90 protein-coding genes, 4 tRNA genes, 1 rRNA gene, 1 pseudogene and 2 riboswitches (1 of these 98 running past the window's edge) are annotated in these 115,343 nt (G+C 63.4%); of the genes and pseudogenes, 45 read left to right on the forward strand and 51 right to left on the reverse strand.

Going from position 1 to position 115,343, the window contains the following annotated elements; all coding sequences use genetic code 11:
* Positions 1-128 precede the first annotated feature (128 nt).
* From ACNQOP_RS02820 to ACNQOP_RS02835, 4 genes are all read right to left on the reverse strand, one after another.
* A 16S ribosomal RNA gene (locus tag ACNQOP_RS02820) occupies positions 129-1,648 on the reverse strand.
* A 605-nt stretch (positions 1,649-2,253) separates the two neighbouring features.
* The gene (locus ACNQOP_RS02825; RefSeq protein WP_416403256.1) at positions 2,254-5,916 is read right to left on the reverse strand and encodes a 1,4-alpha-glucan branching enzyme; all 3,663 of its coding nucleotides are present in this window, start codon (positions 5,914-5,916) and stop codon (positions 2,254-2,256) included.
* A 1-nt stretch (position 5,917) separates the two neighbouring features.
* Complete coding sequence (treS, locus tag ACNQOP_RS02830) at positions 5,918-7,714, reverse strand: maltose alpha-D-glucosyltransferase (RefSeq protein ID WP_257370339.1); 1,797 nt, start codon at positions 7,712-7,714, stop codon at positions 5,918-5,920.
* The gene (locus tag ACNQOP_RS02835; RefSeq protein WP_416403258.1) at positions 7,714-9,798 is read right to left on the reverse strand and encodes an alpha-1,4-glucan--maltose-1-phosphate maltosyltransferase; all 2,085 of its coding nucleotides are present in this window, start codon (positions 9,796-9,798) and stop codon (positions 7,714-7,716) included. Before ACNQOP_RS02835 ends, treS begins: the two co-directional genes overlap by 1 nt.
* Positions 9,799-9,923: 125 nt before the next feature.
* Between ACNQOP_RS02835 and glgP the strand changes: the two genes are divergently transcribed.
* Entirely contained in the window at positions 9,924-12,548 is a 2,625-nt protein-coding gene (glgP, locus tag ACNQOP_RS02840; RefSeq protein ID WP_416403259.1) for an alpha-glucan family phosphorylase, read from the forward strand.
* A gap of 95 nt (positions 12,549-12,643) precedes the next feature.
* Here the strand turns inward: glgP and ACNQOP_RS02845 are convergent, their stop codons facing one another.
* The 7 genes from ACNQOP_RS02845 to glgX form a co-directional block, all read right to left on the reverse strand.
* The gene (locus tag ACNQOP_RS02845; protein ID WP_416403261.1) at positions 12,644-14,662 is read right to left on the reverse strand and encodes an ATP-binding cassette domain-containing protein; all 2,019 of its coding nucleotides are present in this window, start codon (positions 14,660-14,662) and stop codon (positions 12,644-12,646) included.
* A complete protein-coding gene (locus ACNQOP_RS02850; protein ID WP_416403262.1) occupies positions 14,659-15,867 on the reverse strand; it encodes a hypothetical protein in 1,209 nt (402 codons plus the stop codon). Before ACNQOP_RS02850 ends, ACNQOP_RS02845 begins: the two co-directional genes overlap by 4 nt.
* The gene (locus ACNQOP_RS02855) at positions 15,864-16,508 is read right to left on the reverse strand and encodes a hypothetical protein (RefSeq protein ID WP_416403263.1); all 645 of its coding nucleotides are present in this window, start codon (positions 16,506-16,508) and stop codon (positions 15,864-15,866) included. Before ACNQOP_RS02855 ends, ACNQOP_RS02850 begins: the two co-directional genes overlap by 4 nt.
* A 397-nt stretch (positions 16,509-16,905) precedes the next feature.
* A complete protein-coding gene (locus ACNQOP_RS02860; RefSeq protein WP_416403264.1) occupies positions 16,906-17,232 on the reverse strand; it encodes a hypothetical protein in 327 nt (108 codons plus the stop codon).
* A gap of 259 nt (positions 17,233-17,491) precedes the next feature.
* A complete protein-coding gene (locus ACNQOP_RS02865; protein ID WP_257370345.1) occupies positions 17,492-17,851 on the reverse strand; it encodes a barstar family protein in 360 nt (119 codons plus the stop codon).
* A 6-nt stretch (positions 17,852-17,857) separates the two neighbouring features.
* Positions 17,858-18,337, reverse strand: coding sequence for a ribonuclease domain-containing protein (locus ACNQOP_RS02870; RefSeq protein WP_257370346.1), 480 nt, complete (start codon positions 18,335-18,337; stop codon positions 17,858-17,860).
* Between the two features lie 24 nt (positions 18,338-18,361).
* Positions 18,362-20,476 carry a glycogen debranching protein GlgX gene (gene glgX / locus ACNQOP_RS02875; RefSeq protein ID WP_416403267.1) on the reverse strand — a complete coding sequence of 705 codons (2,115 nt, stop codon included), beginning with the start codon at positions 20,474-20,476 and terminating at the stop codon, positions 18,362-18,364.
* Between the two features lie 118 nt (positions 20,477-20,594).
* On the opposite strand from glgX, the gene ACNQOP_RS02880 reads away from it, so the two are divergent.
* Positions 20,595-21,404: a carbon-nitrogen hydrolase family protein gene (locus ACNQOP_RS02880; protein ID WP_416403602.1), complete on the forward strand. Its 810-nt coding sequence runs from the start codon at positions 20,595-20,597 to the stop codon at positions 21,402-21,404.
* 263 nt (positions 21,405-21,667) lie between these two features.
* On the opposite strand, the gene rlmB is transcribed toward ACNQOP_RS02880, so the two are convergent.
* From rlmB to ACNQOP_RS02910, 6 genes are all read right to left on the reverse strand, one after another.
* The gene (gene rlmB / locus ACNQOP_RS02885; protein ID WP_349470552.1) at positions 21,668-22,654 is read right to left on the reverse strand and encodes a 23S rRNA (guanosine(2251)-2'-O)-methyltransferase RlmB; all 987 of its coding nucleotides are present in this window, start codon (positions 22,652-22,654) and stop codon (positions 21,668-21,670) included.
* A gap of 80 nt (positions 22,655-22,734) precedes the next feature.
* Entirely contained in the window at positions 22,735-24,189 is a 1,455-nt protein-coding gene (cysS, locus tag ACNQOP_RS02890) for a cysteine--tRNA ligase (RefSeq protein WP_416403269.1), read from the reverse strand.
* Between the two features lie 35 nt (positions 24,190-24,224).
* A complete protein-coding gene (locus ACNQOP_RS02895; RefSeq protein WP_416403271.1) occupies positions 24,225-24,581 on the reverse strand; it encodes a hypothetical protein in 357 nt (118 codons plus the stop codon).
* On the reverse strand, positions 24,574-25,098 hold the full coding sequence (ispF, locus tag ACNQOP_RS02900; protein WP_235520118.1) for a 2-C-methyl-D-erythritol 2,4-cyclodiphosphate synthase: 525 nt from the start codon (positions 25,096-25,098) through the stop codon (positions 24,574-24,576). Before ispF ends, ACNQOP_RS02895 begins: the two co-directional genes overlap by 8 nt.
* Before the next feature lie 14 nt (positions 25,099-25,112).
* Entirely contained in the window at positions 25,113-25,895 is a 783-nt protein-coding gene (gene ispD, locus ACNQOP_RS02905) for a 2-C-methyl-D-erythritol 4-phosphate cytidylyltransferase (protein WP_416403273.1), read from the reverse strand.
* A 124-nt stretch (positions 25,896-26,019) separates the two neighbouring features.
* The gene (locus tag ACNQOP_RS02910) at positions 26,020-26,502 is read right to left on the reverse strand and encodes a CarD family transcriptional regulator (RefSeq protein WP_011690592.1); all 483 of its coding nucleotides are present in this window, start codon (positions 26,500-26,502) and stop codon (positions 26,020-26,022) included.
* A 293-nt stretch (positions 26,503-26,795) separates the two neighbouring features.
* Here ACNQOP_RS02910 and ACNQOP_RS02915 point away from each other — a divergent pair, with 293 nt between their 5' ends.
* Complete coding sequence (locus tag ACNQOP_RS02915) at positions 26,796-27,347, forward strand: hypothetical protein (protein ID WP_284985537.1); 552 nt, start codon at positions 26,796-26,798, stop codon at positions 27,345-27,347.
* Between the two features lie 103 nt (positions 27,348-27,450).
* On the opposite strand, the gene ACNQOP_RS02920 is transcribed toward ACNQOP_RS02915, so the two are convergent.
* On the reverse strand, positions 27,451-28,131 hold the full coding sequence (locus tag ACNQOP_RS02920; RefSeq protein WP_211711390.1) for a response regulator transcription factor: 681 nt from the start codon (positions 28,129-28,131) through the stop codon (positions 27,451-27,453).
* Entirely contained in the window at positions 28,128-29,384 is a 1,257-nt protein-coding gene (locus tag ACNQOP_RS02925) for a sensor histidine kinase (protein WP_257370529.1), read from the reverse strand. The genes ACNQOP_RS02920 and ACNQOP_RS02925 overlap by 4 nt, the downstream gene beginning before the upstream one ends.
* A gap of 199 nt (positions 29,385-29,583) precedes the next feature.
* Between ACNQOP_RS02925 and phoU the strand changes: the two genes are divergently transcribed.
* Positions 29,584-30,237, forward strand: coding sequence for a phosphate signaling complex protein PhoU (phoU, locus tag ACNQOP_RS02930; RefSeq protein WP_235520093.1), 654 nt, complete (start codon positions 29,584-29,586; stop codon positions 30,235-30,237).
* Between the two features lie 94 nt (positions 30,238-30,331).
* On the opposite strand, the gene ACNQOP_RS02935 is transcribed toward phoU, so the two are convergent.
* Positions 30,332-31,078 carry a phosphoglyceromutase gene (locus ACNQOP_RS02935; protein ID WP_235520092.1) on the reverse strand — a complete coding sequence of 249 codons (747 nt, stop codon included), beginning with the start codon at positions 31,076-31,078 and terminating at the stop codon, positions 30,332-30,334.
* Positions 31,079-31,180: 102 nt separating this feature from the next.
* Here ACNQOP_RS02935 and ACNQOP_RS02940 point away from each other — a divergent pair, with 102 nt between their 5' ends.
* Positions 31,181-32,002, forward strand: coding sequence for a class I SAM-dependent methyltransferase (locus ACNQOP_RS02940; RefSeq protein ID WP_257370351.1), 822 nt, complete (start codon positions 31,181-31,183; stop codon positions 32,000-32,002).
* Between the two features lie 6 nt (positions 32,003-32,008).
* Here the strand turns inward: ACNQOP_RS02940 and ACNQOP_RS02945 are convergent, their stop codons facing one another.
* On the reverse strand, positions 32,009-32,350 hold the full coding sequence (locus tag ACNQOP_RS02945) for a DUF2516 family protein (RefSeq protein ID WP_257370352.1): 342 nt from the start codon (positions 32,348-32,350) through the stop codon (positions 32,009-32,011).
* A gap of 10 nt (positions 32,351-32,360) precedes the next feature.
* Positions 32,361-33,545 (reverse strand): trans-sulfuration enzyme family protein, encoded by a 1,185-nt coding sequence (locus ACNQOP_RS02950; RefSeq protein WP_257370353.1) that lies wholly within the window; start codon positions 33,543-33,545, stop codon positions 32,361-32,363.
* An 82-nt stretch (positions 33,546-33,627) separates the two neighbouring features.
* Between ACNQOP_RS02950 and tmk the strand changes: the two genes are divergently transcribed.
* The 3 genes from tmk to ACNQOP_RS02965 are packed head-to-tail and all read left to right on the forward strand — an operon-like array spanning position 33,628 to position 37,015.
* Positions 33,628-34,317 carry a dTMP kinase gene (gene tmk, locus ACNQOP_RS02955; protein WP_257370354.1) on the forward strand — a complete coding sequence of 230 codons (690 nt, stop codon included), beginning with the start codon at positions 33,628-33,630 and terminating at the stop codon, positions 34,315-34,317.
* Positions 34,314-35,465, forward strand: a complete 1,152-nt coding sequence (locus ACNQOP_RS02960) for a DNA polymerase III subunit delta' (RefSeq protein WP_211711397.1) — start codon at positions 34,314-34,316, stop codon at positions 35,463-35,465. Before tmk ends, ACNQOP_RS02960 begins: the two co-directional genes overlap by 4 nt.
* 8 nt (positions 35,466-35,473) lie before the next feature.
* A complete protein-coding gene (locus tag ACNQOP_RS02965) occupies positions 35,474-37,015 on the forward strand; it encodes an alpha/beta hydrolase (RefSeq protein ID WP_257370355.1) in 1,542 nt (513 codons plus the stop codon).
* Here ACNQOP_RS02965 and ACNQOP_RS02970 read toward each other — a convergent pair.
* A complete protein-coding gene (locus ACNQOP_RS02970; RefSeq protein ID WP_257370356.1) occupies positions 37,012-37,743 on the reverse strand; it encodes an HAD family hydrolase in 732 nt (243 codons plus the stop codon). The two genes, ACNQOP_RS02965 and ACNQOP_RS02970, sit on opposite strands and share 4 nt — an antisense overlap.
* A 202-nt stretch (positions 37,744-37,945) precedes the next feature.
* Here ACNQOP_RS02970 and ACNQOP_RS02975 point away from each other — a divergent pair.
* From ACNQOP_RS02975 to ACNQOP_RS02995, 5 genes are all read left to right on the forward strand, one after another.
* Positions 37,946-38,018, forward strand: a tRNA-Thr gene (locus ACNQOP_RS02975).
* A gap of 213 nt (positions 38,019-38,231) precedes the next feature.
* Entirely contained in the window at positions 38,232-39,254 is a 1,023-nt protein-coding gene (locus tag ACNQOP_RS02980; RefSeq protein WP_416403276.1) for a DUF6454 family protein, read from the forward strand.
* Positions 39,255-39,314: 60 nt separating this feature from the next.
* On the forward strand, positions 39,315-41,012 hold the full coding sequence (locus ACNQOP_RS02985; protein ID WP_416403277.1) for a phospholipase C: 1,698 nt from the start codon (positions 39,315-39,317) through the stop codon (positions 41,010-41,012).
* Between the two features lie 28 nt (positions 41,013-41,040).
* Entirely contained in the window at positions 41,041-42,123 is a 1,083-nt protein-coding gene (locus tag ACNQOP_RS02990) for a glycerophosphodiester phosphodiesterase (RefSeq protein ID WP_416403279.1), read from the forward strand.
* A gap of 121 nt (positions 42,124-42,244) precedes the next feature.
* Entirely contained in the window at positions 42,245-42,418 is a 174-nt protein-coding gene (locus ACNQOP_RS02995; protein ID WP_211711403.1) for a CsbD family protein, read from the forward strand.
* A gap of 111 nt (positions 42,419-42,529) precedes the next feature.
* Here ACNQOP_RS02995 and ACNQOP_RS03000 read toward each other — a convergent pair whose 3' ends face one another.
* From ACNQOP_RS03000 to ACNQOP_RS03010, 3 genes are all read right to left on the reverse strand, one after another.
* Complete coding sequence (locus ACNQOP_RS03000; protein ID WP_416403280.1) at positions 42,530-43,753, reverse strand: amidohydrolase; 1,224 nt, start codon at positions 43,751-43,753, stop codon at positions 42,530-42,532.
* A 48-nt stretch (positions 43,754-43,801) separates the two neighbouring features.
* A complete protein-coding gene (locus ACNQOP_RS03005) occupies positions 43,802-44,539 on the reverse strand; it encodes a hypothetical protein (protein WP_416403281.1) in 738 nt (245 codons plus the stop codon).
* Positions 44,540-44,600: 61 nt separating this feature from the next.
* Complete coding sequence (locus tag ACNQOP_RS03010; RefSeq protein ID WP_257370362.1) at positions 44,601-45,350, reverse strand: DUF5058 family protein; 750 nt, start codon at positions 45,348-45,350, stop codon at positions 44,601-44,603.
* 272 nt (positions 45,351-45,622) lie between these two features.
* Between ACNQOP_RS03010 and ACNQOP_RS03015 the strand changes: the two genes are divergently transcribed.
* Positions 45,623-47,065, forward strand: a complete 1,443-nt coding sequence (locus tag ACNQOP_RS03015) for an amidase family protein (protein WP_284985492.1) — start codon at positions 45,623-45,625, stop codon at positions 47,063-47,065.
* On the opposite strand, the gene ACNQOP_RS03020 is transcribed toward ACNQOP_RS03015, so the two are convergent.
* Positions 47,046-48,002 carry an Lrp/AsnC family transcriptional regulator gene (locus ACNQOP_RS03020; RefSeq protein ID WP_416403282.1) on the reverse strand — a complete coding sequence of 319 codons (957 nt, stop codon included), beginning with the start codon at positions 48,000-48,002 and terminating at the stop codon, positions 47,046-47,048. The genes ACNQOP_RS03015 and ACNQOP_RS03020 overlap by 20 nt on opposite strands.
* Positions 48,003-48,248: 246 nt before the next feature.
* Here ACNQOP_RS03020 and ACNQOP_RS03025 point away from each other — a divergent pair, with 246 nt between their 5' ends.
* Positions 48,249-48,818: a hypothetical protein gene (locus tag ACNQOP_RS03025; RefSeq protein WP_416403283.1), complete on the forward strand. Its 570-nt coding sequence runs from the start codon at positions 48,249-48,251 to the stop codon at positions 48,816-48,818.
* 22 nt (positions 48,819-48,840) lie between these two features.
* On the opposite strand, the gene ACNQOP_RS03030 is transcribed toward ACNQOP_RS03025, so the two are convergent.
* A complete protein-coding gene (locus tag ACNQOP_RS03030; RefSeq protein ID WP_235520076.1) occupies positions 48,841-49,779 on the reverse strand; it encodes a LysR family transcriptional regulator in 939 nt (312 codons plus the stop codon).
* Between the two features lie 241 nt (positions 49,780-50,020).
* Between ACNQOP_RS03030 and ACNQOP_RS03035 the strand changes: the two genes are divergently transcribed.
* Positions 50,021-51,139, forward strand: coding sequence for a PrpF domain-containing protein (locus ACNQOP_RS03035; protein WP_416403284.1), 1,119 nt, complete (start codon positions 50,021-50,023; stop codon positions 51,137-51,139).
* A 33-nt stretch (positions 51,140-51,172) separates the two neighbouring features.
* Positions 51,173-52,603 (forward strand): SLC13 family permease, encoded by a 1,431-nt coding sequence (locus tag ACNQOP_RS03040; RefSeq protein WP_416403285.1) that lies wholly within the window; start codon positions 51,173-51,175, stop codon positions 52,601-52,603.
* A gap of 155 nt (positions 52,604-52,758) precedes the next feature.
* On the opposite strand, the gene ACNQOP_RS03045 is transcribed toward ACNQOP_RS03040, so the two are convergent.
* From ACNQOP_RS03045 to ACNQOP_RS03075, 7 genes are all read right to left on the reverse strand, one after another.
* Entirely contained in the window at positions 52,759-53,598 is an 840-nt protein-coding gene (locus ACNQOP_RS03045) for an aldo/keto reductase (protein ID WP_284985489.1), read from the reverse strand.
* Between the two features lie 121 nt (positions 53,599-53,719).
* A complete protein-coding gene (locus tag ACNQOP_RS03050; RefSeq protein WP_235520068.1) occupies positions 53,720-54,166 on the reverse strand; it encodes a hypothetical protein in 447 nt (148 codons plus the stop codon).
* A gap of 8 nt (positions 54,167-54,174) precedes the next feature.
* A complete protein-coding gene (locus tag ACNQOP_RS03055; RefSeq protein ID WP_284985488.1) occupies positions 54,175-54,816 on the reverse strand; it encodes a bacterial proteasome activator family protein in 642 nt (213 codons plus the stop codon).
* A gap of 95 nt (positions 54,817-54,911) precedes the next feature.
* Positions 54,912-55,103 (reverse strand): YbdD/YjiX family protein, encoded by a 192-nt coding sequence (locus tag ACNQOP_RS03060; protein ID WP_284985487.1) that lies wholly within the window; start codon positions 55,101-55,103, stop codon positions 54,912-54,914.
* Positions 55,103-57,373 (reverse strand): carbon starvation CstA family protein, encoded by a 2,271-nt coding sequence (locus ACNQOP_RS03065; RefSeq protein WP_416403287.1) that lies wholly within the window; start codon positions 57,371-57,373, stop codon positions 55,103-55,105. Before ACNQOP_RS03065 ends, ACNQOP_RS03060 begins: the two co-directional genes overlap by 1 nt.
* Before the next feature lie 220 nt (positions 57,374-57,593).
* On the reverse strand, positions 57,594-58,136 hold the full coding sequence (locus ACNQOP_RS03070) for a PadR family transcriptional regulator (protein WP_284985485.1): 543 nt from the start codon (positions 58,134-58,136) through the stop codon (positions 57,594-57,596).
* A 29-nt stretch (positions 58,137-58,165) separates the two neighbouring features.
* Positions 58,166-59,149: an NAD(P)H-quinone oxidoreductase gene (locus ACNQOP_RS03075; RefSeq protein WP_416403289.1), complete on the reverse strand. Its 984-nt coding sequence runs from the start codon at positions 59,147-59,149 to the stop codon at positions 58,166-58,168.
* Positions 59,150-59,251: 102 nt separating this feature from the next.
* Between ACNQOP_RS03075 and ACNQOP_RS03080 the strand changes: the two genes are divergently transcribed.
* The 4 genes from ACNQOP_RS03080 to ACNQOP_RS03095 all read left to right on the forward strand — a co-directional run bounded on the left by ACNQOP_RS03080 (position 59,252) and on the right by ACNQOP_RS03095 (position 65,698).
* Positions 59,252-59,342 (forward strand) — tRNA-Ser (locus ACNQOP_RS03080).
* A gap of 187 nt (positions 59,343-59,529) precedes the next feature.
* Positions 59,530-60,315, forward strand: coding sequence for a VOC family protein (locus ACNQOP_RS03085; RefSeq protein WP_416403290.1), 786 nt, complete (start codon positions 59,530-59,532; stop codon positions 60,313-60,315).
* A 178-nt stretch (positions 60,316-60,493) separates the two neighbouring features.
* Positions 60,494-60,985: a septum formation family protein gene (locus tag ACNQOP_RS03090; protein ID WP_416403291.1), complete on the forward strand. Its 492-nt coding sequence runs from the start codon at positions 60,494-60,496 to the stop codon at positions 60,983-60,985.
* Between the two features lie 180 nt (positions 60,986-61,165).
* A complete protein-coding gene (locus ACNQOP_RS03095; RefSeq protein ID WP_416403292.1) occupies positions 61,166-65,698 on the forward strand; it encodes an ExeM/NucH family extracellular endonuclease in 4,533 nt (1,510 codons plus the stop codon).
* 66 nt (positions 65,699-65,764) lie between these two features.
* Here the strand turns inward: ACNQOP_RS03095 and cycA are convergent, their stop codons facing one another.
* Together cycA and ACNQOP_RS03105 are read right to left on the reverse strand one after the other, a co-directional pair.
* Positions 65,765-67,231, reverse strand: a complete 1,467-nt coding sequence (gene cycA / locus ACNQOP_RS03100) for a D-serine/D-alanine/glycine transporter (RefSeq protein ID WP_257370375.1) — start codon at positions 67,229-67,231, stop codon at positions 65,765-65,767.
* Between the two features lie 144 nt (positions 67,232-67,375).
* Positions 67,376-67,474, reverse strand: a riboswitch (glycine riboswitch).
* A gap of 74 nt (positions 67,475-67,548) precedes the next feature.
* Positions 67,549-69,510 (reverse strand): FAD/NAD(P)-binding protein, encoded by a 1,962-nt coding sequence (locus ACNQOP_RS03105; protein WP_257370376.1) that lies wholly within the window; start codon positions 69,508-69,510, stop codon positions 67,549-67,551.
* Positions 69,511-69,570: 60 nt separating this feature from the next.
* Between ACNQOP_RS03105 and ACNQOP_RS03110 the strand changes: the two genes are divergently transcribed.
* The gene (locus ACNQOP_RS03110) at positions 69,571-71,802 is read left to right on the forward strand and encodes a prolyl oligopeptidase family serine peptidase (protein WP_416403293.1); all 2,232 of its coding nucleotides are present in this window, start codon (positions 69,571-69,573) and stop codon (positions 71,800-71,802) included.
* Positions 71,803-71,867: 65 nt separating this feature from the next.
* Positions 71,868-71,955, forward strand: a tRNA-Ser gene (locus ACNQOP_RS03115).
* 38 nt (positions 71,956-71,993) lie between these two features.
* Here the strand turns inward: ACNQOP_RS03115 and ACNQOP_RS03120 are convergent.
* Positions 71,994-73,427: an MFS transporter gene (locus ACNQOP_RS03120; protein ID WP_416403294.1), complete on the reverse strand. Its 1,434-nt coding sequence runs from the start codon at positions 73,425-73,427 to the stop codon at positions 71,994-71,996.
* A gap of 113 nt (positions 73,428-73,540) precedes the next feature.
* A complete protein-coding gene (locus tag ACNQOP_RS03125; RefSeq protein ID WP_416403295.1) occupies positions 73,541-75,706 on the reverse strand; it encodes a RecQ family ATP-dependent DNA helicase in 2,166 nt (721 codons plus the stop codon).
* A gap of 126 nt (positions 75,707-75,832) precedes the next feature.
* On the opposite strand from ACNQOP_RS03125, the gene ACNQOP_RS03130 reads away from it, so the two are divergent.
* From ACNQOP_RS03130 to ACNQOP_RS03140, 3 genes are read left to right on the forward strand one after another with little or no spacing between them, the layout of a single operon-like run.
* Complete coding sequence (locus tag ACNQOP_RS03130; protein ID WP_416403296.1) at positions 75,833-77,251, forward strand: phosphomannomutase/phosphoglucomutase; 1,419 nt, start codon at positions 75,833-75,835, stop codon at positions 77,249-77,251.
* A 9-nt stretch (positions 77,252-77,260) separates the two neighbouring features.
* A complete protein-coding gene (locus ACNQOP_RS03135) occupies positions 77,261-77,716 on the forward strand; it encodes a hypothetical protein (protein ID WP_416403297.1) in 456 nt (151 codons plus the stop codon).
* A gap of 24 nt (positions 77,717-77,740) precedes the next feature.
* A complete protein-coding gene (locus ACNQOP_RS03140) occupies positions 77,741-78,211 on the forward strand; it encodes an RrF2 family transcriptional regulator (protein ID WP_416403298.1) in 471 nt (156 codons plus the stop codon).
* Positions 78,212-78,332: 121 nt separating this feature from the next.
* Here ACNQOP_RS03140 and ACNQOP_RS03145 read toward each other — a convergent pair whose 3' ends face one another.
* Positions 78,333-80,159 (reverse strand): phosphoenolpyruvate carboxykinase (GTP), encoded by a 1,827-nt coding sequence (locus ACNQOP_RS03145; RefSeq protein ID WP_257370383.1) that lies wholly within the window; start codon positions 80,157-80,159, stop codon positions 78,333-78,335.
* Positions 80,160-80,443: 284 nt separating this feature from the next.
* Between ACNQOP_RS03145 and ACNQOP_RS03150 the strand changes: the two genes are divergently transcribed.
* A tRNA-Arg gene (locus tag ACNQOP_RS03150) sits at positions 80,444-80,517 on the forward strand.
* A 156-nt stretch (positions 80,518-80,673) separates the two neighbouring features.
* Here ACNQOP_RS03150 and ACNQOP_RS03155 read toward each other — a convergent pair.
* Positions 80,674-81,402, reverse strand: coding sequence for a FadR/GntR family transcriptional regulator (locus ACNQOP_RS03155; protein ID WP_235520029.1), 729 nt, complete (start codon positions 81,400-81,402; stop codon positions 80,674-80,676).
* Between the two features lie 320 nt (positions 81,403-81,722).
* Between ACNQOP_RS03155 and ACNQOP_RS03160 the strand changes: the two are divergent.
* The 12 genes and pseudogenes from ACNQOP_RS03160 (at position 81,723) to ACNQOP_RS03215 (ending at position 96,013) form a co-directional block, all read left to right on the forward strand.
* Positions 81,723-83,346 (forward strand): annotated as a pseudogene (locus ACNQOP_RS03160) (ABC transporter substrate-binding protein).
* Positions 83,347-83,439: 93 nt separating this feature from the next.
* Positions 83,440-84,396: an ABC transporter permease gene (locus ACNQOP_RS03165; protein WP_286158880.1), complete on the forward strand. Its 957-nt coding sequence runs from the start codon at positions 83,440-83,442 to the stop codon at positions 84,394-84,396.
* 3 nt (positions 84,397-84,399) lie between these two features.
* Positions 84,400-86,514 carry a dipeptide/oligopeptide/nickel ABC transporter permease/ATP-binding protein gene (locus ACNQOP_RS03170; RefSeq protein ID WP_416403299.1) on the forward strand — a complete coding sequence of 705 codons (2,115 nt, stop codon included), beginning with the start codon at positions 84,400-84,402 and terminating at the stop codon, positions 86,512-86,514.
* Positions 86,511-87,317, forward strand: coding sequence for an ATP-binding cassette domain-containing protein (locus tag ACNQOP_RS03175; RefSeq protein WP_416403300.1), 807 nt, complete (start codon positions 86,511-86,513; stop codon positions 87,315-87,317). Before ACNQOP_RS03170 ends, ACNQOP_RS03175 begins: the two co-directional genes overlap by 4 nt.
* A 37-nt stretch (positions 87,318-87,354) precedes the next feature.
* Positions 87,355-88,272 (forward strand): dihydrodipicolinate synthase family protein, encoded by a 918-nt coding sequence (locus tag ACNQOP_RS03180; protein ID WP_416403301.1) that lies wholly within the window; start codon positions 87,355-87,357, stop codon positions 88,270-88,272.
* Between the two features lie 5 nt (positions 88,273-88,277).
* A complete protein-coding gene (locus ACNQOP_RS03185) occupies positions 88,278-89,243 on the forward strand; it encodes an ROK family protein (RefSeq protein WP_416403302.1) in 966 nt (321 codons plus the stop codon).
* Between the two features lie 11 nt (positions 89,244-89,254).
* Positions 89,255-89,941 carry an N-acetylmannosamine-6-phosphate 2-epimerase gene (locus ACNQOP_RS03190; protein ID WP_416403303.1) on the forward strand — a complete coding sequence of 229 codons (687 nt, stop codon included), beginning with the start codon at positions 89,255-89,257 and terminating at the stop codon, positions 89,939-89,941.
* A gap of 312 nt (positions 89,942-90,253) precedes the next feature.
* A complete protein-coding gene (locus ACNQOP_RS03195; RefSeq protein WP_416403304.1) occupies positions 90,254-91,711 on the forward strand; it encodes a dihydrolipoyl dehydrogenase family protein in 1,458 nt (485 codons plus the stop codon).
* 70 nt (positions 91,712-91,781) lie between these two features.
* Positions 91,782-92,624 carry an ABC transporter ATP-binding protein gene (locus tag ACNQOP_RS03200; protein ID WP_416403305.1) on the forward strand — a complete coding sequence of 281 codons (843 nt, stop codon included), beginning with the start codon at positions 91,782-91,784 and terminating at the stop codon, positions 92,622-92,624.
* Complete coding sequence (locus ACNQOP_RS03205; protein WP_416403306.1) at positions 92,621-94,657, forward strand: YhgE/Pip family protein; 2,037 nt, start codon at positions 92,621-92,623, stop codon at positions 94,655-94,657. The genes ACNQOP_RS03200 and ACNQOP_RS03205 overlap by 4 nt, the downstream gene beginning before the upstream one ends.
* Positions 94,654-95,295, forward strand: coding sequence for a TetR/AcrR family transcriptional regulator (locus ACNQOP_RS03210; RefSeq protein WP_257370393.1), 642 nt, complete (start codon positions 94,654-94,656; stop codon positions 95,293-95,295). Before ACNQOP_RS03205 ends, ACNQOP_RS03210 begins: the two co-directional genes overlap by 4 nt.
* 73 nt (positions 95,296-95,368) lie before the next feature.
* On the forward strand, positions 95,369-96,013 hold the full coding sequence (locus ACNQOP_RS03215; protein ID WP_416403307.1) for a hypothetical protein: 645 nt from the start codon (positions 95,369-95,371) through the stop codon (positions 96,011-96,013).
* 149 nt (positions 96,014-96,162) lie between these two features.
* On the opposite strand, the gene ACNQOP_RS03220 is transcribed toward ACNQOP_RS03215, so the two are convergent.
* From ACNQOP_RS03220 to ACNQOP_RS03245, 6 genes are read right to left on the reverse strand one after another with little or no spacing between them, the layout of a single operon-like run.
* Positions 96,163-97,581, reverse strand: coding sequence for an NAD(P)/FAD-dependent oxidoreductase (locus tag ACNQOP_RS03220; protein ID WP_416403308.1), 1,419 nt, complete (start codon positions 97,579-97,581; stop codon positions 96,163-96,165).
* 43 nt (positions 97,582-97,624) lie between these two features.
* A complete protein-coding gene (locus tag ACNQOP_RS03225; protein ID WP_416403309.1) occupies positions 97,625-99,229 on the reverse strand; it encodes a dipeptide ABC transporter ATP-binding protein in 1,605 nt (534 codons plus the stop codon).
* Positions 99,226-100,083, reverse strand: coding sequence for an ABC transporter permease (locus ACNQOP_RS03230; protein ID WP_416403310.1), 858 nt, complete (start codon positions 100,081-100,083; stop codon positions 99,226-99,228). Before ACNQOP_RS03230 ends, ACNQOP_RS03225 begins: the two co-directional genes overlap by 4 nt.
* Complete coding sequence (locus ACNQOP_RS03235; protein ID WP_416403311.1) at positions 100,080-101,102, reverse strand: ABC transporter permease; 1,023 nt, start codon at positions 101,100-101,102, stop codon at positions 100,080-100,082. Before ACNQOP_RS03235 ends, ACNQOP_RS03230 begins: the two co-directional genes overlap by 4 nt.
* Before the next feature lies 1 nt (position 101,103).
* A complete protein-coding gene (locus tag ACNQOP_RS03240; RefSeq protein ID WP_416403312.1) occupies positions 101,104-102,849 on the reverse strand; it encodes an ABC transporter substrate-binding protein in 1,746 nt (581 codons plus the stop codon).
* Entirely contained in the window at positions 102,786-104,483 is a 1,698-nt protein-coding gene (locus ACNQOP_RS03245; RefSeq protein ID WP_416403313.1) for an amidohydrolase, read from the reverse strand. Before ACNQOP_RS03245 ends, ACNQOP_RS03240 begins: the two co-directional genes overlap by 64 nt.
* A 176-nt stretch (positions 104,484-104,659) precedes the next feature.
* On the opposite strand from ACNQOP_RS03245, the gene ACNQOP_RS03250 reads away from it, so the two are divergent.
* Positions 104,660-105,337 carry a TetR/AcrR family transcriptional regulator gene (locus ACNQOP_RS03250; protein WP_416403314.1) on the forward strand — a complete coding sequence of 226 codons (678 nt, stop codon included), beginning with the start codon at positions 104,660-104,662 and terminating at the stop codon, positions 105,335-105,337.
* Positions 105,338-105,446: 109 nt separating this feature from the next.
* Positions 105,447-106,925: a gamma-aminobutyraldehyde dehydrogenase gene (locus tag ACNQOP_RS03255; protein WP_416403315.1), complete on the forward strand. Its 1,479-nt coding sequence runs from the start codon at positions 105,447-105,449 to the stop codon at positions 106,923-106,925.
* A gap of 43 nt (positions 106,926-106,968) precedes the next feature.
* Here ACNQOP_RS03255 and ACNQOP_RS03260 read toward each other — a convergent pair whose 3' ends face one another.
* A complete protein-coding gene (locus ACNQOP_RS03260; protein WP_416403316.1) occupies positions 106,969-107,880 on the reverse strand; it encodes an EamA family transporter in 912 nt (303 codons plus the stop codon).
* 72 nt (positions 107,881-107,952) lie between these two features.
* On the opposite strand from ACNQOP_RS03260, the gene ACNQOP_RS03265 reads away from it, so the two are divergent.
* A complete protein-coding gene (locus ACNQOP_RS03265) occupies positions 107,953-108,876 on the forward strand; it encodes a LysR family transcriptional regulator (protein WP_416403317.1) in 924 nt (307 codons plus the stop codon).
* Here ACNQOP_RS03265 and ACNQOP_RS03270 read toward each other — a convergent pair.
* The 3 genes from ACNQOP_RS03270 to ACNQOP_RS03280 all read right to left on the reverse strand — a co-directional run bounded on the left by ACNQOP_RS03270 (position 108,857) and on the right by ACNQOP_RS03280 (position 111,843).
* The gene (locus tag ACNQOP_RS03270) at positions 108,857-109,381 is read right to left on the reverse strand and encodes a SixA phosphatase family protein (RefSeq protein ID WP_257370397.1); all 525 of its coding nucleotides are present in this window, start codon (positions 109,379-109,381) and stop codon (positions 108,857-108,859) included. The two genes, ACNQOP_RS03265 and ACNQOP_RS03270, sit on opposite strands and share 20 nt — an antisense overlap.
* A 68-nt stretch (positions 109,382-109,449) precedes the next feature.
* Positions 109,450-110,316 carry a winged helix-turn-helix domain-containing protein gene (locus tag ACNQOP_RS03275; protein ID WP_235519993.1) on the reverse strand — a complete coding sequence of 289 codons (867 nt, stop codon included), beginning with the start codon at positions 110,314-110,316 and terminating at the stop codon, positions 109,450-109,452.
* Positions 110,317-110,880: 564 nt separating this feature from the next.
* Positions 110,881-111,843, reverse strand: a complete 963-nt coding sequence (locus tag ACNQOP_RS03280; RefSeq protein WP_416403318.1) for a hypothetical protein — start codon at positions 111,841-111,843, stop codon at positions 110,881-110,883.
* A 201-nt stretch (positions 111,844-112,044) separates the two neighbouring features.
* On the opposite strand from ACNQOP_RS03280, the gene ACNQOP_RS03285 reads away from it, so the two are divergent.
* From ACNQOP_RS03285 to ACNQOP_RS03295, 3 genes are all read left to right on the forward strand, one after another.
* A complete protein-coding gene (locus ACNQOP_RS03285; RefSeq protein WP_235519987.1) occupies positions 112,045-112,785 on the forward strand; it encodes a response regulator transcription factor in 741 nt (246 codons plus the stop codon).
* A gap of 3 nt (positions 112,786-112,788) precedes the next feature.
* Complete coding sequence (locus ACNQOP_RS03290; protein WP_416403319.1) at positions 112,789-114,288, forward strand: ATP-binding protein; 1,500 nt, start codon at positions 112,789-112,791, stop codon at positions 114,286-114,288.
* A 109-nt stretch (positions 114,289-114,397) separates the two neighbouring features.
* Positions 114,398-114,583: riboswitch (cyclic di-AMP (ydaO/yuaA leader) on the forward strand.
* Positions 114,584-114,586: 3 nt separating this feature from the next.
* Positions 114,587-115,343, forward strand: partial view of a hypothetical protein gene (locus tag ACNQOP_RS03295; RefSeq protein WP_416403320.1) — the 5' portion only. The gene runs 98 nt beyond the window's last position; 757 of the gene's 855 nt are visible here — the first part of the coding sequence; it begins with the start codon at positions 114,587-114,589; its stop codon lies off the right edge, out of view.

The following is a 115,343-nucleotide window of genomic DNA, read 5'->3' on the forward strand; positions in this document are numbered from 1 at the left end:
AAAAAATGATTCGTTGATATTCCACCCATGAGCACCCACCGCAGAACAGACGCCTGCGCAATGGGCAACACTGACAACCACCACGAACCGCATACACAGAACACGGACAGTTGTTAGCAGCTCCTTAGAAAGGAGGTGATCCAGCCGCACCTTCCGGTACGGCTACCTTGTTACGACTTAGTCCCAATCGCCGGTCCCACCTTCGACGGCTCCCCCCACAAGGGTTAGGCCACCGGCTTCGGGTGTTACCAACTTTCGTGACTTGACGGGCGGTGTGTACAAGGCCCGGGAACGTATTCACCGCAGCGTTGCTGATCTGCGATTACTAGCGACTCCGACTTCATGGGGTCGAGTTGCAGACCCCAATCCGAACTGAGACCGGCTTTTTGGGATTAGCTCCACCTCACAGTATCGCAACCCTTTGTACCGGCCATTGTAGCATGCGTGAAGCCCAAGACATAAGGGGCATGATGATTTGACGTCGTCCCCACCTTCCTCCGAGTTGACCCCGGCAGTCTCCTATGAGTCCCCGGCCGAACCGCTGGCAACATAGAACGAGGGTTGCGCTCGTTGCGGGACTTAACCCAACATCTCACGACACGAGCTGACGACAACCATGCACCACCTGTAAACCGACCGCAAGCGGGGCACCTGTTTCCAGGTATTACCGGTTCATGTCAAGCCTTGGTAAGGTTCTTCGCGTTGCATCGAATTAATCCGCATGCTCCGCCGCTTGTGCGGGCCCCCGTCAATTCCTTTGAGTTTTAGCCTTGCGGCCGTACTCCCCAGGCGGGGCACTTAATGCGTTAGCTACGGCGCGGAAAACGTGGAATGTCCCCCACACCTAGTGCCCAACGTTTACGGCATGGACTACCAGGGTATCTAATCCTGTTCGCTCCCCATGCTTTCGCTCCTCAGCGTCAGTTACAGCCCAGAGACCTGCCTTCGCCATCGGTGTTCCTCCTGATATCTGCGCATTTCACCGCTACACCAGGAATTCCAGTCTCCCCTACTGCACTCTAGTCTGCCCGTACCCACTGCAGAACCGGAGTTGAGCCCCGGTCTTTCACAGCAGACGCGACAAACCGCCTACGAGCTCTTTACGCCCAATAATTCCGGATAACGCTTGCGCCCTACGTATTACCGCGGCTGCTGGCACGTAGTTAGCCGGCGCTTCTTCTGCAGGTACCGTCACTTTCGCTTCTTCCCTACTGAAAGAGGTTTACAACCCGAAGGCCGTCATCCCTCACGCGGCGTCGCTGCATCAGGCTTGCGCCCATTGTGCAATATTCCCCACTGCTGCCTCCCGTAGGAGTCTGGGCCGTGTCTCAGTCCCAGTGTGGCCGGTCACCCTCTCAGGCCGGCTACCCGTCGTCGCCTTGGTAGGCCATTACCCCACCAACAAGCTGATAGGCCGCGAGTCCATCCAAAACCACAAAAGCTTTCCACCACCACCACATGCGTGGAATGGTCGTATCCGGTATTAGACCCAGTTTCCCAGGCTTATCCCAGAGTCAAGGGCAGGTTACTCACGTGTTACTCACCCGTTCGCCACTAATCCCCCAGCAAGCTGGGATCATCGTTCGACTTGCATGTGTTAAGCACGCCGCCAGCGTTCATCCTGAGCCAGGATCAAACTCTCCGTTGAAGTAAAACAAATCAAACAGACACAACCACACCCACCGGAAATAACGGTAAAACGCGGCTGCACAAAATTCGAAACCAGCTGAAAACCAGACCACCACACACGGGGGTGCGCAATGATCCAGCCATAATTTCAACCAATCAATAAAACAATCGGTATCAACAAACTTGGCACACTATTGAGTTCTCAAACAACAGACACTTACCGGCACCACCCACACCCCACAAGGGGCCCAGGATCGCTCCGGAGCAACTTTTCAAACTTACCCGCTGCCCGCCTCCGGGTCAAATCGGCGAAGTTGACTTGATTTTCCTTGAGGATTCATGTCGGTTTCGCCTTCCTCCACTGGGGAGCAGCGCGGGTACTAACTATACACACACTCTGCCGGCTTGGCAAAGACCCGTATCGGGACGGGCTAGCCGGTCGGAGAACCAGGGCTCGCCGGGCTGATCGGAAGCCAAACGCCACGGCCGGCAACCGCCGTCGAACGCTTGACCCAAGCTGAACAGGCAACGCTCCCCCACCACAGTGGAGGAGCGTTGCCTGGAAGGGGTGATTACGTGAGAGAGCGTCGGCCGGAAGGGGTGATTACGTGAGAGAGCGTGGGTCTATTCGGAGGGCGCGAACCACGAGGCCCCAAGCGGCGGAAGCGTGACGGTGAGCGCGGCCGGCTGTCCATCGGTTCCCGGCGCGCTGGCCTTCAAGGTGCCGGCGTTGACGACACCCGAGCCGCCATACGTTTCGGCGTCGGTGTTCAGCACCTCCACCCACTCCCCTGCTCCAGGTACACCCAGGATGTAGTCCTTGTGCGGGCCGCCGGAGAAGTTGATGGCACAGACCAGCGGCTTGCCTTCATGGTCCCACCGGATGAAGGTGAGGACGTTGTGGTCCGCGTCCCCGCCGTTGATCCACTGGAAACCGCCGGCTTCGTTGTCGCGTTGGTACAGTGCCGGCGTCGAGGAATACAGCTCATTGAGTTCCTTGACCAGAAGCTGGAGTCCGCGGTGGGCCGGGATGTCGGCGAGGAACCAGTCCAGCCCGTACTGTTCGGACCACTCCGCTTCCTGGCCGAACTCGGTACCCATGAAGATGAGCTGCTTGCCCGGGTGCGCCCACTGGTATGCAAAGAAGGCGCGAAGGTTTGCCAGCTGCTGCCACCGGTCACCCGGCATCTTGCGCAGCATGGAACCCTTGCCGTGGACTACCTCGTCGTGGCTGATGGGCAGCAGGAAGTTTTCCGTGAACGCGTAGACCAGGGAGAACGTGATGGTGCCATGGTGCCATTTGCGGTTGATGGGGTCTTCGGAGATGTACTTCAGCGAATCGTGCATCCAGCCCATGTTCCATTTGAGCCCAAAACCAAGCCCGCCGTGGTTGGTCGGTGCCGTCACGCCGGGGAATGCCGTGGACTCCTCGGCGATGATGATGGCTCCCGGGTGGGACTTGTAGACCGTGGCGTTGACTTCCTGCATGAAGGAGATGGCCTCGAGGTTTTCGCGGCCGCCGAACTTGTTGGGGCGCCACTGTCCTTCTTCGCGGGAGTAATCCAGGTAGATCATGGATGCCACCGCGTCCACGCGCAGGCCGTCGATGTGGAACTCCTCCAGCCAGTACAGCGCGTTGGCCACCAGGAAGTTCCGGACCTCGCTGCGCCCGAAGTCAAAGATCAGTGTTCCCCAGTCCGGGTGCTCACCGAGGGCGGGATCGGAGTGCTCATACAGGGGCTGGCCGTCGAACTTGGCCAAAGCCCAGGCGTCCTTGGGGAAGTGCGCCGGGACCCAGTCCAGGAGCACGCCGATGCCTGCCTGGTGCAGGGAATCCACGAGGAACCGGAACTCGTCCGGGTGCCCGAACCGGGAAGTCGGCGCAAAATAGGACGTCACCTGATAGCCCCACGAGCCACCGAAAGGGTGCTCGGCGACGGGCATGAACTCCACGTGGGAGAAGCCAAGCCACTTCACATAGTCGACGAGTTCCTTGGCCAGTTCCTTGTAGCCAAGGCCCAATCGCCAGGAGCCCAGGTGGACTTCGTAGACGCTCATCGGCGAATTGTGGGGATCCCTTTGTGCACGGGCAGCCATCCACTCTTCATCCTTGAAGCGGTAGCTCGGATCAACCACCCGCGAGGCAGTCAGCGGCGGAACTTCTGTCCCGAAGGCCAGGGGGTCCGCTTTCTCCACCCACTGCCCTTCTTTGGTCAGGATCTCGTATTTGTAGCACGCCCCTGCTACAACACCGGGAATGAAGAGTTCCCATACGCCCGAGGAGCCCAGGGAACGCATGCCGTGAGAGCGGCCGTCCCAGCCGTTGAAGTCACCCTTGACCCGGACAGCCTGCGCGTTTGGAGCCCAAACCGCGAAGGAGACCCCGTCCACTTCGCTCAGCGAGGACCGGTAGTGCTGGACATGGGCACCAAGGACGTCCCACAGCCGCTCGTGCCGGCCTTCGCCGATCAAGTGCAGGTCTACCTCGCCCACCGTGGGCAAGTAGTGGTACGGGTCATCAACGGTGACTGTCTCGGCGTCGTACGCCACTTCCAAACGGTAGTCCGGCACGTGGCCGGGCTGCAGCGGTTCCAGGACGGCAGCCCAGACCCCGTGTGCCTCGTGCGTCATGTCCGTGCGTCCGGCTTCGGTCACTACCGCAACGGACTTGGCCAAGTGCTTCACGGTCCGGATGGTGACGTGGCCGTGATCATCCAGATGGGCGCCGAGCACGGAGTGCGGTGCGTGGTAAGCCCCCGCTGCCACGCGTTCCAAGGTCTCGGAATCCACGTGCAGTGGGACTCGGGGCCGTTCGGTACGTGCAGAGCCAGTCATGTCATTACCTTCCGCTGTAGCTGCCGCATGCTTGCCGCGGCTTGTGTTGTCGAGGATTCGTCGCGATGCGTTGACCGGGATCGACAGCCAGTCGGGCCGGTTTCGCAGCTCGTAGACCACCTCGTATAAGGCCTTGTCCAGCCACAATGCCACAAAGAGCGGCGAGCGGCGGTCTATGGTTCCGGGGGTGACGTCGCTGTACCCCTCAAGGAAGGCGGCAGCGCAGTCATCCACCCAGGTTTCGGGCACCGAGGCGTCGGCGTTCTCGCGCGTGGCGGCGCCTGCGGCGTAGTCGAAGGACCGCAGCATTCCCGACACGTCCCGCAGGGGAAGGTCGGGCATATTGCGTTCGTCAATGGTGCGCAGCGGTTCCCCTTCGAAGTCCAGGATGGCCCAACGCCCTGCGCGGTCTTCAGCGCCCGGGACCCAAAGGATCTGCCCAAGGTGAAGATCGCCATGCACGCGTTGCAACTGCCCGACGTCGCGCGGGTTCAAAGTGTCCAGCAGTTCCTGAACATTCGCGTCGTAAGGCCCGACGGCGGAGGCGGCCTCTGCCCAGGACTGACGGACCCGCCTGGCAACAGTGGCGATGATGTCCGGGCCCTGTGCCTGACCGTCCAGAACGCCGAACGTTTCGGCCAGCCGGGCATGGACTGTGGCTGTCGCCGCTCCCAAGCCGCGGGCTTCCGCGGTGAAATCTTTCCCTGCCGCCGCGGCGTCGACGGCCAGGCGCCAGGCATCCTGCCCACCCAGGAGGAACTCGTGGGCGACTGTCAGCTCACCGGTGGCGGTTGCGGAACCGTTCGACGCCGGTTGGTGCCACGAGCCGGTGATCCAACCAAGCGTCGCGGGAACCTCGCTGGTTCCGGCCGCCGTCAGTGCTGCGCCCAGCTCCACTTCCGGGTTCTTGCCGGCCGCCAGCACGCGGAAAACCTTGAGGATGGCGGCCGAGTCGCCGTCGTCGATGATGACCGAGGTATTCGATTGCTCACCGGAGAGGACTCGCGCAGAAACCGGATTCCTGGGGAGCGTGACCTTGCCGTGGGTGAGATGCCCCTGCGCCAGGCTGTCCTCCAAGGAGGCTTCGCTGCGCATGAAGTCCAGCCAAGCGGAAACGAACGCGGAGTCGTACACGGCGTCGTACACCAGTTGAAGCCCTCGTTCCGGATCAGTGAACTCACCCAAAAGCGCTGTGGGCGCGTCCACGAGCGGCTGGCTGCGGAAGCTCAACGGCACCTGGACAACGTCAGTCCGGGGACCGCCGTCGGCCGTCCGGTAGGTGACTGCCAACAACACCACCTCAAACGCGGCATCATCGGCGGCGGCCGGGAGTCTGAAACCGCCCACCTGCTCAACGGCAAAATCGGGGCTCTTCACCGGGAACCAGCGCTTGGTGGGGAGCCAGGTCCGGAGAAGACTTTCAATGGCGGGGTTGTTTGTTCCCTTGCTCATCTCATCCTTTGGTCGACACCACGGGGATCGCCTGGGTAAAAGGCGACGATGGATTGGAAGATGCCGAGCGCAGCCGCAGCCAATAGAAGCTGTGGCTGCCCAGCATCACGGTCAGGTTGCCGTTCTCGCCGACAGCCGGGAAGGGTTGGCCGCCGAAGATATCGCGCAGGCCGCGGCCCGCAAACTCGGGAAGGTCCAAGGTAGCTGCCACAGGGTGCTGCGAAAGGTTGAACACACACAGTATGGTTTCGGCGACCTCCCCATCCGGATTACCGGGCGGCAACTCACGCACGTACGCCAGCACTACCTCGTGGTCGGCCTCAATGTGGCGGAAACCGCCCAAGCCGAACACCGGATGGTTCTTTCGAACGCTGAGGATCTGCCGCGTCCAGCGCAGCAGCGAACCGGAGTGCGCCGCCTCCGCCTCAACGTTGGCCATGCTGTAGTTGTAAACCAGCGACTGGATGACCGGCAGGTACAGCTTTCCCGGATCCGCTCCCGAGAAGCCCGCATTCCGATCGGGGTTCCACTGCATGGGCGTGCGGACGGCGTCGCGGTCGTCCAACCAGATGTTGTCTCCCATGCCGATCTCATCCCCGTAGTAAAGGAAGGGACTACCAGGCAGGGACAGCAACAGCGCGTTGATCAGTTCGATCTCGGCGCGGGAATTATCCAGCAGCGGGGCCAGCCTGCGCCTGATACCGATGTTCGCCCGCATGCGCGGATCCGGGGCGTACCACCCCAGCATCGCGGCACGCTCCTCGGCCGGCACCATCTCCAGGGTGAGCTCGTCGTGGTTCCTGAGGAATGTGCCCCATTGGGCACCCTTGGGGATCTCGGGGGTCTCCCGCAACGTCTCGATGATCGGCGCGGCTTTCTGGTCACGCAGGGCGTAATACAGCCGGGGCATGATCGGGAAGTGGAAGGCCATATGGCATTCAGGAGCTTCCTCGGTGCCGAAATACTCCACCACTTCATGCGGCGGCTGGTTGGCCTCCGCGATGATCACACGGCCCGGGTAGTTCGCGTCCACCATCCGGCGAAGATCCTGCAGGAAGGCGTGCGTGGCCGGCAGGTTCTCGCAGTTTGTGCCCTCTTCTTCGAACAGGTACGGAATGGCATCGGCACGGAAACCGTCGATGCCCTGGTCCAGCCAGAACCGGACCACGTCGAAGAGGGCCTCGATGACCTTGGGGTTCTCGAAGTTCAGGTCGGGTTGGTGGCTGAAGAACCGGTGCCAGAAGAACTGGCGGCGGATAGGGTCGAAGGTCCAGTTCGACTCTTCCGTATCAACGAAAATGATGCGGGCATCCTGGTACTTCTCGTCCGTGTCACTCCACACATAGAAATCCCCGTAGGGGCCCGTGGGGTCCTTGCGTGATTCCTGGAACCAAGGGTGCTGGTCCGAGGTGTGGTTCAGGGGAAGATCGATGATCACCCGGACGCCGCGGGCATGCGCCTCAGCCACCAGCCGCTTGAAATCGCTGATGGTCCCGAACTCGTCCAGCACCGAGGTGTAGTCCGCAATGTCGTAGCCGCCATCACGCAACGGAGAATGGAAGAACGGCGGCAGCCACAGGCAATCCACGCCCAGCCACTGCAGGTAGTCCAACTTCTCGATCAGCCCATGGAAGTCGCCCGAGCCGTCCCCGTTGGCATCCGCAAAGGCCCGCACCAGTACCTCATAGAAGACTGCCTTGCGGTACCAGTTCGGATCGTGCTGGAGACCTGGGGCGTTCAACTCGAAGGTGTTCTTCGGAGTGAAGTACTGGCTGGGGTTTTGCGGAGAGAAACTCACTAAAGCTGCCTCCGGATGCTCAGGATGTGTGCGGGTTCAACATGAGCGTCCAAGCGAACGTAGTTGTGCTCGCCCCACTCCCAGCTCTGTCCGCTGATCAGGTCGTCCACGCGGAAGCGGCCGTCCTCGTTGAAGTCCTCAGGGTCCAGCTGCAACGCTGCCAGGTCCAGGGACACCGTGCTCTCCCGGGCGCTGTGCGGATCCACGTTGACCACAATGATCAACGTGTCCTTGGTGCCGTCCGGAAGAGTCTTGTGCTTGGAGTAGACAATCGTGGCGTCGTCCGTGCTGTGGTGCAACGTCAGGTTCTGCAGGTCCCCCAACGCCACGTGGTTCTTGCGGATGGCGTTGAGCCGCGTGATGTACGGAGCAAGGGTCCGCCCGGACTCGGCCGCACCCTCCCAGTCCCGGGCCTTGATCTCGAACTTTTCGTTGTCGATGTACTCCTCGGCACCAGGGCGGGCAACATGCTCATACAGTTCGTAGCCTGCGTACACGCCCCACAACGGGCTGGCTGTGGAAGCCAGGACTGCGCGGATCTTGAAAGCCGCCGGACCACCGTACTGCAGGTACTCGGTGAGGATGTCAGGGGTGTTGACGAAGAAGTTGGGCCGGAAATACGCCGGGCTGACGTGGCTGACCTCGTAGAAGTACTCTTCCAGCTCCGTCTTGGTGTTGCGCCACGTGAAATACGTGTAGGACTGCTGGAAACCGGCCCGGCCCAGGGCATGCATCATGGGTGGGCGGGTGAAAGCTTCGGCGAGGAAAACGACGTCGGGGTGCTTCTTGTTGACCTTCCCGATCAGCCACTCCCAGAACCAGACCGGTTTGGTGTGCGGGTTGTCCACGCGGAAGACCTTCACGCCGTGGCTGATCCACAAGAGCACGATCCGCAGGATTTCCTTCGACAGGCCCGCGGGATCATTGTCAAAGTTCAGCGGGTAGATGTCCTGGTACTTCTTGGGCGGGTTCTCCGCATATGCAATGGATCCGTCCACGCGCGTCGTGAACCATTCAGGGTTCGACGTCACCCAAGGGTGGTCGGGGGCGGCCTGCAACGCGAGGTCCAGCGCTACCTCTAGCCCCAGCTCGTTGGCGCGGGCAACAAAAGCGTCAAAATCCTCAAACGTTCCCAGCTCGGGGTGGATGGCGTCGTGGCCACCGTCCTTGGAGCCAATGGCCCACGGCGAACCCGGGTCGTTGGGCCCCGGAGTCAGGGTGTTGTTGCGTCCCTTCCGGTGCTGGAAGCCGATCGGGTGGATGGGCGGCATGTAGATAACATCGAATCCCATCTCCGCCACGGCGTCGAGCCGCTTCGCCGCCGTACGGAAATTACCGGACGTCCACACCCCGGTGTTGTGGTCGAAAACCGCGCCCTCGGAACGGGGGAAGAACTCGTACCAGGCGGCCCGACCGGCAAGGTCGCGCTCCACCTGCAGGGGGAAGCGTTCGGAAACAGTCACCAATTCGCGGATCGGAAGGCGCTCGACGGCGTCCAGCACCTGGGCGCTGAACCCGGCTGCAAGGCGCTCCTCGGCAGACTTGGAGGTGTCGGCCAGCACGACAGAAGCGGCACGAAGGGTGCGCTTGTCCGCCCCGCTGCGCCCGGCGTCGTCGGCTGCTTCGGCCAGGAGGGCTGCGCCCTCGGCGAGCATCAACTCGACGTCGATGCCGGCGGCGATCTTGACCTCTGCGTTGTGGTGCCACGTTCCGTAGCGGTCGTGCCACGCCTCGATGACGAATGACCATGCGCCAGTGCCACCGGGGGTGATGAGGCCCTCCCAGCGGTCAAGGCCCTTCCATTGTTCGCCCTGGGCGGGATTCAAGCGCACACGCTGGCGCTCCCTGCCTCTCGGGTCGAGCAGCACAGCGGACACACCAAGCTGGTCGTGGCCTTCACGGAAGACCGTGGCACCCACCACGAGGTCCTCCCCCGGCAGGGCCTTCGCCGGGAAACGGCCACCCTCCACCACCGGCTGAACAGCCGTGATGGGGAACCGGCCGAAACGAAGTCCGTCGGTGATGTCCGTTTTCGTCTTGGTTTTCAGGGCGGTGATGTTTCGCACGGTATTCGTCACAAGCACGACGTTAGCGACAAAAATCGGGAAATGCTAAGCAAACGACCTTTCTCCTCTGCGCAAGATGACTTTTACCTAAAAGAAACCCAATCCGGTTCCGACTGCCATGCCAGTCCGTTAGTGTGGCGCTCGTGAAGGCAATTCGAAGGTTTACAGTCCGCACCGTCCTCCCTGAGCCCATCAGGCCCCTGGCCCGCTTGGCGACCAACTTGCGCTGGTCCTGGCACAGGCCCACCAGGGAACTTTTTGCGAGCCTTAACCCGGCTCTCTGGGAGGCCTCGCAACACGACCCCATAGCCCTCCTGGGGTCGATCAGCCGCGAACAGCTGCAGGACCTCGCCAACAACGGCGACGTAGTGTCCCGCGTGCAGGACGCAGCAGCGGACCTGGACCGGTACCTCAGCGAACCGCGCTGGTACCAGGGCCTCGGAGAGGACGCTCCCGCCTGCATCGCCTACTTCTCTCCGGAATTCGGCATCACCGAGGTCCTGCCGCAGTACTCCGGTGGCCTCGGCATCCTGGCAGGCGACCACCTCAAAGCCGCGTCCGACCTCGGCGTGCCGCTGATCGGCGTCGGCCTCCTCTACCAGGCCGGCTACTTCAAGCAGTCCTTGTCGCGCGACGCCTGGCAGCAGGAAACGTACCCCGTCCTGGACCCGGACGGCCTGCCGCTGACCCTGCTTCGCCACGCCGGCAAGGACGGCGTCCCGGGGAAGCCAGTCCACATTTCCCTGCCGCTGCCCAACGGCCGTGAACTCCACGCGCACGTGTGGCGTGCCGACGTCGGACGCGTTCCACTGCTGTTGCTGGACTCAAACGTTCCGTCCAACGACGAAGCTGCCCGTGGCATCACCGACCGCCTCTACGGCGGCGGCGGCGACCACCGCCTCCAGCAGGAACTGCTGCTGGGCATGGGCGGCGTCAAGGCCCTTCGCGTCTACCAGGAGCTCACCGGCACGCCGGCGCCCGAGGTTTTCCACACCAACGAAGGCCACGCAGGTTTCCTGGGCATCGAACGCATCCAGGAAGCCATGTCCAACGCCACCGATCCCCTCAGCTGGGATGAAGCCCTGGCCGCAGGACGCGCCTCCACCGTCTTCACGACGCACACCCCCGTGCCTGCAGGCATCGACCGCTTCGAAACCGTGCAGATCAAGCACTTCTTCGACGCCGGACTGGCGCCAGCCGTTCCCACCGACCGGATCCTGGAACTCGGCCGGGAAAACTACGAAGGCGGCAACCCCTCCGTCTTCAACATGGCCGTCATGGGCCTGCGCCTCGCGCAGCGGGCCAACGGCGTCGCCAAACTGCACGGCGTGGTTTCGCGCGAAATGTTCGCCGGGCTGTGGCCGGGATTCGACCACTCCGAAATTCCCATCACGTCCGTCACCAACGGCGTCCACGTACCCACCTGGGTGGACCCGCGCATCTCTTCCCTGGCCCGGCACCAGTTCGGCGCCGAAGCGGAAGCGCTGGGACGCTGGGACCTGGCCTACAACGTCAGCGACGAGGACGTGTGGGCGCTCCGCCGCGACCTGCGCGCCCAGCTCATCGACGACGTTCGACGCCGTCTCCGGGCGTCGTGGAAGAAGCGCGGCGCCGCGGACGCCGAACTTGGGTGGACCGATTCAGTGCTGGACCCCGACGTCCTCACCATCGGCTTCGCCCGCCGCGTCCCCACCTACAAGCGGCTCACCCTCATGCTGCGCGACCCCGCACGCCTGAAGGCCCTGCTCCTGGACCCCAAGCACCCCATCCAATTGGTCATCGCCGGGAAGTCCCACCCTGCGGACGATGCCGGCAAGAAAATGATCCAGGACCTGGTCCGCTTCACTGACGACCCCGCAGTCCGGCACAGGATCGTGTTCCTGCCCAACTACGACATCGCCATGGCGCGGACCCTCTTCCCGGGCTGCGACGTCTGGCTCAACAACCCGCTCCGCCCGCTCGAAGCCTGCGGTACGTCCGGCATGAAGGCCGCGATCAACGGCTCGCTCAACCTGTCCGTCCTCGACGGCTGGTGGGACGAAATGTACGACGGCGAAAACGGCTGGGCCATCCCCACGGCCAACAACAACGCCTCCGCCGACGAGCGCGACGACATCGAAGCATCCGCACTGTACGAGTTGCTTGAAACCCAGGTGGCGCCGCGCTTCTACGGCACAACCGTGGCCCAGGGCGCCGGTGCGGCAGGCCCGTCCGAGTCCAGCACCGAGACCGTGCCCACCCACTGGGTATCCATGATCAAGCACACCCTGGCCAACCTCGGCCCGGCGGTCTCGGCAGAACGCATGCTGCACGACTACGTGAACAACCTCTACTGCCCGGCCGCTGTTTCGGGGCGCCGCGCTGTGGCTGAATCGTTCAAGGAAGCGAAGGAACTCGCTGCCTGGACGTCGAAGGTGCGGAGCGCGTGGCCCGAAGTCGTGGTGGAGCATGTGGACTCCGTTGGCGTCTCGGAGGAACCCCAGGTGGGCGACACCCTGCAGGTCAACGCCTACGTGGCCCTCAACAACCTGACACCCGACGACGTCTCCGTGGAGGTCGCCTTCGGCCGCGCCGAAGAGACCGATGAGCTGGAGGATGTGGTGGTGGCCGAACTGGACTCCGTGGAGGACCTCGGGAACGGACGCCACCTCTTCAACGGCTCCCTGGTCATCAACCGCTCAGGCTCCTTCGGCTACACCGTCCGCGTGTTCCCGAAGCACTCGGCGTTGGCTTCCAAAGCTGAGTTGGGGTTGATCGCGAACGCCTAGGCCTGATCCGTTGCTGGCCCGCTTTGCCGTTGTTGCCCAACAACGAATTAACGGGCCAGCGACGTTTGAGTCGGATCCCAAAGCCTGTGGGCTTGCTAGCCCCGAATTGCAATAGCGGGATCCTTGCGGCTGGCGACCCAGGCAGGATATATGGCACTCACAATACCGGTGGCCGTACCTAGAAGGATTCCGACGAGCCAGAGATCTGACGGCAACACAGGCGGCCAGGACTGGATCCAAGAGACCCCGAGCGTGGTCATGGTTCCGATGATGCCGCCAAGCAAACCTGCTGTTATTCCAACGATGAAGCCCTCAAGAATGAAGGACCGGCAAATCAGCCATCGACTTGAGCCGATCGCTCGTCGGAGGGCTACCTCTGCCGACCGGTTCTGAACCGTCAGGTACATCGAGGAAGCCGCAGTGATAACGGCCAGGAGCGTCAGGACAAGCGACAGCAAAGCAATGAGGGACCCGAGGTCATTTGAGACACCCTGCCTGATCGACTGAATATCGGCGGTGACGTCCACCTGCGCCTTTCCGGGGTCGCTCGGCGAGTACGCCAGCGGTGCAACTTGCGCGATCGCAGCCGAGAAGCCCTTTTCAGTTCTAACTTGAATTTTTAGGTCGGTCCTGGATACGGCACGCATTATGCTGGCGTCTACGAAGACGGAGTTGGCGTACTCAGGAAAATTTGGACCGGGATCGAATACACCAATAACGGGCACGAGCCGGTCATCGATCCATATGCTCGCCCCCTCAACCGGACCCGTTTTCTTGCTATACGGGATGTCGAGCGCTTTTGCTGCCTTGGTCGAGACTACTGCGAGAGGACCAGCTCGTGGGTTGTCGAGGGCAGTCCGGCTGTTGTCGGGAATTAGCCGTATACCGAAGTCATCGAAGTAGTTCTTCGAGGAGGAATGAAGTGACAACGGCGTTTCAGGTTCCAGATCGGAAGGTCCAACCCGTGTAATACGTACGTCTGCCGGAACCGCTGAGTAAACATAGGATGCGCCAACTACATGAGGAACGCGGGTAATGCGATCTACCCCGGAACGAAGTTCATCGAAATCGCTCGGAAGCACAACAGGTCCGTCTCCGACAGTCATGGACAGAGTATCCTGTGACGCAATCGCCAGCCGAGTGTTAATGGCATTCGAAGTGGTTGAACTGATACCAAGGGCGCCAGTCATCCCGCCAATGGCGATGGCAAAGGCAAGGATGAGGAGGGTCGTTCGGATGGTACGAGCGGAGAGCGCCGTGAGCGCATCACCCCAATCATCCAAAAGGGACTGAGCGATGCGTGACGCCCATGACTGCTGGCTTGACATAACGAAGGGCGCTGGGTGGGCCGGGACCTTACGTCGCGGCCTGGGATGATTATTGGTTTCGGCGTCACTCGTGATTCGACCGTCCTGGATCTCGATCCGGCGATTTGCTTGGTTCGCCACATTCAAATCATGGGTGATGATAATTACGGTGACACCCTCGGAGTTGAGCTTCCGAAGGTATTCGATGACCCGTTGACCGTTGTCGGAATCAAGATTGCCTGTCGGCTCGTCGGCAAGGATGATCTGCGGGTGCGTTGCGATTGCTCTTGCTATTGCAAGGCGTTGCCGTTCTCCGCCTGACAGGAGTTTAGCTTGCACCATGCGCTTATGCTCCAGCCCCACGAACTCCAGCGCGTCCAATGCAGTCTCTGCTCGTTCGTCCATCGGCACGCCCTGGACCCGCAGCCCGATAGCGGCATTGCTTATCACGCTTTGGTCACCGATGACGTTAGACGACTGGAAAACAAACCCGATGGAGTCCAGGCGCACCGTGTCGAGGTTTCGTTCTGAAGCGGCTCCGGCGGCCTGCCCACGAATTACGAGGCGTCCGGAGCTGGGCCTGTCCAATAAGCCCATGATGTTCAAAAGCGTTGATTTCCCCGAGCCTGAGGGGCCCACAATGGACACGAACTCACCGGACTGAATCGCCAGTGAGACGTCAGATAGAGCCGGGGGCCCGCCGCCTGGATATGTGCGCGAAACTCCTGCCAAGCTGATGGCCAATGTTTCATCGAATCCCGCTTCTCCCGCTCCATGTGCGAGGAGCGCCGATCGCGAAGTCGTCACGATATTTGGACCTCGTCCCCCTCGCTGAGATCACCAGTGACCGCGGCGAAACCTCCCCCTGACCGAAGAACCGTGATGGGGACGCGTGCTGCGGGATCCTTTGTACTTCTATCGCCCCCCGAACTTCTGAGAACGTAAGCCCCATCGGCATCCTGTCGAATACCGGATAACGGCACTGCGAGAGCCTGTGCCGCACTACCCTTACCTGCCACAGTGACGCTTAAATTGGGGGTCAACAAGGCCAGATCTGCCTTAGTTATGGCCTCTACCGTCACGGGATATCCCACACGTTGCCCATTACCCGCATCCGTAAATGGACCTACTGCTGTGATCCGTCCTGTCAGTTCCTTCTCCGCGACCCTGATAGTGACATCCTGCCCAGTCCTGAGGGATTCCGCCTGCTGGCCCTCAGCAATGAATTCGACGAAGTTGTTTTCGGTTTGAAACGTGGCCAGAGGGCTTTGGACGGTCACTTTCTGCCCTATTTCCAGCGCGGAGATTACGGTCGCGCTAGCGACGGGGAGGGCCAGCAGTTGCCTGAACGGGATCGACACCGTAGAAGTTTTCGAGCCGTCTGGTGCCGGATTTTCCGGTGTAGCTCCTGGTTCGACTTGGTGACTCTTCTCGGCGGGCACTCGGCCGCTGTTCAAGGTGAAACCCTCGCTGGCAAAGAAAGAGGATGCTGCTGCTATGGTTGCGCTGTCCAAGTGACCAGTTTCGCGGGTGACGTACCCCATTTGCGTAAGCGCCCGTTGCAGAGCCAACACGTCATCTCCCTCATCGCCTTGAGAGAGATCCCGATACAACGGGAGCGGACCCGGCAGAACGAAATAGGGCTTGCCGGAAACTACCCCCGCAAGGTCGCCCCACTCTAACGCTTCCCCCGCCTTAAGCGTCTGACGCACGACAATTGGTTCTTGTCCCTCTAGATCGATGAGGATCGGCACTTCCGGTCCGGCTTTGATAACTCCGGCGAACGTTAGCCGATCGTCGACAATACGGTTTTCAACCTTTGCATAGACGGGGACTTCGGCCATAGAGTTCTCTGGCCGAATGACATCTGATTGATCAAAGACGCGCCCAGCCAGCAAGCCCACCCCCGCCGAAATGACTGCGGTCAGTGCCAAAAGGACGACCAGCCACCGTCGCGAGAGCCGAGTCAAGCCAACAGCTGCCGCCGCTCTCTTGGGCCGGGCATCCTTCACTGCGTCTCTTTCAACAACTTCTCAGCGGCATCCACGTACTTCTGGCTCTTCTTCTTGAGCTCAACAAGAACTGCCTCATTCTGCCTTATGAGCGGCAACTGGTAGCTTGCTTGAATATCGCCGAGCGTTTGGGTTAGCCGTACCTCCTGATTGCATTCGGCTTCAATCGTGGCGATTCGGATGCCCTCAGCCGCGTCCGCCTTCGACGGGTTTTGCTGATCTGTCCTCACCTGCAGGTCAAAGGACTGCTGGCTCGACCACATCGCGGTGGCGGCGTCCCGTCCCGGCGTCAAGCCGGCCGCTGAGACGCAATTGTCCCAGTCATCTTTGGCGGCTTTCCAGGCAGAGGTTTCTGATGCCATGCTCAGGCTCTTCAAGGCAATTTCTGCTGCAGTGCCCCCGTTCATAAGATCGTCCGGTGGAGTGATTTCATCGATCTTGCTCTTTTCACTGGCGAGACACTCATATCTGGCGTCGCCCCACGCACCCGCCTCATCGTGCTTCCGGTTCGATTGAGAGTCTTCTCCAATAAGCCGGAAGCCGTGCTGCCTCACGCGATCAACGTTCCACACGCCAAAGTTCCGGTTCTCTGCCCTGGGATAAGCAGCGTTCGGATCGTCGATGAAGCCAAATTTCTTCATGCACGTAGTCATAATGACTTCCCGCGCGAGGAGAATTTGAGAGCGATCACGAGCCGAGATTCCATACGAATCGACAGGAAACACAATCAGAGAATTCTCGTAGTCCAGATTCACTTTTCCAGATGGGTCTGGGGTGATTGGACTGTCCGCGGCCCCAGAACAGGATGAAATAGCCAAAGCTACGGCCATGGCTAGCGAGACCGAAACAAGCACAGCCCAGCGCGTCCTTCGTTCAGGAATTCTTCTCGGCACTTCCGCTTCCAATCTCACTTCGAGCGCCTCGACTGAGTCGCCTAGCCACTTCTCAGACAGCAACTTTGACCTGCAGATACTTTGATCGGCAGGTCAAAGCATGGTGGTGCTCACTCTGTGCTAAGCGGACAGAGTGCTGCTGGACTTATCCCCGATGGAAGCTGCTGATGTTGTCATTCCACGTTCCCAGGAAGGGCACGTACCAACCCATGGCGCTATAGTCGTTGGAGCTGCCGAAGCCAGCTCCGCCGTAGTTAATGTCTTGCCACCAGGTTACGTAGTAGCCGAAGTTTTTTACTGAACTCGCCTTATTGTCAAAGGACCCCATCCAGGTCGAATTGTCGGCTCCGTACGTCGCGCCGCCGTAATCATTGTTATCGTAAAAGATACTGGCATTCGCCGACTGGCCGGCGGTAAAAAGGGCCCCAGTGGAAAGCGCGACGACAGCAGCCGCCCGTGAGAGCTTTTTCATATTTACTGATCCTCATTCAGCTCGTGCGCCATGAGGTTTGCAATTACGTCCGCGCGTTCCCCAATTCGCAAGTGACGAGGCACATAATTGCCTCTGCAAGAATGTATCTCCCGACACTTTTAATTTCAACCTTTTGAAACAAAGGGAACAAACAAAGAAATATTCAATTTTTCGCGTCACGATTGGGCCGCTCGCACCACTTAGGATATTTCGGCGGTTGCCACAACTCAGGTGGGAACCACTTGTGACGTCGGAGCGACTAGTTCTGGAAAACCGCGATCACTGCCAGGTCCCGGCCCGCGTAACGCTCTGCGTCCTGCAGGATCTCGCAGACCACGCCGAAGGAGCGGTCCGTTCGGTAGGCCGCCGGGACCTGCCAGATCATGGTGACCGGGCCGCCGTCGTCCTCTGACAAGGCGTCCGCGTAGTCGTGCAGGGAGTCGTTCAAGGCGTCCAGGTTCACGCCGTAGAACTCGGGGAAGTCGAGGACCTGGGCGAAGACTTCCAACACTGACTGCTTGGTGTTGGCGGGCGGTACCAGGAGGGTGCGGCGGCCGGCGTCGGAGACCTGTTCCTTGAGTTCTTCAAGGGTCCAAGTGTCTGCTGAATAGATTTTCATGGGCTCCTACTTGCCTTCGACAATGAACTTGAACGACTCGTAATGGTCGGCGGTGTAGTACTTGGCGGTGTCCTTGCCCACGATGATCCGGCGTGCGCCGCGGTTGGACGCGCCGGGTGTGACAACGGTGTACTCCTTATAGAAGCCGCTCGCCTTCTTAGGGAGAAGTCCTTCGAAGTTACCGAAGTTTCCATCATCTTCACCGTACGGGTACGGACCACCCTTCGCGATCAGGGCCAGTGTCTGCCGGGCTTCCTTGGGGAGCTGCGACGCGTTGATCGTGGGCAGGCTGGAAGGGTTCGCCACGCCGGCAGCCGCCGTGGAAACGGCGCCAGGTACCGGCGTCGTGGTTTGCGCGCTGGAAGGCGTCGGCGGCGCGGTGGAGGGGGCGGTCAGGGCGCCGCCGCCCACCATGGCAACCACAAGAACGACGACGGCGATCACCAGCCCCGCGAAAGCCACCAGTTTGCTGCGGCTGCGGTTCATGTGGGGATTTCCTGTTCGGTGGGGCTACGTGCGGTAGACGTTGATGGTGTTGGCTTGCAGGATATCCCTCTCGCCCGACGCCACCAACGCGCCCTTGCGACGCTCGTGCAGCACCGATGTGGTGAAGCGGAGTTCAAACATCCGCTTGCCGATGCCCGACTCGCTCAGGATCTCGGGCAAGATCATCTTCACGTCGTGGTTGGTGCCGTTCACGACGATCAGGCCCCGGATCTCACTGTCTTCATGGCCCATCAGCAGTTGGACCGAGCGGACGTTGGGATCGTTCCAGCGGGCCGGAGTCATCCGTTTGCCCTTGTCATCGAACCACTGCAGGCTCGCGTCATTCGCCTGGCCGGGGAAGCTCTCAGGCTGGCGCCTCAGGAACCACCTGCGAAGCCTGACCAGCTCCCGTGTGGTCCGGAACATGGCGTTGGCTTCCTGCGTGCGGCTCCAGTCGAGCCAGGCCGTGGGATTGTCCTGGCAGTAAGCATTGTTGTTGCCCTGCTGCGTTCGGCCAAGCTCGTCGCCGGCCGTGATCATGGGGACACCGAAGGACAGCAGCAACGTGGCCATCAGGTTGCGGATGGACAAGGAACGGGCGGCAACAATCGCCTCATTCTCGCTGCGGCCCTCCACTCCGTGGTTGTAGCTCCGGTTGTCGCCGTGCCCGTCGCGGTTCTGCTCCCCGTTGGCCTCATTGTGCTTACGGTCGTAGCTGACCAGGTCCTTCAACGTGAAGCCATCGTGGGCCGTGATGAAGTTGACCGAGGCAAGGCGCGTGCGCCCGGATGATGCGAAGAGATTGGCTGAACCGGCCATGAGCTCAGCCAACGACGCCACGGAGCCACCCTGGCCACCGGCCTCAATGGCGGCGCGGTCGGACAGCCAGAAGCTGCGTACGCCGTCGCGGAAGTGGTCATTCCAGTCCGACCAGCCCTGCGGGAAGCGGCCTGTCTGCCAGCCGCCGTAGCCTACATCCCACGGCTCAGCGATGAGCTTGACCTCAGACAACACCGGGTCTTCGGCGATGGCTTGCAGGAACGGGTGCTGGGGGTCGAACGTGTTCCCCGCGTCACGGCAGAGGGTCACCGCAAGGTCGAAGCGGAAACCGTCCACGTGGAAGTCGTTCACCCAGTAACGCAAGGAATCCAGGGCGAGGTCCACTACCACGGGATCGCTGAAGTCCAACGTGTTTCCGCAGCCGGTGGTGTCCAGGTAGCGTCCGTGGGCGTCGTGCCGGTAGTACCGCTTCTCAGCCAACCCCCGGAAGCTGATGGCGGGTCCGTCAGGTCCGGCCTCGGCTGTGTGGTTGTACACAACATCGAGGATCACCTCGATGCCGGCCGCATGCAGCAACTTGATCATGCCCTTGAGCTCATCCTGCACGGCGTGCGGGCCAGCGTTCCGGGCGGCCTCGGTGGCGTAGTCGGCATGCGGGGCAAAGAATGCCGCCGTGTTGTAGCCCCAGTAGTTGGTCATGCCAAGGTCCTGCAGGTGCGCCTCATCCAAATGGAAGTGGATGGGCAACAACTGAACCGCGGTAATCCCCAGCTCCGTGAGGTGCTGGATCATGACAGGATGCGCCATCCCCGCGTACGTGCCGCGGAGGTGCTCCGGGATGTCCGGGTGAAGCATCGTCTGCCCACGGACGTGGGCTTCATAAATCACGGACGTCCGCATGGGTGTCCTTGGCGGCTGGTCGTCGCCCCAATCAAAACTGTTGTCCATGTGGACGCTCGTGAGGAACTCGCCCCGCTGGTCCACAGCGCGCCCGTAAGGATCGAGCAGCAGCCCGGTCCCGCCGTCGTCGTCCAGGTCCAAAGCAGGAACCGGCATGGGGAGGCCAGCCTCTGCGGGTGCCTCGCGGAAACCATAACGGGTGCCGGGCGGCATTCCGGCGATCAGCCCGAAGTGCACGCCATCTTCCACATTGGGAAGAACCTGCGCGCGCCATGGCGCGCCCGGGGACTGGAAGGCAACCTCCACCCGCTCCAAGTCAGGCGCGAAGACGGCCACATTCACTTCATGGTCCTGCGCATCCGTCGCACCGGAAAGGCCGGACTGGGGCGTGCTCAGTCCGAGGGGCCGGGGACGCGACGCGTCGACGGCAGCTTCTGTGTCAAAGATAGGCATAACCATTGATTGCAAGTTTAGTTCCACGCCCACTATGTGCCGCGTCCGGCGCTCATGTGACGACGTTCGGCCCAGTGAATTCATTACTTGGCATACTGGAACGGAGACAACTGGAGGTTCAATGGTGCGCGTTGCACTCGCCCAAGTCATCACCGGCCGGGATCTGACCGAAAATCTGCGGCTCCTGGAGGAGTACGCCCGCCGCGCCAAGGAGGGCGGAGCCGGGCTTGTGGTTTTCCCGGAGGCCATGATGCGAGCGTTCGGGAACTCGCTGTTGGACATCGCCGAACCCCTCGATGGACCGTGGGCCAGCCGCGTGCGCGCCCTCGCTGCGGAGCTTGATGTGGTGATCGTCGCGGGTATGTTCACACCCGGCACTCCCTCCGAGGCAGGTAAGCCGCGGGTGCGGAACACGCTTCTGGCCACCGGGCCCAACGTCGAGGCCAGTTACGACAAGATCCACCTCTTCGACGCGTTCGGCTTTGCGGAATCGGACACCGTTGAGGCCGGTACAGACCCGGTGACGTTCGACGCCGGCGGCGTCACCTTTGGTTTGGCCACCTGTTACGACATCCGTTTCCCTGCACTCTTCACGGCCAACGCCCAACGCGGCGCCGTGGTGAACATCGTGTCCGCGTCATGGGGATCAGGACCCGGCAAGGCCGAGCAATGGCAGCTTCTGGCCAGGGCCCGCGCCGTGGACACCACCACGTTCGTGCTCGCTTGTGGCCAGGGGGACCCCGCCACCCAAGGCATCGAAGCCAAAGGCACCGCGCCCACGGGAGTCGGGTACTCCGCCGTCGTATCCCCCTTCGGGCAGGTTCTGGAAGCTCTTGAAAGCGAACCCGGCCTCATCTTCGCCGACCTCGACCCCGCCGACGTCGAAGAAGCCCGCCAAAAACTTCCCGTCCTGGCCAACCGCCGCGACTTCTAGCCCTCCCTCACATCCCTACCCCTTGAGCCCAACGCTCCTCCACATCCCTGCCCCTTGAGCCCAACGCTCCTCCACATCGCGGCAAGAACTGGGAGAGCGTTGGGCCCAAACGGGCGGGACGTGAGAGAGCGTTGGGCCCAAACGGGCGGAACGTGAGAGAGCGTCCACACCAAACAGGCGGGACGTGAGAGAGCGTCAGGTCCAGGCGCACGAAAGGCGCCACGAGAGCCATCACACGGATGGCGCTTGCGGCGCCTTAATGGCTACTTGGCGGAACGCTGCCTCGATACTTCGTACAGCGAGATTCCCACGGCCATGGATGCGTTGAGCGACTCCATGGACGAGTCAATCGGGATGGACACGATCTGGTCGCAGTTTTCTCGGACCAAACGGCTCAGGCCCTTGCCTTCGGAGCCAACCACGATGCAGACCGGTTCCGTGGCTACGGTGAGGTCGGGCAACGAAACATCGCCGTCCCCGTCCAGGCCCAGGACGTAGATGCCCATGTTCTTGAACTGCTTGAGCGCGTTGTTGAGGTTCGACGCGCGGGCCACGGGCACGCGGACAGCGGCACCGGCGCTGGTCTTCCAAGCGGACGCTGTGACGCCGACGGAGCGACGCTCGGGGACGATCACGCCGTGGCCGCTGAACGCGGAGACGGAGCGGATGATTGCGCCGAGGTTGCGGGGGTCGGTGATGCCGTCGAGGGCCACGAAGATGGGGGCGTTGGAAATGTGCCCCTTCTTCCATTTGGCGATGGTTTCCTCGGCGAGGTCGTACGCGTCCTGGTATTCGTAGGGCGGGATCTGCAGTACGAGGCCCTGGTGGACAGCCTCTTCAGTCATCCGGTCTAGCTCGGGCTTGCCGGTTTCGAGCAGCGGGATGCCGCGCTCGGCTGCGAGCTTCAGGGATTCCTTGACGCGGTCGTCCATCTCAATGCGGATGGCTACGTGCAGCGCCTTGGCCGGGATACCCGCGCGGAGGGCTTCGACCACGGAGTTGCGTCCAGTAACCAGTTCTTCCGTCGCGCGGCCCTTGGGCCCTGAGCGTGCGCCTGAGCCCGGACGTGCCGGCCCGCGCTTGGCGGCCGAGCGCTCCGCGAGCTGCTTGTTCTTGAATGCCTTGTGGTAGGTGCGGTCCTCCGCCTTGGGCGTAGGACCCTTGCCTTCCAGGGCCTTGCGGCCGTGGCCACCGGTTCCGGTGGTGGGGCCCTTCTTCTGCTTGACCGACCGGCGACCATTATTGGCCATGAGATTCCATCCTTGATTTCGTGAGTAAGTCTGGAATCCAGTCTACTGACCCAATGCAATTCGGCCGTCGAGGCCCCTTGTCAGTCGCGCTTCAGGCTCCAGGTGGCCCCGTCCGCACCATCTTCGACGACGACGCCGGCGGCAGCGAGCGTGTCACGGATCGCGTCGGATGCTGCCCAGTCCTTGCTGGCCCTCGCTGCTGCGCGCGCCTGGAGTTGGGCTTCCACCAGGACTTCCAGCGCGGCGTGCTCCCGGCCCCGGGTAGCTTCGGGCTGGGTGACGGAATCCAGGCCAAGGACCTCTGTCATGGACATCACGGAATCAAGCGCAGCCTTGGTCGCCTCGAGGTCACCGGAGGCCAGCGCAGTGTTCCCAGCGCGCACGGTTTCGTGCAGCACACCGAGCGCCTGGGGCACGTTGAGGTCATCGTCCATGGCGGCAATGAAGGCTGCGGGCATGGCAGTCTGAGGTGCGACCTCGACGGCGTCCCGAACCACCTTTGCCGTGGCCTTGGAGATGAACCCGTCAATGCGTTCCACGGCCGCGGCGGCTTCCTGGAGCGAAGTGGGCCGGTAGTCCAGGACGGAGCGGTAGTGTGCTTGGCCGAGGTAGTAGCGGACCACGCGTGGTGAGGCGAGCTCCAGCATTTCCGCGGGGCTTACTGTGTTGCCAATGGACTTAGACATCTTTTCGCCCTCGAAAGTGACCATGCCGTTGTGCATCCAGAAGTTGGCGAACTCATCCCCTGCAGCTTGGGACTGCGCCATCTCGTTCTCGTGATGCGGGAAGCGGAGGTCCAGTCCCCCACCGTGGATATCGAAACGTGTGCCAAGGTACTTGGTCACCATGGCGGAGCACTCGAGGTGCCAGCCCGGACGGCCCGCACCCCACGGCGAATCCCACTTCGCGGTGGCGGGCTCGCCTTCTTTGTAACCCTTCCACAGCGCGAAGTCGCGGGCGTCGCGCTTGCCCCGAGGGTCGGCGTCGGCAGCCCCTTGCATGTCATCAATGTTCTGCCGCGTCAGGGAGCCGTACTTGCTCCAGGAGCGCACGTCGAAGTAGACGTCGCCGGAATCATCCAAGGCGGGGTAGGCATGGCCGCGGTCGATGAGTCGCTGTATGAGTGCGTGCATCTCGGGGATGTGGCCAGTTGCACGTGGCTCGTAGGTGGGCCGCTGGACGCCCAGGGATTCGTAGGCTTTCTCGAATTCCTGCTCATAGCGGTAGGCCAAAGCCCACCATTCCTCGGCATGCTTGGCGGTGGGTTCAGCGTCCCAGTCCGGGCCAAACGACTGCTGGGACTTGGCCAGGATTTTGTCGTCAATGTCGGTGACGTTGCGCACCACGGTGACGCGGAGGCCGCGGAATTCCAGCCAACGGGTCAGCTGGTCGAAAGCGATGGCGGACCGGACGTGACCCACGTGTGGCATTCCCTGGACGGTGGCTCCGCAGTAGTAGACGCTGGCCTTGCCGTCTTCGAGGGGAACGAAGTCGCGGACTTCGGCGGAGGCGGTGTCATAAAAGCGCAGGGTCACCGCTCCAGATTAGCCGATGACGCGGCGTGACCTGCCTACTTGCAGTATTCGCCGATCTTGTTGAAGTGCACCTTGAGCTTTTCCTGTTGCTCCTGCGTGGCCGCCCCCAGCGACGAGGCAGCAGCCTTGTCCATGATCGCGGCCATTTCCTTGATGGGATCGGCAATCTCCGGGGCCAGCTTGTCCCCCAGCTCGTGGTAGTGCTCAGCGAGCTGCTTCGACTGCTGTTGTTGGTTGCCGTCCGGTTTGAAGGCGTCACCGTTCAGGAAGTCGCAACTGGCCTTCACGTCCATCTTTGGCGCCCCTGCACAGCCGCCCAGCAGGAGCGCGGCGGCAAGCCCTGCGGACAGCAGCACCGCGGGACGTACGACGCCGGTAGGTGGCTTAGGCATGCGGCGCACCTTTCGCGGGTCCCGGGTGGGGGCTGGCAGCCGGGTAGACGAGGGCCGTGGCGACGGCGGAGATACCTTCGCCGCGTCCGGTGAAACCAAGACCGTCGCTGGTGGTAGCGGTGACGCTGACCGGAGCGTTGGCGGCCTGGCTCAGGACCCGTTGGGACTCCTCGCGCCGGGGGCCGAACTTTGGTCGGTTGGCGACGAATTGGACGGCGACGTTGCCGATTTCGAAGCCCGCCTCGCGCACGATCCGCGCGGCCTCCCCGAGAAGCTTGACCCCCGACGCCCCGGCGTACTCGGGGCGGTCCGTGCCGAAGTGCGTTCCGAGGTCGCCGATGCCACAGGCGGAGAAGAGCGCGTCCGCAGCTGCGTGGGCGACGCAATCGCCGTCGGAATGGCCGGACAGCCCTTGCTCACCTTCCCAAAGGAGCCCGCCCAACCAGAGCGGCTGGGGGTCGTCGTCGGGGGCAAAGGCGTGGACATCGATGCCGATGCCGGTCCGGGGCAGCAGCATGTTCTCGGCAGCCACTATCCCTCCACCCACCGGATGCCCAAGGGACCCTCGAGGAGACCTTCAGCGATGATGAGGTCCAGCGGCGTCGTGATTTTCAGTGATTGGCTGGCCCCGCGAACGGCATGAACGGGGACGCCCAGGAGTTCGACGAGCATGGCGTCGTCGGTGACGGCCGCGGCCTGCTTCCCGTCGAAGAGCCCGGCAGCCTCGTGGGCGCGGAGCAACGTAGCCAGTTCAAAGCCCTGCGGGGTCTGTACGGCGCGGAGCTCTTCGCGGGGAGCCGTGCCGGTGACCAATTCAGGGGCGATCAAGGCATCCGCCCCGTCGGTCCCGGCGACAGTCTTGATCGTGTCGACCACGGGCATTGTGGGGATGACGGCTTTAGCGCCTGCGGCCAAGGCTTCGGACACCCGCTCGAAGACGCGCTCCGGGGCCAGGGCGCGCGCGGCATCGTGCACGAGGACGAACTCGGTCCCGTCTTCCAAGGCAGCCAAAGCGGCGCGGACGGAGTCGGCGCGGGTCGATCCGCCGTCGACGACCGAAATTTCAGGGCCACCGTCAACGAGGTCAACGGTGAATTCGGCGATCAGCGCGCGGAGGGCAGTGTCGCCCTGGGGCACGGCGATGCAGACCTGGCGTGCGACGTCGGATGCCACCACGCCACGCAGGGCGTGCATCAGGATGGTTTCCCCGCCCAGCGGAACCTGGGCTTTGGGCATGCCGTATCCGAGGCGTTCGCCGGAACCGGCTGCCACCACGATCACGGCCGTAACGGCGCGCTTGGAAGGATGAGTCATGCGCCCAAGGTTATGCGCATTCTGGCTGGAATACCCACATGGCGGGCGGGTTCCGTGGAACGGCGGCCACGTTTTTGGGCAAAAAGAAACCCGGCGGCGCTTTCGCACCACCGGGGCTCAATTCTTAGGAAGCCAAGACCTCGTCAAGAACGCTTGCAGCCTTCTCTTCATCCGTCTTCTCAGCCAGGGCCAGTTCTGAAATCAGAATCTGCCGCGCCTTGGCCAGCATGCGCTTCTCGCCTGCGGAAAGGCCGCGATCGTGATCACGACGCCAAAGATCGCGAACGACCTCTGCCACCTTGATGACATCGCCCGAAGCAAGCTTCTCCAGGTTCGCCTTGTAACGACGTGACCAGTTGGTAGGCTCTTCAGTGAACTCGGCGCGGAGAACGTCAAAAACGTGCTCCAAGCCTTCTTTGCCCACTACGTCCCGGACCCCAACAAGGTCAACGTTCTCTGCTGGAACTTCAATGGTCAGATCACCCTGAGCCACCTTGAGCTTGAGATACATCTTCTCTTCGCCCTTGATGGTGCGCATCTTGATTTCCTCAATTTTTGCTGCACCGTGGTGAGGGTAAACTACTGTCTCGCCGACCTCAAAAACCATGTGGACTTTCCCCTTTCCCGCAGATTAGTCTATCACGATTAAGGCATACGACTGGCATCGGATGGGCTCTCCAGCCGCGCCAATACTGGGAAAGAGGCCCAAAAGGGATTCGTCCAACCTCTTGACGTAATCAAGGAAAGATGCATCGAGCAGGGAAGCTGTCGGACAAATCGTTCCCGTTGACTGCGCCACATACGCTCCCCGAATCCTTATTTCGACGGGTTTGCCGATAGGCTATGGCTGAAAAGTGTTCCAATGACTCTTGAGGAGTAGGTGTCGTGCGCAATACTGCGATGAACCCTGTCCAGCGCGGCAAGCTGGCAATTGCGGCGGCTGCAATCGGCGTCGGTCTTCTGTCCGTCACCGGCTGCGGATTCGTCAACGCCCAGCAGACTACCCACCAGTACTCGGCATCGGACGGGATCAAAGCTGATCTCGGCAAGCTGCAGCTGCGCAACATGCTGATTGTTGCTTCGGGCGAGAAGGAATCCGGCCGAGTCATCGGTGCCGTATTCAACCAGTCCAACTCCGACGCAACGCTGACCATCAGCGGAGCGGACGGCGCCCAGACGGAAATCCCCGTCAAGGCAAAGTCGGAGACCTACCTGAACGAGGAAAGCGACGCTGCCGTACTCAGCACGGCCGGCGCTGCACCCGGCGGCCTGGCGAAGGTCACGGTCCGCAGCGGTTCCGACTCCGCCCAGATCAACATTCCTGTTGTCAACGGCACGCTTCCCGAATACAAGAAGTACCTTCCGTCCAGCTCGGCAACGCCTTCGCCGTCCGGATCGGCCACGCCGTCCACCACTGCTACCTCCACGGAGTCGGCAGCAGCCGGCCACTAGCAGGCGGCACACGAAAGCCATACAACAAAAGGAAGGGTTCCGCCGCGGCGGAACCCTTCCTTTTGTTTTTTACCCGCCAACGCGCCTATGCGGGGGCGAAGGCTTACGGCTCGAACTTGTAGCCCAGGCCCCGCACAGTCACCAGGTAGCGCGGCAGCGAGGGATCCGGCTCGATCTTGCTGCGTAGCCGCTTGACGTGGACGTCCAGGGTCTTGGTGTCCCCCACGTAGTCCGAACCCCAAACGCGGTCGATCAATTGGCCACGCGTCAGGACCCTGCCGGAGTTCCGGAGCAGCATTTCCAGCAGCTCAAACTCCTTCAGCGGCAGGGACACCTGCTCGCCGTTCACGCTCACCACGTGGCGCTCGATGTCCATGCGGACAGGACCGGCCTGCACGGTGGACGTGATCAGCTCCTCCGGTTCCCCTTGGCGGCGAAGGACGGCGCGGACCCTGGCTACAAGCTCACGGGAGGAATAAGGCTTGGTGACGTAATCGTCGGCGCCGAGTTCCAGGCCCACTACCTTGTCGATCTCCGAGTCCTTGGCGGTCAGCATGATCACAGGAACGCTGGAGCGTTGACGCAGTTGGCGGCAGACTTCGGTGCCCGGAGTGCCCGGCAGCTGGAGGTCAAGGAGCACCAGGTCGGCACCATTCCGATCGAACTCCACCAAAGCGTCGCTGCCGTTGTCCACTACCTCAACGTCGAAACCCTCCTTGCCCAGCAAGTAGGAAAGGGGATCGCTAAAGGACTCCTCGTCCTCAACTATCAAAATCCGGCTCAAGCGCTGGCTCCTTGCTCTTGGGCACCGCTGGTGCCCGTTTTTTCACTCGCGTTTTGGCTCGCGTGATGGGGTTCGACGGCGGCCGCGGCCGCCGGAAGTTCGTGCGCCGTTGGCGGCAGGCCGGCGTCGTCGTCCTGGCCCTCCATCTCCGGCAGGCGGACAGTGAACGTGGAACCCTGGCCGGGCTGGGACCAAACGGTCACCTCGCCGCCATGGTTGGAGACCACGTGCTTGACGATGCTGAGGCCAAGGCCCGTACCGCCGGTGTGCCTGGAACGCGCGGCGTCCACGCGGTAGAAGCGCTCGAAGACGCGTTCCTGGTCCTCGGGAGTCAGGCCCTCGCCCTGGTCCGTGACGGAAATGGCCACGACGCCTTCACGGGTCCTGACGCCGACGCCGACCCGCGTGTTCTCGGGCGAATAGCGGATCGCGTTGTCGATCAGGTTCCGCAGGGCCGTCACCAGGAGGTCGCGGTCACCGAAAACCAGGGACTCGGAATGGCCACCCACCACGATCTGGATGTTCTTGCTTTCGGCTGGGAGCTGCGAGCGGTCCACGGCTTCGTTGATGACTGTGTTGATGTCCACAGCGTGCCCTTGCTGGGCCACGTTGGCGCCCTGCAGGCGGGACAGTTCAATGATGTCCTGGACCAGGGCCGCGAGCCTGCCGGATTCCTTGTGCATGCGCTTGGCAAAACGCCGCACCGCTTCTTCGTCGTCGGGCGAGGCTTCCAGTGCCTCGGCAAGCAACGAAATGGCCCCCACGGGCGTCTTGAGTTCGTGGGAGACGTTGGCCACGAAGTCGTTCCGGATCTCCTCCGTGCGGGTGATCTCGGTGCGGTCGTCGGCCAGGAGCACGATGTATTCCCAGCCGAGCATGGCAGCGCGGACCTGGACCACGATGGTGCCCTTGCCCAGCGGGCCACGCGGAAGCTCGTACTGTTCCTCCAGGATCACGCCATCGCGGCGGACCTTCGCGGTCATGTCCAGAAGTTGCTTGTGCACCACGGTGTGGCCGCGGACCAGGCCGTAGGCGTAGGCGGCGGGACTTGCGCGGACCACGCCATCAATGGCGTCGACCACCACGAAGGCACGCCCGACGACGGCAAGGACTTCCGCTGCGCCTTCAGGAAGCAGGGGTTCAGTGACGTCGAGGTCGACAATGCTCCGCTGGCGTTCGCTGATCTTGAATGCGAGCATGCCAAAGACGCCCAATGACAGGCCAACGAGGCCTGCGACGACACCTATGAGCAATGGATCCACGGGTCCAGCTTATGCTGTTGAAACACGGCCGAGCATGGATCCGGGGCCAAACGCGGACGGTTCAACTAACGTTCATCTAAAGGTGCCGAACAGTTCACTGACCCCTGACACAGTTACTGGTTGGACTGTCAATGGTTTTGAGATCCGGCCCCCATCATGGGAACGGGATCTCCAAGGAAAGGACGCCTTAGTGCGCAAGGTTTTTCAGGCGGAACTTACCCAGGTAGGTGACGACCTCATCGAGATCTCCAAGCTGGTTCACGAAGCAATCACGAAGGCCACAACATCCTTCGAAGGCGCCGACGTGGATCTGGCCCAGGACGTTATCGCAGCGGACGCCCGCATCGACTTCCTGCAGAACAGCCTCGACGAGCGCGCCATCGACATCCTGGCGTTGCAGGGTCCCGTGGCCAGCGACCTCCGCATGATCGTCGGTTCGCTTCGCATGAGCGCTTCGCTGGAGCGCATGGGCGACCTCGCCCGCCACGTAGCCCAGCTGGCACGCCTCCGTTACCCGGCAACGGTCATCCCCGCGTCAATGACCCAAACCTTCAAGGCCATGGCGCAGCACGACATTGAGATCACCGCGAAGGTCATCGAGCTTCTCGAAACCCGCGATCTTGAGGTTGCCCGCGACATCCTGAAGATCAACATCGCCGTGGACGACCTCCACCTCAGCGTCTTCAAGGCGATCGCTTCCCCGGACTGGACTGAAAGCCCGTCCACCACCGTGGACGTTGCCTTGGCCAGCCGCTACTTCGAGCGCTTCGCTGATCACGGCGTTTCCGTCGCCCGGAAGGTCACCTACCTGGTGACGGGCGAATGGCAGCCCGAGGGCTTCTAGCCTTACAACTGAAAATACGACGGCGGCCGGTCACCTTTCTCGGAAAGGTAACCGGCCGCCGTCGTTTTGCGGCGCGGCGAAGAACCGCGAAGCCTTATTTTTTGCCCTGGTTGGCCACCGCGAGGATGGCCTGGGCTGCTGCTTCGGGGTCGAGGTAGGTTCCGCCCGGGGTGATGGGCTGGAAGTCCTCGTCCAGTTCGTATACCAGCGGGATGCCCGTGGGGATGTTCAGCCCGGCAATGGCTTCGTCGCTGATGCCGTCCAGGTGCTTGACCAGTGCGCGCAGGGAGTTGCCGTGTGCGGTGACCAGGACGGTCTTGCCGGCCTTGAGGTCTTCCTTGATGTCCGATTCCCAGTACGGGAGGAGGCGCACAAGGACGTCCTTGAGGCACTCGGTGCGCGGCAGCGCGTCGCCGAGGTCCGCGTAGCGGGGGTCGTGGGCCTGGGAGAATTCGCTGTCGTCGGACAGGGGCGGCGGCGGGGTGTCGTAGCTGCGGCGCCATTCCATGAACTGCTCTTCACCGAACTCGGCCAGCGTCTGGGCCTTGTCCTTGCCCTGGAGGGCACCGTAGTGGCGTTCGTTGAGGCGCCAGTCGCGCTTGACGGGGATCCAACCGCGGTCGGCCTTGTCCAGTGCCATGTTGGCGGTGTTGATGGCGCGCTTCAGGAGCGAGGTGTAGAGGATATCCGGGAGGATGTTGTTCTCAACCAGGAGTTCCCCACCGCGTACTGCTTCTTTGCGGCCTTGGTCGTTCAGGTCAACGTCCACCCAACCGGTGAACAGGTTCTTGGCGTTCCAGTCGCTGTGGCCGTGGCGCAGCAGAATCAGCTTGTAAGTCATGGTTTTTATCCTAGCCGAGGGGTCCGGTGCCGTGCCGGGCGTTACGGCATGCGCACCCGTTACACGCTTGGGGCGGGCATCGGACCCGATAAAGTGTTGGCCGTGGTGCAAAAAGCGGAACGGGTGGGCTCTCCCCGGAGTCGGGGCGGGAAACCCGTTGGCAACATCACCCGTGGCACCACCAACCCCAACCGGATGCGCCGCCTGGATCGTTGGCTGGCCGGGCCACAGGCGTGGCGGCTGCGCGCCGCCGTCGAGCCCTTGGTGGTGGACCTGGGCTACGGCGCTTCGCCGACCACCGCCGTCGAGCTTTTTGAACGGCTCCAGGCCGTCCGCCCGGATGTGCGGGTCTGCGGGATCGAGATCGAACCGGTGCGGGTGCGGATCGCTAAGGCCCTCGAACGGCCAGGGCTGAGCTTCCACGTGGGCGGCTTCGAGCTCCCCGTGCCCGGCAATCCAGTGTTGGTCCGGGCCTTCAACGTGCTGCGGCAATACGAGGAGGCCGACGTCAAAGACATCTGGGCCTTGGTGCAGTCCCGGTTGGCCCCCGGGGGCCTGTTCATTGATGGAACGTGCGATGAAATCGGCAGGCGCGTCACGTGGGTGGCGCTGGATCCGGAGCGACCGTTGAGCTTGAGCTTTTCCGTGCGGTTCGGGAGTTTCGAATTGCCCTCGGAGGTAGCTGAACGGCTTCCCAAGGCACTGATTCACCGCAACGTGCCCGGCGAACCGGTCCATGCTTTCCTGCAGGCCATGGACAAGGCGTGGCTGGAGGCGGCTCCCCTGGCGTCGTTCGGGAACCGGCAGCGCTGGACGGCTATGTGCCGTTCACTGCGCGACGCCGGGTGGCCGCTTCAGGACGGGCCAGCCCGGTGGCGCCTTGGCGAACTTACCGTCGCTTGGGACGCGGTGGCGCCGAAATAACGCTGTTTACCAGGGGCCGTATGGTCCGACGTTGCGGTTGCCGCCGCTGCCGGCTTCCTTGAGCGCGGGACGGACGTCGGCGAGGTAGACGGAGGCTGCGGTCACGGCAGCGATGCCGAACAGGCCAAGCCCGTTGCCTCCAGTGAAGACCGTCAACGCGCCGATGGCGAAAGCGACACCTGTAAGGGCCAGCCAGAACGTCTTGGTGCGCTTGGACGCGGCCACGAACAGCGTGGGCCGGTGCCGCAGGCAGTCCGCGAAAGCCCACACTTCAAGGGCGAGGGCCACCAATCCCAAAATGAAGTAGACCGCGTTGGTGACAATAGCGATCAAGAATTTTCCGTCCACGCCCTTTAGCCTAGCTGTCCAAAGACTTCAGCGCTTGGTCCAGGTCCGACCAGAGGTCTTCGACACTTTCGATCCCGACACTCAACCGGACCAGGTTCTCCGGAACGCTGACCGGCTCAGCCGCGTGCCGGCGTCGACGTTCTATAAGGGACTCCACCCCACCCAACGAGGTGGCGGGGAGCCAAAGCTGCAGGCCCCGGACCAGTTCGTCCGCGGCCTCAGCGCCGCTTCGGTGGTGGTCACCGGCGATCTGGATACACAGGATGGAACCGAAGCCCTTCATCTGATCCTTGGCACGCTGGTGGCCTGGATCGGTGGCCAGACCGGGGAAACGGATGGTTTCCACGCGTGGGTGGGTGCTGAGGCGTTCGGCGAGCGTGGCCGCCGAGGCTTGCGAACGTTCGATCCGCAGCGCCAGCGTACGCAGGCCCCGCAGGGCCAGCCATGCTTCAAAGGGTCCGGCGATGCCGCCGTGGATGATCCGGTGGTGCAGCAGCGTGGCCCGCAGTTCCGGGTTGGACGTCACCAACGCACCGAGGACGACGTCGGAATGCCCGGCGAGGTACTTGGTTACCGAGTGGAGGACGACGTCGGAGCCCAGGCTCAGCGGCTGCTGCACCAAGGGCGTCGAAAAGGTGTTGTCCGTGACGACGAGGGCGCCCACGGCGTGTGCAGCGTCAGTGAGGGCGCGGATGTCGGCGATGCCGAGCATGGGGTTGGTGGGGCTCTCAAGCCAGAGGAGGTCGGCTTTCTTGCCCTCCTCGGGGCTGATCAGGGCCTTGACAGCGTCCGTGTCCGTGATATCAACGGTCCGCAGCTCCAGGAAACCCTTCTCCGCCAACTCGGTGGCCATCACCAATGAGCCCGAGTAGCTGTGTGAAGGCATGACCACTACGCCGCCGGCCGGAACCAGCGAAAGCGCCGAACTGACGGCTGCCAGGCCGGACGCGTAGAGCAGGCCGGGAAGGGATGCGCCCTCGAGCTTCGCCAAGGCATCCTCGAAAGGGTCCCACGTGGGGTTGGCGTAGCGTCCGTAGCCGCGGTCCCCGTCGTTCAGGGAGCCGGTACCGAAGTATGTGGAGGAAAGGACGATGGGCGGATTCACGGGCTCATCATGGGCACGCTCCGGGCGGCCAGCAGCCACCACAACGGTTTCCGGGGACAATTCGGCAGCGCGCTGATCGGAAAGGCTCATGGTTTTAGCGTAGCCGCGGCCAAGGCTGTGGATGAAAGGCGTTACGCGCCTTGATGTCAGTGAAGCTCGGTAGGCTAGACGCGTGAGTATTCCGAGAGCAGGTCTTTTTATCGCCTTCGAAGGCGGGGACGGAGCGGGCAAGTCCACGCAGGCCGCCCGGCTCTCTGACGCCCTTGAGTCACGCGGACTTTCCGTGCTGCGAACCCGCGAACCCGGCGGCACTCCCATTGGCGAGAAACTTCGCTCCCTGGTCCTGGACCACGGACACGGCACCATCGATGCGCGCACCGAAGCCCTCATGTTTGCCGCAGCCCGCGCCGCACACGCCAGCCAGGTCATCCGGCCGGCCCTTGCCGAGGGGACGGTGGTCATCACGGACCGCTACGTCGATTCGTCGGTTGCCTATCAGGGCGCTGGCCGCGGTTTGGGCGCCGAAGGCGTTTTGACCCTTAATGAATGGGCTACTGAAGGGCTGCATCCGGACCTGACAATACTGCTCGACGTCGATCCCGCCGCCGGCCGCCAGCGCCGCACCGCAGGAGACGCCGCCGAGGACCGGCTGGAGTCGGAACCTGACCACTTCCACTCCACTATCCGCCACGCGTTCCTGGACCGGGCAGCGGCGGACCCGTCAAGCTACCTGGTACTGCCGGCGAACGCGGACATCGAGTCGCTGACCGCCAGGATCCTGGACCGGGTGGAGTCGTTGTTGGCTGGCCACGTTCCGGACGTGCCTGTTTCGGACGTGCCTGTTTCGGACGTGCGTCCGTGAGTGTCTGGGACGACCTCCAGGGGCAGGCGCCCGTCGTGGCGCAGCTGAAGCAGGCGGCGCAGGGCGAAACCGGCCTCACGCATGCCTGGCTGTTCACCGGTCCTCCCGGGTCCGGCCGTTCCAATGCAGCCAAAGCGTTCGCTGCTGCCCTGAACTGCGAGCAGGACGACGTCACCCGTCGCGGCTGCGGCGAATGCGCGGCCTGCCACACGATTCTGGGCGAGACGCACTCGGATGTGACGTTCGTGCGGACCGAAAAAGTCACCATTACTATCGACGAAGCCCGCGAACTCGTGTCCAAGGCCGGAGACCGGCCAGCCACGGGCCGTTGGCGGATCATTGTGGTGGAGGATGCGGACCGCATGGCGGAGCGCACCACCAACGTGTTGCTCAAGGCCATCGAGGAACCCACGCCACGCACCATCTGGATGCTGTGTGCCCCTTCGCCGGCCGATGTCCTGGTCACTATCCGGTCGCGATGCCGTCCGGTGAGCCTGCGGCTCCCGCCGGCCTCCGATGTCGCGGACCTCCTGGTAAGGCGCGACGGCGTTGATCGCCAACTTGCGGACCGTGCTGCGCGTGCTGCGCAAAGCCACATCGGTATCGCCAGACGTCTGGCCCGTGACGCCGACGCCAGGGAGCGTCGTTTGGAAACCGTCCGGATTCCCTTGGGGCTCCGGGGCGTCACGGCTGCCGTGATGATGGCCGAGAAACTTGTGAAGATCGCCACCGACGAAGCGAACAGCTCCAATGACGAACGCGACGCGGCAGAGAAGATTGCCCTGCTCGCTAGCCTTGGCGCCCCGGAATCCGGAACGCTGCCGCCCTCCATGCGCAGCCAGGTAAAACAGCTTGAGGATGACCAGAAGCGGCGCGCCAAGCGCTCCATCACGGACTCGCTGGACCGCACTTTGACGGATTTGCTGTCCTTCTACCGGGACGTGCTGATCATCCAGTTGGGGAACGCCGTGGAGCTGGTCAACGTTGAGCTCAAGGGCGAGCTGGAAGAGTACGCCGGTCGTTCAACCCCGGAAACCACCCTTGCCCGGATGGACGCCATCAACAAAGCACGTGTCCGCATCACCACCACCAACGTGGCCCCGCTGTTGGCCGTCGAGTCCATGGCTACCAGCCTCATCCAGCAATAGGAGAATCCATGAAGTCCGCACCACGCCGGTTCGCAGCGCTGTGCGTCGCTCTCGCTTCCTTGCTGGTACTGAGCGCCTGCACCCTTCCGTTCATGCCCACCCCCACGGCCAAGCCGTCCACCAGCACGGTGGACCCGTCCATCGCCGCTTCGGCTCCCAAGGGTTTGGAGAAGTTCTACTCCCAGTCCGTGGAGTGGAGTTCATGCGAGGACGGATTCCACTGCGGCAAAGTCCAGGTGCCCTTGGACTACGCAAACCCCGACGCCGGCGATATCTCGCTGTCCATCATCAAGCTGCCCAGCACCAGCAACAAGCAAGGCACCGTCCTTGTGAATCCTGGCGGACCGGGCGGCTCCGGTGTGGACTTCGTGAAGGACGCAGGCAAGACCCTCCTGACGGAAAAGCTCCGCGCCAACTTTGACGTGGTGGGCTTCGATCCGAGGGGCGTGGGCCGTTCAGCCCCCGTGACCTGCATGACCGATGCCGAACGGGATGCTGCCCGCGCGAAGGTCTTCAGGAAAGACACTGACCAAGGACTTGAAGCCGCTTTTGCCTTCAACAAGACGTTGGCACAGCAGTGTTCCCAGCAAACCGGCGCGGTCCTGGGCCACATAGACACCGTGAGTGCTGCCAAGGACCTGGATGTCCTGCGCGCTGTCATGAACGATGCGAAGCTGAACTACCTGGGCTTCTCCTACGGGACTTTCCTTGGGTCCACCTACGCCTCGCTCTTCCCGGACAACGTGGGTCGCCTGGTCCTGGACGGGGCCGTGGATCCCTCCATCAGCAATGAAGCCTTGACTGCGGGACAGGCAAAGGCCTTCGAACGGGCCATCCACACCTACGTGGCCAACTGCCAGCAGCAAAACTCGTGCCCGCTCAGCGGGTCCGTGGACAACGGCGTCCAGGAGATCAGGGACCTCATCAACGCCGTGGACCAAAACCCGCAAACGGCGAAGGACGGCCGCCTGGTGACCAGCAACGACTTTGTCAATGGCCTGATCCTGCCGTTGTACAACGACCAAAGCTGGCCAGCCCTCACCCAGGCACTTGACGCTGCGTTTTCCGGCGACGCTTCCCCCATGATGCGGCTCGCAGATCTGGGAGCGGACCGCGAAGCCAACGGCACCTACAGTTCCAACTCCGCCCTCGCGTTCCAAGCCATCAACTGCCTGGACTACCCCATGGTCAGTGATCCCGCCGCAATGCGGGCAGAGGAAGCCCAGCTCAAGCTGGACTCCCCCACGTTCGGTTCCTTCTTCGCTTATGGCGGTGTCAACTGCAGGGACTGGCCGTACCCGCACACACGGACACCGGCACCTGTGGAGTACAAGGGATCCGCACCAATCGTGGTGGTAGGCACAACCGGCGACCCCGCAACTCCCCTGGAATGGTCCGAGTCGTTGCGCAAACAGCTGGGAACCGCATCCCTGGTCACATGGGAAGGTGAGGGGCACACCGCCTACGGCCGCAGCAACACCTGCGTCAGCAACGCCGTCGACGACTACTTTGTCGACGGGAAGCTGCCGCAGGATGGCCTGAAATGCTAGAGGTGCCTGGCTTCGCGCTTTTCCACCAGGAGCGGGAGCTGCTTGATGGAGTCCACCACGGCGGTTGCGCCGGCAGCGCGCAGGGTGGCCTCCGAATGCGAGCCGGTCAGCACGCCGGCGATGAGCGACGCCCCTGAACGTACGCCCGACACCATGTCCGAACTCGTGTCCCCGACTACGGCCACCTCCCGGACATCGTCGAGATCCAACGCGAGCACGGCCGTCAGGATCATGTCCGGGTAGGGTCGGCCCCGTCCGGCGTCCGCGGGGCACAGGCTAAGATCCGCGAGCCCCATCCAGCCGAGCGATTCAAGCACGGTATTCTGCGTGTGGCGGCCAAAGCCGGTGGCAAGGCAGATCTGCATGCCGGATTCACGCATCCACAGGATGGCGTCCTCCGCCCCCGGAATGGCGCGTACGCCGCCGTCGTCGATCATCTCGTCGTAGGCCTTCTCGAAGACCTTGTTGGCGCTCTCTGCGGTGGCTGCATCCTCAAAAAGGTGGCTGAATACCGTCATTTTCGAGAATCCCATAGTGTCGCGGGCGTAACCAAGCATGCTCTCGAACCGGCTGCTGCCGGGTTCTATGCCATGTTCCACTAGTGCCCGGGACATGGCCCGCTCCGTACGGCCGTCGTCGGTGATGGTGGTGCCCACCATGTCCACCACCGCGAGCCGCAGCCTGTTGGGTGTGTGGCTGGCGTCCGTGATCAATGCGTCCCCGGTCATTGGGCGGCTCCTTCGGCTTGTGTGCGTGGCACGGTTGGTTCCCCAGCTTCAGGCCGCCGGGAGACCGCAGCCTGAACCCGGCCCGACATGCGGGTGAACATCCCCGCAACGGCCGCCGCCGCCCTCGTTTTGACCCGGGCGCGCTGCCTCTATTACAGTTATGTCTTGCGTGATCGCCCGGGAAACCGGTGATGAACGCGGTGCTTCCTTAGCTCAGTCGGTAGAGCGTTTCACTCGTAATGAAAAGGTCATCAGTTCGATTCTGATAGGAAGCTCTGAGCAAGCCCCGGCCAGCCCTTACTTTAGGACTGGCCGGGGCTTTTTGCTGCTTAAGGCCCGTAAGCCTGACGTGGAGCGACCTCGCACGTGCCCGTACCGCCGTGGTTCCACCCTTCAGATGGGCGCTGTTCACCATCGCGCCACTTCCGGTTAATTACCCATAAGTAACTTTGGAGTTCCTGTTGAGACCCCAACCTTAAGAGGCCCCCATGAGCTCCAAAACCACCCGGCGCGCCATCACAACGGTCGCGTCCCTGATACTTGCCGCAGCGGCGATCGCCAGCACCACGGCAGCGCAGGCCAATGAACCGGGCAAGGGCGCAAGCCCCGCGGAAACCGGAACCCACCACGAAACGGATACCGCACTGGCCGACGCCTTCAACCACGTCGACCGAAACACCGCCTGGCAGCAGACCTCCAAGTTGAAGCTGAACTTCCCGACCTATCACACCGAAGGAATTGCCTACACCCAGGACCACATCTTCCTCTCTGCCGTGCAGATCACGGAACCCACCGTCAAATACACGGCACCGCAGGACGGTTACGACCGCACCCCTGGCAAGGGCATCGGCCACCTGTTCGTCATGGACCGGTCCGGGAACCTGCAACAAGACATCATCCTGGGCGAGGGCGACATGTACCACCCCGGCGGCATCGACTTTGACGGAACCAATGTTTGGGTTCCCGTCGCCCAATACCGACCCAACAGCAGCGCCATCATCTACAAGGTCGACGCCACGACCCTGGCTGTGCACAAGCAGTTCGAGGTCAAAGACCACTTCGGTGGCATCGTCCTGGACAAGCAGACCGGCCACCTGGTCGGCAACACCTGGGGCTCGCGCCGGTTCGCCGAATGGGACCTCCAGGGCAAGGAACTGTCCACTTGGGAGAACCCGAACTACTTCATCGACTACCAGGACTGCCAGTACGTCCCCAACGCCAAAATGCTCTGCGCCGGGGTAACCAACCTCCCGCAGACCCCCGCTGCCGGCGGCACCACGGCAACCTACGAACTTGGCGGCATGGCCATGATTGACCTCAAATCCCACGAGGTATCCCGCGAGGTGCCGTTCCAGAAATGGTCCACCGCCGGGCACGTGGCCACCCGCAACCCGTTCAAGATGACCGCCGACGGGAGCCACCTCACCATGAAGGTCGCCCCGGACAACGGCGAAGAAGGCAACGGCACCGAAATCCTCACCTACGAAGCCGACGTCGCGCCCGCCAAGTAACACCCCCAAGACCCGCCGCCCCGCGGCAACCCACACCCAAACTGAACGATTGGATACCCCATGCCTATTCAGGCACCCGTTACCCGCAAACGAGTGGCCGCCGCGACCGGCGCGGCCGCCCTCGCCGCCTCAGCCCTAGCGGCCGGACTGGTCGGATTCGGCGTGGCCCCGGCCACCGCCCTTGAAGCCCAGGGCGATACCGCCACGCCTATCAAACATGTGGTGGTGCTCTTCCAGGAGAACGTCTCCTTTGACCACTACTTCGCGACGTACCCCAACGCGGCGAACATTCCGGGCGAGGCCCAGCAGGGCTCCGGCACACCGGCTGCCGCATTTAAGGCATCCGAGGACACACCGAAGGAAATCAATACTCTCGCCAAGGCTGGCCTGCTGGCTCCGAACAACCCCAACTCGGTCCAACCGGCGCGGCTGTCCCCGATGCAGGCTGTCACCTGCGACCAGGACCACGAGTACACCGCCGAACAGAAGGCGTACAACGGCGGGCTGATGGATAAGTTCGTGGAGTTCACCAGCAAGGATGCATGTGCACCGAACCAGTACGGGCGCCCCGGGCTGACCATGGACTACTACGACGGCAACACCGTCACCGGAATCTGGAACTACGCCCAGAACTACGCCATGAGCGACAACCACTTCAGCACCGTCTTCGGGCCTTCCACCCCCGGCGCGCTGAACCTGGTCTCCGGCCAGACCCACGGTGTCAAGGAATTCACGGCAGCCGGCCAGCCTGTGAACCCCACCGCCAGCGACTACACGGTCCGCGTCCCCGACTCCAACGGCGTCGGGACCATGATCAATGACCCGGACCCGGTCTACGACGACTGCTCCAACAACAGCCACGCCAAGACCAGCAACCTCGCCGGCATGACCGGCAAGAACATCGGCGACCTGCTCAACGACCAGGGCGTGTCCTGGGGCTGGTTCCAGGGCGGCTTCGCACCCACCGCCGCGGCAACCGCAACGACGCCCGCTGCCTGCAAGAGCACCCATAACAACGTCGCCGGAGTCTCCAGCACGGACTACAACCCCCACCACCAGCCCTTCCAGTACTACGCCTCCACTGCCAACCCCCACCACCTGGCCCCAGCCTCCGACGCGGAAATCGGGCACAACGGCCAGGCGAACCACCAATACGACCTCACCGACTTCACCAAGGTCGTCAACAGCGACAACATGCCCGCCGTGTCCTTCCTGAAAGCCTCCAACTACCAGGACGGCCACGCCTCATACTCAGACACGGTCGATGAGCAGAACTTCATCACCAAGACCGTCAACGAGATCCAGCAGTCCAAAAACTGGGACAGCACCGCCGTCGTTCTCGCCTACGACGACTCCGACGGCTGGTACGACCACGTCGCCGCCCAGCCCAAGAACGCCTCCAACAGCCCCGACGACGCCGCCTGGTGCCAGAACGCCGCGGCCAACGGCGTCCCCATCGCCGGCGGGTACGCTGACCGCTGCGGCCCCGGCCCGCGCCAACCGCTCGTAGTCATCTCCCCCTATGCCAAGAAAAACTTCGTGGACCACAACGAAACCGACCAGGCCTCGATCCTGCGCTTTATCGAAGACAACTGGCATACCGGCCAGATCGGCGACGCCTCAGCGGACGCCGCCGCCGGAACCATGAACGCCATGTTCAACTTCCACCACGAACGCAACGACAACGTCCTGCTCAACGAACAGACCGGCGCCATCGCCAACATCACCCACAAAGGCCACGACAACAAGCGCAACTAGGCGCCACCCGACCCACTTTGGAGAACCCATGAAATACACGAAGCTGCTGACCGCGGCCGCCATTACCGCCGGCCTCGCCCTGGGAACATCCCTCCCGGCCCACGCCTCGGACACCAACCCCCACGGCACCGACAACCACTTTGACCTGCAAGCGCACCGCGGCGGCATCGGCCTGACCGTCGAATCCACGCTCGCCTCTTTCGCCAAGGGCATCGAGACCGGCGTGTCCACCCTGGAGATGGACCTGCAGATCACCAAGGACGGCCGGGAGGTCATCACCCACGACCGGAAGATCAGCGGCCAGAAATGCAAAGACACCGCACCCGTCACCCCGGGTGACCCGTCCTACCCGTACGTCGGCAAGTACATCAAGGACCTCACCTTCGACCAGGTCCGCAGCCTGGACTGCGGCTCCCAGACACTGCCCCAGTTCCCCGGCCAACAGCCCTCCCCGGGTGCGAAGATGCCCACCCTCGCCGAAGTATTCGACCTCGCCAACCGTTACCGGGCCAGCCAGGTCAAGTTCAACATCGAAACCAAGGTCGAAGCCGGCGCACCCGAAGAGACCGCCCCGCGCGAACAGTTCGTCGAGGTGGCCCTGCGCGAAATCAACAAAGCACACATGGCAGAACGCGTCTCCATCGAAAGCTTCGACTGGGGCTCGCTGCGCCTGGTGAAGGAACGCCAGCCCGGCATCCGCACCGTCGCACTGACCAACAAGGACTTCCTCCAGGTCGGACAACCGGGCAAATCCCCCTGGCTCGGCGGAATCGACGCGGACGACTTCGGCGGGGACCTGGTGGACGCTGCCGCTTCCCTCGGCTTCGACGCTATCTCTCCCGTCCACGGCACACCACAGAACGGCACCGTCACAGACCCTGGCTACGTGCCCTACGTGAACGCCGACATGGTGACCCGCGCCCACGCCAAGGGAATGCAAGTCATCCCATGGACGGTCGATGACAAACCAACGATGCGCAAACTCATGGACGACGGCGTGGACGGCGTCATCACCGACTACCCGGACCAGCTGCGGGACGTGATGGCCGAACGGTCCCTGAAGCTGCCCAAGCAATACACCCTGCAACCGGGCATGTCAGCCGCCAAGTAGCCCGACGCAGGTCTTCATTGACCGCGGCTTCGAGTTACCAGACTTGCCAACCAGATACTAAGACTGCTTAGTATGGAGGCGGCCGAACACGATCGGCTGCCGAACCAGAGGAGGAAACACCATGGGACTGGGCGACAAGATTGAGAACGCTGCCGAAAAGGCAGGCGGCAAGGGCAAGGAAGCTGCAGGCAACGCCACCGGCGACGAAAGCCTGAAGGCTGAGGGCCAGACTGACCAAGCCAAGGGCGATCTGAAGCAGGCCGGCGAAAAGGTCAAGGACGCTTTCAAGGACTGACAAGACATCACGGGAAAGGCGCGCTCAGCGAACGGGCGCGCCTTTTTCGTGCCTGCAGCTGGCTGGGTTGGAGCAGCAGACTATGCGCAGGCAGCCCGGCGCATGCGCCCCTCAGTTCCCCAGCCGGGACAACAAAACCGCGACGGCGGCAGAGACTCCCCCGGCCAGTGAACCTTCCAGCTCGGGAGCGAAGAACGGCGAGTGGTTGACCGGGACAGGCCCTTCAAGCCCGGCAACCGGCGTCCCACCGAACATCCAAAACACCGACGGAACACCGATCGCAGTGCCGAGGTGCCCGAAGTCCTCGCTGCCCATCATCGGAGGAGTGATTTCCACCGACTCGGCCCCCAACGCCAGCCGCAGCGCCTCCAGCACGGGAGGAACGGCGTCGGGGTCGTTGAAGCACTGCGGGAAACGGTACATTTCCTCGATGTCCGGCCCGGGTGCACCTGACGCGGCGGCCTCGGCCGTAACGATGCGACGGACCGCGGCAAGGACCTGGCGACGGACGTCCTCATCGAACGTGCGAATGTTGAGCGTGAACTCGGCCGAGGCCGGAATGATGTTCTCCTTAAGGCCGGCATGGAAGGTCCCAACGGTGACGACGGCGGACTTCCGCGGGTCGATCTCGCGGGACACGATCCCCTGCAACCGGGTGACCATGTGTGCGGCCATGACGATCGGATCAATGGAATCCTGCGGCTGTGAGCCGTGTGATTGCTGCCCATGTACGGTGACCCTGAGTGAATCGGCCATGGCAGCGACCGGTCCGCTGGAGATCGCGACAGTGCCCACCGGACGTGGCATGACGTGCTGCCCGAACACCACTTCCGGCTTCGGCGCCTTGTCCCACAGTCCGTCGTCGAGCATGGCAAGCGCGCCGGCTGCAGTCTCCTCGCCGGGCTGGAAGATCAGCACCAGCGTTCCTGACCAGACGTCCCGGTTGTCTGTAAGCACTTCGGCGGCACCCAACAGGCTGGCCACGTGCGTGTCGTGGCCGCAACCGTGCATGACGGGAACCACCGTGCCATCCGGAAGCGTGCCAGTGTCCGTGCTTGCATAGTGGAGGCCGGTTGCTTCCTCGATGGGAAGGCCATCGGAGTCGGCGCGGAAGGCCACCACTGGTCCGTCGCCGTTCCGCAGGACGCCCACAACACCGGTTCCTCCGCAGCGGAAGTGCTCGATGCCGAGCCCGTCCAGCTGCTCCTCGATCAGGGTGGCGGTGGCGAACTCCTGCATGGACAGCTCCGGGTGTGCGTGGAGGTGCCGGTACAACTCGTGGAGCTTGGCTGTCTGGTTGGCGTCGAGCATGGGGAGGGTAGCTGTGGCTGTCATTTGTCCTGTCTTCCTTCGCGGGTGATGGCTCTGTTCTGTGCGCTGCTGCTACTCAATGTGGATGGGCTTCGCCTCAGCGATGGTGGCCTTGTTGCGGAAGAACCAGGCCAACAGGATGGTCCCCAGAACGGCGATGGCGGTGGAAACCATGGCGAGTGACGGCACCAGCGGCAACACCACGAACACGACGACGGCCGAGACCAGCAGGGCGAACACGGTGGTGCGGGGCTGCTTCATGGACACGAAGGCCTGGACCAGCACGGCACCCAGCACAGTGGGCAGCACATACAAGCGGGTGACCATCAAAACCGAAGGCGGGATGACGCTGATCAACCACGTGCCCAGGAGCCCAACAAAGATCGCCAGCGAGGTCAGGTGGACTACCGCGGCGCCGCAGATGGCGACGACGGCGGCAAGTTCAGCCCGCTTGCTGCCCGGCTTTGCGCCGATGTTGGTTTGGGCGATCAGCGCGGCTGGCAGGAGCTTGTTGGAGATGTTGCCGATCATGAACGCCTGGTACATCGCGGCTGGCCCCAGGATCGGATAGTACGTGAGCGGCTCGACGATCCAGATGATGCCGAACGTTGCAGCGACGGCCGCAAAAGCGACCCAGAGCTGCGCCGGTCCAATATCGAGGCCGGTGGCGAAGACAAGGTACAGCGGACCGGCAACGGAAATCAGCAGGCCGGCGATCATGGTGATTTGGCCCCAGCGGGACGTGGTGCGGTTGAAGTCCGCCATGGAGGCGGTGCTGGTGGTGGTGGGATCAGAGGTGATGGAAGACATGGGGTGTTCCTTTCGTGCCCGGGTCAGGTGCCGGTGTGGAGGACGACGGCGGCGGGCCGGCTCAGGCGCCGGCGGCCAGATAAGCGGCGGCCAGGCCGATGACGATGGAAATCCCGAGACCCCACTCCCGCAGCCAGCTCTTGCCCAACTTCTTGGCCAGCAGGAGGCAGGTCCCCATAACGGCCGCGGAGACGATGAAGGACAGCACATGGATGCCGGACTTGGGCAACTCGGTGAGCCCCAGGCAGGAGAAAGCTCCGATCAGTGCCGCCGCCGGGACGATGGCCATGGCCGCGGGGTTGATGGAGCGGATCTTGGCGTCGCCTTTGCGCAGCAGCGGCGTCAGAATGAGGGTGGCGAGCATCCACATGGCTCCGCCGATGCTCATGGCGAAGAACGCGACGGCGAAGACACTTTGCGTATAAGTGGCGTCCCCAAGCTTGGCGCCCATGGACCCTGCTGCGATGCCGGCGGCCGAAACGTCGTAGGCCGCGGAGCCGATCAGGCCGATACGGGACAGGACCGCCGGGGCTCCGAAAAGGCCCAGGAGGGCAATGGCTACAAGGGAGACAGCCAGGGAAGGGCCAATGGCCGATACGGCGCCCGAACGGAATGAGGTTTTGATGTCCTGCGTACTCATGTCCACGGAGGGGGCTGCGCGTCGGGCCGCTTTCATGAAGATCACGGATTGGATGATGATGACGCCGAAGACGCCGGCCACGCAGATCCACAGCACGGGATTGTTGGCGATGGCCATGATGTCGGTGGAGTCAGTGGGGGCGAGGGGTTGAAGTGCCAGGGGTTGGAACAAAGGAACCTCCGGGTGTTGGCCCCGCGGCAACTCCGTGACCGAACCACGCTGTGCGGTATGCGGCGCCGTAGGGCTAATCCTTACCCTCCGACCAGATCGGCCAGCGGGTTACCAACACCTTCTGCTATGAGCCGGATCACACACAATAGCTGACGGAATCAGCCACATGAATGGCCGAATCGGTCAAAGCTTGCCATCACTCGATCGCGGCTTCCCTACCTCGGTGTGACCCGGCACACTTTCAGGCAGTAGACATCCAGCAAAGGAGCACCATGTCCGACACCATTGGCGAGCTGTCCGCCGTCGAACTTTCCGCAGCAATCCGGGGGAAGAAAATCTCGGCGCGGGAAGCGTTGGCCGATCACCTGGACCGCATTGCCGAAGTGAACCCCGTGATCAACGCCGTGGTGACCCTGGACGCCGACGGCGCCCAGGAGTTGGCCCATCGCGCCGACCAGCTGACGGCTTCGGGGGCTGACCTGCCGCCCCTCCACGGCCTGCCCATGACGCACAAGGACACGAACAACACCGCCGGGATGCGCACCACCCAGGGCTCCCTCGCCTTGCGCGACTTCGTACCCGACGCCGACGACCTCATCATCGCGCGGCTCAAGGCAGCCGGCGTGGTCAGCACAGGGAAGTCGAATGTTCCCGAGTTCGGCGCGGGCTCGCACACGTTCAACGACCTCTTCGGCACCACTACCAATCCCTACGCACCAACCCTGAGTGCCGGAGGCAGCAGCGGCGGGGTGGCCGCCGTCGTAGCCTCCCGCGTCCAAAGCATCGGCGACGGCAGCGACATGGGCGGTTCGCTGCGCATCCCGGCTTCCTTCTGCAACGTGGTGGGTTTCAGGCCGTCGACGGCGGTCATCCCCATGCCGTCCGATGTCAACGCCTTCGCGTGGCTGGGAAGGACCGGACCGATGGCCCGGAGCGTGGAGGACATTGCGTTGTTCATGTCCGTCACGGCAGGCAAGGATCCGCGGGTTCCGCACCCTGAGGGCCTGGATCCTGAGGTTTTCCGCTCCAGCATGGAGACGGACATGCGCGGCGTGCGGATCGGCTGGTCCCGCGACTTTGGCATCGGCGTGCCTGTGGAGCCCGAAATCGTGGAACATCTGGAACGGCAGCTTTCCGTTTTCGAGGAACTCGGGGCGATCGTGGAAGAAGCGACTCCCGATTTCAGCGAAGCGGACCTGGTGTTTGGCAACACGCGCGCCATGGACTTCGCTGCTGGCCTGGGGCCCCTCCTGGCTCGCGCGGGGGACGTGATCAAGCCTGAAGTGCACTGGAATGTGGAAAAGGGGTTCGCGTTGACGGCCCGGGACCTCATTGAAACCGCGGCAGCCCGGACCCGGTTGGAACGTGGCATCCAGGACTTCTTTGGCCGATACGATCTGTTCGCCAGCCCGTGCGCCCAGGTGCTCCCCTTCGACGCCGCCCTCCGCTACCCCTTGGACGTTGCCGGCGTACCCTCCGAGACCTATCTGGATTGGATGCGATCGGCCTGCCTCCTCTCGGCCACCGGCCTTCCTGTGCTCAGCGTGCCGGCGGGATTCAGTTCCTCCGGGCTGCCCATCGGCCTCCAGCTGGCCAGCAACCACTACACGGATATGCAGCTGCTCCGCTACGGCCATGCCTTCGAGCAGCGGACCCGGTACGCCGCCGTCGCGCCTGTTGTGAAAGCCGAGCCCGTCACCACGGCGAGCGCATGACCCGTCCCCCGCGCTTTCGCGCGTCCAGCAGGATCGACACGTCCACGCCGGTGGCCTCCTGGGCCCACTCAGAGTCCGTGATGAAACGGTAAAGGGAGGACATGTCCTCCACAGTGACGTCGGCCATGATCTGGTAATTGCCGGCGATCGCGGCGGCATACCGGACCGTGGGAAGTTCAGCGAGGCTCTTTCCTACACGCTCAACGTGCTGCGGCGAAGCCCTGATCCAGAGCAGCGCCTCAACAGCCAGGCCAAAGGACGCAGGCTCAACAATCGCCCGCACATGGACCTGGTTGTTGGTCAGCAGCCATTCGCTTCGCCGCCGCGCGGTGGCCTCCGACACCCCTACCCGACGCCCCAGCGCTTCGAAGCTCATCCTGCCATCAGCGCACAGTGCGTCGATGAGTTCGTTATCCTGGCGGCTCATGTGCTGCTGCCTGACCAGGATGCCGGAGTCCTGCGCGAGGTTCGAACGCAACGCCTCGGCCTTATCTGCCGGAAGGACTTCCGGCCGCCAGCCGCGAATCGTGCGGAAGTATCGGAGCACCGGATAGCTGGTCGAATCCCTGAGCCCAATGGTGGATGGGAGTTCATCTGACAGGACGTCCCCCATCCGGCCCGTTTCGGTGAGGACTTCGGCCACGCAGTCGCCCGTGCCCGTTGTGGTGTAGACGAACGTGGTGTCACCGCGCTGGGAAAGTGCATTCGCGGCTGCGCGCACTGTCCCGGGCAGGCACCGCATCTCCACCAACACCACCGCGGGCCTTGGCCGGATTCCCACTACCGCTACGGCACCGGACTCCAGCAGCTGCGATCCGCGGCGGGCCACAGTCCGCTCGGCCTCACCCAGGACGGCGGCCATCTTGCGCCAGGGACACCGGGGATCCAGCTGCAGGGCAGCCACGATCTGCCGCTCCAATGCGTCAAACACCGCCATGCAGGCTCCGTCCGGTCTGTGCTGGTGAACTGGGCGTATGCGCCCGGGGGCTCCTCCGGGCAACTGCCGAGAGGGGTTCCTGCCACAGTTTAGGGACAACTGCGGGCAGAAACACGTCGAGGCCGACGGCGGGAGGCATGACAGCGCGCATGAACCCTTACGCTGTCTTGGAGGACGGGCAAGGCGCCATTGTCATCAGCCTCGACAACTACTGTCCTTGACGACGACCCAGGAGACATTCACTGCATGGAACCGTACGGACATCCGCCACCTCAACCGTTTCCCGGCCAGCATCACCAGCAGCGCCCGCAGTACGACCCGCCACAGCAGTACGGCCCACCACAGCAGTACGGCCCGCTACAGCCCAAAAAGAAGAGCAAACTCGGGTGGATTCTCGGTGGCATCGGCATTTTCGTGCTGATCCTCCTGTTCGCGGGGTGCTCCGCCCTGGTCAACTCCATCAACGGCGGTGGGAGCCACGCCGAGAAGGCCAAAGCTGTCATGGCCGCGGCCGACAATGCACCGGAGGGCGACTGGGTTCTCACGCACCGGAGCGATCCGAAGGTAGAGGCCGGCTGTCTCTCCATCGACACCGCCTGCATTAGACTCCGGGCCGAGTGGAGGGTTGATCATCCCGTCAGCCTCAACGACGTTGCCACCCGCATAGGGATGGACGTCAGCAAATCGAAGCTGTCAGAGGACGGCTGCATCAAAGAAAACGACCGCGACGGAGGCGGCACGGACGAAGTATGCATAGTGGAAGAAGAATGGCCCGCGGACGGCTATCGGGTCATCCTTAACATGTCCCGGCGGTAGGCCGACGCAGCAAGCCCCTCGGCTACAGGTAATCCCCCGCGCGCTCACGCGCTATCTCCAGCAGGGTGGAGTGGAAGGCCACTTCCGCCGGTGCGTAGACCTTGTCCTGGCGTTGGGCCAGCAGTACCCGGCGCAAAGGTGCGGCGGAACCCAAGCTGATAACCCTTACGTCAGGGTGTTGGAGTGCGACGGCGGTTTTGGGCACCATGGCCACGCCCATCCCCACGCTCACCATGGCCTGGGCTTCCTGGTAGTCGTTGGCCAGGAAGCCGATGGTTGGTTCGAACCCGGCTTCGTGGGCTGAACGTTGCAGCACTTCCACCACGGGGTGGGCCTCCGCCCGAACGATCCAGGATTCCTTGCGCAGCTCCTCCATTCGGATCTCTTCGCGCCCCGCCAAGGGGTGTCCCCGGGACACCAGGATCACCGTGCTCTCCTGGAAGACTTCAGTGACCCGAATCGAGTCGTCCTGGAATCTGTTCCACGGGTAGTCCCAGAGGAGGCACAGGCCAGTGACGCCGGACTGCAGGTCCGATACCAGGTCATCGAAACGCGCACTGCGCACGGACAGGCCAATTGCCGGGTAGCGCTTTTTGAACGCCCTGATGACTACCGGGAGGAAGGATCCGGCAAGGGTAGGGAAGGTTCCAACTGTCAGCGACCCGCGCTTGAGTCCAGCGATTTGGTCCAGGTCCGATTGGGCCGCACGCATCTGGCCAACGATCTTGCGGGCGTGGCCAGCCAGCACTTGTCCCGCTTCTGTCGGCACCACCCCACGTGAGCGGCGGTTGAGGAGCGGTTGCCCCACTTCCTGTTCCAGTTTCCTCAGCTGCTGGGAAACCGCCGAGGGAGAGTAAAGCATGAGATCCGCGGCCGCGGTGATGGAACCTTGCTCAACAACCTCGACCAGCAGCGCGAGCCGTCGAATATCAAAAAGATCCTGGCCCTCATCGTTAAGCAACAGTTCACCCTTCCTAGGAATTCGTTCATTCTATACAAGCTGCCTTCGATACCGCAGGATAAAAGGGTTTCCAGTGGGTGTAAACGCCTCCTCCATCGTCCATTCAGGACTGATCCGCTGGTGAATGAAGCATTGCTTCATCCCACCCAAGATATCCAACATTGTCTTCAAATGTGATGTGCCTCAATCTCGAAGTATGCCCTTGAACGAGCCTGGGCGACAGAGAAGCAAGGAACTGACCATGAACATCGAAGCGGAATGGATGCGCGGAGGCACCAGCAAATGCTGGGTCTTCGAAAGCGGGCAATTCGGTGAGACTGAAACCAGTCCGGATGCGCTGCTCCCGCGGCTGTTCGGCAGCCCCGACCACCGGCAAATCGACGGTGTGGGCGGCGCGACGTCGACAACCAGCAAAGCGATGATCGTTCGCCGCCCAGCGGACGACGACGTGGATGTCGAGTTCACCTTCGCCCAGGTGGGAATTGAGGAAGCCACCGTGGACTGGGGCAGCAACTGCGGCAACTGCTCGGCCGTGGTGGGCTTGTATGCCATCGAGAAGGGCTGGGTCACACCCACCGGGGAGATCACCCGGATCGTCACGCGGAATACCAACACAGGCCAGATCATCATCCAGCGGATATCCACCCCGGCCGGGGCCCTCCCGATCGTCCCGCAGGCGGAGATGCCCGGCGTTCCGTTCCCCGGGTACCGGGTGGGCCTTGGTTTCCAGGACCCTGCCGGTAAAACCACGGGCCAGCTTCTTCCCACCGGCTCCCCGACGGAGACGATCACTGCAGGCGGGACACGCTGGACTGCTTCGCTTGTCGACGCCGGAGCGCCGGTAGTAATCGTCCGGGCCGAAGAGCTCGGCCTGGACCCTGAGCGCTACGACAGCTGGTTGACCGGCGTCGAACTGCAATTGGAGACACTCGAGACGATTCGACGCCAAGCAGCAGTACGCATGGGGCTCGCCGCGTCCACCAGCGAAGCGGCACGGGCCATCCCGAAAGTCGCCATCGTCGCCCCGCCCGCCCAGTCCGACGCCGGCAGCGACGTCAGCGTCATGATGCTCTCCATGGGCAAGCCGCACCCCGCCCTCGCCATCACGGGAAGCATCGCACTGACGCTCGCAGCCGGCACACCAGGCACCGTTTTGTACGACATCACCGAACATGACCTTCGGCCAACCCTGAAGCTGCGGACGCCGGCCGGCGTGATCGAGACATGGAGCGAGGAAAAGGACGGTTCCCTGATCATTGGCGTGGATCGGACAGCCCGCACCATCGCAACCACCACCATCCACCTCCCCGAGACGCTCGACAACACCGTCGACGCCTCACTTGCCGGCGCTACCCGCTGAACAGCCAGCGCTACTCGATGAAGAGAGAGCACCATGACTAACACCGCAGAAAAGACTGCACCAAGCCCCACAGTTGAAGCGCGGCCCAAGCGCCGCCGTCGTATCCTGCTGGTGACGGCTGTCGCCATCACCGTCTTGGGTCTTGCCGCCCTCCTGTTCGGAGGTGTCCTTGGCAGCCCTGCGGCGGCCTCGGGATCGGAGCCGACCTTGACCGCAACGCAGATCATCCCGCTCATCATCCTGGTGGTGATGTTCGTGGTGGCAACCAAGTGGCCGCTCAACATCGGTGTGATGGGGCTGGTTGCTTCCTTCGGCGTCGGCTATTTCGTCCTTGGCATGTCCGACAAGGAGATCCTGGAAGAGTTCCCGGCCAGCATCGTGCTGACGATCATCGGCGTCACGTACTTCTTCAGCATGGCGCAGCGGAATGGCTCCATCGACATCATTGTGCAGACATGCGTCCGCCTGGTCCGCGGCAAGACCATGCTGCTGCCTTGGGTTTTCTTCCTCATGGCCGCAGCCCTGACTTCATTGGGCACGTTCTCCCCCGCAGCTGTGGCACTTCTGGCTCCGGCGGCGCTGGGGCTGGCCTATGAGTCGCGCATCCATCCCGTCCTCATGGGGGCCTTCGTCATCAATGGCGCACATGCCGGCGGTTTCTCGCCCCTGTCCGTGGCTGGCGTATTGGTTCACGACATCGCCATGAAGAACGGCTTCCCGATCGACCAGGGGTCACTGTTCCTGGCAAGCTTCGCCCTGAACTTCATTCTTTCGGCGCTGACGATCGTACTGTTTGGGCTGCTGGGCAAACTCCGGGACAAGCACGCCAACGAGTACTCCGCGCTGGACACCCCGCGGATCGGACGCCCCAATGGACAGCAGTTCCTGACCCTGGCCCTGATCCTGGCAATCCTCGTGTGCACTTTGGGCTTCCACATGCCCATCGGCTTCGTTGCCCTGTCCGCCGGCCTTCTCCTGGCACTGGTAAACATCAAGGAGCACCAGACGTTCATCGGTGGCATTTCCTGGTCCACCGTCCTGCTGGTCGCCGGCATGATCACCTACGTCTCCCTGCTCCAGCACGTCGGCGTCATCGACACCCTCGCCGAGCAGGCACTCGCCCTGGGCGCACCCCTGCTGATCGCCTTGGTCCTCTGCTACGTCATTGGCGTCGGATCGGCCTTCGCCTCGTCCACCGCCCTGCTGACCGCCTTCATCCCGCTAGCGGGGCCCCTGCTGGCCACCAGCTCACTCAGCGCTTCCGGAACGGTCGCGGCCCTGGCGATTGCAGCCACGGTGGTAGACGTTTCGCCGTTCTCCACTGACGGCGCACTGGTGGTGGCCAACGCACGGGAGCACGACCGCCAGCGCGTATACAAGCAGCTGATGATGTACGCCGGTGGAGTCGTCCTGGTTGCCCCGGCACTGGCTTGGGCCCTGCTGGTACCCACCGGCATCATGTAGGCCTGCCGGAGCAATATCCGGCAAGCGCGGGAAGGCCCTGCACTCCATCGCAACAGGAAACCCGACGGACGGGCGCAGGGACTTCATGCGCTAAGGACAAAGGCAGGACGCTCACAGAGCGTCCTGCCTTTGGCTTACCCGGGAAAGGGCGGATGTCAGGCGAAGTCGGAGACTGCCGGGTCCGGACCGATGCGGCCCTCAGCGCCGCGGTCCAGGCCGTTGATGGCCTCGACGTCGGTAGCGTCCAGCGTGACGTTCAGGGCGGCGAAGTTCTCCCGGATACGTGACTCGGTGACCGACTTGGGGATGACAACGTTGCCGATGGCCAGGTGCCAGGCGATGACCACCTGTGCCGGCGTGGCGTCGTGCTTGGTAGCGATCTCAGCAATGGTGGCGCTCTCCAACAGCTCGCCTCCCTGGCCCAGCGGGGACCACGCCTGGGTCAGGATGCCCTTGGACGCGTTGAACTCGCGCAGCTCGGACTGGTTGAAGAACGGGTGCAGCTCCACCTGGTTGATGGCCGGCACTACGCCGGTCTCATCAATGATGTGCTGCAGGCCTTCCTTGGTGAAGTTGGAAACACCGATGGACTTGACCCGGCCGCGCTTCTGGAGCTCGATAAGGGCCTTCCAGGTGTCAACGTACTTTTCCTGCTTGGGCTGCTGCCAGTGGATGAGGTAGAGGTCCAGGGTCTCCAGGCCGAGGCGATCCATGGATTCCTCGAAAGCCTGCAGCGTGGACTCGTAGCCCTGGTCGGCATTCCACAGCTTGGTGGTGATGAAGATTTCTTCGGCGGAAAGGCCGGAGGAGGCAATGGCACGGCCGACGCCAGCCTCGTTGCCGTAGATCTTGGCGGTATCGATGTGGCGGAACCCGGCCTCGAAAGCCTGGCGCACCACCTTTTCGGCTACATCGTCTTCAACTTGCCACACCCCGTAGCCGAGCTGGGGGATGGTGTTGCCGTCGTTGAAAGTAAGTGTTGGTGACGAAGTCATGTTTGCCATACTGCCAGCACGGCGTATCGAAAAGCGCCAATTATTACGCAGATCAGCTATGCGCTTAACTTATTGCGTCCGAGGAATAAAGGCGCACGCCTGTAGTTGCGCACGCTGCACACTATGCGTCTTGGGAGAGTTCCCGCTCAGCGTCGGCGACCTGCTCGAAGACGGCTTCCGCGCGACGACGGACCGAAAGCGCGCCCACCGGCACCGGGCCGACCGCCAGCCTCAACATTGCCGCAGCTTCCGCTGTCGTCGCAAGGGAGTTCCCAGCCTTGGACAGCGCACGGTGCACGCCCGCCAGCGCGCCGGGAACATCCAGTCCGTCACTGGGCGAACGTCGTTGCGCCTCAACGCAAATAGCCCTGACACGCGGCGACAAACCGGCCAGTTCATTGGCGATCACCACCAGTTCGTTGTACAACTGCTCGTCATCCACGCCCTCCAGTACCTGGTGGTACCGGTCCAATCCCCGATGGAAGCGGTCATGGGCGCGGCGCCACAGGCCCTTGCCGAGCTCCACATCGTCTTTCCGCCCTTGCCGGACGGCCCCAAAGAAACCCACCCCCAGGCTCAGAGGTACTGGCCCGGGCCGTGGTCGGGATCTTCGGGACGTCCCTGCGGAACGCCGGGCGCGGCGGCCCGCTGCGGTTGCCCATTTTCCCCGATAACGATTCCGGGAGCGATGACGGTTCCAGGTGGGAGCTGCCGCAGGTGCATCTGGGCGGCTGCGTGTTCTTTGGCGGCTTGTTGGGCCGCAATGGCGGCCTGGATCCCATGGAAAAGACCCTCAAGCCAGCCCACCAGCTGGGCTTGGGCGATGCGGAGTTCGGCGTCGGAAGGCGCCTTTTCCTCCGGGAACGGAAGGCTGATGCGCTCCAGTTCCTCGATGAGTTCCGGCGCAAGCCCATCTTCGAGTTCCTTGATGGAGCGTTCGTGGATTTCTGCCAGGCGTCCGCGGGCAGCATCGTCCAACGGTGCTGCCTTAACTTCTTCCAGGAGCTGCCGGACCATGGTGCCGATCCGCATCACCTTGGCAGGCTCATCCACCAGTTCGTGGAGGCCACCGCTCCTGGGCTTGGCATCGTCCGCAGGTTGCCCGTGAGTCTGCGGCTGGCCAGGGGCCTGTGCCTCACCCTCGTCCAGCATGGTGCCCTCCACGGGGGTGTCGTCCGAAGCCTCATCCTTGGGCTGAATGTCGTTCAGATCGCTCATTGGTTCATACTCTCATGTGGTTCGGGCGAACCCAGGTCCGAGTCATCATTTTTGGACTTCGTTCGTAGCGAAACAGGCAACCACCGGCGCAGGTGTCAGCAGCACCTTCCCTGCGGGTTGCTGTCCTGCCGGTCCATCCGGTCCCGCCAGAACTCGCGTTCGGTCATGGCGGGACCGGCATGACCGGTAGCGGCGAAATGCTCAAGGTACTTCGCGTAGGCATCAGCACCCATGAGCGAACCCATGTAGGCGGCGAAGCCCCGGAAGCCCTTGGCGATGGCGTTCATCAGTGGTGTCCGGCCTTCTCAGTGCGTTTCTCCACGGGTAGCGCGTTCCATTCAGCGAGCAAAGCCTTCTCCGCCGCAGTGGGGATCAGCCCTGCAGGGGCGAAGACCCTGGAAGGCACCGCTGGATCCTCGTGCCCTTGTCCCCCACCTGCGCGGATAGCCTTGAAGGAGGCCAGGAGGGCGGTGAGGATCACGATGATGCTCAGCACCACAAAGATCACGGACAGCCACCCTTGGATAGCGGTATTCCGGATCACTGCTTCCATGGCTGCGACAGTCTTGGCTGTACCGAATTCTGTCTTGCCATCAGCCAGGGCCTTGGAGAAGGCCTGGTTGTTGGCGAAGTATCCAACGGCCGGGACGGGCGAGAAGATCTTGTGGAAGCTCGCCGTGATGGTGACGACGGCGGCAAACGCCAACGGGACGGCGACGATCCACAGCCACTTAAAGGTGCCCCGCTTGGCCACGATGGCCATGCATACCGCCAAAGCGATCGCGGCGAGGAGCTGGTTGGCGATACCGAACAGCGGGAAGAGGGTGTTGATGCCACCCAAGGGATCTGTGACACCCATGATCAGCACCGCTCCCCAGGCTGCCACCATGATGGCCGTGCACAGCCAAGCACCGGGCCGCCACGAGGCTTCCTTGAACTTGGGAACAAAGTTTCCAATGGAGTCCTGCAGCATGAACCGCGCAACACGAGTACCCGCGTCCACTGCGGTCAGGATGAAGAGGGCCTCGAACATGATGGCGAAGTGGTACCAGAAGGCCATCAGGCCGGGTCCGCCGATGAACTGCTGCATGATGTGCGCCAAGCCAACAGCAAGCGTCGGGGCACCACCGGAGCGCGAGATGATGCTTTCCTCGCCCACGTCCTTCGCTGTCTGGGCAAGGACGTCCGGCGTGATGTTCACGTTGGCCAGGCCCAGGCTGTTCACCCAGGTCGCCGCGGTCTCCACGGTCCCGCCGGTCAGGGCCAAAGGAGCGTTCATGGCGAAGTAGATGCCGCGGTCGATCGAGATCGCTGCCACGAGGGCCATGATGGCCACGAAGGACTCCATCAGCATGCCGCCGTAAGCGATGAAGCGGGTCTGCCGCTCCTTCTCGATCAGTTTGGGGGTGGTGCCCGAAGAAATGAGCGCGTGGAACCCTGAAAGCGCACCACAGGCGATGGTCACGAACAGGAACGGGAACAGTGCGCCGGAGAAGACCGGCCCATTCTCGCGGCCGGCGAACTCGCTGAACGCCGGGACCGTGATTTCCGGACGAACCACAATGATGGCAAGCGCGAGCATCACGATCACGCCGATCTTCATGAACGTCGAGAGATAGTCCCGAGGCGCCAGGAGCAGCCAAACCGGCAGGATCGCGGCGATGAAGCCATAGATGATGAGGCCCCAGGCGATGGTTACCTTGTCCAGGTGGAAGAAGGCCGCACCCCACTCGGTGCCGGCCACCGCACCGCCGCCAATGATGGCGGCCATGAGGAGCACGAAGCCGATGATGGACACTTCCATGACCTTGCCGGGCCTGATAAAGCGTAGGTAAACGCCCATGAACAACGCGATGGGGATCGTCATGCCTACGGAGAACACACCCCACGGGCTCTCACCAAGGGCGTTGACCACCACGAGCGCGAGGATGGCCACAATGATGATCATGATCAGGAGCGTGGCAATCAGCGCAGCGGTCCCGCCAATGAGGCCAAGTTCTTCGCGGGCCATCTGGCCCAGCGAACGGCCACCGCGGCGCATCGAGAAGAACATCACCAGGTAGTCCTGCACAGCACCGGCAAGGACGACGCCGACGATGATCCAGATGGTGCCCGGCAGGTATCCCATCTGGGCCGCGATGACAGGTCCCACCAGCGGGCCAGCGCCTGCAATGGCAGCAAAGTGGTGGCCGAACAGCACGTTGCGGTCTGTCCGGACATAGTCCTTGCCATCCGCCTTGTATTCAGCGGGCGTGGCCCGGCGATCGTCCGGTTTGAGCAAGTACCGCTCGATGACCTTCGAGTAGAACCGGTAGCCGATCAGGTACGTGCACACCGCGGCGAAAACGAACCAGATGGCGTTCACTGTTTCGCCACGGACCAGCGCAACCATGAACCATGCCACTGCTCCAAGGAGCGAAATTGCCACCCAGAGCCCGATCTTGGCCGGCGTCCAGCGTCGTTCTTCGGCCTCGCGAACGGAATCATCCACGGCCGGCGATGGCAGTGTTGGATCCAGTCCTTCCGCGAGTCCGGCCTGGTCAGGAATCTTGCCCATATCTCCTCCTTGAGAACTGCTGCGGTGATGGGAAATGCTGTGTGGAGAATCCCGCGGTGGGGACCGCTTCGCCACGTGTCTTCCAGCACAGTAACAACTGCTACCGACAAGGGAAGGCCGTACACGCCTTCGGAAGCCGAGCCAGCGGTGAGCGGTCACACCCGTGCGACGGACGCCTGTGCAGGGACACCCTGAAAAGGCCTCCGCACGCCCAAAGACGCTAGACCGCTCCCCCGTTGCCCTGCGCCTGGACCATCCGCGCTTCACAGAGGTCCAGCCAGCGCACCTCCGCTTCGGCCTGGAAAATCAAGGAGTCCAGGACCAAAAGCCAGGCTGTGTCGGACAGTCGCTGGTTGGCGGAGACTGCCTTGCGGGCCTGCGTGTGTTCCTGCAGGGCACGGAGTGAGACTTCGCGCTGTGACTGGATCACTTCAGAAGCGTCAACGCCAGGCAGGGTTACGGCGAGCGCCAGTTTGATGGCGATCTCGTTCCGCGGCGGACTGCCCCGGTCAACTGCCCCCGCGAACCAGGCCGCGACTTCCTCGGCCCCGGCGGCAGTGATGCTGTAGACGACGTGGCCACCGCCGTCGTCGCCGTCTTTGCTGACCAGGCCGTCACGTTCCAGCCGGTCCAGGGTGGTGTAGACCTGCCCGATATTAAGGGGCCAGGCGGCACCGGTCCGGTCCTCGAATTCGACCCGCAGCTCATAGCCGTACCGCGGCCGGTCCTGGAGCAGGGCCAGCAGACTGTGCCGGATGGACATTGGACTCCTCGCTGCGGTGGATTGACTGGTCAGAGCAGAAGCAGGATCTTGCCCACGTGGTCGCCGGAGTCAAAGTACCGGTGCGCCTCCTGCACCTGGTGCAGCGGGAAGGACTTGGCCACCAGGGGCCGGATTCTGCCGTCGGTGATCATGGGCCATACGGACTCGCGCACGGCGGACATGATGATGCCTTTTTCGGCCACGGACCGGGGCCGGAGGGCTGTTCCGATGACGGCCGCCCGTTTGCTGAGCAGCTGGCCAAGGTTGATGTCCGCCGTGGTCCCGCCCTGCAGCCCGATGACGATGAGCCTGCCGTAGTCGGCAAGGGCGTCAATGTTTTGCTGCAGGTATTTGGCGCCGACGACGTCGAGGATCACGTCGGCGCCTTTGCCGCCGTTTTGTGCCCGAAGGCTTTCAGCGAAGTCCTCTTCGGTGTAGTTGATGGCGATGTCGGCGCCCAGGAAGGCCTTGGCGGTGCCGACCTTCTCGTCCGTGCCGGCTGTGGCCGCAACTTTTGCGCCGTAGGCCTTGGCCAACTGGATGGCCATGGTGCCGATGCCGCCCGTTGCCCCGTGGATGAGGACCGTCTCACCGGGTTGCAGTTGGGCGGTCATGATCAGGTTGGAGTACACGGTGGCAGCAACCTCGGGCAAGGCGGCTGCGGTGATGAGGTCCACGCCGTCGGGAACCCGGAGCACTTGCTCGGCTGACACCGCGACCTGCTGGGCGTAGCCGCCACCGGAAAGGAGGGCCACAACTTTGTCTCCCACGGAGAATGCCTTGGTGACACCCGGACCGAAGGCGGCGATGCGGCCGGACACTTCAAGCCCGGGAATCTCTGAAGCCCCGGGGGGTGGCGGGTAGAAACCGCGTCGCTGCTGGACATCTGCCCTGTTCAGGCCTGCGGCCACGACGTCGATCAGGACTTCGCCCTCGCCCGGCACCGGAGCAGGGACCTCCCGGACCTCGAGGACTTCGGGCCCGCCTGGCTCTGAGATGTAGACGGCTTTCATGACGAACTCCCGGTTTCTTGCTTGTCCGCCGGCCCCGGGGCGGGGACCGGACAGACGTGATGTTTTGGAACAGCCAACTCCCTATGAAACACTACTAGGCGAGGAAGGTTGTCCGAGCGGCCTAAGGAGCTGGTCTTGAAAACCAGTGTGCGGTAACCCCGTACCAAGGGTTCAAATCCCTTACCTTCCGCCAATGAATGCCCCGGGTTCCAAACCCGGGGCATTTTTGTGCCCGTGATCCCAGTGCGTCCGGGCTAACTGAGAACCTGCAACCGGAACATCATTGAAACTGTCATACCCCCCGCATAGTGTTCTACCTGTCTCCACACCTCTGACCTAAACCGCAGATTTACCGCGGAACTACAACAGGAGCCTGACCTATGCCTACGCCTGACATCACCCCCGGCGCACCGTGCTGGATCGATCTGATGACGTCCGATACAGAGAAAGCCAAGGACTTCTATAACGCCCTCTTCGGATGGACCTACGAAACCGGTGATGAGGAGACGTACGGCGGCTACATCACCGCATCCAAGGACGGAAAGCTGGTGGCCGGCATCATGCAGAAGCAGGCCGACATGGGTGCCATGCCGGACCTCTGGTCCACCTACCTGCGCACGGATGACATCAAGGCCACCACGGAATCCGCAGCGGCCAACGGCGGCCAGGTCTACATGGAACCCATGGATGTTCCGGAGCAAGGCAGCATGGCCATGTACGGCGATTCCACGGGCGCATCCATCGGTGCCTGGCAATTCGGTCAGATGAAGGGTTTCGAAGTAGCTGCAGAACCGGGCTCACCGGCGTGGCACGAACTCCTTGCCAAGGACTACGACTCAGCCGTGTCTTTCTACCAGAAAGTCTTCGGCTGGGACACGAATGTCATGAGTGATACCCCGGAGTTCCGCTACACCACCCTGGGCGCAGGAGACAACGCGAAGGCGGGCATCATGGATGCCGCCGGCGTACTCTCTGACGAAGTACCGTCCATGTGGAGCGTCTACTTCGCGGTTGAGAACACCGACGCCACAGTAGAGCAAGCCCTCGCCCTGGGAGCAACAGTCATGCATGCCGCGGAAGAAACACCGTTCGGCCGCCTGGCGACGCTCATTGATCCCACCGGCGCAGTATTCAAGGTCATCCAGGACCTGGGCCAGTCCGCTTAGACTTTTGATTTCCGGGTGGTGCCCGGCGCCTCCTACCCAGGGGCGCCCGGCTCCACCCGCCCACCGCCGATCCTGGGGGATCGTTCGGCGTTGGTGCCCTGACCGGTCCCTCATTGTTTGGCCGCAGAGTGGGCATCCACGATCTCCCCCTGCGGTCCTTGGGGAACGAGGACCTGAGTTGCAGCACCTTTCACAAACCATCAAAGCCACCGCCGTGTTGGGCTTGGCGACCCTGGCCCTCTCGGGTTGTTCCCTGATCAGCAGCGGGGACGCCAAGCGGGACGAGTCCGGAAAACCCACCGAAACATCTGTTGCGGATGCCTTCAAAGTGAAGGTGGGCGACTGCATCGCGGAGCCTTCCGGCACTGAGGTCAAGGACGTGTCCATCATTCCTTGCGAGCAGGAACACGATCTCGAGGCGTACGCGGCGAAGAACATTGTGGCCGACACCTACCCGGGCCAGTCCGAGGTTGAGAAGCAATCCGAAGAGTTTTGCGGTTCCGAGTTCGCAAGCTTCGTGGGCGTGCCCTTTGATTCATCAACCCTGGAACTGACCTACTTCTACCCCACTACCGATACGTGGAAGGCCGATGACCGCGAGATCGTCTGCCTGATCGGCGGCGCGTCCGGCGCAGCTACGTCCGGGACCCTTAAGGGCGCCGCCAAGTAAAGAGGGCCAGTGGGGGCACTCTCCGGCCACCACTGGTCCACTTCCCATTCATCCGTTCGTGTTCTGCTACGTCTGAGGCAGCTTTACCCCGGAGTAACTTCCGGGAACAGCGCCCACTTCACAAGAAGGTGGGCGTCGTCCACAGGGCCATACAGGGCTCCCTAATGAAAGTTAGAGCGGATGCACCAACACCATTGGAAATTACTGGCGGGAACGGCCTTGTCGGCAGGGTTGCTTGCAGCCCCGTTGACGGCTGTCCCGGCCATGGCGGCGGACGATCCCGCCACGCCGGCGGGCACCTCGCCGGTGGTCATCAACGAGGCCTATCTAAGCGGCGGAAGCAGCGGCGCCGCCTTCAAGAACAAATTCGTGGAGCTCTACAACTCCTCCGACGCGCCCGTCAGCTTGGCTGGCTGGTCCTTGCAATACCGGTCGGGCACCGCCACCGCAGCACCGACGGGAATCACTCCGTTGACAGGGAGCATCCCGGCCAAGGGCTACTTCCTGGTCCAAGGGGCCAGCAACAGCGCCTCCTCTACGGCGCCGGCCCTCCCCACGCCGGATGTTCAGGCTTCCGGAACCCTGAACCCGAGCGGAACCACCGGGACACTGGTCCTGGCGAAACAGAGCACCGCCGTGTCCCCACTTCCCGCGGGTTCAGTGACGGCCAACGCCGCCATCGCCGATCTCCTGGGTTACGGAACGTCCAACACTTTTGAGACTGCGCCTGCAACGGCTCCCGCCAGTAATTCAGACGTCAAGAGCCTCAACCGGACCAACGGCGTTGACACCGATTCCAATGCCGCTGATTTCACCCTCAGCGCCACCATCACCCCCACGCCTTCGGCTGGCACCACGCCGCCCACCGATCCTGGGCCGCAACCGGGTATCAAGACCATCGCGGAAATACAAGGCACCGGCACGGCCAGCCCGTTAGTCGGCAGCACGGTAACCACCCGCGGCAAGGTCACCGCCGTTTACGCCACCGGCGGGTTCAACGGCTACTACGTCCAGACCCCCGGCACCGGCGGCGACGCCGCAGGGGCGGCCAGGACGGCGTCGGACGCTCTGTTCGTCTATTCACCCACGACGGCGGCCACGGTCCAGCCGGGCGACTACCTGGAACTCACCGGCGCGGTCAGCGAATTTGCCAACCAAACACAGATCACAGTGGAAGCCGCGGGGCTGAAGAAGCTCGCCGAAGCGGCACCCGAGGTCAAGGCCACGCCGTTCGCGTTGCCGGCGAACGAGGCCGCCCGCGAGAGCCTCGAAGGGATGCTTGTCTCGCCTCAGGGTGACTTCACGGTTACGGACAACTACTCCCTGAACCAGTACGGCGAGATTGGCCTTGCCGCCGGTAAGTCGCCGTTGGTCCAGCCGACGGCGGTGGCTGCTTATGGCTCCCCCGAGTATGCCGCCGTGGTGGCAGATAACGCCCTGCGCGGCATCAAGCTCGACGACGGCGCGTCCACCAACTTCCTCAAGGACGCCGCCACTAAGGCCCAGCAATTGCCCTACCTGACCCCTTCGGACCCCGTACGTGTCGGTTCGCCCGCCACGTTCAAGACCGATGTCATCCTGGGGTACGGGAACAATTCGTGGAGGTTCCAGCCGCTGACGGCGCTGAGCCCCGCAAACGCCGCGTCCGTCCAGCCTGCAACCTTCACCTCCACCCGCCCCGAAGGTCCTGCAGACGTGGGTGGCAGTCTAAAGCTGGCCTCCTTCAATGTGCTGAACTACTTCCCCACCACGGGTGACCAACTCACTGGCTGTGTTTTCTACACCGACCGCGACGGCAACCCGATCACCGTCAAGGATGGCTGCAACGCCCGCGGCGCTGCCAACGCAGAGAACTTCGAGCGCCAGCAGGCCAAGATCGTTGCCGCGATCACCAAATCGGGCGCCGACGTCGTGTCCCTCGAGGAGATCGAGAACTCGGCCCAGTTCGGCAAGAACCGCGACGACGCCCTGTCCAAGCTCGTGGAGTCCCTTAACGTCAAGACTCCCGGCGTGTGGGATTACGTGCGCACACCAGCGAACGCTCCCCCGCTGAGCGATGAAGACATGATCCGCACCGCATTCATCTACAAAAAGGCCGCGGCCGAACCTGTCGGCGAGTCCATCATCCACAACGACACCGTGGCTTTCGCCAGCGCCCGTAAGCCACTGGCTCAGGTGTTCAAGCCGGTTGGCGGCAGCGATGACAAGAAATTCATCGCGATCGTGAACCACTTCAAGTCCAAGGGCTCCGCAGCGACCCCGGACGATACCGACAAGGGCCAGGGCGCCTCCAACGTTGCCCGCACCAAGCAGGCCGAATCCCTGCTGGCTTTCTCCAAGGACCTCCAGGCCTCCAAGGGCACTGACAAGGTCTTCCTGATCGGTGACTTCAACGCCTACTCCAAGGAGGACCCCATCAACGTCCTCACCGGCGCAGGGTACACCGACCTTGAGGTCGGCACCGGAAAGCACTCCTACCTGTTCGGCGGCATGGTGGGCTCCCTCGACCACATCCTGGCGTCCCCGGCAGCCCACAAGGTTGTCACGGGAACCGACATCTGGAACATCAACTCCGTGGAGTCAGTGGCGCTGGAATACAGCCGGTATAACAACAATGTGACCAACTACTATGCCCCGGACGAGTTCCGGGCCAGCGACCACGATCCCGTGGTCGTGGGCCTTAACCTGACTCCGGACGCGCCGGCCACCGTTGACCTGCAATTCCTGGGCATCAACGACTTCCACGGCCGGATCGACGCCAACACGGTGCTCTTTGCCGGAACGGTTGAGAAGCTCCGTGCAACAGCAGCGCCCGGCGCGACTGCCTTCATTTCCGCAGGCGACAACATCGGCGCTTCCCTCTTCGCATCCTCGGTTGCGAAGGACCAGCCCACCATCGACGTCCTGAACGCACTTGAGCTGCAGGCCTCTGCTGTGGGCAACCACGAGTTCGACGGCGGCTGGTCAGACCTGCGCAACCGCGTCATCGCCGGAGGCAACAACGCAAAGTTCGCCTACCTGGGCGCCAACGTTTACCAGAAGGGCACCACCACCCCGGTCCTGCCGGAGTACAAGGTCCTGGACATGAACGGCATGAAGGTAGCGGTCATCGGTACGGTCACCCAGGAAGTTCCTTCCCTGGTAACCCCCGCGGGGATCACCGATCTTGAGTTCGGCGACCCCGTGGACGCCATCAACCGGGTGGCTGCGAAGATCAAGGCCGAAAAGCTGGCGGACCTGATCATCGTCGAAAACCATGACGGCGCCGCCTCCGGTACCCCCGAGGGCGCCACCTTGGAGCAGGAAGTTGCCGCGGGCGGCCCGTTCGCCAAGCTCGTCAACGAAACCACCCCTGACGTAGCTGCCATCTACACCGGGCACACCCACAAGGAGTACGCCTGGGACGCGCCCGTATTGGACGCCAACGGCCAACCCACCGGCAAGACCCGCCCGATCGTGCAGACCGGCAACTACGGAGAGAACGTGGGCAGCGTAACGCTCACCGTGGATACGGCAACCAAGTCCGTCACCGCCTACAAGGCCGCAGTCGTGGACCGTACCACCGAAACCGCGGAAAGCCTCGTCGCGGCCTACCCGCGGGCGGCCGCAGTGAAAACCATCGTGGATAAGGCCCTGGCCCAGGCTGCTGAAATCGGCAACCAGGCCGTAGGTGCCGTGACCGCCGATATCACCACAGCATTCACCCCGGACCCTGCCGGAGGCGCCCCCAAGCGGGACGACCGCGCCAGCGAATCCACGCTGGGCAACCTGGTAGCGGACTCCCTGGTGGACACGCTCAAGGCGCCCGAACTCGGCGCGGCTGAAATCGGCGTCGTCAACCCCGGCGGCCTGCGCAACGAGCTGTACTACGCGCCGGACGGCACCATCACCTACGCCGAGGCCAACGCGGTCCTGCCGTTCGTGAACAACCTGTGGACCACGTCCCTGACGGGTGCACAGTTCAAAACGCTCCTGGAGCAGCAGTGGCAGACCAACCCGGACGGTACCGTACCAAGCCGCCCGTACCAGCAGCTGGGGGTGTCCAAGAACGTCAACTACACCTACGATGCTGCCCGTCCTGCGGGTGACCGGATTACCGGCATCTGGGTCAATGGCGCTGTGATCGACTCGGCAAAGCAGTACAGGATCGGTACCTTCAGCTTCCTGGCAACCGGCGGTGACAACTTCCGGGTCTTCAAGGAGGGCAGCAACACGAAGGACACCGGCCTGGTGGACCGTGACGCCTGGATCAAGTACCTTCAGGCGCACAACCCCGTCTCGCCGGACTTCGCGCGCCGCTCAGTTGCTGTGGCAAACTCCACCGCTGCCGAGGTCAAGGCCGGCGAGTCCGTGACGTTGACGGTTTCCAAGCTGAACCTGACCTCCATTGGCAGCCCGGCGAACACCTCCCTGAAGGCTGTCTTCGTTGATGCCAAGGGCGCCTCCGTGGCTCTTGGAAATGTTCCGGTGACCGCAGGAGCGGCCACTGTCAACGTGAAGGTTCCCGCCACGGCGGCCGCAGGTACCGGGACCTTGGTGCTCACCGCCGTCGAGTCCGGAACGGTAGTGAAGGCCCTGGTCAAGGTGGCCGCAAGCGGCCCCAACCCGCCGCAGTGCACCCCGCCCACCAAGCCGTCCAAGTGGTACGACATTGTGGGATGGCTGCGGTACGGCATCGAATGGTTGCAGTACCAGAAATGCCTGAGGGGCTAAGCGCCCCGTAGCATGCCCCAAGAGACAGGCCCCTCACGATTGGTTCGTGAGGGGCCTGTCTTGTGGTTACTTGTTTGCCGGCTCCGGGTCCTGGACCCTGGCAGCATCGCTGCGCAGCTCGGCCTGGAAAGCGGCGTACCGGGCCAGGTGGGCCGGACGGCGTCGGAGTACCGCCCAAGCGACCCCCAAAATCACGAACCACAGGGGCGTGGCCAGCAACGCTGCGAGGGTGTCCGGCTGGGTGGTCAGCGCCCACAGCACGAAGGCAAAGAAGGCGAACACCACCCACACCATGGCCACTCCACCTGGCATCTTGAACGCCGAAGACTCGTGAAGGTGGGGACGGCGCTTCCGGAAGGCCAGGTAGCTGGCCAGGATGATCGACCACACGAAGACGAAGCAGACGGCAGACACGGTGGTCACCATGTCGAACGCCTTACCGACGTCCTGGCCGGCGTACATGAGCACGACGCCGGACAGCAACAGGACGCAGGACAGGAACAGTGCGTTGCGGGGTACTTTGCGTCCGGAGAGCGCGCCGAAGACCTTGGGGGCATCGCCTTCCTGGGCCAGGCCGAACACCATGCGGGACGTGGAGTAGATCCCGGAGTTGGCTGAGGACATGGCGGAGGTGAGGACCACCAGGTTGACGATCGTGGCTGCTGCGCCCAGGCCGGCCAGTGAGAACATGGCAATGAACGGGCTGTGACCGGCAGCGAACTGGGTCCACGGGGTGACGGACATGAGGATGATCAGCGCGCCCACGTAGAAGAGGAGCACGCGGATGGGAATCGAGTTGATGGCCTTGGGCAGGTTCTTTTCCGGGTCCTTGGCCTCGGCCGCAGTAGTGCCCACCAGTTCGATGCCTACGAAAGCGAAGACCGCGATCTGGAATCCGGCGACGAAGCCCATGAATTCGTTCGGGAAGAATCCTCCATGGCTCCAAAGGTTGGTGAAGCTGGCGGGTCCGGCGTCGGACTGGAAGCCACTGAAGATCATGAAGAGGCCAACAATAATCAGGGCCGCGATGGCGACGATCTTGATGAGGGCGAACCAGAACTCGGTCTCGCCGAATGCCTTCACCGTTGCCAGGTTCAGCAGCAGGAGGATGCCGATGGTAATGAGCCCCGGCACCCAGAGGGGCAGGGAAGGCCACAGCTCCTGCGAATAGCCTGCGATTGCGATGACGTCCGCGATCCCCGTGATGACCCAGCAGAACCAGTAGGTCCAGCCGGTGAAGAAGCCGGCCCAGGGGCCCAGGAGGTCAGCTGCGAAGTCGCTGAAGGACTTGTAGTTCAGGTTGCTCAGCAGCAGTTCGCCCATGGCACGCATGACGAAGAACAGCATGAAGCCGATGATCATGTAGACGAAGATGACGGACGGGCCGGCGGCTGAGATGGTTTTGCCGGAGCCCATGAAAAGGCCTGTTCCGATTGCTCCGCCGATGGCGATGAGCTGGATGTGGCGGTTGCTGAGCTGGCGCTCAAGATGCGGTGAATCGGTACCGGTTGAGGGTGGGCGCTGAATCGTCAAAGGAACTCCATCGTTCAGGCGGCACTGGGTGCCACAAGATTCGGGTTCCTCCCCGCTCTGTAGATGGACCTGAGAGTTTCCGCAGGCGTGGGCCTGCTTGCACCTTCGGTGAGCCCGGCGTTCCGGACTGCTTTCCAGAGTTGCCTCGCCGCGGCGGTACATGGGCCTGAGAGATTCCTGGGGAGGGTTTGCTCCTACGGCGCCTGTGGTGATGTACCGGCAGGGCTCTCCCGCCGCGGATCAAAAGCGCGCACCACCAGTTCGGTGATGCAGCTCACACACTAACGAAGGCCGGGCGGCACTGCAACCCTGGGTCCTCAGCGGGCCAGAATGCTACGCGCAATCTCGTCGGCGTCCCGCAGGGTCCGCTGTCCGCTGGCATAGGCCTGCCCGGTTCGGGGCCGGGCCTCCGCCGCGATGGCCGTGCCCCACTGTGAGGCGGACAACTGTAGGCCCAGCACGTATAGGTTTTCGGTGACCGCCCCGTTCGCCGCCAAGGGCCGGTAGGGATGTGGCACGACGTCCAAACCCGTGGTCTGCATCGGGGTACCTTCGACGCTCATCATGATCTTGGTTCGGACCAACCCGTCAGCCATGAGCTGCTCCAGCAGCGGTGACATATTGATGCCCACCCTGTTGGCAGGCGACATCGCCTCGATCAGGGTCCGGGCTTCCACCGGCGCGTCGCGCACCCACGGCGAAACCGCACGGAACAGTTTCGCGCTCCGGTCCACACTGAACTTCGGGTCCGGGCCAACAAAACTTACGACGCCGGCCCGCGCCAGTGCGGCCAGCTGCTCCGAACGCAGCGCGGGTGCCCCACTGGCCAGCCCCTCTACGAAGGACTCAAACCAGCCGCGAAGCCCTGCCAACCAGGATTCGTCGGTGATGCCGCCATCGGCCACCACCGATTTCAGGATTGCCCGACCGGTGTGGAGTGCTCCGATGGCCATCTTCACAGGGTCCGATTCGCCCAAAGCCGATCGGCGCGCGTCATCATCAAGGTATGCCGTGATGGCCGCGTCCAGCTCCCGCCTGGACGCAAAAGTACGCCCTGCCAGCGGCGCGGCTAGCCCGCGAAGATTCAGCCGACGGGACGCGACGACGTGCTTTTCCACGAGATCGCCCACGTCGTTCTCCCACTTCGCTGTGGTGTGCGCGTGCGGTTGGAGTGCGTCCTCGAGGTCCGCCAGGAACTGCGCGGGGTCCTTGATCGCAGTGGGTTGTGAGCGGGCCAGCGTTGAGTAATACGCCCACAGCGCATCACGGTGCAGCAGCGGCCAAAGATCGTGGTCGAAACCGGGCTGGATTCCGGCCGCGCGAAACCGGTCCACGGCGTCTTCGGTCAGGTAGCGCATGGTGATGCTGCTGGGGTAGTAACCCGCCAGCCCCGCCTTGGCCCGGTAAGGGGTGCCCCGCCGGGAGGCAGCAATAATCCTGGGTTCCCGGCCCGATGCCCGATACTCCAACACCCCTGCCCCCGGAGAACCGGCCTCGACGAACTTCCCGCCGCGGCCCTCCGTCAGCTGTCCCATGACGTCGAAGAAGTTCAATCCCATTCCGCGGATCAGCACCGGCTCGTTATCCGGCACCGCCTCCCAGTCAACGTCGGCGGGTGGCGCCGGCGGAAAATAGAGCAGTCCTTGCTCCTCCGCCGCGCTCTTGAAAGACCTTTGCTCGGGATTCAGCCGGGACTCGATATGACCTAACGCGAGGACCACGGAGCCGACGGTGAGGGTGGCACCGTTGGCGAGTTCGACGTCGAACGCGTTTTTTGTTCCGTCCTTCACCGGTCGCGCCGCGACGGCGGAGGTCTCATGGAACGTGACCTTGACGCCGTCGGGCAGCCGCTCGAGCAAGCCATCCAGGGTCTGGCGCAAGTACCGCCCATACAGGGCACGGCTGGGGAAGTCATGCGATTCGAGGGTGGCAAGCTCCGCCTTTTCGGCGTCGTCCAGTCCCAAGCCATCACGACGCCGGGCCTCGCGCCACTTGTCGAACGAACCACCGGCCAGCGGAGGAGCGAGCTCAGGGTCCTCCGGGATGAGCGTCGGATAAAACGACTGGGTGTTCATCAGGTAGAGCCGGGACTGCCCCGGCTGCCACACGTGGCCCGAACCCGCGGGGAAAGGATCCACCACGTCGATGTGCAGGGTGGCCCCCGACGCGCGCACAGCATGACCCCCGGCAGCCCAATTCGCGAGCAACCGCTCAAGGACGCTGGTGCCCCGGGGGCCAGCCCCCAGCAGGGCAACACGGTTGGTTTCGGATTTAGCCACGCTCAAGCCTAACTTCTGCGTGACTTGCTTACTGTTGAAAAGTGTTGCTTGGATGGGGCAATGACCACCACAGAAGCTGATCAGACGCCACTTCCCGGGAACGAGGCTGCGCCAGGCCGTCCCCGCCACGCCGCTGAGGTTGCGCCTGAACCCACGGATGAAAACATCTGGCTCGAAGACATCCATGGCGAAGAGCAGCTTGCATGGGTCCGGGAACAGAACGCGCGAACCGAAGAATTGCTTGAGGACGCTGAATACTCCGCCGTCGAAGCCGGAATCCTTGAGGTCCTGGACTCAACGGACCGCATTGCCATGGTCTCCAAGCGCGGCGGGTTCTACTACAACTTCTGGAAAGACCAGGAACACCCCAAGGGTCTCTGGCGCCGCACCACATGGGATAGCTACCTCACCGACGCTCCTGAATGGGACGTCCTCCTGGACGTTGATGCGCTGGCTGCAGCGGAGGGCGTCGAATGGGTCTTCCATGGGGCCGGTTTCCTCCGCCCTGCGGACGGAAACGAGTACCGGCTGGCCATGGTGTCGCTGTCCCCGGACGGCGGCGACGCGGACCGCCACCGCGAGTTCGACGTCGAATCGCGCACCTTCGTTGAGGGCGGCTTCGACCTCCCCACCGCCAAGGGCAACGTCAGCTGGCTCGATGCCGACACCCTGCTGGTGTCCAGCACCGCCGACGGGCTCCCTGCCACGACCTCCTCTTACGCCCGGACCGGTGTCAAGCTTCGACGCGGCCAGGCCCTGGCCGATGCTGAACAGCTCTTCGAAATCCCCGAGGACCACATGCTGGCCATGGTGAGCCACGATTCCACCCCCGGCTTTGAGCGGACCTTTGCCGTTGACTACATCGACTTCTACAACCGCAGCACGTGGGTGCTGCGGGACGGATCCTGGGTGGCCATCGATGTACCAACCGACGTGAACATCAGCGCCCACCGCGACTGGCTGCTGTTCCGCCCCCAGAAGGACTGGGACGTTGATGGCACTGTTTACCCGGCAGGGTCCTTGCTCGGGGCTGCCTTCGAGGACTACCTGGCGGGCACACGTTCCTTGACGGTGCTGTTTGCGCCGGACGAGCACACATCCCTGCAATCCTGGAGCTGGACGCGGGACTACCTCCTGCTGAACCTCCTCCGCGATGTCTCCTCGGAGATCCGGGTGTTGAATCCGTCAGCCCTCGACTCCCATGGAGCCTGGGCTTCAACGCCGCTGGACGCCTGCCCTCCGCTGCACGACGTGAACGCCTACGCCGTGGACGACGAAGACCCAGGCTCCGCCGGCAACGACTTCTGGCTCGTGGCCACCGGTTTCACCACGCCCACCACCCTGACCCGTGGAACGCTCTCCCCTGCCTCGTCCCAAGGCGAGGACGGCGGCGTGGTGAGCGAGCACTCGGTAGTGAAGCGGTCGCCGTCGTTCTTCAACGAATCGGACTATGAAGTCCAGCAACACTTCGCCGTCTCGGCGGACGGAACCAAGGTCCCCTACTTCCAGGTCGCCTCCAAGGACCTGGTCCTGGACGGCCAGAACCCCACCCAGCTCTCCGGCTACGGCGGGTTCGAGATTTCCCGTACACCCGCATACAGCGGCACGATTGGGCGGGCCTGGTTGGAACGGCGGACGCTTGGAGCCCCCTCCGACGACGGCACTGCCGCGCACTCGCGTGGCGGCGTGTACGTAGTGGCCAACATCCGTGGCGGCGGCGAATACGGACCCTCCTGGCACCGCGCCGCGCTCCAGGAGAACCGGCACCGCGCCTATGAGGACTTCGCCGCGGTCGCGAAAGACCTCATCTCCCGCGGCGTCACCAGTCGACGCCGGCTGGGCTGCGTAGGTGGTTCCAACGGTGGGCTGCTGGTGGGAAACATGCTCACCCAGTATCCAGAACTGTTCGGCGCTGTTTCCTGCGGCGTTCCGCTCCTGGACATGCGCCGCTACACCAAGCTGTCCGCCGGCTACTCCTGGATTGCCGAGTATGGCGACCCCGACGTGCCTGGACAGTGGGAGTTCATCCGCACGTTCTCGCCGTATCACCTCCTCCACGACGGCGTGGAATATCCCGAAACCTTCATCTGGACTGCCACGTCCGACGATCGGGTGGGACCCGTCCAAGCCCGCAAGATGGCCGCCCGCATGCAGGCCATGGGTATCCCGAACGTCTGGTTCCACGAGGCCTTGGAGGGCGGCCACGCGGGAGCATCGGACAACCGGCAGGCTGCCGCGCTGCAGGCACGGAGCAACCATTTCCTGTGGCGTTCGCTGGCCGGGAGCAACTGACCAACAACTGGTTTTGCGCTGGAGTGCAGGTTCTGCGTATCCTTGGTGGGCTAGCAATAGCAAAGGGAGACGTGCCAGAGCGGCCGAATGGGCTTCACTGCTAATGAAGTGTGGGGCACAACTCCACCGGGGGTTCAAATCCCCCCGTCTCCGCGAATTGGTCCCGGTTTTCGAACCGGGACCTTTTGCGTTTAACCCCGCTTCGCTCCCCCACTCACTTCGGCGCCCGCGTGCCGGTGCAAGGCCAGGCTGTCCACCGTGCTGATCAGCATCAGGACGGCCATGGCAATGAACGCCCCCTTATATGCCGCTACCTGGTCACCGCCCAGGAGATGCGTCGCTTCGAACAGCCGCAGGAACAAAGCTCCCACCGCGATGCCGGCCGCGGCAGCCAACTGAACCAGCGTCGCGGAGATCGCGTTGGCCGAGGGCAGCTGTTCCGGGACGATGTCCGCGTACTGCACCGAGGCGTACGCCGAGAATCCGATGGAGCGGAAAGCTCCGCTGAAGAGCAGCAAAGCGAAGATCACGGGCTCGGGAGTTTGGGCATCCAGGAACGCGCACAACGCAAACGTTACGGCGGAAGCGAACGAAGCGAAGACGAGCACCGGCTTGAACCCGAAGCGCCTGATCAAGGGCGTGGTGGCCGGCTTGATTCCGATGTTGCCAACGAAAACGGCGGCGACCATCACACCGGCTTTGAGGGGGTCCCAGCCAAAGCCATCCTGGAACATCAGCGGCAGCAGAAACGGCACCGAACTGATGGTCAGCCGGTAAATGAAACCGCCCGTGGAGGTCGCCCTGAACGTCCTGGTCCGGAACACTCCGAGGTTGAACAGGGGAACGTCGGCTTTCCGCATCCACCAGACAGCACCCGCGAGTGACAGCAGCCCTGCGGCGACCACCATGACGGCGATCGCGTTGGATGCGTGGCCGCCCAATGTTTCCAAACCCACCACCAAGGCACCCACACCCAGGGTGGTCAGCAGGAGCCCAAACCAGTCAAGGCGGCGCTTGGAGTCGAACTGGGTCCGGGGCACCAGCCTGAGCGCAGCAATGAACGCCGCCAGGCCAAGGGGCACATTGATGATGAAGATCCAGTGCCAGGACAGGAAGGTAGTGAGCGCGCCACCGACCATCGGAGCCAGTACAGGGGCGAGCAGTCCGGGCCACACCAAATAGGCGGTGGCCCGGAGGAGCTCGGATTTGGGAGTCCCGCGCAACACCACCAGGGTGCCAACGGGCACCATCATGGCCCCGCCCATGCCCTGGGCCACCCTGCTGAGGGTAAGCATGGACAGGTCTGTGCTCACGGCGCACAGCAGGGAGGCGACGGTGAACACCGAGATGGCGAGGCAGAAGATCCGGCGGGCACCGAACCGTTCAGCCAGCCAACTGCTGAGCGGGATTCCCATCGCAACCGTCACCAGGTATGCGGTCATGGTGATGTTGATGTCGGCCGGTGCCACGCGGAAATCGGAGGCGATGCTGGGGATTGCTGTGGTGAGGATGGTGCCGTCGAGGAACTCCATGAAGAACGTTGCAGCCACCAACAGGGCCAGGCGCGGCCGCCAGCTGGTTTCGCTGGAGGTGTCGACTTCTGTGTTGCTGGGGTTTGTGCTCATGGCTCCGGTCCAGGATCTGGCTGTGGGCCCGTGACAGGCCGCTGGCGTGTTGGCTCGATCCTATAGAGGCACAGTGGGAGCGATCACAACATGACGTTCTTTACCCCGCCTTCCTATCCCGCTTGCGCCAAGGCCAGGGGTAGAACGGCTCCCACACCGGCTTGGCGCAAGGCCAAGGCCGAAACTGTCATGGTCCAGCGGCTGTCGATAAGGTCGTCCACCAGCAGCACTGGCTGGCCTCCGGTACCAGCCAGGGCCTGGGCAAGGTCCGGGCCCACAACAAGCCGGTCCCAGACGCCGGCAAGCCTGTAGGCGCTGTTGCCTCCTCGGGCTCCGGTGGGCCCACCGTGTTGGGGCTGCAGCTGGCCCAGGTAGGGCATCCGCCCGATGCTGGCTATTCCCTGTGCCAGGGACTCCACCAGCTGCGGCTTACTCCTGGACGGGATGCTGACCACGGCTGCGGGTCGACCCACTCCGCTCCAAGGAGTTCCGCCTTCAGCTCCTGACCACTCACGAAGCACCTGGACACAGGCTTGCAGCATGGCCGGATCCACGGCGCGGTCCGGGGAACCAGCAGCGAACAATTCTCGCAGCGCCCCACCCCAGCCCAGGTCCGTCAGCCTGGCCAGGACCCGGCCTTCTGAGACGCTTTGGTCAGGTTTGATCTTGCCCTTGACGGCCACCCCCAGCCGATCCATGCCGCTGGGCCATTGGAGTCGCGGCTCCACGGCGATACCGGCGCGTCGTAGGGTCTGGCCAGCGGCATCGGCTGCCGAGGCTGCCACGTCCACGGGGAACCATCGGCCGGCACAATTGTCGCAGCGACCACACGCTGCTGCGGTCTCGTCGTCGAGGACGGACGTGATGTACTCCATGCGGCATCCAGCCGTGTCCTGGTAGATCACCATGGAGTCCTGCTCGTCCACCCGCGCCTCTGCGATGCGTGCGTACCGCTCGGCGTCGTAATGCCAGGGGCTCCCGGTTGCTCTCCAGCCGCCGCCAACGCGTTCAACTGCCCCGTCCACGGCAAGGACCTTAAGGAGGAGTTCCAAGGGCGTGCGGCGGAGGTCCACGCGGGCCTCCAGAGCGACGGTGGACAAAGCTGAGCCTGCTTCCCCGAGGGCACCAAGCACGGCATCGGCCTTTTCAGCGGACGGCATGGAAGCCGTTGCAAAATACTGCCAGATCTCGCGGTCCTCTGAGCCTGGAAGCAGCAGCACGTCTGCATTGGCCGCTCCACGGCCTGCGCGGCCAACCTGTTGGTAATAGGCAACGGGCGATGATGGTGCACCAAGGTGGATGACAAAACCCAGGTCCGGCTTGTCGAATCCCATGCCCAGCGCTGATGTGGCCACGAGCGCCTTCACCTGGTTGTCCTTAAGCAGTTGTTCTGCGCGCTCCCGGTCTGCAGGGTCCGTCCGGCCTGTATAGGACAAGACGTTGTGCCCGGCCTCAGCGAGGAGCCTGGCTGTGTCCTCCGCAGCTGAAACGGTGAGCGTGTAAATGATGCCGCTGCCGGGCATGTCCTTTAGATGGGTCAGCAGCCATCCCAGGCGGTCCCTGGAATCAGGCAAGGACAGGACGCCCAGGCGCAGGGACTCCCGCCCCAGGGCCCCACGGATGGTCAGTACTCCGGCACCGAGCTGTTCCTCGATGTCGTGGACCACCCGGGAGTTGGCCGTAGCCGTGGTGGCCAGCACCGGAACCGACTCCGGCAATTGGGCAATGAGGTCGGCGATGCGCCGGTAGTCGGGCCGGAAGTCGTGACCCCAGTCCGAAATACAGTGGGCCTCGTCAATAACCAGGAGGCCGGTACGGCGAATGAGCTCCGGAAGCTGGTTTTCCCGGAAAGATGGGTTGGTAAGGCGCTCCGGTGAAACCAGAAGGACATCAACTTCGTCGGCGGCCAGCTGCGCCAGGACGGTATCCCATTCGAGGGCGTTTGCAGAGTTGATGGCCACGGCACGCACTCCTGCCCTGGCGGCTGCAGCCACCTGGTCCCGCATGAGTGCCAGCAGCGGGGAAACAATCAGCGTTGGTCCCGCGCCCCGGCGCCGTAGAAGCAGGGATGCCACGAAGTAGACGGCGGACTTCCCCCAACCTGTCCTCTGGACCACCAGTGCCCTGCGGCCGGCATCGACCAGCGCTTCAATAGCTTCGTACTGGCCGTCGTGGAACCGGGCTTCCGGGTGTCCCACCAACTCCCGCAGGCACGCCAGGGCCTGCTGTTCGGTAGGTGATTGCACGGAAACGGCAGCATTCGGGGAGTTGTTGGCCATGAACCCAGTATTCCAGCCACCCCCGACGCCCATCACCCGCGGACCTGGCTATGTGGATAGTGATTATCCACATAGCCCCCCCGCCCGGTTCATGCCCCATTGCGTAGCCACAGTAGGATTGAGCGCGTGACTAGCGAGCAGAACAAGACATTCGACCTCTCGGCATCCTTCAAGGCGTACGACGTCCGGGGAATCGTGGGTGAATCCATCACGGCTGAAATTGTCGAGGCCGTAGGCGCTGCGTTCATCGACGTCCTGGGCCTTGAAGGCGGCACCGTTCTGGTGGGCGGCGACATGCGCCCTTCGTCCCCTGAGTTCAGCCAGGCTTTTGCCAACGGGGCAGCCACCCGGGGCGCCAACGTCCGGTTGCTGGACCTGATCTCCACCGACGAGCTCTACTACGCCTGCGGGGCCCTGAACGCAGCCGGAGCCACGTTCACAGCCAGTCACAACCCAGCCGAATACAACGGCATCAAGATGGCCAAGGCCGGCGCGCAGCCCATCTCATCGGAATCGGGCCTGAAGGAAATCCAGGCCCTGGCCGAGGAATACCTCAACACCGGCATCATTCCCGCAGCCGAAACCCGCGGAGAGATCAGTGTCCATGACGTCCTAAAGGACTACTCCGAGTACCTGCGCCAGCTCGTGGACCTCTCCGGCTCGCGTCCCCTGAAGATCGTGGTGGACGCAGGCAATGGCATGGCCGGCCTGACCACCCCCGCAGTTCTCGGCGATAAATTGCTCCCTGCCCTGCCTTTCGAGATCGTGCCGCTCTATTTCGAACTCGACGGCTCGTTCCCGAACCACCCCGCCAATCCCCTCGAACCGGAAAACCTCCGCGACCTGCAGGCCGCCGTGGTCAAGCACGGTGCCGACATCGGCTTGGCATTCGATGGTGACGCTGACCGCTGCTTCGTGATCGACGAGAAGGGCGAGCCCGTCTCCCCGTCCGCCATCACCGGCATGGTGGCCAGGCGTGAAATCGCCCGTGCCCGGGCAGCAGGCGAGGAAACCCCCGTGATCATCCACAACCTGCTCACCTCCAAGGCCGTACCGGAACTGGTGGCCAAGGACGGCGGCCGTGCCGTACGCACCCGTGTGGGCCACTCCTTCATCAAGGCTGTCATGGCGGAGGAAGGCGCTGTCTTCGGCGGCGAGCACTCCGCACACTTCTACTTCCGGGACTTCTGGAACGCTGACACAGGCATGCTCGCAGCCATGCACGTCCTCGCTGCCCTCGGCGAGCAGGACGGCCCGCTCTCCGATCTCGGCCGCCAATACGAGCCCTACGTTTCATCCGGAGAAATCAACTCCGAGATCGAAGACAAGGCCGGGGCCGTGGAGCGGGTCCGCGTGGACTTCGAAAGCGAAGACATCGACATCGACCACATGGACGGCTCCACGTTCACTGCAAAGGACGGCAGCTGGTGGTTCAACCTGCGGCCTTCCAACACTGAACCGTTCCTGCGCCTGAATGCCGAAGCCAAGGACCAGCCCACCATGGAGAAGATCCGCGACCGCGTCCTGGCTCTGGTTCGGGCCTGAGGCCAAGCCATGACCGACCAGTCCACTGGCGAGACGTTGCCGGAAGAATCCGACCAGGACCGCGAGCTCCGGGAGACACTGGGCACGGCGCTGGGGACCGCGCAGGAGCACATCCAGCAGAACGGTGGTTTCTTTCCGTTCGGCGTGACGCTCTCGAACGATGGTGAGTTCCGGATCGTCATGATCGCACCTGGCGAGCCGGACGAAAATGGTGACGTCGATGCCGGGCAGATGCTGACCGATATCCACCACCTCCTGCGCCAAGGCCGCGACGATTTCAAAGCGGTGGCCCTTGTCAGTGACGTCATGTTGCCGGACCATGGTTCGGACGGCATCCATGGTGCCGCCGAACACAGGAATGGCGAAGTCCGGGCAGCAATCATCCCGTACTCCCCCACCGCGGAGGGTTTTGCCTTCCGTCCTATGGAGCCCGATACCCACGAGCCATCCATCTGGGTGGACTAGACCCTACTCACATGAGCTGATCCCATGAAAATCAACGCGTTCGCAGACGTTAGCCTCCGCGCCATCATGGTGTTGGCCGCGGCCCCCGAAGGCATGTTGTTGACCACACAGGCCGTGGCCGACGCCGTGGGGACGCCGTACAACCACGTCAGCAAAGCCATGGTCCGGCTCCGTGCTTTAGGTTTCATTGACGTCGAGCGTGGCCGGCTTGGTGGTTCGCGGCTCAGCGAACACGGCCGGCGGGCCACCGTCGGCGAGGTCCTGCGCCGCTTGGACAGCCGGCAGGATCCAGCCGAGTGCCAATCCCCCACCAAGAATTGCCCGCTCATCAACGAGTGCGAACTGCGCCGAGCCATGACCCGGGCCAAGGAGGCCTTTTACCGCGAGCTCGACTCCGTGGTCATTTCCACCCTTCCGCACGCGCGCCAAATGAACCCGGTGTTCCAATCAATCGGGCTCCGTCCGGAGTTCAGGACACCCGCCCCACTGACCTAACCGCCGCGCGGAACGATACCGTTCCTAACCTGCGCAAAGAACGACGGCGGCCCGTCACCTTTCCAACGAAAGGTGACGGGCCGTCGTCGTTCACTTAAGAACGCCGTTGTTCCTAAGAGGTCTAGCCCAGACGGGACTTGAGCCCATCCAGCTCGGACTGGAGTGCCGCCGGGAGCGATTCGCCGAAGTTGGCGAACCATTCCTCGATGGACGCCAGCTCGGTTGCCCATTCTTCAGGATCGACGCGCACGGCTGCCTCGACCTCTGCCGGGGTCATGTCCAGCCCTTCGAGGTCGATGGATTCGCCGGTCGGTACGAAACCGATCGGAGTCTCCACAGCGTCGGCCTTGCCTTCGAGGCGCTCGATGGCCCACTTCAGCACGCGGGCGTTGTCACCAAAGCCCGGCCAGGCGAAGCCACCCTCAGCCGTGCGACGGAACCAGTTGACCAGGAAGATCTTGGGCAGTCGCTCCGGGTTGGCCTTCGCGGACAGGTTGACCCAGTGGTTCAGGTAGTCGCCCGCGTCGTATCCGATGAACGGCAGCATGGCCATGGGGTCGCGGCGGACAACGCCAACGGCACCGGCTGCAGCAGCCGTGGTTTCCGAGGACAGCGTGGATCCCATGAAGATACCGTTGGACCAGTTGCGGGCCTCGGTAACCAGCGGAATGGTGGTCTTGCGGCGGCCACCGAACAGGATGGCGGAGAGCTCAACGCCTTCGGGGCTGAAGTACTCTTCGGCCAGCATGTCGATCTGGTCGATCGGCGTGCAGAAGCGGGAGTTCGGATGCGCGGCGGGGGCGTCGGAGTCCGGTGTCCAGGACTCGCCGCGCCAGTCGGTCAGGTGCGCCGGAGTCTCCTCCGTCATACCCTCCCACCAGACGCCACCGTCATCAGTCAGTGCGACGTTGGTGAAGATGCTGTTGCCCTTGGCGATGGCACGCATGGCGTTGGGGTTGGTGCCCCAGCCGGTGCCGGGAGCGACGCCGAACAGGCCGGCTTCGGGGTTGACGGCGCGGAGCTCGCCTTCCTTGCCGAAGCGCATCCAGGTGATGTCGTCACCCAGGGTCTCCACCTTCCAGCCCTTGATGGTGGGGTCGAGCAACGCAAGGTTGGTCTTGCCGCACGCGGACGGGAAGGCAGCAGAGATGTAGTAGGTCTTCTGCTCCGGGGAGGTCAGCTTGAGGATCAGCATGTGTTCGGCCAGCCAACCCTCGTCGCGGGCCATCACCGAGGCGATGCGCAGCGCGTAGCACTTCTTGCCGAGGAGGGCGTTTCCGCCGTAACCGGATCCGAAGGACCAGATGGAGCGCTCTTCGGGGAAGTGGACAATCCACTTGTCCGGGTTGCAGGGCCAGGCGACGTCGGCCTGGCCGGCTTCCAGCGGGGCACCGAGTGAGTGCAGGGCCGGGACGAAGAAGGCATCGGTTTCGGTGATGCGGTCCAAGACGTCCGTGCCAATGCGGGCCATGATGCGCATGGAGGCAACAACGTAGGCGGAGTCGGTGATCTCGACGCCAAACTTGGGGTCTTCAGCATCCAGGTGGCCCATGACGAACGGAATGACGTACATGGTGCGGCCGCGCATGGAGCCGGCGAACAGACCGCGCAGCTTCTGCTTCATCTCGGCCGGGGCCATCCAGTTGTTGGTGAAGCCTGCGTCGCGCTCGTTTTCGGAGCAGATGAAGGTCTGCTCTTCCACACGTGCAACGTCAGCCGGGTCAGAGAATGCCGCGAAGGAATTCGGGAACGTCTCCGGGTTCAGCCGCTTGAGCGTGCCGGCCTCGACAAGCTCGTCGGTGAGTTTCTTGTTTTCTGCTTCGCTGCCATCGACCCAGTGGATGCGGTCCGGCTGGGTCAGCTCGGCAACTTCCTCAACCCAAGCCAGCAGGCGTGCATGCGTAGTAGGTGCCTTCTCAAGCAGCGGCAGTCGCGCCAGATCGCCCATTGTGGTTCCCTTCCTCGGGTTCAGTGGTGTGTCCTAAACGATAGGGGCCGCGGACCAGACCAATGGGCTGTCAGACATCGGACAACTGTGGGACCGAAAAGTAAAAACGCCTAGAAATCAGGGGCAATGGCTCGCCAGAGGCAGATTTAAGTGACTAAGGTCACGTAGACCGGTCTAGTTGCGCAGATTACAGCTTTTCGATTTGGAACTTCACATGAACTTCTGTAAAGTTTATTGAGGTTCGAGGGGGTCAGAGAAACAGACCGCCGAGAATCACACGAAATGCGCCCATAGCTCAGCTGGATAGAGCGTCTGTCTACGGAACAGAAGGTCAGGGGTTCGAATCCCTTTGGGCGCACAAATAAAGACCCGCACCGGCTCGCCGGTGCGGGTCTTTTGTTTTGCTCAGCATTAGTTCGCACAGCGCGCGGTGACCCGCGCGCAGAACGGAACGGGCCGCCGTCGTACTTCAGGTGAAAGTACGACGGCGGCCCGTCACGTTGCGAGTGTAGGGTCAGTCGCCCACGGCCTCGCCGATACGGCGGCGGATTCCGTCGAAGTGCCGGTTGAGCAGCTCGGAGGCTGAGGCCTTGTCCCCGGCGGCAACGGCGGCGTAGATGTTGCGGTGCATGGCGGCGGTCTTCATGAGGTCCTCGTTGCCCGGACCGATTTCGACGTGGATCTTCCGGTAGACCTTCCAGAAAACACCCATCAGGTTGATCAGGAGCTCGTTGTTGAGCGGCTCGAAGAGCCTGCGGTGGAATTCAGCATCGGCGGCCACGAAGTTTTCGCCGGCAGCGGCGAGATCCTCCATCTGCTTCACCGCTTCCTCAATGGAGGCAAGCTGTTCGGGTGTCATGACGTCCATCGAAGAGCCGATCAAGCCCGACTCCAACGCCTGGCGCACATCGACGAGCTGCAACGCCTCAAGCCCCTGGTGCCGCAGCGACAACCGGCCCCTGAAGGTGAGGCCGTCGGCGAGGGCGTCAAAATTGCTCGGGGCCACGAACATGCCGAAGCCATGCCGGATCTCGATGACACCCAGGGCTTGCAGGACCTTGAGGGATTCGCGCAGCGTATTGCGCCCGACGCCGAGAGCCACTGACAGCTCGCTCTCTGTCGGCAATGGATCGCCCGCCTCCAGCTCGCGCTCGAGGATCAATTCCATAATGTCCGACTGCAAGGCACGAAGCCGGGCCTGTGCACTGAACCGCGCCTGCGGAACTACACCGGAAGTTGTCATGGCTTTCTCCTTGCCGCTGCATCACCCGGGAAGCCTGGGCGATGCGGTGTTAATATTGAGGCGAGCTTAGCGCCCACCGCAGAATGAGTGACTCGCAACATACAATATCGGATGTCCCACCTCCCTGATAAGTATGTTCAGGGATTTCGCTGGGATTTACCCTTAGGACCGGCCGCAGCCGGAAAACCGCCGGGCGCGCGGACGAGGCCATGCCGCCCACTCTCACTTGACGTTCTCTTGTGACCGCCCTTACAGTTTCCATACGAGCATCGGACGTCCTACATCCGATAACCCACGAAACGCGATTGGTGAGGCACCCTATGAGCAAGACGATCAACAGCCTGCCGCTGGTCAATGACGCCAGCCGCCGGAACTTCCTGAAGCTAAGCGGCGCAGTTGGTGCAGCAGCCGCCTTCACGGCAACACTTTCTGCGTGCGGCGGCGCTGCCAGCACGACCACCGGCACCAGCACCAACACGGCCGCCGTCAACAAGGACCTCACCATCGAGGCAGGCATTTCCTACGCGCTCTCCACGGGTTTCGACCCGCTGAGCTCTTCGGGTGCGACGCCGATGGCTGCCAACCTGCATATCTTCGAAGGCCTCATCGAGCTGCACCCGGCCACACGCGAGCCCTACAACGCCCTGGCCGCAGCGGACCCCAAGAAGATCAACGACACCACCTATCAGGTGACCATCCGCGATGGCGCAAAGTTCCACGACGGCTCCCCCGTCACCACCGAGGACGTCGCTTTCTCCTTCACCCGCGTGATGGACCCGGCGAACAAGTCGCTGTTCTCGCAGTTCATCCCCTTCATCCAGGACGTCAAGCCTGTTGATGCCAAGACGGTGGAGTTCACCCTTAAGTACGCCTTCCCCGGCTTCGGACCCCGGATCTCCGTGGTCAAGATCGTCCCCAAGGCACTCGCTACCGACCTGAAGGCGTTCGACGCCAAGCCAGTCGGCTCCGGACCGTACAAACTCATCTCCGCAGTCAAGGACGACAAGATCGTCTTCGAGGCATTCGCCGACTACAACGGCCCCAAGCCTGCACTGGCCAAGGGCATGACCTGGCTGCTGCTCTCCGATGCCGCTGCCCGCGTCACCGCAGTCCAGTCCGGCCGCGTCCAGGCCATCGAAGACGTTCCCTACCTGGACGTCGATGGGCTGAAGTCCAAGGTGAAGGTCGAATCCGTCCAGTCCTTCGGCCTGCTGTTCCTCATGTTCAACTGCGCCAAGGCACCGTTCGACAACAAGCTGGTCCGCCAGGCACTGCACTACGGCCTGGACAAGGAAGCCATCATCAAGAAGGCACTGTTCGGCAACGCCAAAGCCGCTACCTCCTACTTCCAGGAAGGCCACCCGGACTACGTCAAGGCCAAGAACGTTTATGGCTTCGACACGTCCAAGGCCGAGGAACTCCTGAAGCGGGCCGGCGTCACCACCCTCGAATTCGAACTCCTCACCACAGACACCGCCTGGGTTAAGGACGTTGCGCCACTGATCCTCGAGTCCTGGAACAAGATTCCCGGTGTGAAGGTCACGGTCAAGAGCCTCCAGTCGGGCGCCTTGTACAGCGACCGTGTTGGCAAGGGCGACTACAGTGTGGTCGCTGCCCCCCGGCGATCCCTCCGTCTTCGGCAACGATGCAGACCTCCTGCTGAGCTGGTTCTACTCGGGTGCCACCTGGATGGACAAGCGCGCTTTCTGGACCACCCCGGAGCGCACCAAACTGCAGGGCCTCATGGACAAGGGCTCGCAGGCCTCGGGCGATGAAGCCAAGAAGATCGTCGGCGAAATCGTGGACATGGTCTCCGAAGAGGTCCCCCTGTACCCGGTCTTCCACCGCCAGCTTCCCAGCGCCTGGGACGAAAAGAAGCTCAACGGCTTCCAGCCCCTTCCCACCACCGGCCTGTCGTTCGTCGGCGTCGGACGCACTGCCTAAGCAATCCTTCGCGTTGTGAGGCCTGCTCTGCAGGGTTGAACCCCCGAAAACCCTGCAGAGCGGGCCCCACAACCAGATCAACCGGAGAACAAATTGGTCACGATATTGCGTCTGCTTGGCCGCAGGCTTGCAGCATTGCCATTGATGATCCTGGGCATCACGTTGCTCGTCTTCCTCGTCCTGCAGGCCGCTCCCGGCGACCAAGCCAGTTCAGCCCTCGGCGACGGCGCCAGCGAAGAAGCCAAGCAGCAATACCGCCAGGACAATGGCCTGAACGACCCCTTGGTCCTGCAGTACTTCCGATTCCTCGGCAAGCTCCTGCAGTTCGACCTCGGCACCACCACCCCACCGGCAAAGTCGGTGGCGTCCATGATCGGCTCGGCCTTCCCGCTGACCCTGCAACTGACTTTCCTTGGCGTCCTCATCGCGATCGTCCTCTCCCTGGCCTTTGGCATCATGGGCGCCCTGTACCGCGACAAGTGGCAGGACCAGTTGGTCCGCGTCTTCTCAATCGCCGCAATTGCCACGCCGTCGTTTTGGCTGGGCATCCTGCTGATCCAGTGGTTCGCCCTGGGTGAGAACCCGATGTTCCCCTCGGGTGGAATTGCGACGCCGGAGTCCGGCTTTGGCGGTTGGCTCAACTCGATGGCCCTCCCGGCCCTGGCGCTCGGCATCCCTGTCTCGGCGTCGCTGATCCGGGTGGTCCGTACCTCGATGGTTGAAGAACTGGACCGCGACTACGTCCGGACCGCCATCGGCAACGGTGTGCCCTACCGCGAAGTCGTCTCCAAGAATGTCCTCCGCAACGCGCTCGTCACCCCGGTCACCGTGCTGGGACTCCGCGTCGGATACCTGCTGGGTGGCGCCGTCGTGATTGAAATGATTTTCGCCCTGCCCGGCATGGGCCAACTGATCCTCAACGGCATCACCAACCTGGACGTCAACCTGGTCCAGGGCGTGGTGCTCACCATCTCGGTCACCTTTGTTCTGGTGAACATCGTGGTGGACCTTCTCTACCTGCTCATCAACCCCCGAATCAGGACGGTATAGCTCATGCGCAGCAAGCTCGCAGAACGGCTAAGTGCCCCGGGCATTCGTTTCAAGGCCCTGCCCTGGGGCTCCCGTATCGCCCTGCTTTTCCTTGTGCTGATTGTGCTGGCGGCCATCTTCGCGCCCGTCATCGCCCCGCATGATCCGCTGGAAACATTCATTCCCGCCACGCCTCCGGGCGCCGAGCACTTCTTCGGCACCGACCGCCTGGGCCGGGACATTTTCTCCCGCCTGCTTTTCGGCGCACAGTCGTCGCTGATGATCGGCCTCGGCGCCGTGGGCCTGGCCATTCTGGCCGGCGCGCTTTTGGGCTCCTTTGCCGCCACGTCCAGCAAGTCCATCAATGAAATCATCATGCGGCTCATGGACATCCTCATGGCGTTCCCGGGCATCGCCCTGGCCGCTGTGCTGCTGGCAGCGTTCGGCAACTCGGTGCCCACCATCATCATCGCGATCGCCATCATCTACACCCCGCAACTTGCCCGGGTGGTCCGCGCCAACGTGCTGGCCCAGTATGGCGAGGACTACGTCCGTGCCGAGCGGGTCATCGGAGCCGGCCGCTTCTACATCCTGGTCAAGCACATTGTCCGCAACACTGCCGCTCCCGTGCTGGTGTTCGCCACGGTCATGGTTGCCGACGCCATCATCCTCGAAGCCTCGCTGTCCTTCCTGGGCGCAGGCGTCCAGGATCCCGCACCGTCATGGGGCAACGTGATCTCCTACGGCCGCAACCTGGTCCTGTCCGGCGGCTGGTGGGCCACTACGTTCGCCGGCCTCACCATCCTTTTGACCGTTCTTTCCTTGAACATCCTGGCCGAGGGCCTCACCGATGCCATGGTGAACCCGAAGCTTCGCCGCGCCCCGGTGGTGAAGGACGACGACGGTTCGGCTGCAGTTGTTGCCGTGGACACCGCAGTTGGTACGTCCGTTGCCCAGCCTTCAGTGGTTGAGGAACACGAGCTCGACGGCGTACTGGCGGGTTCCAGCGTCGGCGCCACTTCAGAGGTGGGCGCCTCAGCCGTCCTCACCGATGTGAAGCTCGCCGCCGCCAACCCGCACCTCCTCCTGGACCGCGAACTGGAACTCCTGGCAGCAATCGAAGCGAAGCGCACCGACCGCCTCCCGCAGGTACCGGCAGGCTCACGCAACGTGCTGGAAGTAAAGAACCTGTCCATCCGGTTCCCAGGCCGCTTCGGCGACATCGCGATCGTAGACAACGTGTCCTTCACTGTCCGCGAGGGCGAAACGATGGGCCTTGTGGGCGAGTCCGGTTGCGGCAAGTCCATCACCTCGCTGGCCGTCATGGGCCTGCTCCCCAAAACCGCGGAGGTCACGGGCTCCATCAAGTTCGATGGCAAGGAACTCTTGGATTCCAGCACCAAGCACAGCGATCCCAAGGCCTACGTTGGCCTGCGCGGTGAGCAGATCGCCATGGTCTACCAGGACGCCCTCAGTTCGCTGAACCCGTCCATGAAGATCAAGGACCAGATGGAGCAGCTCACCAAGCGAGGTGGCCGCAAGACACCCGCGGAACTGCTGGAGATGGTGAAGCTGGACCCGGTCCGGACACTTGCCAGCTATCCGCATGAGCTCTCCGGCGGCCAGCGACAACGTGTGCTGATTGCCATGGCGTTGTCCCGTTCCCCCAAGATCGTGGTGGCCGACGAGCCGACTACCGCCCTGGACGTCACTGTCCAGAAGCAAGTTGTGGATCTGCTGAACGAGCTGCGGGAACAACTCGGGTTTGCCATGGTGTTCGTCAGCCACGACCTCGCGTTGGTGGCCTCCCTGGCCCACCGCATCACTGTGATGTACGCCGGCCAGGTGGTGGAATCCGCGCAGGCTTCCGAGCTTCTGCGGAACCCCAAGCACGAGTACACCCGTGGCCTGCTGGGTGCCGTCCTGTCCATTGAAGCGGACGCCGCCAGGCTCCACCAGATCCCCGGCACGGTCCCGTCACCCCGCGACTTTGCCACGGGAGATCGCTTTGCCGCCCGGTCGCTGCGCCCCGACGCCGATCCCCACCAAAAGCTGGTGCTCACTTCGGTGGCCTCGGCCAATGGCGATGACGATGCCGACCACTACTGGGCAAGCCACCTGAAGGAGGACGCACGATGAGTGAATCAACCGGCAAACCGGTCATCGAGCTCAAGGACGTCAAGGTCTACCACCACGCACGGACCGGTGGTCTGTTCCGCCCTAACATCGTCAAAGCGGTAGACGGCGTCGACTTCACCATCAGCCGCGGCGAAACCGTCGGCATCGTCGGTGAGTCCGGCTGCGGCAAGTCCACGCTTGCTTCGGTGCTCGTGGGACTGCAGCCGCCGACGTCGGGCAAGGTTTTGTTCCACGGACAGCCGGCCATCAAGCGGAACGCAGCCATGCGCAAGGCGTTTGGCCGCTCCGTTTCCGTGGTCTTCCAGGACCCGGCCACGGCGCTGAACCCGCGCATGACCATCCAGGACATCCTCACCGATCCACTGCAGATCCATGGCATCGGCAACGCTTCCTCCCGTGCCGCCAAGGTCAAGGAACTGTTGGCGCTGGTTGGCTTGCCGCAATCGGCAGCCGAAGTAACGCCGTCGCAGGTTTCCGGTGGCCAGCGCCAGCGCGTGGCGATTGCCCGCGCGTTGGCCCTGGACCCGGACATCATCGTGGCGGACGAACCGACGTCGGCACTGGACGTTTCGGTCCGCGCGCAGGTCCTGAACCTGCTCTCCGACCTGAAGACCCAGCTGAACCTGGGAATGGTGTTTATTTCCCACGACATCCAGACTGTCCGCTACGTTTCGGACCGGATCTGCGTCATGTACTTCGGCAAGATCGTCGAGCAAGGCTCCGCTGCGCAAGTCTTCGACAACCCGAGCAACGACTACACCAAGAAGCTGCTGGGCGCCGCGCCGAGCCTTCTTCACATCTAGTTTTTCCCTTCACAAGTTACAAACAACGGAGATTTCTGTGTCCACTCAATTCCAGGGCGTCATCCCCCCGGTCATCACCCCCCGCCACGCCGACGGCAGCATCGACACCGCGTCGCTGAAGAACGTCACCAAGCACCTGATCGACGGCGGTGTGTCCGGCCTTTTCGTCCTGGGCTCCTCCGGCGAAGTCCCCTACCTGACCAACGACGAGCGTGAGCTGGTGGTCTCCACCATCGCCGACGCCAACGCCGGTGCGGTCCCGCTGATCGTGGGCGCCAACGAGCAGACCACCACCCGCGTGATCGAGGAAGCCCGCAAGGTGGTTGACCTTGGTGCCGACGCGATCGTGGTGACCTCCATGTACTACGCAATCGGCAACGCAGCGGAGACGGAGACCCACTTCCGCGACATCCACGCCGCCATCGAGAAGCCGATCTTTGCCTACGACGTTCCCGTCCGCACCCACTTCAAGCTGCCCACGGACCTCTTGGTTCGTCTGGGACGCGACGGTGTGATTGCCGGCGTCAAGGACTCCTCCGGCGACGACGTCTCCTTCCGACAGCTGCTCCTGGCTGCCAAGGACATCCCTAACTTCGACATCTTCACCGGCCACGAAGTAGTGGTGGATGGCGCCCTCCTTGGCGGCGCGCAGGGTGTTGTCCCGGGGCTCGGCAACGTGGATCCGGCCGGCTACCGCCGCCTGTTTGATGCTGCGCAGGCCGGCGACTGGGCTACAGCGGCACGCGAGCAGGACCGCCTGGCCGACGTCTTCGAGATCGTCTACACCCCCAACGGACGCGTCTCCGGAGGCGCAGCCGGCCTGGGTGCGTTCAAGACCGCGCTGCAGGTGATGGGCGTGATCGAGTCCAACACCATGAGCTCGCCCATGCTCAGCCTGAACGATTCCGAGACCGCTGCGATCCGGGAAATCCTGGAACGCAACGGGCTGGTCTAACCTTCATGACCCACGTGATCGGCGTTGACCTCGGCGGCACCAAGACCGCCGCCGGGGTTGTCTCCCCCTCTGGCGAAGTTTTAATGACGGAGACCATTCCGACGTTGAACCGGGACGGTGGCGAAGCGATCCTGGACGCCACCGCTGCGCTGATCGCGGGCTTGGCGGAGCGCGCTGCCGACGCCGGACATCAAGTGTCCGGTGTCGGCGTCGGCTCCGCCGGGGTCATTGACGCTACGTCCGGGATGGTGGTGTCCGCGACCGACGCAATTTCGGGCTGGGCGGGCACTGCGCTGGTTTCCGGACTTTCTTCACGCCTCGGCCTTGCTGTTCGGGCCGTCAACGATGTCCACGCGCACGCCCTGGGCGAGGCATGGCTGGGAGCCTCGGCAGGTTCGGCCAGCTCACTGATGGTCGCGTTCGGCACAGGGGTTGGCGGCAGTTTTGTGCTGGGTGGCTCCCCGGTCCTGGGGCACCGTTTTGTTGGCGGGCATGTGGGTCATTTCGCTTCACCTTTCGCGGTTTCCGACGGCGTTCCGTTGCCTTGTGTTTGTGGTTCGGCCGGTCACGTTGAGGCGATAGCTTCCGGGCCTGCGATCCATGAGGCGTATCTGCGCGGTGGCGGCTCTGCTGTGTCAGCGACCGACACGCGCGGCGTGTTCGCGCTGGCCGCTGCTGAAGATCACGACGGCGGTGCCTCCTTTGGGGCCAGCCGCGCCGCCGCTGTGCGCGCCATCCACGTCGGTGCCCGCGCAGCCGGCCAGGCCGTGGGCGGCCTCATTAACATCCTGGACCCAGAAACAGTGGTGATCTCCGGAGGACTGGCCGATGCCGGCGAACTCTGGTGGAAACCCATGGAAGCTGCCCTACGCCAGGAACTCTTGGCCCCCTTGGCTGCAGTCCCCGTGCTCAGGGCGTCCCTGGGCAACTCCGCTGCCATTATTGGCGCCGCAAAACTCGTCCTTCTTTAAAGGGAGACATCATGATCCTCACCCCTAAAAACCTTGAAGCCCTCCGCTCTCAGCTGATCGTCTCCTGCCAGGCCTACCCGGGTGAGCCCATGCGTGATCCCCGGACAACGGGCCAGGTGGCGGCATCCGCTGTGATCGGCGGGGCTGCGGCGATCCGCGTCCAAGGGTTGGCCGATGTGCAGTTCACACGCGCCGCCGTCGAGGTCCCTGTCATCGGACTGTGGAAGGACGGGCACGACGGCGTCTTCGTCACCCCCACACTCCGGCACGCCCTTGCAGTGGCGAACGCAGGGGCGCACGTTGTGGCGATCGATGGAACACGCCGGACCCGTCCGGATGGGCTGTCCCTTTCCGCCACGATCAGTGGTATCCACGCAGAGTCGCATGCTCTGGTCATGGCCGATTGTGGCTCGTTCGATGACGCCGTTGCCGCCGTCGAAGCCGGGGCGGACCTGATCGGCACCACGTTGTCCGGCTACACCGGCGAGCGCGCCAAGACGGATGGGCCGGATCTGGAGCTTCTTGAGAAGATTGCGGCCGCCGATCTGGGCAAACCCCTGATCGCCGAAGGCCGTATCCATACTCCCGCCCATGCCCGCCAGGCCCTCGACGCCGGCGCGTTCGCCGTGGTTGTTGGCACGGCAATCACCCACCCGGCCAGCATCACGGGCTGGTTCAAGGGCGCGATGCACGCCTAGCCCGTGTTGCGAGGCCCGCTTTGCACCCTAAAACCCCCACACACCCCGCAGAGCGGGCCCCACAACGCACCACCCACACATGCGAGGCCCACTCTGCGCCCCAAAACCCACACCAACCCCGCACACCAGGCCCCACAACGCACCACCCACACTTGCGAGGCCCACTCTGCGCCCCAAAACCCACACCAACCCCGCACACCAGGCCCCACAACGCACCACCCACACATGCGAGGCCCACTCTGCGCCCCAAAACCCCCACACACCCAGCACACCAGGCCCCACAACGCAGGGCTCCCGGCGTAGGCTTTCCCCATGACTGCCGAGAGCTCCCGCGAGTACGACGTAATAGTGATCGGCGCAGGCGCCGTGGGGGAAAACGTGGCGGACCGGGTGGTCCGGGGCGGCCTGTCGGCGGTGATCGTGGAGAACGAGTTGGTGGGCGGCGAGTGTTCCTACTGGGCGTGCATTCCTTCGAAGGCGCTCCTTCGCCCGGGGAGTGTGCTGCACGCGGCCCAGGTCATCCCGGGCGCGTCCGAGGCCATCACCGGGGTGGTGGACGCGAAGGCCGCACTGAAGCATCGCGACTGGTTCACCAACAACTGGGAAGACGGCAGCCAGGTCGAATGGCTGGACAGCGCCGGCATCGACCTCATCCGTGGCCGCGGCCGGATCACGGGGGCCCGCGAGGTCCAGGTGGACGGCCTGGACGGAAACAGCTACGCACTGAAGGCGCATCATGCCGTAGTGGTGGCAACGGGTTCCACACCCACCATCCCGGGGATCGCGGGCTTGGAAGACGTACCCTTTTGGACGACGCGCGGCGCCACGGCAGCCAAGGAGATCCCCAAACGCCTCGTGGTCCTGGGCGGTGGAGTGGCTGGCGTTGAAATGGCGCAGGCGTTCGCGCGGCTTGGATCCGATGTGGCGGTTGTCGCCCGCGGACGCCTCCTGAGCAGCTATCCGGAGGAAGCGGCCAACCTTGTCCTGGCGGGCCTCCGCGCCGACGGTATCGATGTCCGCCTCCACACTGACGTGGACAAGGTGGAAAAGAACGACGACGGCTCGGTAACAGTCACGCTCGACGGCGCAACGCTCCAAGCCGATCAACTCCTGGTCGCTTCAGGAAGGCACCCGTCCTTGGCCAACCTTGGCCTGGACAGTGTGGGCATCGAAGCGCCTGACGGCAAACCCCTCAAGCTCACCACGGACGCCAGCGGGCTCGTCGACGGTCCTGCCAGCGATGGCACCAGTGGGCTGTGGCTCTACGCGGCCGGGGATGCCGCGGGCAAGGTGCTCCTGACCCACCAGGGCAAGTACGAGGCCCGCGCCACGGGGGACGCCATTGTCGCCCGGGCCAACGGCAAGCTCAAGGGCACTCCGCAGCCGTGGAGTCCATGGGCCCACACTGCCAACGACCACGCTGTACCAAGTGTCGTGTTCACTGATCCCGAAGTTGCTTCCGTGGGACTGAGCCTGGAGCAGGCCCTTCTGCAGGGAAAGAACGTCACGGGCGTCGAGTTGCCCATCAACGTATCCGGTTCCCAGTTGCATTCCCCCGACTACAAGGGGTGGGCGCAGATGGTGGTGGACGAGGACCGGAAGGTGATCCTCGGTGCAACGTTTGCCGGTCCGGGCGTGGCTGAACTGCTCCACTCCGCCACCATCGCGATCGTGGGCGAAGTTCCCTTGGACAGGCTGTGGCATGCGGTTCCGTCTTACCCGACCATCAGCGAGATCTGGTTGCGCCTGCTGGAAAAGTACGGACTTTAGAATCTATTTGAACTGACCAGTCAGTTCAGTTAGACTTTTCGCAGACACCATTTCTGCGAAAGGCTTCATTGTGCTGTCCGTACAGCAACTCCAGATCAACGGCCGCCGGGGCGATCTCCTTCCGGCAACGTCCCTCACCGTGAGCCGCGGGGAACTCCTGCTGGTGGCCGGCGAAGGCCAAGACCAGCGGACAGCTTTGGCATTGGCCCTTAGCGGCCGCATGAAGCCCAGCAATGGCGTCCTCAGCTGGGACAACAACACCAAGACCAAGAAGATCCGCCTCGCGAGCGCCCTGGTTGACTCCCCCGGCGTCAACGAGCCGGAGCAGCATCTCAGCGTCCGGGACCTCGTCACCGAGGACCTCTCACTCATCCCGCGCCGCTACCGTGGAGCGCTGCTGAGCAAGCCCTGGCTGAAGGTCAACAGCTTTGAAGACATCGCCGACCTGTGGATCGAACAGCTGCCTGCGGGACGGCGCCTGGAACTCCTGTCCGCGCTCGCCCTGGCTGACCCTGCCACCGACCTCCTGGTGGTGGACTCCCCCGACCGGCACAGCGCCGATCCGTCAACGTGGTTGCCTCGCCTGCAGGCCCTGGCGTCCGACGCCGGGCGGCCGCTTGCGGTGGTAGCCGTGGTCGGTGCCCTGCCGGACAACTGGACCGGAGCCGCAGCGGTGATCGGCAACTCAGTTTCGCACCCGCCCGAACCGGAATCGGAACCCGCCCCCTTGGCGCCCGAGCCGGCTGCCGCCGTCGAGCCCCAGCACGCCGTCGAGCCCCAGCCCAGCGCAGAGCCCCAGCCGCACGCAAAGCACGCCGGCGACGCGGCACCCGAAGCGGCCGAACCCGCCGCCAAGGCGGCCGAACCCCTCGACGAACCCGAAACCCAAAACCTCCAAAGGACTGCAAAGTGACTGTTCTGCGGCTCGCCCGCTCCGAACTCAAGCGCATGACCGGCGGGCTCCTGCCCAAGCTGACCATCCTCGCCCTGACCATGGTTCCGTTGTTGTACGGTGCCGTGTACCTTTACGCGAACTGGGATCCGTACGGCAACCTGAACCAGATCGACGCCGCCCTGGTGGTCGAGGACACCGGTGCCACCACCAAGGACGGCAGCGAACTGCAGGCGGGCAAGAAGGTGGCGGACAGCCTGGTGGAAGGCCATGTCTTCAACTGGAAGCAGGTCGCCAGCGCCGAGGATGCGGACGCCGGCGTCAAGACCGGCGAATACGCCTTCGCGCTGCGGATCCCCAAGGACTTCTCCGCAAACCTGGCATCCCCGGGCAGCTTCGACGCCGCCAACCAGGCCATGCTGCACGTGACCACCAATGACGCCAACAACTACCTGTTGAGCACTATTGTGGACAAACTCACCACCGCTGTGCACTCCACGGTCGCCAAAGAGGTGGGCGAAGAGACAGCCAACCAGCTCCTCACCGGTTTCGGCACCATCCACGCTTCAATCGTCAAAGCAGCGGACGGCGCAGGACAACTCGCCGATGGTGTCGGTAAGCTCAGCGACGGCGCCGCGACCCTCCATGACGGCACCACGCAACTGGTTGCCGGCGCCGACCAGCTGGTCGCCGGCCAAACGAAACTGCGCGACGGCGCGGTACAGCTCAACGGAGGCGCCAGCCAGCTGAGTTCCGGCCTGACAGAGCTCAAGAACAAGACCTCCACGCTGCCTGCAGACTCCCAGAAGCTGGCTGACGGCGCGGCACAGGTCGCCGCCGGAAACGCCCAGTTGAACGCGAAAGTCCAGGACGTCGTGGGTCAGCTCGAAGCCGCGGACAAGGGTCTGCGCACCAGGGTTGTGGAGTCCAACACCCGGCTGGTGACGTCCGGTGTGCTCACACAGGAGCAGGCTGACAAGGTCCTGGCCGACTTCGATGCCGCTGCTGCATCCAACCCGGTCCAGGACGCCAAGGCGAAGATCTCCGGCGACGCCGCAAAGATCCAGCAACTCTCCGACGGCTCGGCCGCGGTGAGCGCCGGAGCCTCAAAGCTTGCAGCCGCCACCCCCACGCTCACGGACGCCATCTCCAAGGCAGCCGCCGGCGCCGGCCAGCTCCAAACCGGCGCGTCCACCCTCGCCGCCGGCCAACAGTCGGCGCTCGATGGGGCGGTAAAGCTCGACGACGGCGCCCACCAACTGGACGACGGCGCCGGGCAACTCGCGAGCGGAGCAGTGACCGCCTCCGATGGCTCGCACACCCTGGCCTCCGAACTAGCGAAGGGCGCGGGAGACATCCCCAACCCGAACGACGAGCAAAAGAGCAGCGTCTCCAAGGTGATCGCTGATCCCGTCGCAGTGGAGAACGTCTCGCAGGCCAAAGCCAACTCCTATGGCGCCGGCCTTGCACCGTTCTTCCTGACTCTTGCCCTGTGGATCGGCGTGTTCATGCTGGTCCAGGCCATGCGGCCCATCACCCAGCGCGCCCTTGCCTCGAACGCACCTTCCTGGAAGATCGCCGTGGGCGGCTGGTTGCCGTTCTTCGTGGTCTCCGTTTTCCAGGCCACGATCCTCACACTCGTAGTGAACCTGGGCCTGGGTCTCAACGCCTCGCACCCGATCGGCATGTGGCTGTTCATGCTGGCAGCCGTCATGGCGTTCACCGCGATCATCCAAGGCATTGTGGCCCTCCTCGGGACGCCCGGCAAGTTCGTGGTGCTGATCCTCCTGGTCCTCCAGCTCGTTTCCTCCGGCGGCACCTTCCCTTGGCAGACCACGCCGATGCCGTTGCATGTGGTCCACGAGATCATGCCCATGGGCTACGTTGTCACGGGTATGCGGCACCTGATCTACGGCGGTGAGCTCAGCATGATCTGGCCTACCGTACTGGGCCTGCTTGGGTACACTTTGCTGGGAGCGGCGCTGTCCACCCTCGCCGTCCGCAAGCACAAGATGTGGACCCTTAAGACCCTGAAGCCGGAGATCGCAGTATGAGCACCAGTGAGCCGCTCTCTTCGGATTCCGCGGTGGGCGGGAGCAAGAAGCTTCGGCCCGAACGAACCAACGCCACTAAGCAACGGTTGTTCGAGGCCTCCATGGAGCTGATCGGCGAACGCGGCGCTGCCGGAGTGACAGTTGACGAAATCGCCGCCGCCGCCGGGGTTTCCAAAGGATCCGTCTACTACAACTTCGGCAGCAAGTCCGACCTCATCGCCCAACTGCTGCGGCATGGCGTGGACATCATGCTGGTCCGGCTCCAGGACGTCCAAGGCCAGAGCAGCGACCCGCTCGAATCCATGAAGAACATGGTGGGTCAGGCGATGGACTTCATGGACGACTACCCCTCGTTCGCCCGCCTGTGGGTCAGCGAAAACTGGCGCACGCCGGGCGAATGGAGCGCGGTGTTCACGGAACTCCGCGCCGAACTCCTCGCAGTCATCGGCTCGGCGGTGGAACGGGTGGCAGAGGGCTACAGAGTGGACGAGTCGATCGCCCGCGGGAGCCTGGAAGCAGCCATCTTCGGTGCGATCTTCGTCGTGGGGCTCGACCAGCAGACCTACAACCCGGAACGAACCCGCGACCAAAGCGTCGCGGCTGTGATGACCATCATGCACGGGTACGTCATCAAGTAAGACGGTATCCAACTGCAATCTACGACGGCGTGGCGTGGCTACTTGGTCGGCGATGATTAACCTCATGCGTCACATGGGGAACAGCGGAAAGCTAGCGGTTATTGCCGCCTTCGTATCCCTCGGGCTGTTGGTTCTCGCCGCCGTCGTCCTCGAGGAACTGGTTCTATACCTCTTCCTTGGCGCCGTGCTGGTTTGTTATCTGGCCTGCATAGTCCAGCTCTTCAACCGACGCAGGTACCTGGTGGTTCTCCTCGGCGCAGCCGGCACCAGCCTGTTCATCGGATTCAGCATCGCCTTCCTTCGGATGTGGGGCCTGGCGTTCAACCAGGACACCAACGCCATGGGAAGCGCCGTCAGCACCGAAGACTCGGACATCTACTTCTACCTTGCCGCCGTGGCCGGTGTTGGCACCTTGGCGGTGATGTTCCTCGGAGCCGTGGTGCCGTCCTTCGGATCGCGGGCACCTGCTCCCGCCAAGCGGCCGGCAGCCGGAGCCAAGCGAAATCCCGCTCCACGCAAGCCCGCGGCGCGCCCGGCTGCGACTGTTGCTCGTCCTGGTACGCCTGCTAAACGCCCGGCCACGTCGGCTGCACGAGGCGCCGGAACCGCCAACCCCACTGCCGCCAAGCGTCCCATGGCACCCCGGACCCCTGCAGCGGCAGCCAAGCGACCGGCGTCGAGCTCTTCTTCCCAACGCAGGCCGGCACCCAAACGCTGAGCCCTGCGTTGTGAGGCCCGCTCTACGCGCCTACGCGAGAGCTAAGCACGCAAAGCAGGCCCCACAACCGAACCACGCCACGTTGCGGGGCCCGCTCTACGCCTCCACACACGAGCTAAACACGCAAAGCGGGCCCCACAACGGGCGGGTCAGGAGTCGAAACCCAACCCCACGGCGTCGAGCGCTTTGAGGATCAGGTTCCGTTTGCCCTGGTTGTGGTCCGCCCTGTCCATGGACCAGCGGGTCAGGTTGATACCCAAGGAAGCCAACGGTTCTGGCGGGAAGGGCAAGGGCCGTTTCCTGACCATTTCCACACGCGTGCGTTCAGTGTCCAGGCCAGCCAACAGGTCCAGGAGCACATCGGCCGCGAACGCCGTTGCACCAACTCCGAGCCCTGTGAAGCCGGCCGCGTAAGCCACCCTGTTCCTGCGCGCGGTGCCGAAGAAGGCGCAGAACTGCGTGCTCGAATCGATGGGTCCGGCCCACTTGTGCGTGAACTTCAGGCCTTCGAGTTGGGGGAACGTAGTGAAGAAGTGGGAGGCGATCTTCTCCCACGTGGCGGGCTGGTGCTCGTGCCGCTGGTCCACGCGCCGACCCCAGAAGTAGAGGGCATCGTAGCCACCGAAAAGGATCCTGTGGTCCTTGGTGATCCGGTAGTAGTGGAATTGGTTGGCGACGTCCCCAATGCCCTGGCGCTTGGTCCAGCCGACGGATGCCAGCTGTTCGGCGCTGAGGGGCTCGGTCATGAGCGCATAGTCGTACACGGGCACGGTCATCAGCTGGTTGCGCTTGAGCAACGACGGAAACACGTTGGTGCCCAGGACCACCTGACCGGCTTCGACGTTGCCGCGCTCCGTGACAATCGTGACGCCACGATCGTGGTCATTGAGCTCCCTGACGCGGGTACCCTCATGGATCCGGACGCCCAGCTCCGAGACCACCCTGGCCAGCTCGAGGCCCAGTTTGTACGGGTGGACCATGGCCACGGAATCCTTGTGCCAGCGGCCCGCCAAGTACGTGGGTGAATTGACCTCGGCCCGGATGGCGTCCTGGTCCAGGAAGACGCTCCCGGGACTGTCGTCCTCGCGGAGCCAGGCAACCTGGTGCGGTTCAACGGCCACGTTGAGTTCGCCCGTGCGCTCCCACTCGCAGTCCATGGCGTATTTCTCCACGGCCTCCTGCATGCGGTCCAGGTTCTCCATGCCCAGCCGGTCCAGGGTGTCCAACTCGTGCGGCCACCGGTTCCTGCCGTTCTCATGGCCGTGGGTGAGGCTGGCCTCGCAGAAGCCTCCGTTGCGGCCCGACGCCGCCCAGGCCACCCGTTCGGCTTCGAGCAGGATCACAGTTCGCTCGGGGTCCCGTTCTTTGGCTCGCAGGGCTGTCCACAGCCCGGTGTAACCGCCGCCGACAATCACCAGGTCGGCGGCAGCATCGCCGTCGAGCTGTGGGTACTGCGTTGCTTGGTCCTGCATGTCGTCGATCCAAAAGGGCCGGTGGGCGGCACCTTGAAGCGCATTGGCTACGACGTCTGCCTGCGGGACGTTCCGTTCGAAAACGGTGGTATTCACGGGAAACTCTCCTGTTTCTGGGGTAGGTTCTAGGCCTGCCTGCTCAGGCAGTGACCGGCTCGGCGTCCCACAATGGCCGGGGACGGGAGGCGATGAGGTTCTTGGTGTAGTCGTCGCCGGGGTCCTCCAGGATCCGCACCGTGGACCCTTGCTCCACGATCCGTCCCTGATGCATCACGAGCAGCTCCGAGCACAGCCGCGAGACCACTGCCAGGTCATGGGTCACGAACAGGATGGTCAGCCCGAACTGGTCCCGCAGTTCCTCCACGAGTTCCAGGACCTGCGCTTGGACGGAGACATCCAGGGCACTTGTGGCTTCGTCCAGAACCAGGAGCCGGGGACGTGCTGCGAGCGCCTTGGCCAGGGCGACCCGCTGCCGCTGGCCACCCGAAAGCGCCCGCGGCCGCGCATCCAACCGCTCAGGTCCGATTCCCACCCTGCCCAGGAGTTCCGCGGCGCTGGCCCTGGCTTGCTTGCGTCCTTGCCTCTGGTGGAGGCGGTACACATCGGCCACGGCGTTGCCCACCGGAATCCGCGGATCCAGGGACAGGTACGGGTCCTGGAAGACAATTTGGACGTCCTTCGCCAGGACCTTGCGCTCGGAGGCTTTGAGTGAGCGCCGGGGCCTGAGGACACCGCCCAGCGTGAGCTCGCCGTCGGTGGCGGTTTCGAGTGCCACCACAAGGCGGGCAAGGGTGGATTTACCAGATCCCGATTCCCCCACAACACCCAAGGAGCCGCCTTCGGGCAGGCTGAAGCGTGCCTTGTCCAAAGCGGTGATGACTTCACCACCAGGCAATTCGTAGCTCTTGCTGAGCCCTGAGACTTCCAGCAAAGCCGCAGTCCCGGCCTGTGTTTCGGGGACATCGCCCAGTTCAATGACGGGCGTGGCCTCCACCAGTTGCCGTGTGTAGTCCTGCTGCGGCATCTGGAACACCGTCTGGGTAGGACCCTGCTCCACCACCTTGCCGCGACGGAGCACGTAGACGCGTTCGCAGACGCTGGCCGCGAGATTCAGGTCGTGGGTAATGAACAACATGCCCATTCCCCGTGACTGCTGCTCTTCGCGGAGGAGCCGCACAATCCCGGCCTGGGTCGTGACATCCAAGGCCGTGGTGGGCTCGTCGCACAGCAGGAGGTCAGGGGAATTGAGCAGCGCCGCCGCAATCATGACGCGTTGGAGCATTCCGCCCGACAGCTGGTGCGGGTGCTGGTCCATGAGCTCCTTGGCCCGGCGCAGTCCCACCTGCTCGAGTTGCTTCACTGCCCGTTCGGTGGCTTCGGCACGGGACAATCCATCGAAACGCAGCAGCGTCTCGGTCAGGAAGTCACCCACCGTCCGGACGGGGTTGATGCCTGCCCTGGGGTCCTGGAAGATCATGGACGCGTGGCCGCGCCGCAGCTCCATAAGGCGTCGTTTGCTGGCCGTAAGGGTATCGAGACCCCTAACGGACACGGTTCCTGAGTACCGCGTGCCTTCGGGGAACAACCCCAGGGCGGCCCGGGTTGTCAGGGACTTCCCCGAGCCTGACTCCCCCACCAAGGCGACCGCTTCGCCGTGGTCCACGTGCAAGGTGACGCTGTCCAGAAGGGGCGGCCTGTCCGGGAAACCCAGGGTGAAGTCTTCAATCTTCAGGAGCTGGCTCATGACAGTTTTCCTCCGATGCGGTCTGAAAGTTCTTCGCCGATGATGTTGACGGCCACTACCACCAGGACCACCACCAGCGCGGGCCAGAACGCGGGCAGCACGTAGCCGCCCAGCAGCGCGCCCCGGGATTCCTCGATCATGGCGCCCCAGTCGCTGGTGGGCGGCTGGACTCCGAGTCCGATGAAGGAGAGCGCGGCGAGGTCGGCCAGTACGTAGCCGAAGTTCAACGTCGATTGCGCACCCACCGTGGGAATGAGGTTGGGCAGGACCCGCCCCAGCACCACCCAAGGTGTCCGGAATCCGAGGACCCGGTACGCCTGGACGTAAGGGCGGCCACGCTCGGCCACCACCAGCGACTGGGCCAGCCTGGCAATGTAGGGCACATAGGCGATGGTCATGGCGAGGATAGGGGCCAGGAGTCCCTTGCCGAAGAGCGCGATTGCCAGCATGGCCATCAGGAGGGCAGGGAAAGCGAAGAGAAGGTCGAAAAGCCGGCCCAAGACCTTGCCCAGCCATCCCTCGGACCAGCCGGCCACCAGGCCCAGCAGCAAGCCCAGGACCGTTGATCCGATCACCACAATGGTGGGGCCCAGCAACGAGGTCCGGCCGCCGTGCATCAGCCGGCTCAGGAGGTCCCGGCCCAGCGCGTCCGTACCGAGCAGGTGTTGTGCGCCGGGACCGGCCAGGACGTTGTTGAGGTCCACATAGTCGGGGTCGTACGGCGCCAGGGCCGGGGCAAAGACTGAGAGAAGGACGACGGCGGCGGCAACGGCGAGCGCCGCCCACGCCATCGGTGACAGGAGGCTGCCGTAACGGCGAAGACCCGCCTGTGGCAGTTGCATCGCCAGGGTCATCGGGACTCCGTTCCGGCCGCGATACGCGGATCAATGAGGGGCTGGACCAGGTCCACCACGGTGTTCACAAGGACGAACGCGGTAACAACCACCATGACGATTGCCTGGACCACGGCGAAGTCCAGCCTGTCGATGGACTGCACCAGGAGCTGGCCGATACCTGACAGGCCGAAGGTCCGTTCGATGATGGCGCTTGAAACCAGCAGCCCCGCCACCAGGACACCGCTCACCGTCAGGATTGGTCCCAGCGCGTTGCGGAGTACGTGGCGTGCCACAACCGAGCCCCGGGTGAGGCCACGGCTGGTAGCCACCTCCACGTGTTCGCGGAGCAGTTGCTCGTTCATGGAGGAACGGGTTACCCGGGCAACCATGGCGATGTAGGTGATGCCCAAGGCAAGCGCCGGGAGGGTGAGGTGCCAGATCCGGTCCCACCCGCCGTCGCCGCTTCCAAAGGAGGGAAACCAGCCCAGTCCCACGGAGAAGAGTGCCACCAGGGCGATGGCCGCAACGAAGGGCGGCACGGCTCCGGCCGCGGTCAGGGTGATGAGGATGAAACGGTCGCCGAAGCCTTTGTTCAGGCTTGCCACGATGCCCGCGAAGAGGCCAAGAATGGTGATGAACACCGCGGCGAGCGCAACCAGTTGAAGGGTAGTGGGCAACCGTCCAAGCAACACGTCCGAAACGTCCTGCCGGTAGGTCAGCGAACGACCCCAATCGCCATGGAGGATGCCGCCGAGCCAGTTCAGGTACTGTTCCCAGGCCGGCTTGTCGAGGCCGAACTGCCGGGTAATTTCTTCCAGGGCCTCGGGCTTGGGGCTGCGGCCCCTGAGGAGGAACCGTGCCGGGTCACCCGGCACCAGGAAGCGGGAGAAGAACACGGCCAGTGAGGCGACGAACAGGGTGGCCACCAGGGCCAGCACCTTCTTCGCAATGAAGACTACGGAACGGTTTGCCTTGCTCTTCTTACCTGCCGGTTTCAGGGCTGGCGTGGGTGCCATTGCTTGATCCACAACGGTCATGTCAGAGACCTCCGATCTTGGCGGCCCACGGGAAGTACATGTAGTTGATGGACGGGTCTGCACCGGTGATGCGCTTGCCCAGCCACATGGTGGTGACGGTTTCGTAGAGCGGGCCCCACACGACGTCTTCGCTGGCGATCCTGGCCGCCTGGCCGGTGAGCTTGCCGCGGGCATCAGGATCCTGCACTCCGTAGGCGCTGTTGACCAGGTCGTCGAATTCCGGGTTGCTCCAGCCGCCGTAGTTGCTGAAGTCGCCCGTTCGCAGCACGCTGTACATTTCCAGGGGTTCGGTGCTGGACAGGTACCAGGAGGTCACCAGCAGGTCTACGTTCTTGCGGGCTTCGGGGTCGGAGAAGAGGGTGGTGTATTTGTCGTTGGACATGGTCTGGATTTCCGGGTCCAGGCCGATTTCCTTGGCCGCGGAGGCGATGGCGCGGGCAGTGATGTCGAAGGCTGCGTTCAACGACGCGGTGGCGAAGACAAATTTGCTCCCGTCCGCCCCTGCTTCCTTGACCAGTTTCTTGGCTTCCGCTACGTCATATGGTGTGGAGAGCAGTCCGTCGAAAGCTTGGTCCGTGGTCTCCGGGGAGGCGTCCTTCCACACGTTGCGGGTGGTCAATGCGTCCGTCTTGCTTGCGTAGCCTTGTTCCGCGGCCTTGATCAGGGCTTCCCGGTTGATGGCCATCATGAGTGCCTTCCGAACCTTGACGTCCTTGAAGGTGCCGCCGAGGTTGGTGAAGACCATGCTCTGCACCGAGGTGTCCTTGCCGAAGTAGACCGAACCTGCGTCCTTGTTGGCTTTCAGGATGTCCATGGCGTTGGAGGGAATCGCGAAACCGCCGTCGATCTCCCCTGTCTGGAAGGCGTTGATGCGGGACGTTGCGTCCGGAAGCATGGTGAATGTGACCTGCCGGGACTTGGCCTTGAGGTCCGGATCCCAGTAGTCGTCGAAGCGCTTGAGGGTGATGCTTTCGCCGGGCTCCCACGAGTCGAAACTGAACGGCCCTGTGCAGTTCACGCCGGTGCTGGAGTTGCCGTAGTCCTTGCCTGCGGCTTCCAGTGTTTTGGCGGATTCCACCACACCTGGCGCGCCCACCAACGAGGCATTGAATACGTAGTCCGGCCGCGTGGTGTGGACCGTTACCTGGTACTCGCCGGTCTTTTCGATCGACTCCACATTCTGGTACGACGAGGCCCAGAAAGAGCCCACCTCGGGGTTCAGGTGCCGGCTGAGGGAGGCGACCACATCGTCTGCTGTCATCTCGCTGCCGTCGTGGAATTTCACGCCTTGTCGGATGGTGTAGATCCACGTCAAGGGGTCCGGGTTCTCCACGCCGGTTGCCAGTCCGGGCGAGGTGGACAGGTCCGCGTTCCAACGGAACAGGGACTCGCAGACGTTGGAAAGGACAGTGTTATCGGGGTAGTCGAACGCGTAGGCATAGTCCAGCGAGAACGGCTCCGCGTACATGGCCCAGGTGAAGTTGTCGATTTCCTTGACGGGTGCCGGCGTTGAGTCGGACAGCGTGAACTTGGGACCCCCGCCGGCTTCAGTCACGCCGGCCGGTCGGGCGCCACAGCCGGCCAGGACCAAGCCGGCCACGACGGCGGTGGCACCGATCGCTGTGATGCGCGACGGCGTCGTCCGCTGTTTGCGGCGCACCGCGCCCCGCGCTGGTTGCGGCCTCACTGCAGTACCCGGGTTTTCCGGTTTTGGGCCGTGGCATCGGTGGCGCGGTGGTAGACGCATTCGCCCCCAATCCACGTTTGCGTCACCACCGCCCGGTGCAGTTCCTCCACGGGGACGTCGAAAATGTTCACGTCAAGCACAGCGAGGTCGGCGAGTTTGCCGGGTTCCAGCGTGCCGGTGTCCGGGTCCAGGTGGTTGATCCACGCAGTGCCCTGGGTGTAGGCGTCCACGATCTGCTTGGTGCTGAGTTTCTGCGATTCGGGGCCGAGTGCCGGGAGGTCCTCCCCCGGTGACGCGCGGTTAACAGCTACGTGGATGGCGGCGATGGGGTCTGCGGTGGAGACGGGCCAGTCGCTGCCGGCAACCAGGCGGGCACCTGCTGCTGCGAGTTCGCCAAAGGGGTAGTGCCTGTCCTCCGCGCCGGGTTCGAGGAACGGCAGGGTCAAGGTGTCCAGTTGTTCTTCGTGGCAGGCCCAGAGAGCCTGCACATTGGCAGCAGCTCCGAGTTCCGAGAAACGGGGAATGTCCTCGCTGCGGACCACTTGGAGGTGGGCGAGGTGGTGGCGCTGATCGTTGGAGCCGTTGGCCTCGCGGGCTGCCTGGAGGGCGTCCAGGGCATCGGTCACTGCACGATCGCCCAGGGCGTGGAAATGGAGCTGCATGCCGGCGGCATCGATCGCTGTGACGAACTCCTGCAGCTCACTCTTTTCGAAGAACTCGATGCCGCGATTCTCCGTGTGGTGGCCGTGGTGGTCCAGGTAGACGTGGTGCATGGCAGCAGTGAAGTTCTCCGCCACGCCGTCCACCATGACTTTGACAGTGTTGGCATTGAGCCGGAGGGGGTCGCTGGATTCAGCGACACGCTGCCGCCTCGCCACGATCCGGTCCAGCTGGGGCATCCCCGCAGTCCTGTCCCACCACTGGCACGCGGTCACGCGTGCTTTGAGGTCTCCAGCCTTGGCCGCGTCCACGTAGACGTCCAGGTGGTCGGCATGTCCGCCCTCAGGGATGGGAACCCAGGCATCCTGCCAGGCCGTGATTCCCTGCGACAGCAACAGCTGCTGGGAGGCGAGCAGGCCCTGGTACGCCAGCTCGTAGGGCACCGCAGGCTTGACGTCGTTGAACAGGTCCATGGCGCCCTCGTGGATGGTGCCGGCAGGGGTGCCGTCGGGCTCGCGTTCCAGGCGCCCGCCCGCTGGATCCGGGGTTTCCCGGGTGATCCCAGCCGCTGTGAACGCAGCAGTGTTGGCCCAGGCTCCGTGGTGGTCCCTGTTCACCAGGTACACCGGCCGGTCCGGCACTACGGCGTCCAGCAGGTCCCGTGTGGGGGTGCCGCCCGGGAAGAAGTCCATGGACCAGCCGGCGCCAACGATCCACTCGGCATCGGGGTTCCCGTCAGCATAGCGGGCAACTATGGCAACCGCCTCTTCTGCGTTGGTGGCCTCGGTAAGGTCGCACTGAAGCATCTCGATCCCGGCGAAAATGGGGTGGATGTGGGCGTCCTGGAAGCCAGGAACCACCAGCTGCCCCGCCAGGTCCACCCTGTGGGTCTCCGGGGTGACGGTCCCGTTGAGGTCGCCGGGTCCTGCGACTGCGAGGATCCGGCCTTTCGCAAGGGCCAGGTCCGCACGAACGGGTCCGGCGTCGTTGCCGGTGTAAACCCATCCGTTCTCAAACAAAATCTCTGCGTGCACTGTCGAGTCCTTTCATGGGAATCCAACTCTCCGGCACACACTATGAGCCGGATCACACTAAAGTCAACAGTGTTGACATCAGTGCTGACAAAGACTTTGACTTGTCCTTGGAAGGAGGCGGCCATGAATCATGTAGTTTGAATATCAACCCGGATCGCGTGGAAGGCGGACAACTGATGGTGCAGCCAGCCCAGTCGACGGACCGCCGAACGCGCCTGGACCCCGGCACCATCATTGACGCCGTCCTGCGGATTTCCAGCCAGGAACCCGAGGAGCGTCTGACCGTCCGGAGGCTGGGCCAGGAACTCGAAGTTGATGCCACCGCCGTCTACCGGCATTTCCGGAACCGGGACGCGATCGTGAGGGCAGCTCTGGACCAGTTGTTCATGATGTCGGTGGAGCGCACCCTGGCCTCGGCGCGCGACCAAAACTGGCGCGCCCGGCTGGAGGCCTACCTCGACGAACTCCTCAGGGTCTTCATGCAGCACCCATCGCTTGGCAGCGAGTCGTTCGCCACGGACACCTACGGCCCCGGCGAATTGAAGGCCATTGAGTTCGTCCTGCAATGCCTGACCGACGCAGGCCTGGAAGAGGAACGCGTGGTCCACTACTACGCAGCACTCGAAAGCTACACCCTGGCCTTGGGTGCCGGGATCGCAGTGGAAATCCAGCGGCTCCCCGATTCCGAAGGCCACGACCCCTGGATCAGCCCCCGGGTCTTCACCCGCATTACCGGACATCCGCTCCTCGAGAAACACCACGCAGCATTGCAAAACCTCGATTCACTCAAAGCGTTCCAGGCAGGCCTCACGGCGATCCTGGACAGCGCCGAACGCGAAAGCAAGCAGGCCTGACGGGCCCCCAGCCCAACGCAACCAGAACCTAACCGCACAACGACACCCTCCGGCGTCGTTCATTCAGCACTGCCCGGACACCGCCGTCCGGCAGGGAAAGCACGGCACCATGCACCAGTTCATCAGCGGGCAACCGTACTCCGGCACGTCGGGAAACAGCATCGATGTCATCAATCCGGCTACCTCAGAGGTGGTGGCGACGGTCGGCCTGGCGTCGTCCGCCGACCTCGATCTGGCGGTGGCAGCGGCCCGTGCGGCCTTCCCGTCGTGGTCGCGGACGGCCCCCGGCGAGCGCGCCGGAATCCTGCAGAAGTTCGCCAGGATCATGGAGGAACGCGCGGACGAATTCGCCCGCGTGGAGAGTTCCCAGACGGGCAAGCCATGGCGCTTGACCCGGGAGTTCGACGTTCCCGGCACCATTGACAACATCGACTTCTTCGCAGGCGCTGCCCGGCACCTCGAAGGCAAAGCCACCGCCGAGTACTCCCCGCAGCACACCTCCTCGATCCGACGCGAGGCCATCGGCGTCGTGGGTTCCATTGCGCCGTGGAACTACCCCTTGCAGATGGCGGCGTGGAAGATCCTGCCGGCCATCGCCGCTGGCAACACCGTTGTCCTCAAACCTGCCGAAATCACGCCCCTCACATCGCTGATGTTCGCACAGGCGCTCACGGATGCGGGACTGCCCGACGGCGTGGTGAACGTGGTGGTGGGCGAAGGCCACACTGTGGGGGCGGCACTCATGCGGCACCCGGATGTGGACATGGTCTCCTTCACGGGGTCCACCGCTATCGGCCGGACGGTACTGGAAGCGGCCGCCGTCAACGCCAAACGCGTGCATCTGGAGTTGGGTGGAAAGGCACCTTTGGTGGTGTTCGACGACGCCACCGTGGACGCTGCGGTGCACGGCGCTGTGGCAGGTTCGCTCATCAACACGGGCCAGGATTGCACGGCCGCCACGCGGGCCATAGTCCACCGAAGCGTGTACGACGAGTTCGTGGCCAAGGTCGCGGCGCGCTTCGATTCGATCACCCTCGGCGCCCCGGACGACACCGCGGCGGACCTCGGCCCCCTGGTTTCCTTCAAGCAGCGGGACCACGTGGCCGGGATGGTGGAACGCGCCCGCGGCTACAGCAAGATCATGGCGGGCGGCTTCGCCCCAAGCGATGGCAGCCTTGGCAGGGGCGCGTTTTACCGGCCGACGCTGGTTGTCGACGCCGCTCCAGACTCGGAAATCGTGAAGGACGAGGTTTTCGGTCCCGTCTTGGCCGTCATCCCCTTCGACACGGACGACGAAGCGATCCGCCTGGCCAACGACACCGTGTACGGACTCGCGGCATCAGCTTGGACCAACAACCTCCAACGCGCCCTGCGGGCCACCCGTGAGATCAAGGCAGGCTGCGTCTGGGTCAATGACCACGTCCCGATCATCTCCGAGATGCCCCACGGCGGGTTCAAGCAGTCAGGTTTCGGGAAGGACATGTCCGCCTACTCGTTCGAGGAATACACCCAGGTGAAGCACGTGATGTTCGAGCTGGAGGGCCAGGCTGAGAAGGACTGGCACCGAACCATCTTTACTTTGCGCTGATCCCCTCCCGTTGCGGGGCCTGCCCTGCGCGCTAAGGCGAGAGCTAAACGCGCAAAGCGGGCCCCTCAACGGGGATGTCCGGGCGTTTCCGCGAGGCGCCGAGCACTGCGGTCGCCACGCCCAGCAGCAGGATCAGCCCGCCCAGGATTTCGGCTGGTGTGGGAACCTCGTTCAGGACCAGCCACGCCGCCGTCATGCCCACCACCGGGACCAGCAGCGTGAAGGGCACGACGTCGGAACTTGGGTAGAGCGACAACAGACGGTTCCAGATGCCGTAGCCCACCAGCGAGGCGAACACTGCGGTATAGATCGCACTCAGGATTGTGGCTGCCTGAAGGTCCGAAAGCGTCGCCCACACAGTGTCCGGACCGTCCACAACGAGCGACAATCCTGCCAACGGGACGGGCACCACCGCACCGGACCACACCACCAGGCCAAGCCCGGACTTGGCCTTCGAGTGCCGCGCCACCACGTTGCCCACCGCCCATGACAACGCCGCTGCCAGCACGATCATCAGCGGGAGCACCGGGGCTACTGCGCTGCGCCCCAAGGCCACCACCGCCAAGCCTGCGATGCCAAGCACTACCCCGGCCAGTTGGCGGCGACTGGGCCTCTCACCGAGGAACCTGGAAGCCAGCAAAATGGTGAACAAAACCTGCGCCTGGAGGACCAGGGACGCCAGGCCAGCCGGCATCCCCAGTGCCATGCCGAGATAGAGGAGCCCGAACTGGCCGGCACTCATGAAGAGTCCGACGCCGACAATCGCCTTCCAGCCGACGTCGGGTTTGCGGATGAACAAGATGAAGGGGAACACGACCAGGAAGAAGCGCATGGCAACGAAGAGCAACGGCGGCACATCCCGGCCGTTCGCGTGCAGGCCGAGGTCGATAGCGACGAAGTTGATGCCCCAGAGGACGGCTACCAGGACGGCGAGGGCAGAGTGGCGAAGGTTCACAAGTCCACTCTGGACCCCGCGTCCTTGAAGCACCAGCATTGATTTCCGCATGGAACCACGTAGATTTGCTTCATGATCGACATCTCGGCCTTAAGGGCGCTGGTCGCCGTGGAACAGCACGGTTCGGTGGTGGCCGCCTCCGACGTGATGGGCTATAGCCCCTCGGCAGTCTCGCAGCAGATCAAGAAACTGGAAAAACAGACAGGCGTTGCTGTATTGGAGCGCAATGGCCGCGGCGTGCTGCTGACGGAGCGGGGGCTGGCGCTGGCAGGCTACGGCCGCCGCATCATGGGCGAGCTCGAGGAACTGCAGGCCACTCTGCTGGCCGATCCCGCCAAACCCACGGGGCTGCTGAGGATGGTGGCATTCTCCACCGCCTGCCGCGGACTGGTGGGACCCATGCTCGGGCGACTCGCCGCATCCCACCCCACCCTGGACATCACTGTGCTGGCAGAGGATCCCCGCGAAGCCGTGCAAAGGGTGGCCTCCGGAGAAGCTGAGCTCGCAGTGGTCCACAACTGGAACTCGGTGCCTTTGGTCATCCCCGAGAACCTGGTACACGAGGACCTGTGCGTGGACCAGGCCGATGTGCTCGTCAACAGCACCCACCCACTCGCGGCGAGGGCCGCCGTCGAGCGTGAAGACCTGCTGGACGAGACCTGGATCAGCACCCCGGCGGGCGCAATCTGCAACGAGGCGCTCCTGCAGATTTTCGCAGGACTGGGGCGGGTGCCTGACATCCGCGTGTACGACCCCGACTTTTCCACGCACATCGCCATGGTGGAGCAGGGGGTGGCCGTGGCACTTGTTCCGCGGCTCGGCAGGCCTCCGCTCCCATCCGGCGTGGTCGCCATTCCGGTGATGAACCCCACCCAGCAGCGCTCCGTTGGAGTGGTGTACCGCAAGACCATGACAGCCAGCCCCAACATCCGCCTGGCCGTACGCATGCTGCGCGAAGTCGCGGCGGAACAGCTTCCTAGTGGCGGGGCACCTTAAAATGCGTCAGCCGGGCATCCTGGCCATCCAGCTCCGCCCACGGTTTTTCCGTCTCCAACACCGTCAACGCACTGGTTGGGTAGCGAGTGGCGGCGTCCATGTAGGCATCGTGATCGGAATCGCGGGACGCCAAGTGCATGGCGAGGTCCTGCACTCCGGGCATATGCGAAATGACCATCAGCGTGGTTACGGTGTCCGGAACGTGATTGATCACCGTCAGCATGCGGTTCGCTGAGGCAGCATACAGGCCGTCCTCCAGCTTCGGAGTGGGAGCCTTCTCCCCCAGCTCGTTGCACACCCAGGTACACGTCTGGCGCGTCCTGAGCGCGGACGAGCACAGGATGAAATCCGGAACCACCCCGTGCTTGAGCAACCACTGTCCGGCCAACGGGGCTTCCCGGTGGCCGCGTTCCTCCAAGGGACGCTCATGATCGGGCACGCCCACCGGCCAGTCCGCCTTGGCATGCCGCATGATCACAAGGCGCTTTAGGTGATGGTCGCTCATGCAACAACCCTATCGAAAGCAAAAGCGCCCGCCCCAAGGGGACGGGCGCTTTCGGCTGAAACCGCAGGTCAGATCGAGTATTCCGGAGCGGCCCAGACAATGACTTCGGGGTGCTCGTAGAAGCGGTAGCCCTGGCCGCGGACCGTGCGGACGGTGTTGGCGAGGCGGCCCAGCTTCGAGCGCAGCCGGCGGATGTGAACGTCGATGGTGCGCTCGTTGGGCACTTCCTCGGCGTTACGCCACAGGCCTTCGAGCAGTTCATCGCGACCCACGGTGCGGGTGCCGTTCTCAACGAGGTAGTTGAGGAGCTCGAATTCCTTGAACGTCAGGTTCAGCGATTCGCCGTCCAGGTGAACTTCACGCCGGGCGAGGTCGATCAGCACACCGGACGGGCGGGACTCCTGCTGCGGCGCCGGACGGGCAGCTTCGGTGCGCTGCCGTGAGGCAACCGTGGGGTCACCGAAGGTGGAACGCACGACGTCGAGGGCGGACCCGGGCGCGCCGGCGGGGGCCACTGCCACGGCAGCGTAGCTCTCCGCGCCGGTCACCAAAGACTGCGCGTAGGCGCGGATTTCCTGGGCAAGCTTGGCGATGGACGTTCCTGCGGCGGCTGCGGTTTCTTCGTCAATACCCATGTAGAGCACGAAGCCGCGGGCTACGTTGTCGTTGGCAACGGGGCGCAGCCGGTCGGACTGGGCAATGACCGGCGTGGGAGCGGTCATGGGTGCCGGCTCTGCGGCGGGCACGGCGCGCAACTGGCCGTAGGAGTTGGGGTTGTAACCCTGCGGGACGTAGCCCGGAGCCTGCTGGCCGGCGCCTTGCGGGGCCGCAGAGTAGCCGGGACGGTTGCCGAACCCGGGGCGGAGTCCTGCGTTTGACGCGGCCTTGTTGGCGTTACGGACGGAGATGTGGACGTATCCAGATGCAACTGACATGGAGTGCTTACCTCAAAAGTGAATAGCCGTCATCGCGGCTTCGAATGCTGGTTGTCCCCGCAATGAGTTTGGGGAGGGGCGCCCAACGCTGGGCTAGGGGGCGAATGCCTGAAACTTCTTGGGGTGGAAAGTTAGGCTTGCATTCGACAACAGCGGTCATCGTGGCCAGCGGGTGTGCTGGGCCAGGTTGCTGCGGCTGCAGGTGCTGTTGAGTTCTTGTTCACATTGGAAGTGTGCAACGTAACAATGGCAACACGCAAGTAACAAAGCGCCGAACCATCCACATTTTGAGACGTCCGGGTCTATTGTGCCGCAAATCACAATTCATAATGGCCCGGAAATGAACGGCATTTCATTCGGTACGGGCAGGAAGTAACGGCCATTTGCTGAATTATCTTCGGATGATGCGGCAGAATGTGGCCCTCGCTTCCCATCAACCACGTCCACGCGGAATCTCACGATCTGAAACAGTTGTTGTCCAATCGGCGCAGGTTCCGATTTCGAATTTTTTTGCCTTCAGTCCGCTGGAAGCGGTGAAAACGGGCCCGGCAAGCGCCCGTTTTCTCAGGAGGTCGTCCCTGAACCGGACGTGGAGCCCTGCCCCGTGGAAGACGTCGCGGCGGTCAGCCGCACCGACGACGCGTTGTATGCATCCCCGCTCTTGGTAGCCGTGACCCGGACCGTCGCACCTGACGTGATGTCAGCTATGGTCAGGCTGCTGGAGGTGCCGCCACGCTGCCTGGTTCCTTGCGCCACGGCAGTGTCCGGGCCGAGGACGTAGGTTCGCGTAAACCCGTCAGTGCTCTTGACTGTCAGCGAGTTGGAAGAAACCTCGCTGACAACTCCCACCTGATCAGCCATGGACACGTACTCGTTGTCGCGGAGGATGACGTACTCCGAATGGATGGCGGCATTCAGGCCCCCTCCGAATCCATCGGGCGCCAACCCGCCCATCTGGCCTGGCATTCCTTGGCCGGTTACATCCTGGCCGGTTCCGTTTTGACCGCTTCCGTTTTGCCCCGTTCCGCCCGGACCCAGCCCCTGTCCCGGTAGTGCTTGTCCCGGTACTGTCTGGCCCTGTTGCCCGCCCAGGCCGCCGGCCCGGCCCGGGGAAACGTTGGCAGCATCCGCAGAGCCTGCATTGCCCAGGGAGTAGAAACCGACGGCCGTACCTGCCGCTACCGCCACGGCAACACCAGCCACTATCAGCGTCCTCTTGACGGTCCACCGGTTCTGCACTCCCGCCTTGTCGTTCGCCCCGTCGTTCGCCTTGTCGTTGTCCACGAGCGGCAAGCCCCAGCCGGAACCGTTGCTGCCGGGTTGGCTGCTTGGGGGCTGAGCAGGCGGGGCCTCGCCCCACGCCCAGGATGACCCGGGGTTGCGGTCGATGGGTTGTGCGGGCGGCGTCCGGACGGCTTCAGGCTCCTGGCCTGCGGGCTCCCGGCCTGCGGGGGTCGACTGCTGGGGTAGCCGCGGCGCTGGGTCATGGGGGAATTGCTGGTTCTCGGGGAATTTCTGCTCGCTCATGATGCTCTTTCTTGTCTGTTGTTGTCCGATTACGCCCCAGCGTCAGTCCGCCGGCTGTGCGGAAGCTGTGTTGAGGAGTAGTTGATCCTGTGACCTGTGGATTCCCGCGCCCCGGAGCTCCCACCTCGCTAGTGTTGACTTCACAGGGTCCTCACAGGAGCGGCTCAGCCCGGGCAAACCAGCAGAATGGAGAGTTGTCACATGGCATCCCCGCACTCCATGACCAACAACCTCCCCCAGCTCACCCACCCCGATGGCTCACCCATCCGCGCCCTCGTGGTAGATGACGAGCCAAGCCTTGCCGAGCTCATGAGCATGGGCCTTCGCATGGCCGGCTGGTCGGTGGGCGTGGCCGCTGATGGACCCCAAGCCGTAAAGCTCGCCAAGGAATTCCGCCCCGACGTCCTGGTGCTTGACGTGATGCTCCCCGGTTTTGACGGCGTGGAAGTCCTTAACCGGATACGGGCCTTCGCCCCGGAGGTTCCTGCCCTGTTCCTGACAGCAAAGGATGCCGTGCAGGATCGCATCGTGGGCCTCGCGGCCGGAGGAGACGACTACGTCACCAAACCCTTCAGCATGGAAGAAGTGCTGCTTCGCCTGCACCGGCTGGTCCAGCGCTCAGGTGTCGCTGCGATGGACACCGCTGAGCTCGTTGTGGGTGATCTGATCCTGAACGTGGACACCCGGGAGGTCACCCGCGCCGGGGAGGACATTGCCCTGACGGCAACCCAGTTCGAACTCCTGCGCTATCTCATGGAGAACCCGAAACGGGTGGTCAGCAAAGCACAAATCCTTGACCGGGTGTGGGACTACGACTTCGGCGGCCAAGCCAACATCGTGGAGCTGTACATTTCCTACCTCCGCAAGAAGATCGAAGCGAAACACCCGCCAATGATCCATACCGTTCGCGGAGCCGGCTATGTCATCAAACCTGCGGACTAAGCCTTGAGCGCACTCTCCGGGGTTGCCAGAAGCCAGCAGCGCAATTGGCTCAATCCCTCCACCTGGCATTTGCGCACTCGCCTGGTCCTGGTGGCGATGGCTTTGCTGGTGGCCATTTGCGGCGCAGTCGGGGTGGTCAGCTACGCCTCGATGGATATGGTCTTCAACAAGCAGCTCGACAGGCAGCTGGAGCAGGCCTCGCTCCGTGCGGACCTATTCGGCAGACCGCCGTCGAGCTTTCCAAACTCCCCGACAGGACGCCCGGACCCGCTGGAGGCCCGCGGCCAGGCGGCCGGCACGCTGAGCGCCCGTATCGACGGCTCAACGGTGCGCAGCTCCGGGTTGATCGACGCGCGGGGCAATCGCGTCTCCTTGTCCGCCGACGATGAGCAGGTCCTGCTTGCGCTGCCGACAGGTGACGGCCCGGTTGACCGTTCGCTGTCCAACGGCGATTACCGGCTTATGGCCGTGAAGACCAATTACGGCGACGTGATCGTCACTGGCCTGCCGCTCGCGGACAAGCAGACCGCAGAGGCTTCGCTGGTCTGGACCATGGTTCTGGTGTCACTGGGCGGCCTGGTGGTGATCGGCCTCGTGGGGACCGTGATCATCCGTCGCACCATGTGGCCCCTGGAGCAGCTTTCCGATGTCGCCACCAAGGTTTCACGGCTGCCTCTCGACGCCGGTGAAGTGGCACTTGCGGTGCGTGTCCCGCCGTCGGCCTCCCATCCCGGGACCGAAGTGGGGAGCGTGGGCCACGCCCTGAACCAGATGCTGAACAACGTCTCCAGCGCGTTAGAGGCCCGTCAGGAGAGCGAGACCAAAGTGAGGCAGTTCGTTGCCGATGCCTCGCACGAGCTCCGGACGCCGCTGACCGCCATCCGTGGCTACACCGAGCTGCTTCGGATGACCGAGACCTTTACGGACGACGGCAGGAAGTCCTTGGCCCGGGTACAAAGCCAGTCCGAACGCATGACTACGCTGGTGGAGGACCTGCTGTTGCTGGCGAGGTTGGACGAGGGCCAGCCGTTGAAGGTCACGGACGTGGACCTGACCCAGTTGGTGATCGAGACCGTGAGTGACGAAAAAGTCATGGCGCCGGACCACATCTGGCAACTGCAGCTCCCCGGGGAGCCCGTCACCGTACGCGGCGATGCCACGCAATTGCACCAGGTGCTGGCGAACTTGCTCTCGAATGCCCGCAAACACACCGACCCGGGAACAACGGTGGTCACTGGAGTCATGCTCTCCGCGGATGGCAGCGCAGTGGTGACCGTGACCGACAACGGTCCTGGCATACCGCAGGAATTCCAGAGCCGCATCTTCTCCCGTTTTGCCCGTGCCGACGCGGCGAGATCGGGCTCGGAAGGGACCTCGGGGTTGGGCTTGTCGATAGTGGAATCCATCGTTCAAGCGCACGGCGGAAGCGTCGAAGTGACGTCCAGGCCGGGGCGCACCGAGTTCGCCCTCCGGCTGCCTACCGCCACTACCGAACGCCTGTAAAGAATCCGGCAAGACGACTCACCGACTTCGTGATCTCTGTTACCTAAATGTGACTTCTGCGGAAACCTCCTGTACCGTCGAAAGGGTGGGTTGCCCCTAACCGGCCCACATCCGGGATGCGCCGAGCTCTGCCACTTCCCGGAGTCCGATCTTTCACCGAGGCAGAGACGGGGGACCCAGAGTCTCCGGGCCCAGGCATTTTGCCGGCCCTTGGGGTGAAGCCGCAGCGTGATGCGCGGCCGGATGACCTCATCCGAACCCGACAGCTAACTCCGCAGGCGCTGAGAGGTAATCACAAATGTCTGAATTTAACGATCAGACGCGCCCTTCCGCGCGTCACCGCGACCAGAACGACACCCAGTTGACCAAGTCGCAGACCGTCCTCAAAAAGGCCGCCCGTGAGGGCAAGTCCGGCAAGCGCATGCCTGTTGTAGCGGGCGTCATCGCCGCTGCACTGGGCGTTGCATCGCTGGGTACCGCCGCCAACGCGGCCTTGAACCTCCCCGAGGCAAGCCGCGTAGCCGGCACCCAGGCCGCCGCACAGGTCAGCACCAACAAGTCCGCTGAAGTTTCCGCTTCGATGGACGCCGCAGCTGCCAAGGGTGCAGCCGACCGGGCTGCTGCAGACAAGGCCGCCGCCGACAAGGCCGCAGCCGACAAGCTCGCCGCTGATCAGGCCGCTGCCGCGCAGGCTGCCGCCGACAAGGCAGCTGCCGATCAAGCCGCTGCCGAGAAGGCTGCTGCCGACAAGGCCGCTGCTGACGCTGCCGCCAAGCAGGCCGCCGACGCTGCTGCTGCCGCCGCTGCCCAGGCTGCAGCCGCTGCTGCCGCCCCGAAGGCAGTGGACGATCCCGCCGCTGCAAAGGCCTACGCCGCCAGCATCCTTGGCAGCTACGGCTGGGGCGCGGGCGAAATGACCGCCCTGAACACGCTGTGGGAGAAGGAATCAGGATGGCGGACCACTGCCACCAACGCTTCCAGCGGTGCGTACGGTATTGTCCAGTCGCTTCCGGCCGGCAAGATGGCTTCTGCCGGTGCGGACTGGCAGACCAACT

Origin of the sequence: Arthrobacter sp. LFS091, from assembly GCF_047977885.1 — a bacterium.
GTDB lineage: Bacteria > Actinomycetota > Actinomycetes > Actinomycetales > Micrococcaceae > Arthrobacter.

Bases quoted from the DNA above. Each gene is read 5' to 3' on its own strand.
- ACNQOP_RS03015 (WP_284985492.1), top strand. From the start codon at position 45,623: ATGTCCGACACCATTGGCGAGCTGTCCGCCGTCGAACTTTCCGCAGCA.
- glgX (WP_416403267.1), bottom strand. From the start codon at position 20,476: ATGGTTATGCCTATCTTTGACACAGAAGCTGCCGTCGACGCGTCGCGT.
- ACNQOP_RS03240 (WP_416403312.1), bottom strand. From the start codon at position 102,849: ATGCGTCTACCACCGCGCCACCGATGCCACGGCCCAAAACCGGAAAAC.
- ACNQOP_RS03210 (WP_257370393.1), top strand. From the start codon at position 94,654: ATGAGCACCAGTGAGCCGCTCTCTTCGGATTCCGCGGTGGGCGGGAGC.
- ACNQOP_RS02870 (WP_257370346.1), bottom strand. From the start codon at position 18,337: ATGAACCGCAGCCGCAGCAAACTGGTGGCTTTCGCGGGGCTGGTGATC.
- ACNQOP_RS03250 (WP_416403314.1), top strand. From the start codon at position 104,660: ATGGTGCAGCCAGCCCAGTCGACGGACCGCCGAACGCGCCTGGACCCC.
- ACNQOP_RS03155 (WP_235520029.1), bottom strand. From the start codon at position 81,402: ATGACAACTTCCGGTGTAGTTCCGCAGGCGCGGTTCAGTGCACAGGCC.
- ACNQOP_RS03255 (WP_416403315.1), top strand. From the start codon at position 105,447: ATGCACCAGTTCATCAGCGGGCAACCGTACTCCGGCACGTCGGGAAAC.
- ACNQOP_RS03070 (WP_284985485.1), bottom strand. From the start codon at position 58,136: ATGTCCATCCGGCACAGTCTGCTGGCCCTGCTCCAGGACCGGCCGCGG.
- ACNQOP_RS03085 (WP_416403290.1), top strand. From the start codon at position 59,530: ATGCCTACGCCTGACATCACCCCCGGCGCACCGTGCTGGATCGATCTG.
- ACNQOP_RS03190 (WP_416403303.1), top strand. From the start codon at position 89,255: ATGATCCTCACCCCTAAAAACCTTGAAGCCCTCCGCTCTCAGCTGATC.
- ACNQOP_RS02915 (WP_284985537.1), top strand. From the start codon at position 26,796: ATGAACCCTGTCCAGCGCGGCAAGCTGGCAATTGCGGCGGCTGCAATC.
- ACNQOP_RS03285 (WP_235519987.1), top strand. From the start codon at position 112,045: ATGGCATCCCCGCACTCCATGACCAACAACCTCCCCCAGCTCACCCAC.
- ACNQOP_RS03275 (WP_235519993.1), bottom strand. From the start codon at position 110,316: ATGTCAGTTGCATCTGGATACGTCCACATCTCCGTCCGTAACGCCAAC.
- ACNQOP_RS03135 (WP_416403297.1), top strand. From the start codon at position 77,261: ATGACCGACCAGTCCACTGGCGAGACGTTGCCGGAAGAATCCGACCAG.
- ACNQOP_RS02950 (WP_257370353.1), bottom strand. From the start codon at position 33,545: ATGAGCCTTTCCGATCAGCGCGCTGCCGAATTGTCCCCGGAAACCGTT.
- ACNQOP_RS02985 (WP_416403277.1), top strand. From the start codon at position 39,315: ATGCCTATTCAGGCACCCGTTACCCGCAAACGAGTGGCCGCCGCGACC.
- ACNQOP_RS02825 (WP_416403256.1), bottom strand. From the start codon at position 5,916: ATGAGCAAGGGAACAAACAACCCCGCCATTGAAAGTCTTCTCCGGACC.
- ACNQOP_RS03140 (WP_416403298.1), top strand. From the start codon at position 77,741: ATGAAAATCAACGCGTTCGCAGACGTTAGCCTCCGCGCCATCATGGTG.
- ACNQOP_RS02980 (WP_416403276.1), top strand. From the start codon at position 38,232: ATGAGCTCCAAAACCACCCGGCGCGCCATCACAACGGTCGCGTCCCTG.
- ACNQOP_RS03230 (WP_416403310.1), bottom strand. From the start codon at position 100,083: ATGACCCTGGCGATGCAACTGCCACAGGCGGGTCTTCGCCGTTACGGC.
- ACNQOP_RS03055 (WP_284985488.1), bottom strand. From the start codon at position 54,816: ATGAGCGATCTGAACGACATTCAGCCCAAGGATGAGGCTTCGGACGAC.
- ACNQOP_RS03005 (WP_416403281.1), bottom strand. From the start codon at position 44,539: ATGTCTTCCATCACCTCTGATCCCACCACCACCAGCACCGCCTCCATG.
- ACNQOP_RS03000 (WP_416403280.1), bottom strand. From the start codon at position 43,753: ATGACAGCCACAGCTACCCTCCCCATGCTCGACGCCAACCAGACAGCC.
- ACNQOP_RS03035 (WP_416403284.1), top strand. From the start codon at position 50,021: ATGAACATCGAAGCGGAATGGATGCGCGGAGGCACCAGCAAATGCTGG.
- ACNQOP_RS03060 (WP_284985487.1), bottom strand. From the start codon at position 55,103: ATGAACGCCATCGCCAAGGGCTTCCGGGGCTTCGCCGCCTACATGGGT.
- ACNQOP_RS03170 (WP_416403299.1), top strand. From the start codon at position 84,400: ATGCGCAGCAAGCTCGCAGAACGGCTAAGTGCCCCGGGCATTCGTTTC.
- ACNQOP_RS03185 (WP_416403302.1), top strand. From the start codon at position 88,278: ATGACCCACGTGATCGGCGTTGACCTCGGCGGCACCAAGACCGCCGCC.
- ACNQOP_RS03075 (WP_416403289.1), bottom strand. From the start codon at position 59,149: ATGAAAGCCGTCTACATCTCAGAGCCAGGCGGGCCCGAAGTCCTCGAG.
- ACNQOP_RS03065 (WP_416403287.1), bottom strand. From the start codon at position 57,373: ATGGGCAAGATTCCTGACCAGGCCGGACTCGCGGAAGGACTGGATCCA.
- ispF (WP_235520118.1), bottom strand. From the start codon at position 25,098: ATGCTGCTGCCCCGGACCGGCATCGGCATCGATGTCCACGCCTTTGCC.
- ACNQOP_RS03270 (WP_257370397.1), bottom strand. From the start codon at position 109,381: ATGAGCGACCATCACCTAAAGCGCCTTGTGATCATGCGGCATGCCAAG.
- ACNQOP_RS03045 (WP_284985489.1), bottom strand. From the start codon at position 53,598: ATGACTTCGTCACCAACACTTACTTTCAACGACGGCAACACCATCCCC.
- ACNQOP_RS02855 (WP_416403263.1), bottom strand. From the start codon at position 16,508: ATGAAGAAATTTGGCTTCATCGACGATCCGAACGCTGCTTATCCCAGG.
- ACNQOP_RS03040 (WP_416403285.1), top strand. From the start codon at position 51,173: ATGACTAACACCGCAGAAAAGACTGCACCAAGCCCCACAGTTGAAGCG.
- ACNQOP_RS03175 (WP_416403300.1), top strand. From the start codon at position 86,511: ATGAGTGAATCAACCGGCAAACCGGTCATCGAGCTCAAGGACGTCAAG.
- rlmB (WP_349470552.1), bottom strand. From the start codon at position 22,654: ATGGCCAATAATGGTCGCCGGTCGGTCAAGCAGAAGAAGGGCCCCACC.
- ACNQOP_RS02965 (WP_257370355.1), top strand. From the start codon at position 35,474: ATGAAGTCCGCACCACGCCGGTTCGCAGCGCTGTGCGTCGCTCTCGCT.
- ACNQOP_RS03025 (WP_416403283.1), top strand. From the start codon at position 48,249: ATGGAACCGTACGGACATCCGCCACCTCAACCGTTTCCCGGCCAGCAT.
- ACNQOP_RS03110 (WP_416403293.1), top strand. From the start codon at position 69,571: ATGACCACCACAGAAGCTGATCAGACGCCACTTCCCGGGAACGAGGCT.
- ACNQOP_RS02865 (WP_257370345.1), bottom strand. From the start codon at position 17,851: ATGAAAATCTATTCAGCAGACACTTGGACCCTTGAAGAACTCAAGGAA.
- ACNQOP_RS02895 (WP_416403271.1), bottom strand. From the start codon at position 24,581: ATGCCTAAGCCACCTACCGGCGTCGTACGTCCCGCGGTGCTGCTGTCC.
- ACNQOP_RS02860 (WP_416403264.1), bottom strand. From the start codon at position 17,232: ATGAAAAAGCTCTCACGGGCGGCTGCTGTCGTCGCGCTTTCCACTGGG.
- ispD (WP_416403273.1), bottom strand. From the start codon at position 25,895: ATGACTCATCCTTCCAAGCGCGCCGTTACGGCCGTGATCGTGGTGGCA.
- ACNQOP_RS02970 (WP_257370356.1), bottom strand. From the start codon at position 37,743: ATGACCGGGGACGCATTGATCACGGACGCCAGCCACACACCCAACAGG.
- ACNQOP_RS03095 (WP_416403292.1), top strand. From the start codon at position 61,166: ATGCACCAACACCATTGGAAATTACTGGCGGGAACGGCCTTGTCGGCA.
- ACNQOP_RS02995 (WP_211711403.1), top strand. From the start codon at position 42,245: ATGGGACTGGGCGACAAGATTGAGAACGCTGCCGAAAAGGCAGGCGGC.
- ACNQOP_RS02990 (WP_416403279.1), top strand. From the start codon at position 41,041: ATGAAATACACGAAGCTGCTGACCGCGGCCGCCATTACCGCCGGCCTC.
- ACNQOP_RS03145 (WP_257370383.1), bottom strand. From the start codon at position 80,159: ATGGGCGATCTGGCGCGACTGCCGCTGCTTGAGAAGGCACCTACTACG.
- ACNQOP_RS03225 (WP_416403309.1), bottom strand. From the start codon at position 99,229: ATGAGCCAGCTCCTGAAGATTGAAGACTTCACCCTGGGTTTCCCGGAC.
- ACNQOP_RS03215 (WP_416403307.1), top strand. From the start codon at position 95,369: ATGGGGAACAGCGGAAAGCTAGCGGTTATTGCCGCCTTCGTATCCCTC.
- ACNQOP_RS03020 (WP_416403282.1), bottom strand. From the start codon at position 48,002: ATGGCGGTGTTTGACGCATTGGAGCGGCAGATCGTGGCTGCCCTGCAG.
- ACNQOP_RS03235 (WP_416403311.1), bottom strand. From the start codon at position 101,102: ATGACCGTTGTGGATCAAGCAATGGCACCCACGCCAGCCCTGAAACCG.
- ACNQOP_RS03120 (WP_416403294.1), bottom strand. From the start codon at position 73,427: ATGAGCACAAACCCCAGCAACACAGAAGTCGACACCTCCAGCGAAACC.
- ACNQOP_RS03265 (WP_416403317.1), top strand. From the start codon at position 107,953: ATGATCGACATCTCGGCCTTAAGGGCGCTGGTCGCCGTGGAACAGCAC.
- ACNQOP_RS03125 (WP_416403295.1), bottom strand. From the start codon at position 75,706: ATGGCCAACAACTCCCCGAATGCTGCCGTTTCCGTGCAATCACCTACC.
- ACNQOP_RS03195 (WP_416403304.1), top strand. From the start codon at position 90,254: ATGACTGCCGAGAGCTCCCGCGAGTACGACGTAATAGTGATCGGCGCA.
- ACNQOP_RS03280 (WP_416403318.1), bottom strand. From the start codon at position 111,843: ATGAGCGAGCAGAAATTCCCCGAGAACCAGCAATTCCCCCATGACCCA.
- ACNQOP_RS02935 (WP_235520092.1), bottom strand. From the start codon at position 31,078: ATGACTTACAAGCTGATTCTGCTGCGCCACGGCCACAGCGACTGGAAC.
- ACNQOP_RS02910 (WP_011690592.1), bottom strand. From the start codon at position 26,502: ATGGTTTTTGAGGTCGGCGAGACAGTAGTTTACCCTCACCACGGTGCA.